Consider the following 112,640-nt stretch of genomic DNA (forward strand, 5'->3'; position numbering starts at 1 on the left):
TCCGGCACCGTCTTGCCGAAGACCGTGTGGAAGGCGATCAGATCATCCAAAGGCGACGATGCCAGCCCGCAGGACTGCGCGAAGGCATCCGACGAATAAAGAGCGTGCCGCGCGGGATAGAGCGCGTGGTAAAGCGCCCGCTCGCCCGCCCCGACGGTGCGCGGCACCGCATGCGCGATCACCTCGCCAACGGTATAATCCTCAAAGAAGCGGCCCGGATTGGTCTTGCTCATTGCTCGCCCAGCTTGACGTCCGGCGTATAGACGCCGGGTGCATCTTTGATCACAGCCTGGCCGCAGCGCATCACGCCATTGGCCTCGTCATAGGCATAGGTGGGCGTGCCGTATAGCTCCCATCCCTTGTTCAGGGCCTCGGTCACCTTGTGGCAGAATGCCGATGTGTCGTCGGCGCTCAGAAAGCGGTAAAGTTGCATGTCGTCCTCGTCATCAAGATCCGAAGGTCAGCCGAAGGCTGGATACCCCAAGGCATAGTGGATGGCCACGATCACCGCGTAGACCACCAGTGTGGCCGCGATGGCGATGAATTCCTTCTTCATCGGCTTGGCCGGCGGCGGTGTCCAATCGGGCTCGGCCCGGTTGATCACAATAACCTCGGCCACGGCCCAGGCCAGCAGCCCGCCGAAGAGGACGAAGGACGCCGTGTCGCCATTGACCAGCAGATGCGCCAGCGCCCAGACCTTGACCGCGCCCAGCATCGGGTGGCGCATCTTGCGCGCCAGCGCGGTTTTCGCGCCCGACACGGCAAAGAGATAGACGGACAGCAGCATCAGCAGGTTATTGATGCCCACGGTGGCGGGATGGCGGCCCCAGAAGAATGCGCCATCGGCCATGCGATAGCCGATCACCATCAAAATAACGCCGCCCAGAAGGATCAGCGTGATCGGCCCGCGGCCCTTGGCACCCATGCGCGCCCGAACGTCCGGCGCCAGCCGCTTGAAGAAATGCCCGCCGCTCCATAGCGCAAGACCGAGTATCAGAATCGCGAAGCCCATCATGTCGTCTCCAGTTCGGCCAGAAGTTGCGCTTTGGCCAATATGCGCCGCGCGGCCACGACGTGCAAATTCTCCACGATCGTCCCGTCCACGACGGCCACGCCCTCGCCCGAGGCCTGACTGGCCTCATGCGCGGCGATCTGGCGCTGGGCCAGGTCGATTTCGGAGCTGGTGGGCGCAAAGGCGCGGTTTGCGCCCTCGATCTGCGCGGGGTGGATCAGCGTCTTGCCATCGAACCCCAAATCGCGCCCCTGCTCGCATTCCGCGGCCAACCCCTCGCCATCGCGAAAACGGTTATAGACACCATCGATGGCAATGATGCGCGCCGCGCGCGCCGCCATCACGATGCTTTGCAGCGCCAACATCAAGGGCAGGCGATCAGGGCGCGTGCGACTGCCCAGATCCTTGGTCAGATCGTTGGTGCCCGTGACCAGCGCCGCGACCCGCCCATGCGAGGCGATGTCGCGCGCGTTGAACACGCTGACAGGGGTTTCCATCATCACCCAGATCGGCATGTCGTCCCCGATCAGGTCGACAAGGTTGTCAACGTCCGAACGGGTATTGACCTTGGGCAGGAGGATCGCATCAGCGCCCGCATCCTTCAGGGCGCGCACGTCCTCCAGCCCCCATTCGCTGGTCAGCGCGTTGATCCGCACGATCTTGGCGCGGTGGCCATACCCGCCCGTCTCAAGCGCTGCGGCGAGGGCTGCGCGCGCACCTGCCTTGGCGTCGGGTGCAACGGCGTCTTCCAAGTCAAAGATGATGGCATCGCAGGGCAGATCGCGCGCCTTTTCCAACGCCCGCTCCTTGGATGCGGGAATATATAGAACCGAGCGATACGGACGGGTGGCGGCATCCATGGGCCTCTCCTGCGCTGGGGAAATATTGTTGCGCAGGGATGGCATTTATCAGTGCATTTATTCAAGAGCTTTCTCGCCGCAGCGCAGCGCCAAAGCGCAGACCATAAGCGACGCAGCGCCGCTGCACCCTTGCGCAAGACGGCAATTAGGACTACCCCCACGGCGGAAATTATTCGCCAATCGGAGGTAACACCCATGGCCAGACCCAAGATCGCACTGATCGGCGCCGGACAGATCGGCGGCACGCTCGCCCATCTCGCCGCCATCAAGGAACTGGGCGATATCGTCCTCTTCGACATTTCCGAAGGCACGCCCGAGGGCAAGGCCCTGGACATCGCCGAATCCGGCCCGTCCGAAGGGTTTGACGCGACGCTGAAGGGCACGCAGTCCTACGCCGATATTGCGGGCGCCGATGTCTGCATCGTCACCGCGGGCGTTCCGCGCAAGCCCGGCATGAGCCGCGACGACCTTCTGGGCATCAACCTGAAGGTCATGAAGGCTGTGGGCGAAGGCATTGCCGCCAACGCGCCGAATGCATTTGTGATCTGCATCACAAACCCGCTGGATGCGATGGTCTGGGCGCTGCGCGAGTTTTCCGGCCTGCCGCATGAGAAAGTCTGCGGCATGGCTGGCGTTCTGGATTCGGCGCGCTTCCGCCACTTCCTCAGCCTCGAGTTCAACGTCTCGATGCGCGACGTCAGCGCCTTCGTTCTGGGCGGCCATGGCGACACAATGGTGCCGCTGGTGCGCTACTCGACCGTGGCGGGCATCCCCCTGCCCGACCTGATCGACATGGGCTGGACCACGCAGGACAAGATGGACGCCATTGTTCAGCGCACCCGCGACGGCGGCGCAGAGATCGTCGGCCTGCTGAAAACCGGCAGCGCCTTCTACGCGCCCGCAACCTCGGCGATCGAGATGGCCGAAGCCTATCTCAAAGACCAAAAGCGCGTCCTGCCCTGCGCCGCGCATGTCGATGGCGCCTACGGCCTCAATGGCTTCTACGTCGGCGTGCCCACCGTGATCGGCGCCGGCGGCATCGAGAAGGTCGTCGAAATCAAGATGTCCAAGGACGAGCAGGCGATGTTCGACAAGTCCGTCGATGCGGTCAAAGGCCTCGTCAAGGCGTGCAAGGATATCGACGGCTCGCTGGCCTGATCGTTCCTCTCTTCTCATTCAAGAAAGGCCCCGGCACAGTGCCGGGGCCTTTTGCATTTCGGCCTCCTGTCCCATGATTCCCTGTCTGAGCGCGCAATCGGTATATGTGATCACACGATATTAGCCTGTGATCACAAATGGCGGAATTTTGCCGCTTAAGCCGCAATCAGATACGAAAAGCGTTTAATACTTGGCAACGCTTCCATGTATAGGGATAGCGACAGACCAAAAACGGGACAGTTTCATGAACATCCACGAATATCAGGCCAAGGCCCTCTTGCGCTCTTACGGGGCGCCCGTGTCGGATGGCCGCGTCGTCTTGCGCGCCGAAGAGGCCAAGACAGCCGCCAGCGAAATGGACGGCCCCCTCTGGGTGGTCAAGGCGCAAATCCACGCAGGTGGCCGGGGCAAGGGCAAGTTCAAAGAGGCCGGCGCAGGTGAGGCAGGCGGCGTCCGTCTGGCCAAATCCGTCGAGGAAGCCGCCGAAGAGGCCAAGCGCATGCTGGGCCGCACATTGGTGACCAAGCAGACCGGCGACGCCGGCAAGCAGGTCAACCGCATCTATATCGAAGACGGCAGCGGCATCGAGACCGAGATGTATCTGGCGCTGCTCGTCGATCGCCAGACCAGCCGCGTCAGCTTTGTCGCATCGACCGAAGGCGGCATGGATATCGAGGAGGTGGCCGAAAATACGCCCGAGAAGATCCTCAGCTTCTCGGTGGATCCGGCCACGGGCTATCAGGCCTTCCACGGCCGCCGCATCGCCTTCAACCTCGGACTGGAAGGGGCGCAGATCAAGCAATGCGTCGCGCTGATGGGCACGCTCTACAAGATGTTCGTCGAAAAAGACATGGAGATGCTCGAGATCAATCCGCTGATCGTGACCGACAAGGGCGATCTGAAATGCCTTGACGCCAAGATGAGCTTTGACGGCAACGCGATGTATCGCCACGGCGATATTGCGGATCTGCGCGACACGACCGAAGAGGACTCCAAGGAACTGGAAGCCTCCAAATATGATCTGAACTACATCGCCCTCGACGGCGAAATCGGCTGCATGGTCAACGGCGCGGGCCTTGCCATGGCCACGATGGACATCATCAAGCTCTACGGCGCCGAGCCTGCCAACTTCCTCGACGTAGGCGGCGGCGCGACCAAGGAGAAGGTGACGGAGGCGTTCAAGATCATCACCTCGGACCCGCAGGTCAAAGGCATCCTCGTCAACATCTTCGGCGGCATCATGCGCTGCGACGTGATCGCCGAGGGCGTGGTCGCCGCGGTCAAGGAGGTCGGCCTCAAGGTGCCGCTGGTCGTGCGTCTGGAAGGAACCAATGTCGAGAAAGGCAAGGAGATCATCAACAATTCCGGTCTCGACGTGATTGCCGCGGATGACCTCAAGGACGGCGCCCAGAAGATCGTGAAGGCGGTAAAGGGATGAGCCAGGGGGCGGATTACACGCCCTTCCTGATAGGGCTGGGCCTTATTGGCTTGGGGCTTGCGGCACGGCGGGTCGAACCCGAGACGTTGCGCCTGCCGGAACCCTCCGCACGTCCCGACCTGCGTAACGTCCGCAGCGGCCGCGATGCCGCACGGGCCGCGCGCGACGGGCTTGCCGGCCTTTTGCCCCGCAACATCACCAAGTCGCTTGGGCGCACGATGATCCTGATGGGCGGCGCCCTGTTGATCATCCGCGCGCTCGACGAAATCGTGGACACAGACACAGCCGAATATTGATCGGCACGCCGAAGGCTTCTGGTCTGTCGGCAAACACAAAGGATGAATGAACGATGGCCATTCTCATCGACGAAAACACCAAGGTGATCTGCCAAGGCCTCACCGGCTCGCAGGGAACCTTCCACACCGAGCAGGCGATTGCCTACGGCACCAAGATGGTCGGCGGCGTCACCCCCGGCAAAGGCGGCCAGACGCATCTGGATTTGCCGGTCTTCAACTCGGTCCACGAGGCCCGGCACGAGACCGAGGCGAATGCGAGCGTGATCTACGTGCCGCCGCCTTTCGCCGCCGATTCCATCCTCGAGGCGATCGACGCCGAGATGGAGCTGATCGTCTGCATCACCGAAGGCATCCCGGTGCTCGACATGATGCGCGTCAAGCGCGCGCTCGAAGGCTCGAAGTCGAAGCTGATCGGCCCCAACTGCCCCGGTGTCATCACGCCGGACGCCTGCAAGATCGGCATCATGCCCGGCCATATCCACAAGCGCGGCTCCTGCGGCGTTGTCAGCCGCTCGGGCACGCTGACCTACGAGGCGGTCAAGCAGACCTCGGATGTGGGCCTCGGCCAATCCACCTGCGTCGGCATCGGCGGCGACCCGATCAAGGGAACCGAGCATATCGACGTGCTGGAATGGTTCCTGGCCGATGACGAGACGCAGTCGATCATCATGATCGGCGAGATCGGCGGCAGCGCCGAAGAAGAGGCCGCGCAGTTCCTCGCCGACGAGAAGAAGAAGGGCCGCTGGAAGCCGACCGCTGGCTTCATCGCCGGCCGCACCGCCCCTCCGGGCCGCCGCATGGGCCACGCGGGCGCCATCGTCGCCGGCGGCAAGGGCGGCGCGGATGACAAGATCGAGGCGATGAAATCCGCCGGGATCGTCGTTGCCGAAAGCCCGGCGGGTCTTGGCGAGGCCGTGCTTGAGGCAATCGGCTAAGCTTGATGCGGCCAGCGCGCCATATACATGGATGGGGATACCATCCACACCGGACGGGGGCGGGTAATTGCCCGCCCGCGCCTTGTCTTAGACAATCTTGCCCCATGCCCTCCGAGGTAATCCAATGACCGACCAATCCCCCAACGACCAGTTTCATGCCTCCAGCTTCATGCAGGGGCATAACGCGGAATATCTCGAACAGCTTTATGCGCGCTATGCGAACGATCCGAATGCGGTCGACGAGGCGTGGCAGAAATTCTTCAAAGAGATGGGCGACGATGATTCCGCCGTCACCGCCGAGGCGGCTGGCCCCTCATGGGCGCGTGCCGATTGGCCACCCATGCCGCAGGATGATCTGACATCGGCCCTGACCGGCGAATACCCCGCCGAGCCCGAAGCCAAGGCGGTGGGCAAGAAACTGACCGAGAAGGCCAAGGAAAAGGGCGCCGAGGTCAGCGACGAGGCCATCAAGCGTGCCGTTCTGGACAGTGTCCGCGCGCTGATGCTGATCCGCGCCTACCGCATCCGCGGGCACCTGATTGCCGATCTCGATCCGCTGGGCCTGCGCGAGCAGCCCTTCCGCCCCGAGCTCGACCCCGAAAGCTATGGATTCACCGGCGAGGATTGGGATCGCCCGATCTTCATCGACAACGTGCTGGGACTGCAGATCGCGTCGATCCGCGAGATCCTTGGCATCGTGCGCCGCACCTATTGCGGCACTTTTGCGCTGCAATACATGCATATCTCGGATCCCGAGCAGGCCGGATGGCTGAAAGAGCGGATCGAGGGCTATGGCAACGAGATCAACTTCACCGAGGAAGGCCGCAAGGCGATCCTGAAAAAAATGGTCGAGGCCGAGGGCCTCGAGAAATACCTCCATGTGAAATACATGGGGACCAAGCGGTTCGGCCTTGATGGCGGCGAAAGCCTGATCCCCGCAATGGAGCAGATCATCAAGCGCGGCGGCTCACTTGGCGTCAAGGATATCGTCGTGGGCATGCCCCACCGGGGCCGCCTGTCGGTTCTGGCCAACGTCATGGGCAAGCCCTACCGCGCGATCTTCAACGAGTTTCAGGGCGGGAGCTTCAAGCCGGACGACGTGGATGGGTCGGGCGACGTGAAATATCACCTCGGCGCCAGTTCCGACCGCGAATTCGACGGCAACAAGGTGCACCTGTCGCTGACCGCGAACCCCAGCCATCTCGAGGCGGTAAACCCCGTCGTCCTGGGCAAGGTCCGCGCCAAGCAGGATCAGTTGAACGACACTGAACGCACACAGGTTCTGCCGATCCTGCTGCACGGCGACGCGGCCTTCGCGGGCCAGGGTGTCGTCGCCGAATGCTTTGGCCTGTCGGGCCTGCGCGGTCATCGCACCGGCGGCACGATGCATATCGTGGTGAACAACCAGATCGGGTTTACCACCGCACCCCATTTCAGCCGCTCCAGCCCCTACCCGACCGACATCGCCCTGATGGTCGAGGCGCCGATTTTCCACGTGAACGGCGATGACCCCGAGGCCGTGGTGCATGCCGCCAAGGTCGCCACGGAATATCGCCAGAAGTTCCAGAAAGATGTCGTGATCGACATCATCTGCTATCGCCGCTTTGGACATAACGAGGGCGACGAGCCCATGTTCACCAACCCGGTGATGTACAAAAAAATCAAGCAGCAAAAGACGACGCTGACCCTCTATACCGAGCGGTTGGTCAAGGATGGACTGATCCCCGAGGGCGAAGTCGAAGACATGAAGGACGCGTTTCAGTCCTTCCTCGCCGATGAGTTCGAGGCGGGGACCAATTACAAGCCGAACAAGGCCGACTGGCTGGACGGCAAGTGGTCCCATCTCGACCGCAAGGAAGAGGATTACCAGCGCGGCCAGACCGCCATCAAGGAAGAGACGTTCGCCCAGATCGGAACGGCCCTGAGCAAGGCACCCGACGGCTTTCCGATCCACAAGACAGTGCAGCGCATCCTCGACGCCAAGGCCAAGATGTTCGAAACCGGCGAGGGCTTCGACTGGGCCACGGGCGAGGCGCTGGCCTTCGGCTCGCTCTTGACCGAAGGGTTCCCGGTGCGTCTGTCCGGTCAGGACAGCACGCGCGGCACGTTCAGTCAGCGTCACTCGGCCCTCATCAATCAGGACGACGAAGAGCGGTACTACCCCCTCAACAATATCCGCGAGGGGCAGGCCCGTTACGAAGTCATCGACTCGATGCTCTCCGAATACGCGGTCCTCGGGTTCGAATATGGCTACACGCTGGCCGAGCCGAACGCGCTCACGCTCTGGGAGGCACAGTTCGGCGATTTCGCCAATGGCGCGCAGATCATGTTCGACCAGTTCATCAGCTCGGGCGAAAGCAAATGGCTGCGCATGTCTGGTCTCGTCTGCCTTCTGCCGCATGGCTATGAGGGCCAAGGCCCGGAGCACTCCTCCGCGCGGCTGGAGCGGTTCCTGACGATGTGCGGGCAGGATAACTGGATCGTTGCCAACTGCACGACCCCGGCCAACTATTTCCACATCCTGCGCCGGCAGCTCCACCGCACCTACCGCAAGCCGCTGATCCTGATGACGCCGAAATCGCTTTTGCGTCACAAGCTGGCCGTCTCGAAGGCCGAGGAGTTCACCGTCGGATCCAGCTTCCACCGCGTCCTGTGGGACGATGCGCAATATGGCAACTCGGACACCGAGCTGGTGGCCGATGACAAGATCAAGCGCGTCGTCATGTGCTCGGGCAAGGTCTATTACGATTTGCTGGAAGAGCGCGACAAGCGCGGCATCGACGATGTCTACCTGATGCGGTTCGAGCAGTTCTATCCCTTCCCCGCGCAATCTGCGGTGAAGGAGCTGGAGCGCTTCAAGCAGGCCGAGATGGTCTGGTGCCAGGAAGAGCCCAAGAACCAGGGCGCCTGGGCCTTCATCGAGCCCAATATCGAATGGGTGCTTGGCCGCATCGACGCCAAGCACAAGCGCCCCGAATATGCGGGCCGCGCGGCTGCCGCTTCGCCCGCTACGGGCCTCGCCAGCCAGCACAAGAAGCAACAAGAAGCGCTCGTCGACGATGCGCTGACGATCAAAGGAAACTAAGTCATGAGCACCGAAGTCCGCGTTCCCACACTGGGCGAATCCGTGTCCGAGGCCACCGTCGCCACCTGGTTCAAGAAGCCGGGCGACAAGGTCGAGGCAGACGAAATGCTTTGCGAGCTTGAAACCGACAAAGTCACCGTCGAGGTGCCCAGCCCTGCCGCCGGCACAATGGGCGACATCGTTGCCCCCGAGGGCGAGACGGTCGGCGTCGACGCCCTCCTCGCCACAATCGAAGAGGGGTCGGCCGCCAAGCCCAAGGACGACAAGCCAGCCAAGGAAGAAAAGTCAGAAGCCAAGTCCGAGCCGAAAGCCGAGAAGCAGGCCGAGAAGAAATCCGGCGGTGGCGGCGGCAGCATCGACGTGATGGTCCCAACCTTGGGCGAGAGCGTCAGCGAAGCGACTGTCAGCACCTGGTTCAAGAAGGCTGGCGACACCGTCGAGGCGGACGAAATGCTGTGCGAGCTCGAAACCGACAAGGTCTCGGTCGAGGTGCCCAGCCCCGGCGCGGGCACCCTCTCGGAAATCCTCGCCAATGAGGGCGATACGGTTCAGGCGGGCGGCAAGCTGGCCGTTCTGTCCTCGGGCAGCGATGCAGGCGTCGCGCAGGCGACGGACGAGGCGCCCGCAGGTGGCGATCAGTACCAGCAGCCCAAGGCAGGCGGCGGCTCCAAGGATGTCGAGAACGCGCCTTCGGCCAAGAAAGCGATGGCCGAAGCGGGCCTCAGCCCCGATCAGGTCACAGGCACCGGCAAGGACGGCCGCATCATGAAAGAGGATGTCGCCAAGGCGGCCGCAGGCGGCGGCACTCAGCCCGCCAAGCCGGAGGCCGCGCAATCCAGCGCCCCCGCCAAGGCGCAGCGCGCGCCCTCGCCCGCCTCGGATGCCGACCGCGAAGAGCGGGTCAAGATGACCCGTCTGCGCCAGACCATCGCCAAGCGCCTCAAGGACAGCCAGAACACCGCCGCCATGCTGACCACCTATAACGAGGTGGACATGACCGAGGTGATGGCCCTCCGGAACGAGTACAAGGACGAATTCCTCAAGAAGCACGGCGTGAAACTGGGCTTCATGTCCTTCTTCACCAAGGCATGCGTGCACGCGCTGAAAGAGGTCCCCGAGGTCAACGCCGAGATCGACGGCACCGAGATCGTCTACAAGAACTTCGTGCATATGGGCATCGCCGCCGGCACGCCCACCGGCCTCGTCGTGCCCGTCATCCGCGACGCCGACGCGATGAGCTTTGCCACCATCGAGAAGGCCATCGCCGAAAAGGGCGCCAAGGCGCGCGACGGCAAGCTGACGATGGAGGAAATGCAGGGCGGCACCTTCACCATCTCCAATGGCGGCGTCTACGGCTCGCTCCTCTCGTCGCCCATCCTGAACCCGCCGCAATCGGGCATCTTGGGCATGCACAAGATCCAAGAGCGCCCGATGGCCATCAAGGGCGAGGTCAAGATTCGCCCGATGATGTATCTCGCCCTCAGCTACGACCACCGGATCGTGGACGGCAAAGGCGCGGTGACGTTCCTCGTGCGCGTGAAAGAGGCGCTGGAGGATCCGCGCAGGTTGCTGATGGATCTTTAACCCACGCCGAATGCATCCTTTCGCAAGACAGTCAGGGGCCGGAGCCATTCCCGCCCCTGACCGCAGCTCGGAAAGCGCATGAGCCACAATCCCGAACCAGATTTCGACAAAGAGTTTCCGCGTCACGCAGCTTTGCGAAGACGCTTTTTAGCTTTTGCCAAAGATCGTCCGATAGCTCTGGCATTCAGAGTCTGGCTCTTTTGTGCTTTATTCTCGGTCTGCATGGCCTGGATTGGCGGAGCCGATGCCTTTGCCAAGCCATCCGCCAAGCTCATCGTGTTCGTGGCACTGCTCGGTTGGATTATTCCGTTCGTGGACTGGATCGCAGCGAAGAAGGCGAAAAACAAATGACCCCTTGTCCGCCACCGACGACCGCGTTGAAACGGAGCTGCGCATGATGATTGACGCTTGCGCCCCCTACTCCCACGCCATTGCCGCCCGCCGCGCCTTCCACATCCCAGGCTACCCCACGCTCGCGGAGTATGGCTTTGACGGTGACTACGTCTCGCCCATCCAGATCGCCTGCGGCAACCTCACCGGCCCGCTCCTCATCTCCAAGGACTGGCTCGACGCCCCCTCCGCCGCCGCCAATCGCAGCCACCTTCAGAAACACGGCCATCTACCGGACAACCCCTTCATCCGCGTCATCGACAAAGCCTTGGCCCTTCTGAACCTGAAGCGCGCAGACATCTACATCACCCCCGTCTTTCACCTGCTGACGCCCAAACGCTCCAGCACGATCCCCGCCGCCCATGCCCGCGCCAGCTTCGACGCCATCGGCCGGCACGAGATGATGGGCCGCCGCCCCGTCGCCCTCGGCACGGATGCCGCAAATGTGCTAAGCCATTTCGGCATCGACCACGTCACCGCCCCCCACCCATCGGCCCGCATCGGCAGCTACGACGCCCGCGCGGCCCTCATCGCAAAGGCCATCGAGCAATGACCCCCGAGCTGACCGTCCTCACCCTCGCCGCCCTGTTGCAGGTCGTCCAGTTCGCCCTCATGGCGATCCCCGTCAATCTGGAACTCGGCACCGCCAAAACGATGTCCCCGCGCGACCCCGGCCAGATGGGCACGCCCATGACCGAGCAGATCAGCCCCAAAACCGGCCGCCTCGTGCGCGCCCTAAACAACCATTTCGAAGGGCTGATCCTCTTCGGCATCGCCTGCACCGTCATCACCGTATCGGGCCAATCCGGCCCGCTCACCACCGCCTGCGCCTGGATCTACCTCGCCGCCCGCATCGGCTATGTCCCGGCCTATTACTTTGGCCTCGTGCCATGGCGCTCGGTCATCTGGGCCGTTGGCTTCGGCGCAACCACGCTCATGCTGCTCGCGGCACTCTTCTAGTCTTTCACTGTTCCGCAAATACTCATAGCCGGAACGCGCAAACTTCCCCTCCGGTTGACCCTCCGGACAATTCCCTGTCTCTTTGACGCCAACCGCATCTGATCCAAAGGAAACCTGACCATGGCCACTTATGATGTCATCGTGATCGGCTCCGGCCCCGGCGGCTATGTCGCCGCCATCCGCTGCGCCCAGCTGGGCCTCAAGACCGCCTGCGTCGACGGCCGCGAGACGCTGGGCGGCACCTGCCTCAATGTCGGCTGCATCCCGTCCAAGGCGCTTTTGCACGCGACGCACATGCTGCATGAGGCCGAGCATAATTTCGCCGCCATGGGCCTAAAGGGGAAAAGCCCGTCGGTCGACTGGAAACAGATGCAAAGCTACAAGCAGGACACCATCGACGGCAACACCAAGGGCATCGAGTTCCTTTTCAAAAAGAACAAGATCGACTGGATCAAAGGCTGGGCGTCGATCCCCGAGGCGGGCAAGGTGAAGGTGGGTGACGACACCCATGAGGCCAAGAATATCATCATCGCCAGCGGCTCCGAGCCGGCCAGCCTCAAGGGCGTCGAGGTCGATGAAAAAACCGTTGTCAGTTCCACCGGCGCGCTTGAACTGGGCAAGATCCCCAAGAAAATGGTCGTGATCGGCGCGGGCGTCATCGGCCTTGAGATGGGCAGCGTTTATAGCCGCCTCGGTGCCGAGGTGACGGTGGTCGAATATCTCGATGCGATCACCCCCGGCATGGACGCCGAGGTGCAAAAGACCTTCCAGCGCATCCTGAAGAAGCAGGGGCTCAAATTCGTCATGGGCGCTGCCGTGCAGGGCTGCGAGGTCAAGAATGGCAAGGCCACCGTGACCTACAAGCTGCGAAAGGACGATAGCGAGGCCGAGATCGAGGCGGATACCGTCCTTCTGGCCACAGGCCGCAAACCCTTCACCGATGGTCTGGGCCTGGCCGATCTGGGCGTCGAAATGTCCGAGCGCGGCCAGATCAAGACGGACGATCATTGGCAAACCAACGTCAAGGGCATTTATGCTATCGGTGACGCCATCGATGGCCCGATGCTGGCTCATAAGGCCGAGGATGAAGGCATGGCCTGCGCCGAGGTTCTGGCGGGCAATCACGGCCACGTGGATTACAACCTCATTCCCGGCGTGATTTACACTCATCCCGAGGTGGCCAATGTGGGTGCGACCGAGCAGACGCTCAAGGACGAGGGCCGCGCCTACAAGGTGGGCAAATTCAGTTTCATGGGCAATGGCCGGGCCAAGGCGAATTTCGCTGCCGACGGCTTCGTCAAGATCCTTGCCGACAAGGAAACGGACCGCATCCTGGGCGCGCATATCATAGGCCCGATGGCGGGCGATCTGATCCATGAAATCTGTGTTGCAATGGAGTTCGGCGCCGCCGCGCAGGATATTGCCCTGACCAGCCACGCGCACCCAACCTATTCCGAGGCCGTGCGCGAGGCCGCCCTCGCCTGCGGCGACGGCGCGATCCACGCCTGATCCAGATGCCCCAATAGTCTTGCAAGACTATTGGGGCGGTTTCTCCTGAAAAATCGCGTGCGCTAAGACCAGATTTCGCGAGTCGATCTATCGGCCCACTCGGCATCAAAGGTGCCGGCGTCAATCACGCCTTCTGTCGCCTCGGCCAGCAGGGCGCCCATACCGGGCAGGCCTTCGCTGTCGTCCCGTGTCCACAGCCCCGAGCGTTGTAGCGCACGGCTGCATTGCAGATAGACCTCCGCGATCTCGATGATCAGCGCCGTCTTGGACTGCCTGCCCTCTTTGCCCAGCCGCGTCAGCAGCGCGGCATCCGCCGTGACGCGCCCGCGCCCGTTGATGCGGATCACCGTGTCCGAGCCGGGCACAAGAAACATCAGCGACAGGCGCCCGTCGGCGACGATATTGCGCAGGCTGTCCATACGGTTGTTGCCGCGCCAATCCGGCATCGCCAGTGTGCGGTCGTCCAGCACCGTCACCACCGGGCCATCGTCACCGCGTGGGCTTCCATCCGTGCCGTCCGGGCCGACGGTACTCAGCACGCAAAACCGCGAGGCGGCGATCCAATCGGCATGGAGCGGCAGCAGCCGGTCTGAGACCTTGCGCCGGGCGGCGACACTGGGCGTGCCATAGAGCGCCTTCAGCGCGGCGATATCCTCGATAAACTCCATCAGCGCGCAAACCCCGCTTCTTTCATCAACGCATCCGATGCCGTTTCCACCTCGGTCTCCAGCCGCTCCATGAACGCGGCGCGCGGCAGCCCCGCCTCGATCGGAGGCAGGAACTCAACCACCGCCGTGCCCGGCTTGCGCAGGATACCATGACGCGGCCAGAAGACGCCGACATTCGTGGCGACAGGCACACAGTCCTGCTGAACCGCGGCATAGATCGCGCCTGACCCGATCTTGTAGGGCGCCGCCACGCCGGGCGCGACACGCGTACCTTGGGGATAGATGATCAACTGGCCAGGCATCTCGGCCCCCCGCGCCACATCCGCGACCATCTTCTTGATAGCGGCGCCCTTCTTGCCGCGATCAACGGGAATGCAGCCGATCCGCATCGCGTATTGGCCCAGAATCGGCGTCCACAGCAGTTCACGCTTCATGATGAATTTGCCTGCCGGAACGGCGCTGAAAATCAGGATGATATCGAGGAATGACTGGTGCTTGGCCGCGATCAGCACCTCGCCCGTGGGCGGCGTGCCCCGGATTTCAGTGCGCAGGCCCACCATCCACGCCGCGCTCCACCGGACATAGGCGCAGAACGCCTTACAGCCGGCGCGCGCGCCTCGGCGGCTCAGCAGCGCCCAGGGGAAAAGCGCGATGCCGATCACCGCCATCGCCGTGTACATCAGCACGATGAAGATCAGCGAGCGCACCCATTGCAGCGCCCCGCTCATGGCATGTCGCGCAGCGTGCGCTGCGCCGCCTTGCGCGTGGCCAGAAACGCCACCACGCCCGACAGGATCGGGATCGTCAGCGGCCAGAGCCAGTGCCAGCCCTGAAAGCCGAGGCCGGTCAGGAACCCGCCCCCCACTTCGGTGCGCGGCAGAAATGCAACCGCAACACAGCCCAGCACCATGCCGACGGCGGCGCCCGTAAGGCTGCGCAAGGTGAATCGGCGCACGAAGGCTTGCGCGATATAGCCGTCCCGGGCGCCGACAAGGCGCAAGACGCCGATCACCTGCGCATTGGCCGAAAGCGCCGCATTGGCCGCCAGCGTGATCATCGCCGCCACCGTGCCCCCGATCAGGATCAAGGACACCCAGCCCAGAAGGCGCAGACGCGAGGCCGCGCGCACCAGCGGCGCGCGCCAGCGCGTGTGATCGTCCAGAACCGCACCCGGCACTTCGGCGGCAAGGCGCAGGCGCAGCCCCGCGGCGTCATAGCCGTCCCCCTCCTCGATGATCTCGATAAGTTGCGGGATGGGCAGCGTCTCGACCGGCAGGTCGGGGCCAAACCAGGGCTCCAAAAGGGCGCGCTGCTCTTCGTCCGTCAGCGCACGGGCCGATGCGATGCCGGGCGTCGTGCCCAGAACGCGCAGCGCCGCCTCGGTCTGGGCTAGCATCTGCCCCTCGGGGGCCGATATGCGCAAGGTCGAGCTGCGCGCCAGCGCATCGCCCCAGCGATCCGCCAGCCGGGCCGTGGCGAGCGACAGCGCCAGCGCGAAAACCGCGAGGAAGGCCATCGCCCCTGCCGCGAATAGCGTTAGGGACGCCGTAAATCCGGTGGGCGGCACAACGCGGTCCGCGCCCGCATCCCCGGCAAAAAGGCCACGCAAACGGTCGAGGTCCAGTTTCACAAGTCCGCCCCCGCCAGTTGCAAACGCCGGTTCGAGATGCGCAGCACGCGGGCCTGGACCTGGCTTTTGGCGGCACGGATAAGGGCCAGATCATGGGTCGCAATCATAATCGTCTTGCCCATGCGGTTCAGCTCGACAAGCAGGCGCATAAGACGCTGGGACATCTCCCAATCGACGTTGCCCGTCGGCTCATCCGCCAGGATCACGTCAGGCGACATGATGATCGCCCGCGCCAACGCCGCACGCTGACGCTCGCCCCCCGAAAGCTCGGGCGGCAGGGCATTCGCACGCTGGCTGAGGCCGACCCAGCCGGTCAATTCGCGCAGGTTAGCGTCCTCGGCCAGCATGTCGCGGTCCGATACCATCAGCGGCAGCGCGATATTCTCGGCCACCGAAAGGTGGTTGAGAAACTGGCAGTCCTGATGGACAACCCCGATGCGCCGCCGCGCCAGCGCGATATCATCGCGCGTCAACTCGCGCACGTCGGCGTCGAAAAGGCGCACGAAGCCCGCCGTCGGCATCAATGCCCCATAGAGCAGTTTGAGCAGCGTCGTCTTGCCCGCGCCCGATGGCCCTGTGAGAAAATGGAACGAGCCGGGCTGCAGCCGCAGCGTGATATCGCTGAGCAACTCGCCACCGCCATAGGAATAGGCCACATTTTCCAGCTCGATCACCGGCTGCCCCTCATGCCCGTACTGCCACTTCAATGCCTCACTGCGCGGGCCGTTGCAATCACGGGGGTGCAATTCCTTTGCTCTTTTCGATCTGTCCTATACAGCTTAACGTAAGCGCAAACAGGAAAAGTCCGGATAACGGGACAGGTGACAGGTGCATAAATGAGGCTGACTTGCCCAAATTGTGGCGCGCAATATGAAGTCCCCGATGAGGTGATCCCGGAAACCGGCCGCGACGTTCAATGCTCGAACTGCGGCGATACCTGGTTTCAGAACCACAAGGATCACGCTGCCGAAGATGAAGGGGAGACGCCGGACGACACCGGCCCGCAAGACACCGACTGGGAAGATGTCGATCCGCCCGCGCGCGAGACCCCGCCACCCGCCGCAGAAGATTTTGCGCCGCCGCCGCCCCCGAACGATGAGGATGATAGCGCTGAGGTAGATGCGCCGCCGCCGCTGCGCCGCTCGGCAGATACCAAAGCCGACGCCCCAGAGCGTCCGGCGCGCCCCGAGCGGCGCGAGATTGACCCAGCCGTCACATCCGTGCTGCGAGAGGAGGCCGAGCGAGAGGCCCGTGCACGCGCTGCCGCGCAAGGCGGCCTCGAGACGCAGCCCGATCTAAATCTGCCCGATGACGAAGCCCGCCGCGCACGCGAGTCGCGCCAGCGCATGGCGCGTATGCGGGGCCTCGACCCCGATGATCCGCCCACGCCCAAGCGTGCGGCCGAGGATGAAGATGACGGCTACGACATCGATCCGAAATCCCGGCGCAGCCTGTTTCCGGATATCGAGGAAATCAACTCATCCCTCGGTCCAGAGCCTCCAGCCTTCGGCACCTCCGAAGATGAGACTGACGCCTATCCCGAGGCCGAACCGCATCCACGCGGTGGGTTTGGTCGTGGTTTCTTCGTCGCCGTGCTTGTCGCTTTGGTTGCGCTGCTGGTCTATCTCTTTGCCGCTGACCTAACTAATGCGCTGCCCGCGCTGCGCGACGTTCTGGCCGATTACGTCACATGGGTCGATGGCCTGCGCGGATGGCTCGACGGGCAAATTGCTGCATTGATGCTATGGCTTGACGTGATGATCGGCGGCGCACCTGCGGCCGATACGGGCGGCTAGGGCCGAAGACGGGCGAGACGTCATCTCGGCCACGACGAAGCCCGCCCGGATAGCTCCTTGGTTTTCCGCGTGATGTTAGGTGCCCTGATAGGACCGGCTGACCTCTTGGATTTTTTGCATCGCCGCAGTCTGACTTGGCAGGGCATCGCGGTGCTGGCGCAGGCAGCCCATCACCCCGGCACCAACCTGAGGATGCGCCTCAGAACCGCTCCAGCAGCCGCTCCAGATAGTCGCGCTCGACCTCGGGCCGCGCGCCCTCGCCCGAGCGACGGCGCAGCTCGTCGAGTAGCTCGCGGGCGCGACGATAGACATCGTCGCCCTGCAAAAGATTGCCTTCCGTGCCCGCGCGATCGCCCTGACCGGGCGTGCGGCCCAGCGGATCGGATTGCTGGCCGCCGGTGGCGCCGCTGGCCTGCCCTTGCCCGCCCTGCCGCTGGCCCGACTCCTCGGCCATCGCCTCGCCCAGGTTGCGCATGCCGTCGCGTAGTGCGTCCATCGCCTCGGCCTGTCGGTCGATCGCACCGGCCAGATCATTCTGGCGCAGCGCCTCCTCGGCCCCGTCCATCGCCTCACCCGCGCGGTCGAGCGCGCCGCGCGCGGCGTCCGCCGCCTCGCCACTGCCGGGCAGGCTGCCGCGCTGGCGCTCCAGCTCCTGGCGCAGCGCCTCTTGGCGCGCGGCCAGATCGCCGGGCTGGCCGCCGCCCTGCCCGCTTTGCTCCTGCTGGCCCTCGCCACCATTGCTCTCGCCGTCGCCGCTCTGGCTTTGGCCTTGACCGCCCTGGCCCTCGTGGCTCTCGCCCCGGCCCTGACCGCCGTTGCGACCCTCATTGCCCTGGCTCTGACCCGCCTGCGCGCCGGGATTGAACTGCTCCTGCAGATCGCGGAACGCCTGGTCCGACAGGCCCTGCTGCTCGCGCAGCGTATCGGCCAGCCCCTCCATGGCCTGCTGGCCGGGGCTGCCCTCGCCCTGACCGGGCTGGCCCTCGGTCACGCGCAGGTTCTCCATCATCTCCTGAAACTGGCGCAGCGCCTCTTCGGCCTCGGCCATGCGGCCTTCCTGCATCAGCTCTTGGATGCGGTCCATCATGTCCTGCAAGTCTTGCTGGCTGAGCATGGTCATGTTCTGATCGCCTTGGTCAGGCTGATCCGTGCCGTTCTCACGCTGTGCCTGCTGGGATTTCTGGCGCAGGTAATCATCGGTCGCATCGCGCAATTCCTGCATGAGGCGCGCGACCTCATCCTCGCTCGCGCCGTTGCGCATCGCCTCGCTCAGCCGCTCCTGCGCCTCGCGCATCCGCTCGAGCGCGTCGCCGATATCGCCATCCTCCAGCGCCACGGCCAGATCCCACAGCGCCTGCGCCAACGCGTCCCGCGTCTCGGGCGTCAGGCCATCCGCATCCAGCGATGCCTCCAGACGGCGCAGAATGGTCCGCAACTTCAGGAAGTCGGCAGGATCGCGAAAGAGCTTTTCCTCGGGCTGGTACGACACCGCCCGGATCACCTGCGCCACGCGGCGCCCGTTCTCGCGGCTCCACAGCAGGTCGCGCCGCTGCTCGATGATGGCTGCCGCCAGCGGATCAAAGAAACGCCGCGCGGGCAGCTCCATCGGCATTGGCGCGCTGCTGCCCGTCTGTCCCGCCGCATCCTCGGCGGTGATGGTCAGCGTGACGGGCAGATGCGCCCAAGGGTGCTCGGACAGGTTCTCGACCAGCGCCTCGGTGAAATCGGTCCGGTCGCCGGTAATGGGCAGCGGAAGGTCCAGCGCGATCGGCTCGCGCGGCTCGGGCGCGGGGGCAAGGCCATAGCGCCGGTCGACTGCATTCAGATCCAGCGCGAAAGTCGCGCTGCCGCCGACAACGCCGTAATCATCCGTGGCCGCATAGGGCTGGCTCATCTGCCCGTCGAACGTGGTCTTGGCCCCCTCGGCCAGCACCTGCGCCGTCGGCGCAGCATCCTCGACCGCGCGCACATCCCAGCTGCGCCCGCCCGGCCCGTCGATGGTCAGGACGCCGTCCTGCACCACGTCAAAGCCCTGCGCCGCATCCGTCGCCGCGTCCAGATCATCGGTCCGCCCCGAAACCGTCTCGGTCAGGGTCAACGCGCCCAGCTCGCCATATAGGCGGATCATCACACGGCTGCCCTCGGGCACCGCGATCTCGGTGCCTTGATCGGCCAGGTAGAGGGTCGGCAGGCCCGTATAGACCGGCGGCTCGATCCAGCCCTCCCATGTCGGCCCGCTGGCCAGAGCAGCGCCCGAAGGTCCCAGCGGCACGGGCGAGGCCAGGCGCAGGACCGAGCCGAAAAGCATGGCAACGACCAGCCCCAAAAGGGCGATGTAGCGCAGCCCAAACGGATCGAGCCGCGCGACCTTGAGATCAGGCGACGGCGCGCGTGCCTTGGCGGCAGCCTGCTCCATCCGGCTGCGATGCGCGGCCCAGAGCGCCTCGGAGGCGGCATCGCCGCGCCCGATGGCCTGCGCGTCGCCCAGTGCCTGAAGCGGGCGTCCGGGCAGTGCGGCATCCAGCCGCGCCAGCGCCTCGCCCCGGCGGGGCCAGCGGAACCGTGCGAGCCCGACGACCAGTAGCGCAAGCGCCCCAAGGCCCACCGCAATGGCCGAACCGATGATCAGCTCATAGGACAGAAAGTCCGGCAAGCCCATCATCAGCGCCCCCGCAACCGCGATCAGCAGCGTCCAGAGCGGCCAGAAGGCGCGCACCAGACGCTCGGCCAGAAGTCCGGCCCATGTCAGGGTCAGCGGCCTGCGCAGACGCGCGGCCAATGGTCCTGTCAGCTTGGACGCCTGATGGGGGTTCTGGGCCATTCACCTCTCCGGATGGGACCGCAGCGCGCTACAGCCATTCGGGGATGGTATCGCGATTTATCATCTCGTCAAAGGTTGGCCGCGCCCGGATCACGGCAAAGTCATGCCCATTCACCAGCACCTCCGGAATGAGCGGGCGGGTGTTGTATTCGCTGGACATTACGGCGCCATACGCGCCCGCGCTGCGAAACGCGACCAGATCACCGGCGGAAAGCCGCGGCATCATGCGCTGCTTGGCAAAGGTATCGCCGCTTTCGCAGACCGGGCCGACGATGTCATAGGGCTGCTGCTCAGCGCCTGCCTCAGGCTCGATCACCGGCACGATATCGTGCCATGCGTCATACATGGCGGGCCGGATCAGATCGTTCATGGCGCCGTCGAGGATCAGGAAATCGCGGCCCTCGCCGGATTTGACGTAGATGACCTCGCTCACCATCAGCCCCGCGTTTCCCGCAATCAGGCGCCCCGGCTCGATCTCGATCTCGCAGCCCAGATGGCCCAGCGTTTCGCGCACCAGCGCGCCGTATTCCGTGGGCAGCGGCGGCGCCTCGTTCCCGCGCGTGTAGGGGATGCCAAGGCCGCCGCCCAAATCGAGGCGGCGGATGTCATGGCCGTCCGCACGAAGCGTTTCGGTCAGCTCGGCCACCTTCTGATAGGCCAGGCGAAACGGCTCGAGTTCGGTCAGCTGGCTGCCGATATGCACGTCGATGCCGATCGCCTCAAGGCCGGGAAGGTCCGCCGCCAGTTGGTAGACCTCGCGCGCCCGCGCGATCGGGATGCCGAACTTGTTCTCGCTCTTGCCGGTGGCGATCTTGGCATGGGTCTTGGCGTCCACGTCGGGATTGACGCGCACCGTGATCGGCGCGACGACGCCCAGCTCGACCGCGACGGCACTCAGCACTTCCATCTCGGGCTCGCTCTCGACATTGAACTGCCGAATGCCCCCCGTCAGCGCCAGGCGCATCTCATCCCGGGTCTTGCCGACACCGGAAAAGACGATGCGCTCGCCCGGTACACCCGCCGCCTTGGCGCGCATGTACTCGCCGCCAGATACCACATCCATCCCCGCGCCCAGCCGCGCCAGCGTCTTGAGGATGGCGACATTGCTGGCCGCCTTCATCGCGTAGCAGACAAGGTGATCCATGCCCGCCAGCGCCTCGTCGAAGAGGCGGAAATGCCGCTCGAGCGTGGCGGTCGAATAGACGTAGAACGGCGTGCCGACCGCTGCCGCGATTTCGGCCACGGGCACATCCTCGGCATGCAGCACGCCGTCCTTGTAGAGAAAATGATCCAAACTGCGCCTTCCCGCACCGCCCGTTGCGGCTTCATCTTGGCAAAAATACTCGAAAATCCGGCGCTCAGCCCTTGCGCAGGCGGAGGTACAAATAGAGCGGCAATCCGCAACTGACCCCGATGCAGAAAGTCGCAGGCACTGCCAGAAGGCGCATCCAGTCACGACTCCGCCACGTCTCGACCAGCACCCAGAGAGTCAGAGCAACTGCGGCGATGGTCAGATCCCAGACCAGCCCGCTGGTGGCGGCGTTGGCGTGCCATGCGTCGACCATGCCGCCCAGATCGAAGCCGTTCTCCATGAACCAGCGCAGGAAATAGGTCATCGGATGGATGGTGCCCCAGACGGCGAGGGCCAGGAAAACGTATCTCACAGCACCGCCCCCGCATGGACGCTGGAAAAGCCGCCGATGGGGCCGCTGCCGGTGCCGGGTGTCTCATTCTTGGCCGGGGCCAGTTCATCCTGACTGCCGGGCCGGATCGGCGCGCCATCGACACCGCAGGCGGCCAGCAGGGTCAGCGCGATCATCGCGGTGCAGAGCCTCATTTCAAAATCTCCTGCCAACGCGCCAATTGCGCGCGCACATTATCGGGCGCCGTGCCGCCATAGCTGACACGGCTCGCGACGGAATTATGCACGCCCAGCACGCCGAATACATCCCCCGTGATCGCCGCATGCACGCCTTGCATATCCTCAAGGCTCAGATCCGGCAGATCGCACCCCTTCTTCTCGGCCAGCGCCACCAGCGATCCGGTAACATGATGCGCGTCGCGGAAGGGCATGTTCAGCACCCGCACCAGCCAGTCGGCGAGGTCGGTTGCGGTTGAAAATCCGGTCGCGGCGGCGGCCTCCAGAACCTCGCGGTTCGCGCTCATGTCGCGCACCATGCCCTCCATCGCGGCCAGTGCCAGCATCAGGTTGTCGGCGGCGTCGAAAACCTGCTCCTTGTCCTCCTGCATGTCCTTGGAATAGGCCAGCGGCAAGCCCTTCATCACAAGCGTCAGCGCAACATTGGCGCCAAAGATGCGTCCGATCTTGGCGCGGATCAGCTCGGCGGCGTCGGGGTTCTTCTTTTGCGGCATGATGCTGGAGCCGGTCGAGAAACGGTCCGACAGGGCCACGAAACGGAATTGCGCCGAGGACCAGATCACCAGCTCTTCGGCCATGCGGCTGAGGTGCATGGCGCAGATGCTGGCCATCCCGAGGAACTCCAGCGCGAAATCCCGGTCGCTGACCGCATCCAGAGAGTTGGCCGCGGGCCGGTCAAAGCCCAGCGCCTGCGCCGTCATGTCGCGGTCGATGGGAAAACTGGTCCCCGCCAATGCCGCCGCCCCGAGCGGGCATTCGTTCATCCGCGCCCGCGCATCGCGCACCCGGCTGAGGTCGCGGGCGAACATCTCGACATAGGCCAGCATGTGATGACCCCATGTGACCGGCTGCGCGACCTGCAGATGGGTAAAGCCCGGCATGACCCAATCCGCGCCCGCCTCGGCCTGCGCGACAAGTGCGCGCATCAACGCCTCCAGCGCCGTCTCGCAGGCATCCAGCTGATCGCGCGTCCAGAGACGGAAATCCGTCGCCACCTGATCGTTGCGCGAGCGGCCCGTATGCAGGCGCCCCGCAGGCTCGCCCACGATTTCCTTTAGGCGGGCCTCGACATTCATGTGAATATCCTCAAGCGCGGCGGAAAATGCGAAATCTCCGGCCTCGATCTCGGCCAGAACGGCATCCAGCCCTTCCGTCATCGCCTTGGCGTCGCTATCTGTAACGATGCCCGTTGCTGCCAACATGGCGGCATGGGCCTTCGATCCTGCGATGTCCTGAGCCGCCATCCGCTTGTCGAACCCGATCGAGGCGTTAATTGCCTCCATAATCGCATCGGGTCCGGCGGCGAAACGGCCGCCCCACATCTGGTTCGAAGTCTTGTCTGCCATGCCCGTATCCTTCGGAGGAAATATGCGCCTGTCACGTTCCGCTCTGCTTTATCCCGCCGCTGCCTTGGGTGCAATCGCGGTGGGGGCTTTCGTCCTCTTCGGCGGTGCGCCGGGGGCGGCGACGGATGCCCAGTTGCGCGATTATTCCGCGCTTCAGGCCCAGCTTGATGGCGACATGAAGAAGCTCAACTTCCACGCCGAGCCCAAGGCGATCTCGGCCAGCAGCTTCATCATGGAGGACGGCAGCGAGGCGACCCTGGCGCAGTACGAGGGCAAATATGTCCTGCTGAACTTCTGGGCCACGTGGTGCGCGCCCTGCCGCAAGGAGATGCCGATGCTGTCCGAGCTTCAGACCGAATTCGGCGGCGGGGATTTCGAGGTGGTCACATTGGCCACGGGGCGCAATGCGGTGCCGGCGATCGAGGATTTCTTTGCCGAGATCGGCGTCGAGAACCTGCCGATGCACCGCGACCCCAATCAGCGCGTCGCACGCGACATGGGGGTTCTGGGCCTGCCCATCACGGTGATCATCGACCCCGAGGGCCGCGAGGTGGCGCGCCTGCAGGGCGATGCACATTGGAGCAGCGATAGCGCCAAGGCGCTGATCGCGGGGTTGGGCGATAAGGACCAGTAGCGCAGCGCGCCGCGTGCCGGGAAGCTTGACGAGGGGCCTGTCACCTGCCCTTATGGTGGCAGGCTCCTCGTTTATTTCGGGCCGGGCGCGCGGCTTGCAGCGCGCCTCTCATTTGCATGACGTTCAAACGGCCCACCGCGTCCGAACACAGCGCCCGTTCCTCGGCCGTGACCCATCATCCGGTCCGGCCGGACGCGGAAAACCAGCGGCCATTCAGATCTCCGGGCGCGCACCGAAAGGTTTGGCCCATGGATATCGCCCTGATCCAGACGCACCCCTGTGATCTGATCCAGCTTCTCAAGACATTGCGCACCAAACTGCCGCGCGCCCTTGTTGATCGCGTCAGCGATCTGGACCTCACTCCAGATGCCGATCTGCCCCGGCAAATCGGACATCTGCCGGATGCGACCGAGGAAGAGGAGGCGCGGCTGATCGCCGCGCTCGATGCGCTGGGAGAGAAGGCGCTGCAAGTGCAGCGCGGGACACTTGTCGTCCAGATCGCGCCCGCCGAGGTCCGGATGGAGACACGGATGGATATCGGGGCCATCGTCGATCTGCTCCGCCCCGATCTGGCGCATGTCGGCGCCCTGCCGCGCGGCGCGGCCGAGGATATCTGGAAAACGGTTCTCGAGCGCACCGCCAGCGGCGTCCCTTTTCCACAGGAAGGCTACGAGGGCGAGCACGCCAAGGCCTATGCCAGCATCATTCAGCAGTTCGACGGCTTCGTGCCGCATGAGGATGGCGGCCGCCATCTCAAGCCTTCGGACATGGATCGCCTCAAGCGCCATAGGATCAAACGACATGTGTGGACTGAGGTTACAGCCGATCTGCACGAGATCCTGACCCATTTTGTGGTCGCGCGCGAATGGCTGGATTCAGGCGGCAAGCTGCGCAACTACACGCGCGACCAGATGTTCGCCAAGTTGGGTTTCATGGTGGATCTGAACAATAAATACGGGCTCTGCAAAGAGAGCGCGAAAGTGCCGTTATCCCTCGACATCGCAGCTGCCATAACCGGCAAATTGCTGATGGTGGCCAACCCGTCCGTCGGCTTTGCGTTCGGCATGCTCTGGAAGGTCGTCGCGGCTCAGAGGCCCGGGGGCGGCGAGGTCAAGGCAAAGATCGCCGAGATGCATGCGGCGCTGTTCGAGGTATTCGAACAGACCATCCAGACGCTAGAGCAAGCGCTGATCGCGTTGGTCGCCGATTGGGGAAACCTTATCACTTTTGTTGCCGCAACCCAGAGCGGCGCGATAGACTGGCCAGACGATGCCATGCCGTTGCGGCGTGCGCATGCCGTCGGCTATCACACCGCCTGCCTGATGACCCTGATGAAGCTGAAATCGGATACCGAAACCTATAAATCCAGCCTCGACAGTCACATGTGGGGGGTCGTGCAATACAGCCAGCAGTGCAGCGCCACAAAGCGGCATTACGAAGAAGGCAAGGGCATATTACGTGGCAAATCGACCGAGCCGGACTGTCTTGGCGGGCGGTGGAATTACAGTTGGTTCTTCGGCAACGTCCACACATCCCCCGGCAGCGGCTACGGCCCGCCCCCGCCCAAGATCAAACTGGCCCCGGCGGCGCTGGCCAACAAGCTGTTCCTCGATGGCACGGATAGCGATCCGGGACTGGGGCTCTCGACGCATTTCTTCGACAAGCCGGACACGCGCGCAGCGTGGCAGCTCCATTCGGTGCGCACCAAACTGGCCGGCACGATCTGAGCCATCTCTTGCCCCCGCTGCATTGCTGCGGGATAGATGGGCGCGTCTGCCATCCAGCCGGAGCGCCCGCCATGCCCGTGATCACGAATATCCAGGACCTCAAGGACATCTACCGCCGTCGCGTGCCGCGCATGTTCTACGACTATTGCGAATCGGGCAGCTGGACCGAGCAGACCTTTCGCGCCAACACCTCCGACTTCAGCGAGATCCTTTTGCGCCAGCGCGTCGCCATCGACATGGCGGGCCGCTCGACCGCCAGCCAGATGATCGGGCAGGACGTCGCGATGCCCGTCGCCCTCGCGCCCGTGGGCCTGACCGGCATGCAAAGCGCCGATGGCGAGATCAAGGCCGCCCGCGCCGCCGAGAAATTCGGCGTGCCCTTCACGCTCAGCACCATGTCCATCTGCTCGATCGAGGACGTGGCCGAGAACACCACCAAGCCGTTCTGGCTACAGGTCTATACTCTGCTCGACGATGACTACATGCAGCGCCTCTTTGACCGCGCGAAGGCAGCGAAATGCAGCGCGGCGGTGATCACCGTCGATCTGCAAATGCTGGGCCAACGGCACAAGGACATCAAAAACGGCCTTTCGGCCCCGCCCAAGCTGACCCCAAGCAGCATCGCCAACATGGCGACCAAGGCGCGCTGGGGGCTTGAGATGTTGGGGACCAAGCGACGCAGCTTCGGCAATATCGTGGGTCATGTGAAAGCGGTCAAAGACCCCTCAGATCTGGCAAACTGGACGAACGAGGCCTTCGATCAATCGCTTGACTGGGATCGCATCCGCCAGTTCCGCAAGATGTGGGACGGCCCATTGATCATCAAGGGCATCATCGATCCGCGTGATTCGGTCGAAGCGCTGAACGTGGGCGCCGATGCCATTATCGTCAGCAACCATGGCGGGCGCCAACTCGACGGCGCGCTTAGCTCGATCCGGGCGCTGCCGCAGATCCTCGATGCGGTGGGTGGCAAGATCGAGGTGCATCTCGACAGCGGCATCCGCTCGGGCCAGGACGTGCTCAAGGCGCTCGCCATGGGCGCCACCGGCACCTATATCGGGCGCGCCTATATCTACGGCCTCGGCGCGATGGGCGAGGCCGGCGTGACCCGCGCGCTCGAGGTGATCCACAAGGAGCTGGACGTCTCGATGGCCTTTTGCGGGCACCGCGATATCCGGGGCGTCGACCGCGATATCCTGATGATCCCCAAGGGTTTCTCGGACGGCTGGCAGTAAGCCCCGCCCAGACGCGCCGGAACGATAGCCCCCGCCCCGCGTTGCATCTTATCGTCAGTCAACAGGGAGACACGATCATGCCGGCAAAAGGCAAGACGGGCAGCCGCAACCGAGTCGCGCAGGCGGCAGAGCGGCCATGGCTCCTGATCGTGTGCGGCGTGCTGGGCCTTGGCGGCTGCGCGGCCCTCATCATCGGCACGCTGGTCGCTCCGATCTATGTGCCGAACCATGATTGGGTCGCCGATACGATCAGCGATCTGGCCGCAGGCCGTTGGGAGATCCTGATGGATGTCGCGCTCTACGGCTTTGCCGCCGGGCTGATGGGCACCTCCATCGCCGCCGCGCACGCGCATCTGGGCAAAACGGGCTGGAGCGTCGGTGTGATGTCCCTGGCCTTTCTGGCCGCCATCGTCGTCATCATCGGGGCGCGGAATGAGTATGGCGATAACGACAATGAGGGTGTCGTCATCCATATCTACCTCGTCTACGCGATGGGCGCGCTCTTCGCGCTGCTCAGCGCCGTGATGCAAGCGGGTCTGCGCGCCTCGGGACATCAACGGGCGAGCTGGTGGATCATCGCGCTCGGCATCGGATGGGCGATCATGTCGCCGGTCTTTCTGATGTCGTCCACCTCCATAGACGGGCTGCTGGAGCGAATTCTCGGCCTCTTCGCGTGCGGAATGATCGTGGTGCTCTCGCTCGTCTTCCTGCGGCGCGGCTTGGATTGCAGGGAGGGCTGACGCATGGACTACATCATCATCGCGGGCCAGACCCTTCTGGCCATCGTCGCGGTCATCGTACTGGCACGGCTCAATGGGCTGCGCTCCTTCTCCAAGATGTCGAGTTTCGATTTCGCGCTCACCGTCGCTGCCGGCTCGGTCCTTGCCACGATGATGACCAGCGCCGAGACACCTTGGCCCGGCCTGGTGGCGCTGACGGTTCTCTTTGCCGCGCGCTACGTGATTTCAGCGGCGCGCCGGCACTGGATGTGGGCGCAGAAACTGACCGACAACAAGCCCTTGATGCTCTACTACGAGGGCGAATTGCTGGAGGATAACCTCACCATCGCCCGCGTCACCCGCGCCGATCTGCGCGCCAAGCTGCGCGAGGCGAACGCCATCAGCGAAGGCTGCGTGCGCGCGGTGGTGATGGAGGCGACCGGCGATGTCAGCGTCCTGCATGGCGAGACGCTGGACCCGGACCTGCTGAAAGGGGTCTCGTGGGGGCGCGCCGCGCCGCCCGCCGCCCTTCGCGAGCAGTTGAAAGGGCACTGACCCAGTCTGCGCCCGGCGCCGTGCCCGCACGCACCATTCCCTCTTTCCATCCCGGTATAAATCCTCTATGCGGGCGGCTTCACGCGGGGCTACAGCCTTGGAGGAGCCCCGCCCTTATCTGATGGAGACTACACATGGCTGGAGAAATTCCTGATCTTCACGCCCAGGAACGCACGGGGACAGGCAAGGGCGCCGCTCGTGCAGCGCGCCGCGCTGGCATGGTTCCGGGTATCGTTTTTGGTGGCGACAAAGATCCGCTCCCGATCAACATCCCCTTCAACGTGCTGCTCAAGCGGCTCAAGCAGGGCCGTTTCAAGTCGACCCTGTTCAACCTGAAGGTCGAAGGCCAGGAAGACGTCCGCGTCATCTGCCGCGACGTTCAGCGCGACGTGGTCAAGGACCTGCCGACGCACCTGGACCTGATGCGCCTGCGCCGCACGACCAAGATCAACCTCTTCATCCCGATCGATTTCCAGCACGAAGACGAGTGCCCGGCCATCGACAAGGGCGGCGTGCTGACGACGATTCGCGGCGAAGTCGAGCTGCTGGTGACGGCAGGCGACATCCCCGAGACGCTGACGGTCGATCTGCGCAAGCTTGAGAATATCGGTGACACGATCACGATCTCTGACATCACCCTGCCCGACGGCGCAGAGCTGGTGATCAAGGACCGTGACTTCATGATCTGCAACGTCTCGGCCCCGTCGGCCCTGAAATCCGATGCCGAGGAAGAGGACGAGGCAGCCGCCGACGAAGTCCCGACCATCGAGCAGGAAGACGACATCCCGCCCGCCGACAGCGAGTGATCTCGGATCCCTTTCGAAGACCAAGGAACGCGGCCCCGGTGGCCGCGTTTTTCGTTTTGCGCGCGGCGCGCTGCGATGTTCCATTCAAATCGGCGCCCGAACCTTGTAGGTAGGACGCGAACTTGGCAGGAGGCGTCCCATGCTGATCTTTGCGGGGCTGGGGAATCCCGGCGCGAAATATGCGGGCAACCGGCACAATATCGGCTTCATGGCGCTGGACCAGATCGCGTCAGATCATGGGTTTGGTCCGTGGAAATCCCGGTTTCAGGGTCTTGCCTCGGAAGGCACGCTGGCCGGCGAAAAGGTGCTGCTGCTCAAGCCCGCGACCTTCATGAACCTCAGCGGTCAATCGGTGGGCGAGGCGATGCGCTTTTTCAAGCTGGAGGCGCCCGATATCACCGTCTTTCATGACGAGATCGACCTCGCCCCCGGCAAGGTCCGCGTCAAGGATGGCGGCGGTCACGCGGGCCATAACGGCCTGCGCTCGCTACATCAGCATATCGGCCCCCATTACACCCGCGTGCGCATGGGCGTCGGTCATCCGGGCCACAAGGATGCGGTGCCGGGCTATGTCTTGAACGATTTTGCCAAGGCCGACCAAGGCTGGCTGGACGACGTGCTGCGCGGATGCTCGGATGGGGCACCGCATCTGGCCGCAGGCGATGGCGGCAAGTTCCAGAACGCCGTCGCCCTGCGCACCGCGCCGCCGCGCTCTTCCGGCGGGCAAAAGGGTGCGCCCAAACCGCAAGCCGCGCCGAAGATCGCGGCAGACCCGACGCCGAGCGCACCTGAGCCTCAGAGCGACACCCGTACTGCGCTCCAACGGCTGGCGGACAAATTTCGTTAGGGGCCAGTGCGCTTGTCGCAGCAGCGCCGGGCGCTAATTTCTGAAGCAGACAAGGGAAGGCAGACCGCCATGGAAAAAGACGCCCCGATCAACGTGCTCGGCACGCCGCTCATGCCCTGCTCGACCGCCGATCCGGTCACCGGGTTCTTCCGCGATGGCCATTGCAACACCTGCGCCGAGGACCGCGGCAGCCATACCGTCTGCGCCGAGATGACGGCCGAATTCCTGGCGTTTTCCAAGTATGTCGGTAACGATCTCAGCACACCGCGCCCCGAATTCGGCTTTGCCGGGCTGAAGCCCGGCGATCACTGGTGCCTCTGCGCCGGGCGTTTCGCCCAAGCCCATGACGAAGGCTGCGCCCCGCGCGTCAACCTCGACGCCACGCACCAGCGCGCCCTCGATGTCGTGCCGCTGGACGTGCTGCGCGCCCATGCGGGCAACCCGCCGGACGCGTAGGGCCGCGCGTCAGTAGCGCGGGATATTTTGCATCACAGGCGCCGGCACCCAGACGCTGTAAGCGCCCACCATCATCCACCGCCCTCCGGACGCCATCGCATTGCTACGGGCGGCGGACATGAGGGCCATGCGCGCCCTCTGGCGGGCGGCGAGTGCCTGCCGTTGCCGCGCGGCGCGGTCAACCCTCAAGGCATGGACGGCAGGGCTCAAACCAGTCATCCGCACGGCGCCCGAGCCTTGCGAGGATCGTGAAGGCGCTATGGGTCTGGCGCCAGGGAATTCCGCTTCCATCCCCGGCTCGACGCCGTTCTCGCCAGCGAAGGCACCGCCCGAAAGGACAAACAGCGCCGCGGCAATCATCATGGCTTTTTTCATTTGATGTCTTCCTGCTCAGAACAAATCGGTGATCGTATAGGACACGGTAAAGATCGCCCGTCGCTCGGGGTGATCCTCGAGCGCGCCGTTGATCCCCATCGACAGGTTCAGCCCGTCCAACTCCGGCACGACGCGGCTCAGTCCAATGACCGACTCGCGCCCGTTATAGCCCAGCGATCCGCTGAAATTCGGGGTGAACCCGATGCCCAGCCCGCCGAACGCGCCCGTCTTTTCATTCTCTGTCACGTCGCTGCCGACGCCGAAACTGACAATCACCGGAAAGGCGGGCGCTGCTTCGGGCACCACATGCGTGGCCCAGCTGCCGGTCAGCGAGGCCGCCGGATCGCCCCGCTCGGCATCACCCCACCCGGCAAGGCCGGTCACGCCGAGGCCGAGGGCAAACGTGCCGAAATCATGATCGCGCCGATGCGACAGCTTTAGCGCGAACGAACCGGAATCTCCGAAATCCTCGCTCGAGGTCGAGGTGATATTGGCGATGACATGCGCGTCAAAAGCGTCGCTGCCCGTAGGCAGGCCCAGCCCCGCAAAGAGCGAGCCGTCGACACTGTCCGCATTGCTTTCCTGCGTCTTGGTCGATCCGCCGACACCAAAGAAAAGCGCGCCGCGCGGTGCGGCAAAACCCGAGGGGATGCCGGGATGCGCCGCGAACTGCCGCGCCGCATCGACCATGCGGATCTTCTTGATGACGCGGGCCTGCATGGTCGGCGAAAGGTCTTCGTAATGGACAATATCCGCGCCGACCCCCGGCGCAGTTTGCGCTATGGCGCCCATCGCGCTGACACCAAGTAGGCCCAATGCCAGACCCGAAAGGGCGGTCCAGCCCCAAACTTTCAGAACGCTCATACTGCCTCGTTTCGCTTTTTCGGCAGTCTAAGCATCAACATCTGGTTGCGGTGAAGCCGCGCAGGCCCAGTTCTTGGCCACTGTGGCGTCCCCGCAACGCGATTTGGTCAAAGCAAGTGCGATCTGGCGATCCCTCGAGGACTCGAACCCCGAACCTGCTGATTAGAAGTCAGCTGCTCTATCCAGTTGAGCTAAGGGACCGCGCGCGCCTTCTCTAGCGCCGGTGCGCGCGCGGCGCAAAGCCTAATCCGCACCGAAAGGGTCTTCGGGGTAGCCCACCCCTTCCAGATAAAGCCCCTGCGGAGGGCAGACCGGCCCGCAGGCCGCGCGATCCGCGGCCTTCAAAGCCGCGCGCACATGCTCGGGCGTCCACGCGCCCCGCCCCACGCGCTCCAAGCTGCCGACGATACTGCGGACCTGGTTGTGCAGAAAGGACCGCGCGCGCAGGCGAAACTGAAGCTCCGCGCCGCCCGGCCCCTCGACCCGGTCGATGTCGATCGCGTCCAGCGTCTTGACCGGGCTGGCGGACTGGCACATCGCGGATCGAAACGTGGTGAAGTCATGCAGGCCGATCAGATGCGCCGCCCCCGCGCGCATCGCGTCCTCGTCCAGATCGTGCGGCACTTGCCAGACCAGCCCCTTGTCATGCGTCACCGGCGCGCGCCGCATCGCGAGGCGAAAGAAATAGCGCCGCTCCTGCGCAGAAAACCGTGCGTGCCAATCGCCTGCCACCTGCGCGCAATCGACAATCGCAACCGGCGCGGGCTTAAGGTGGTAATTCAGCGCCTCCATCAGCCGGAACGGCGCCCAAGGCTTGGCCAGATCGCAATGCGCCACCTGCCCCAGCGCGTGCACGCCCGCATCCGTGCGTCCGGCGGCGGCGATAGTGTGCGCCCCCGGCTCCAGCCGCGCCAGCGCGGCCTCGACGGCGCCTTGCACCGACGGCTGATCACGCTGGCGCTGCCAGCCCGCGAAGGGGCCCCCGTGATACTCGACTTTCAGTGCAAATCTCGGCATGGCGCCGCCTTACTCCAAATGCCGCCCCTGTAAAAGCATCCTGACCAACGCCGGCACGTGCTTTCATTGTTCTTCAAATACTCTCGCCGAAGGCGATCCCGCCCCCTGCCACTGGAATCCGGCGCATGCCGCCGTTATCTATGGTCGCAAGGCATCACGGAAAGGGCCGCGCATTGGGCATATCGAACCTGGCAGATGGCCTCACCCGCGGGGCCGAGCGGATTTCCGGCACCGTGTCCGAGACATTCTTCGAGCCCGTGATCCGGATCGGCGTGACCGGACTGGCGCGCGCGGGCAAGACCGTGTTCATCACCTCGCTCGTCGCCAACCTGCTGGAGCGGGGGCGCATGCCCGGCCTTGCCGCCGCAGCCGAGGGGCGCATCACTGCAGCCTTCCTGCAGCCGCAGCCTGACGATACCGTGCCGCGCTTTGATTTCGAACATCACCTGAATGCCTTGACGGCGCCCATCCCGCATTGGCCCGAAAGCACCCGCACCATTTCCGAGTTGCGCCTCAGCTTGCGTGTGCGGCCCACCGGCCTTCTGGCGGGCCTCTCGGGGCCGCGCACGGTTCATGTCGATATCGTCGACTATCCCGGCGAATGGCTGCTGGATCTGGCGCTGATGGACAAATCCTACGCCGATTGGAGCGAAGCCACGCTTTACCTCATGAAGCGGCGCGAGATCGCCGCGCCCTATCTCGCGCAGATGGGCGAGGCGGATGGTGCGGGCACCTGGGACGAGCCGCAGATCAAGGTGCTGGCCGAAGGCTTCACGTCCTATCTGCAGGCGGCGCGCGAGCGGGGCCTGAGCGGCATCGCACCGGGGCGCTTCTTGCTGCCCGGCGATATGGCAGGCTCGCCCGCCCTGACATTTGCGCCGATGGCAAAGCCTGACAGCCCCGCCCGCCGCAGCCTCTGGCGCGAGATGGAGCGGCGCTATGACGCCTACAAATCCCAGATCGTCGCGCCCTTCTTTCGCGATCATTTCTCCAAGATCGACCGCCAGATCGTGCTGGTCGACGCGCTGGGAGCCATCCATGCGGGCCCGCCTGCCGTAGCCGATCTGCAAGATACGATGGCCGAAATCCTGGGCGCGTTCCGCCCCGGTCGCAACGCATTCCTCAGCCGGATCCTCTTTGGCCGCAGGGTGGAAAAGATCCTCTTTGCCGCTACCAAGGCCGACCACCTGCATCATTCGCAGCACGCCCGCCTGACGGCCTTCATGGAGGCGTTGACCGCCGGCGCGCGCAGCCGCGCCGACTTTCAGGGCGCCGAGACGTCATCGCTGGCGCTGGCATCCCTGCGCGCCACGGTCGAGGAAGAGCGCAGCCACGAGGGCGAAACACTCGATTGCGTGCGCGGCACGCTGCAGAACCCCGACGGCTCGCGCGGCAAGGAGGCGGCATTCTATCCCGGCGCGCTGCCCGAAAGTCCCGCCAGCCTGATCGCCTCGGCCCGGCAGGGGGACGAGACATGGCTGGGCGCCGACTACCAGATCATGAAATTCGCCCCAGCGACGCTGCAGCTGAAGCCCGGCATGGGCCCGCCGCATATCCGGCTAGACCGGGCCGCACAGTTCCTGATCGGTGATCGGCTGTGACCCCGTCCCGGCCGCTCCGCGCCCGCATGTGGCACGTGCCGCAGATGGCCGCGATTCTTTGGGATTTCGGGCGCCGTACGCCTTGGTTGCCGCGCGTGCGGCCGTACCGCACGGATCTGCGCGTGATGACGCGGATCACGCGCGCGGGATGGGTACGCGTCCTGCATGACGCGCGCGGCCCCGCCGCCTTCATCGCGCGTGATGGTGCCCGGATTCATGCGCTATACGTGCATCCGCGCGCGCAAGGACGCGGGCTGGGCCGCACGCTTCTTGACGATGCCAAGCACGCCGCGCCCCGGCTGGAGCTGTGGGTGGCCGAGGCCAACCGCGAGGCCCGCGCCTTTTACGATGCCCAGGGCTTTGCCGAGGGGCAACGCAGCGATGGCACCGGAAATGACGAGCGTTTGCCCGATATCCAGATGATCTGGCAGGATGAAAGGTGCGCGCCATGACCCGCCCCAAAGGCCCGGTTCTGTTTGATCTCGATGACAGCGCGCCCCGCGCGACCCCGTCCGAGGCGCCCCCGGTGCCAGAGCCGGACATGCCGGATGCACCTCGGGGCGCCGCGATGCAGACCGCCGCCGCGCTGGCCGCGCGCCGCCCCTCGCGGCTGGCGCGGGTCTTCTGGGGGCTGGTCGGCACGCTCTTGGGTGTCGCGATCTCGCTGGCGGCTTGGGATTTCGCGACGGGCCTCGTCGCGCGGGTGCCGATGCTGGGCTATGCGGTCACCGCGCTCATCGCTGCGCTGCTCCTCGTCCTCATCGTCATCGCGATCCGCGAAATGGCCGCCTTCGCCCGGCTGGGCCGGATCGATGCGCTGCACCGCCGCGCCGATGCGGCGCTGGCCGGAGATGATCTGCCCGCCGCGCGCGCGCTGACGGATGATCTGGTAGCGCTCTACAAGGGGCGCGAGGATACCCGATGGGGCCGCACGCGGCTGGCCGAGCAGCGCGGCGATCAGTTCGACGCAAGCACGCTTCTGGCCCTGACCGAGGCCGAACTGCTGACGCCCCTCGACGCCGCCGCATTGCGCCAGGTCGAGGGCGCGGCGCGGCAGGTGGCCGCCGTCACCGCGCTGGTGCCTCTGGCGCTGGCCGATGTGATCGTCGCGCTCAGCGCCAATATCCGAATGATCCGGCGGATTGCTGAAATCTATGGCGGCCGGTCGGGCACGCTGGGCAGTCTGCGCCTGACGCGCGCCGTGATGACCCATCTGGTCGCCACGGGCGCCGTTGCCGTGGGCGATGATGTGATCAGCTCCGTCGCGGGCGGCAGCCTGCTCAGCAAGGTCTCACGCCGTTTCGGCGAGGGTGTGGTCAACGGCGCGCTGACGGCGCGTGTCGGCGTGGCCGCGATGGAGGTCTGCCGCCCCCTGCCCTTTTCGGCGGGCAAGCGGCCGAAGGTCCGCCGCATCATCACCACGGCGCTCAGCGGGCTTTTTCCCAGCTAGTGCCCCTATGCTGCTAGCATCTGCCGCAAGGGCAGCCCGCTGAAAGGACAACACCGATGGAATCATTCGCCGCCGATCTGGCCACGATGGTGCGCACGCCGCTGGGCGATGACCATGTCGCTGCCATGCGCGCCAGGGGATCCGAGCACGATTTTGCAAAGGGAGATGTCATCGTCGCCCCCGGCGCCCCGATGGGTGAGTTTCACTATCTGCTGGACGGCGAGATCGAGGCCTTCGATCCCACAACAGATCAGCGCTATGGCGGCGCTGTTCTGGGCCGTGGGCAGTTCACCGGCGATCTGGGTTTCCTGACCGGGGCCAACGCGATCCTGGGCAATCGCGCGATTTCTTCCGGGCGTCTCCTCTCGGTTCCGCGCGGCGATATGCTGCGGCTCATGTCGGACATGCCCGAGATGTCGGACATTGTCGTGACGGTATTTGCCGCACGTCGCCGCCGCATGGTCGAAACCGAGAGGGCTGGCATCGCATTGATCGGCGTCGAGGACAGCCGCGAGCTGCGGGCGCTGGCGGCTTTTGCTGGTCGCAACCGCCTGCCTTGCCGCGAAATCGCGCTGAATACGGAAGAGGCGCGCGAATTGGCCCAGGCCTGCGGCGCCGAGCCGGGCAAGCCCATGGCGATGCTGGGCAGGGGTCAGCTGATCGAGCCTGCGACGCCCAAGCGTCTTGCGCAGCTGTTGGGGATCGATCTGGCGCTGCCCAAGGACGAGGTGCTGGATGTGCTGATCGTCGGCGCGGGGCCTGCGGGCGTCGCCGCCGCCGTCTATGCCGGCGCCGAGGGGCTGAGCGCCCTGGTGCTGGAGGATACCGCCATCGGCGGACAGGCCGGCACGTCAAGCCGGATCGAGAATTATATGGGGTTCCCCACTGGCATTTCGGGCGCGGACCTTGTGGGGCGCGGCGAAATACAGGCGATGAAATTCGGCACCCGCTTTGCGATGCCGCGCGGGGCCGTGTCCCTGGCGCAATGCAGCAAGCGGCTCTTTCACGTCACGCTGGATGACAACCGGCAGGTCAGCGCCCGCGCGCTGGTGATCGCGACGGGCGTGCAGTATCGCCGCCTTCCGTGGGATCGGCTGGACGAGTTCGAAGGCGCGGGCGTCTACTACGCGGCGACGAAAAGCGAGGCGCGCTTTTGCCAGGGGCGCGAAGTGGTGGTCATCGGGGGCGGCAATTCGGCGGGGCAAGCCGCCATGTTCCTGTCGCGCACCGCCAGCCACGTGCATGTGTTGATCCGCGGCGATAGCTTGGCCTCATCGATGTCCGATTACCTGTCGAGCCGCCTCGAGGCGACAAGCAACATCACGCTCCACCGCCGGACCGAGGTGACCCGGTTGCATGGCGGCGATACGCTGGAGGCGATCACGGTGGACGCCGATGGCACCGAGCAGCGCATGGACGTCTGCGGCATGTTCGTGATGGTCGGCGCCGCGCCCAACACCGATTGGCTTTCGGACCTCGTCTCGCTCGATGAAAAGGGTTTTGTAAGGACCGGCGAGGCGGCGGGCCAGGATTTTCCCTATGCCACCTCCTGCCCCGGCGTCTTTGCCGTGGGCGATGTGCGCGCCGGATCGGTCAAACGGGTGGCCAGCGCCGTGGGCGAAGGGTCGGTCGTGATCGGGCGCGTCTGGGATCACGTGAACACAGGCGGATAAAACGACCGCTAGCGCAGGTTCGGCACGGCCCCCTGAGGTGCGCGCATCTCCAGTCCCATTTTCAGGGCGCGCCCGATCCGGTGCGCCAGCGCGGACCAGCGGCGCGACGTCTCGTCCGGCAGCTCCTGGGCAAGAACCTTGTCGAAGAGGTCCAGCCAGATGGCGAAATGCGCGCTAGTCACATCCCCCGCCCGTTTATGCACCATCATCGGATTGCCGTCATACTCACGCTCACGCAGGATCGCATTGGCCCAAAAGCGCACGATCTTTTCCTCATGTGCGGGCCAATCGTCCACATGCGCCGCAAAAACCGGCCCCAAGACCGCATCGCGCCGCACCTGAGCATAGAACCGGCTGACCACGCGCGCGATATCATCGCGGCTGACCTCGAATTGTGCCAACGGATTCGTCATCTGCCGCCTCTCCTTTCGCCCTCTGGACGCCGGACGCCACCGCCCCTATAACGCCCTCATGATGCGTTTCATTGCGATCATCATTCGAATTACATGCCCGGCGCTCTGATATCCGAGCCGCCGGGACAAGGCGTTCGAGCCATTCGCGCCGCCCCCTCATATCCAAGCCAAGACCCGAGATAAAGGACGCCCGAAATGTGCGCCGACACCACCGACACCGCTCCTGAGTACAAACACACGCTTAACCTGCCGCAGACGGATTTCCCGATGCGCGCGGGCCTGCCCAAGCGCGAGCCGGAATGGCTGGCGCGCTGGGAAGAGATCGGCATCTATGATCGCCTGCGAGAGAAGGCTGGAAACCGTCAGCCCTTCACCCTGCATGACGGCCCTCCCTACGCCAACGGGCACCTCCATATCGGCCACGCGCTGAACAAGATCCTCAAGGACATGGTGGTGCGCAGCCAGCAGATGATGGGCAAGGACGCCCGCTACATCCCCGGCTGGGACTGCCACGGCCTGCCCATCGAGTGGAAGATCGAAGAGCAATATCGCGCCAAGGGCCTGAACAAGGACGAGGTCGATATCGTCGATTTCCGGCAGGAATGCCGCAAGTTCGCCGATGGCTGGATCGACGTGCAGCGGGACGAGTTCAAGCGCCTCGGCGTGACCGGCAAATGGGAAAAGCCGTATCTCACGATGGATTACCGCGCCGAGCGGATCATCGCGGAGGAATTCCAGAAATTCCTGATGACCGGCACGCTTTATCAAGGGTCCAAGCCCGTGATGTGGTCGCCGGTCGAGAAAACCGCGCTGGCCGAGGCCGAGGTCGAGTATCACGACAAGGAGAGCTTCACGATCTGGGTGAAGTTCGAGGTAGTTGATCCCGTGGCGGGTTCAGGCGACGCGCTGGAGAATCGAGATCTGGTTGGCGCAAACGTTGTCATCTGGACGACGACCCCTTGGACGATCCCATCGAACAAGGCGGTCGTCTACGGCGCGAATTACGACTACGGCCTCTACGAGGTCACTGACACGCCCGAGGAATGCTGGGCCGCCCCCGGCGATCGCTTCCTGCTGGCTGACAAGCTGGCGGGCGAGGTGTTCAAGCGCGCCCGCCTCGAGGAAGGCATGTGGAAACGCGTGCGCGGTGTTCCAGCGGATGAGCTCGCGGGCCTCTCGCTCAAGCACCCTCTCGCCGGCGCCGAAGGCTCCCAAGGCGAATGGGACCAGCCCCGCGATTTCCGCGCGGCGGATTTCGTCACCGACGAGGAAGGCACCGGCTTCGTCCACTGCGCGCCCAGCCACGGCATGGAGGAGTTCGAGCTTTACCGCGATCTCGGCCGCCTGCAGGAGGTCATCACCTATAACGTGATGGACGATGGCGGCTTCCGCGAAGATCTGCCCTTCTTCGGCGGGACTTTTATCCTCGACCGCAAGGGCAAGGAGGGCAACGCGAACAAGGCCATCATCGACAAGCTGACCGAGGTCGGCGGCCTGCTGGCGCGCGGCAAGATCAAGCACAGCTATCCGCATAGCTGGCGCTCGAAGGCGCCGATCATCTACCGCAACACGCCGCAATGGTTCGCCGCCATCGACCGCCCCGTGGGCGACGGGCAGGACACCTACGGCAAGACGATCCGCGAGCGCGCGCTGACCTCCATCGACGAGCTGGTGACATGGACCCCGCAAAAGGGCCGCAACCGCCTTCATGCGATGATCGAACAGCGCCCCGACTGGGTGCTCTCGCGCCAGCGCGCCTGGGGCGTGCCGCTCACCTGCTTTACCCGCAAGGGCGCGAAACCCACTGATGAGGGCTTCCTGCTGCAGAACGAGGAGGTGAACGCCCGCATCCTCGAGGCCTTCGAGGCCGAGGGCGCCGATGCGTGGTACAAGGAGGGCGCCAAGGAGCGGTTCCTTGGTGGCATCGTGAACCCCGAGGAGTGGGACAAGGTCGACGACATTCTCGACGTGTGGTTCGATAGCGGCTCCACCCACGCGTTCGTGCTGCGCGACCGCGAGGACGGCTCGGAGGACGGACTGGCAGATCTCTACCTCGAAGGCACCGACCAGCATCGCGGCTGGTTCCATTCCTCCATGCTGCAAGCCTGCGGTACGATGGGCCGCGCGCCCTATCGCGGCGTGCTGACCCACGGCTTCACGCTGGACGAGAAGGGCAACAAGATGTCCAAATCGGTCGGCAATACGGTCAGCCCCGAGGACGTCACCAAGCAGTACGGCGCCGACATCCTGCGCCTTTGGGTCGCGCAATCCGACTACACCGGCGATCTGCGCATCGGGCAGGAGATCCTCAAGGGCGTGTCGGACAGCTATCGCCGCATGCGCAACACCATGCGCTATCTCATCGGCGCGCTGGCACATTTCGAAGACTCGGACCGGATCGAGCCTGCCGAGATGCCCGAGCTGGAGCAGTTCATCCTCCACCGGCTAGCCGAGCTGGATACGCGCGTGCGCGAGGGCTATGCCGCCTATGACTTCCAGGGCGTCACCCAGGCGCTCTTCAACTTCTGCACGCTCGATCTCAGCGCCTTCTATTTCGACGTGCGCAAGGACGTGCTCTATTGCGACGGCGACACCACCCGCCGCCGGGCTGCGCGCACCGTGCTGGACCTCTTGTTCCACCGCCTTACCACCTGGCTGGCACCCGTCATGGTGTTTACCATGGAGGAAGTCTGGCTCGAGCGGTTCCCCGGCAAGGACTCGTCCCTGCACCTGCAGGACATCCCCGAAACGCCGCAGGACTGGCTGAACCCCGATCTGGCGTCAAAATGGGCCGGCATCCGCCAGGCCCGCCGCGCGGTGACTGCCGCGCTGGAGGTCGAGCGCACGAACAAGGTCATCGGCTCCTCGCTCGAGGCGGCGCCGCAGGTCTTCGTGGCCGATGCCTCCATCGCAAAGGCGCTGAACTCGGTGCCTTTCGACGATGTCTGCATCACTTCCTCTATCGAAGTCACGGCGGGCGATGCACCGGACAATGCATTCACACTGCCCGAGTCGGACGGCATCGGCGTCCTCTTCCAAAAAGCCCCCGGCGATAAATGTCTGCGCTGCTGGAAAATCCTGCCCGATGTCGGCACACACCAGCACCCCGGCACCTGCCAGCGCTGCTCGGACGCGCTGAGCTGAACCCATCCGGGCGCGGGACCACTCTCTCGCGCCCGGCTTTCATTGTTCCAAAAGTACTCTCGCCGAAGGCGTTTGCGCCCGGCCATGCATCCAAAGGCCTGCCCATGACCCAAGACCGCCGCAACGCGCCCCTCTCCCCGGCGACCCGCCTCGCGCAGGCGCTCCATCATATCGAAGAGCAAACCGGCGCCGTTACCCCCGCGATCCAGCTTTCGGCCACCTACGCGCGCGGTGCGGATTACGCCCCGCGCCAATCCTACATCTACCGCCGCGACGGCAACGAGACGACCGAACTGGCCGAGACAATCATCAACGATATCGAAGGCGCCGCCTCGACCATGCTTTTTGCGTCGGGCATGTCGGCGGCCAATGCCGTGCTCGAGGCGCTGCCGATGGGCGCGCATGTGGTGGCGCCCGGCGTCATGTATCACGGCGTTCTGCACCAGTTGCGCAAGCATCACGCCAGCGGACGCCTGACAGTTGATTTCCACCCCGTCGGCGATCTGGACGCGATGCGCAGCCTCATGCGGCCGGGCGTCACCGCGCTCGTCTGGGTCGAAACGCCCAGCAATCCGGACTGGACCGTCACCGACATCGCGGCCGCCGCCGAGATCGCCCATGCGGCGGGCGCCAAACTGATCACCGATTGCACCGCCACGCCGCCGCCCTACTGCCGCGCGCTGGACCATGGCGCGGACATCTCGTTCCATTCGGCGACCAAGTATCTGAACGGCCATTCCGACGTCACCGCCGGATCGCTCGCCACGCGCGAAGCGGGCGAGATGTGGGACGAGATCGCGTCGATCCGCACCCTGCACGGCACGGTCCTGCACAGTTTCGACGCCTGGCTTCTGATCCGCGGCATGCGCACGCTTGCGCTGCGGGTGGAGCGTCAGACCACCAGCGCCAGCCGTATCGCGCAGCAACTGCTCAGTCATCCGCAGGTCGAAAAGGTGCTCTACCCCGGCCTGGCGGAGCATCCCGGCCACGACATCGCCCGCCGCCAATGCGAAGGCTTCTTCGGCGGCATGCTGTCGATCATTACCAAAGGGACCGAGCAGACGGCCATCGACACCGCGCGCCATTGCCGGCTTTTCTACCCCGCCACATCGCTCGGCGGCGTCGAGAGCCTGATCGAGCACCGCAAGACAGTGTCGGGGCCCGGTTTCGACGTGCATCCGAATCTGCTGCGCCTGTCGATCGGAATCGAGTCTCCGATGGATCTGATGGTTGATCTGGATGCGGCTTTGATGCGCGCAGCCCAGTAAAAGTTCATGATTGAGGCCCCGCGCGGCATGGAACAAATGGCGCACGGGCCTTGTCCGCCCCGGATTGGCAGAATATATATTGGGATCTTGACCCTGATCAGGTACGGTTTCTATGTCACTAGATCTCAAAGACGCTGTGTCGCTGTCCCATGACACGATCCGCGAAAATGACGTATTCGCGCATGCGATCAGGCACAGCCGCTTGCCGCTTTGCATCACCGATCCGACAAAGCCGGACGAGCCGATCGTCTTTGCCAATCAGGCGTTTTGCGATCTGACGGGCTATGATGAGGCCGATTTCATAGGCAAGAATTGCCGCTTCCTGCAAGGCGAAGAGACCAGCCGCGAAAGCGTGCAGCAGATCCGCGACGCCATGGACGCGCGCGAGGTGACGATGGTCGAGATCATCAACTACCGCAAGAATGGCGAGAAATTCCTGAACGCGCTGCAGATCGGGCCGATCTACGACGAGGACGGCGAGCTGATCTTTCGATTCGGCTCGCAGCTCGACATCTCGTCGCACCGCGAGAAAGAGCGCAAGGCGGCCGAATTACGGACTGCCGAATTGCTCCACCGGCTCAAGAATATCGTCAACGTCATGAGCGTTGTGATCAAGATGACGGGCCGGGACGAGACCGATCCGCAGGAATACAGCGAAAAGGTGATCGAGCGTCTCGTGGCCCTCGGTCAGACCCATTTCGACACCCTGACAAGCGAGCGGCCACGCGCGCTCAACTTCGATCATCTGGCGCGTACGCTCCTTTTGGCCTACGCGCCCTTGGGCGAACGTCAGGTCACATTCACCGGCCCCGAGGTTGAGCTGACCGGCGACATGGTCACTTCGCTCACGCTTTTGCTGCACGAACTGGCGACGAATTCGGTCAAGCACGGAAGCCTTGGCAGCGAAACAGGCCGGGTCGAGCTATCTTGGAACAAAAGCGACACGGGCGATTTCAACATGATCTGGCGCGAGCTTGGCGGCCCCGTGGTTGCCGCGCCCGACAAGGAAAGCGGCGCCGACATCGTGGGCAAGCTGATTGCAGCGTCGCAGGGCGCCTTGAATTTCGATTGGCAGCCCACGGGCCTGATCGTCACACTCAACCTGCCGATGGACGACTGATTGCCAGCTCTTGGCGCTGGGGGCCATGTTTTTTCTTGAAAAAATACCCATGCGGCCGGACAGCCATCATCACGATTTCACGATGGCGGATGCGCCGCGCGCTTGAGGCGCCGGCGCCCATCGGGTAGCCATGGCAGCGAAGACTTAGGCAAGGCGCGTCAAACCGGGGCGCGCGCGGGCAAAGGGCGGACCAGGCCATGGCATTCACGATCGCGATCGACGGGCCTGCAGCGGCGGGCAAGGGTACGGTCGGGCGGCAGCTGGCCGCGCATTTCGGTTATGCACATCTCGATACCGGCCTTCTTTACCGTGCCACCGGACGCCGGATGCTGAACGGCGAAGGCGCCGTCGAGGCGGCGATGAATTTGCGCCCCGAAGACCTCGGCGCGCCGGATCTGCGTACGCCCGAGGTGGGCCAGGCCGCCAGCCGTGTCGCCGCCATCCCCGAAGTACGCGAGGCGCTGATCGACTTTCAGCGCGCCTTTGCCACCCGCGCGGGCGGCGCCGTTCTGGACGGGCGCGATATCGGCACTGTCATCTGTCCGGACGCGGATGTGAAACTATACGTCACCGCCGGTGACGAAGTGCGCGCCGCACGCCGCCTCGCCGAGCTGACCAGCACGGGACATGACATCGATTTTCAGACGGTCCTGGCCGATTTGCGTCAACGCGATGCCCGCGACAGCGCCCGCGCCGACGCCCCACTGAAACCCGCCGAGGATGCGATCCTGCTGGACACCTCGCAGTTGACCATCGACGAGGCCGTTGCAACCGCCATCGCCGAGGTCGAGCGCGTGCAGGCCGCGCGCGCGCCCGGCTGATGCCCGCACGCGTCTGGCCCTTGCCATTCGCGCCCTTTCCCCATATACGCGCGCCTGTCACCAGGGCGATACATATCGCAATTGCGAAAGTCATCGAGCAGGGTCCGGATACTCCCGTGCCCTCTTTCTGCATTTTGCTCATCGCCTGACCAATGAAACCCGTCTCACTTCAAGTGGACGTCACCCAGACCGGCGGAGACAACCGCACGGCCCGTAAAAACCGAAAAAGGAACCCGAGACCACATGGCTCAAGATACATCTATGGAGGAATTCGAAGCCCTCCTGAACGAAAGCTTCGAAATGGACACGCCCGATGAGGGCACAGTCGTCAAGGGCAAGGTTATCGCTGTCGAAGCGGGCCAGGCCATCATCGACGTCGGCTACAAGATGGAAGGCCGCGTTGATCTGAAAGAATTCGCAGATCCCGGCGAGCAGCCGAACATCAATGTCGGCGACGAGGTCGAAGTCTTCCTGCGCTCGGCCGAAAACGCCAAGGGCGAGGCTGTCATCAGCCGTGAAATGGCCCGCCGCGAAGAAGCTTGGGATCGCCTCGAGAAGGCATATGCCGCAGAAGAGCGCGTCGAAGGCGCCATCTTTGGCCGCGTCAAGGGCGGCTTTACCGTCGATCTCGGCGGCGCCGTGGCCTTCCTGCCCGGCTCCCAGGTCGATGTGCGCCCCGTGCGCGATGCCGGCCCCCTCATGGGCCTCAAGCAGCCGTTCCAGATCCTCAAGATGGACCGCCGCCGTGGCAATATCGTGGTCTCGCGCCGTGCGATCCTCGAAGAGAGCCGCGCCGAGCAGCGCGCCGAAGTCATTGGCAAGCTGACCGAGGGTGACAATGTCGACGGCGTCGTCAAGAACATCACCGAGTACGGCGCATTCGTCGACCTGGGCGGTGTGGACGGCCTGCTGCACGTCACCGACATGGCATGGCGCCGCGTCAATCACCCCTCCGAGATCCTCGCCATCGGCGAGACGGTCAAGGTGCAGGTGATCAAGATCAACAAGGAAACGCACCGCATTTCCCTGGGCATGAAGCAGCTGCAGGAAGATCCGTGGGACATGGTCGCCGCCAAGTACCCGCTGGAATCGACCCATACGGGCCGCGTGACCAACATCACCGATTACGGCGCCTTCGTGGAGCTGGAGCCGGGTGTCGAAGGTCTCGTTCACGTCTCGGAAATGTCCTGGACCAAGAAGAACGTGCATCCCGGCAAGATCGTGTCGACCTCGCAAGAGGTTGAGGTCATGGTCCTCGAGATCGACCAGGCCAAGCGCCGCGTTTCGCTCGGTCTCAAGCAGACCATGCGCAACCCGTGGGAAGTCTTTGCCGAGACGCATCCCGAGGGCACCGAGGTCGAGGGCGAGGTCAAGAACATCACCGAATTCGGTCTGTTCATCGGCCTCGAAGGCGAGATCGACGGCATGGTTCACCTCAGCGACATCAGCTGGGACGAGCGTGGCGAGGATGCGATCCAGAACTACCGCAAGGGCGACATGGTCCAGGCGGTCGTTTCCGAAGTCGACACCGACAAGGAGCGCATTTCGCTTTCGATCAAGAACCTCGGCGGCGACAAGTTCGCCGAAGCGGTCGGCGGCGTGAAGCGTGGCTCGATCATCACCGTCACGGTGACCTCGATCGAGGATGGCGGCATCGAAGTGGAATATGAGGGCATGAAATCCTTCATCCGCCGCTCGGACCTGAGCCGCGACCGTGCCGAGCAGCGCCCGGATCGTTTCTCGGTCGGTGACAAGGTCGACGTGCGCGTGACCAACGTGGATTCGAAATCGCACCGCCTGGGTCTGTCGATCAAGGCACGCGAGATCGCCGAAGAGAAAGAGGCCGTGCAGCAGTATGGCTCGTCCGACTCGGGCGCGTCGCTGGGCGACATTCTTGGCGCGGCACTCAAGTCCGACAACGACTGATCCCGCCGGGATAATGGTTAAGGAAAGGCCCCGCAGGCGACTGCGGGGCCTTTTTTGTGGATCAGCCCTGCGCAGAAAGGATATAGGCGATATAGGCGATCAGCATCAGCGCGCCGAGCACACGCCCGATGGCCGGGCGCAACAGCAACAGCCCGGTCAGGAGCAGCGAGGCTGCTATCATGATCGGCAGATCGAAAACCAGGAAGCGGGGCGCCACGGGGATGGGCGATATGATCGCCGTTACCCCCAGAATCCCCAGCACGTTAAAGATATTCGAGCCGATCACATTGCCTATGGCGATGGCAGACTGGCGGCGTAGGGCCGCCACCACGGATGTCGCCAGCTCGGGCAACGACGTGCCGACGGCGACAATCGTAAGGCCGATGAAGGCTTCGGACAGGCCGAAATCCTCCGCGATGGCGACCGCGCCATCCACCAGAAACCGTGCACCCAGCATCAGCGCAACCAGTCCGCCGACCAGCCACAGCGCCGCCCGCGGCGCGGGCATGGGCGGCGGTAGGTCCGCCTCATCCGGCACATCATCTCCGGGCGCGAGATAGGCCCAAACCAGATATCCGGCCAGCGCCGTGACAAGGGCCAAGCCCGCCGCGCGCCCCACCTCGCCGAGCGCGAATATCGGGATAAGCGCCAGTGCGGCGGCCACCATCACGCCGGTGTCACGCCTGAGCGTCGCGCCCGACACAGCGATCGGCCAGATCAGCGCGGTCGCACCAATGATCAGCAGCACGTTGGCGATGTTCGAGCCGACCACGTTGCCCAAGGCGACGTCAGGCACGCCGCCAAGGGCGGCCTCGACCGAGACCAGAAGCTCGGGTGTCGAGGTGCCGAAGCCCACCACCGTGAGGCCGATCAACAGAGGCGAAATCGCCATCCGGCGCGCGAGTCCCACGCTGCCCCGCACCAGCGCGTCACCGCCCAGAAAGAGGCCGACAAGGCCGAGGGCGACGAAAAGGTAATCCATGATAGCTCCGGTTTGGTTCAGGTGATCACTGGCAGGTGAGACTGCTGCCGCCCGCCTGCAAGGTCCGGCGAAAAATAGATATCGCGCGCGGGGTTCGGGGCGGTTTTCGAGTATTTTTGGAACAATGACGGCCTGGCATTCAGGCGTGACGCTTGCCGTAATAAAGGCCGACGACATGCTCGGCCTCGGCGAAGAAAAGCCAGCGCGAGGCGGCGATGCCCAGAACGTGGCACAGCACCGCAAGCGCCGCCACGATATGCCCTGCCGGCAGCCCCAGCAGCATCACGGGAAGGACGTAGCCCAGCGTGAGGGCGATCAGGCGCAATTTGAACGCGTGTCGGCGCCCCACGACATGCACGAATTCGCGCAAGAGATAGTTGGTGCCGGTATGGGGCGGCTCGAACGCGCGGGGCGTGCCGATGGGGCCAAGGCCGGTGGCGGTTTTCAGATCCGTGCCCGAGCGGGCGAGCGCGCCGTCGCCGCGCCTCCACCAGACGATCTGGATCAATGCGGCGACGGGCAGAAGGAAAATCGCCAGCGTCACCTGCCCCGCCATCAGCGCGCCACCCGCAAGCGACAGGGCCAAAAAGAGCGCAGGCGTCAGCCATGTGCGCCAGCGCGGCACTGTGCGCATCTGCGCGTAGATCATCGAGGTGGTGAAGATGACGCCAAGGCTGAGCGCGGCGCCCAGCCAGCCCAGCGGCGCCCAGCGCTGATCGAAAAAAACGAGGCCCGCGCCGTAGACTGCCATGATGAGGAGCGCCGCCACCGCCGCCCAGCCTTCGCGGCTGAGCCAGCTTGTGCGCCACTGGCTGAACGCCTTGAGCGCGCGCTCGGGGTGGCCAAGGTGGAACGTGGAGGCCGCAAGGCCGCACACCGCCAGCAGATAGGCGATGGCGAAGAAGACGAAGCCAACCCAGCCCGTGGGCGCGATGAGGCCGCCGCCGAGCCAGAAGAGCAGACCAAAGCCGAGACCCGAGAGGGTGGTGAAGATGATGACGGACGGGGCGGGATGCATCTCAGACCTTTGAAAGGGCGCGGTCGAGCCAGGCAACGAAGCCCCTTTGCTCGGTCATGGGGGTGTCGAGGAAGGGCGCGAGGATATCTGTCTGCTCGCCCTGCCCGAGTGTGTCGCGCGGGCGCGGCGGCAGGTATTTGTTGACCGGCTTCGTGCCCTGCTCGGGCATGAGGTCAAACCCGCCACGCTCGGCCGTCAATTGGCTGACATGGCTATCCGGATCGGCAAAATCGCCGAAATGCCGCGCACCGGCCGGACAGGTGCGCACGCAGGCGGGGACGCGGTCCACCTCGGGCAGGTTCTCGTTGTAGATGCGATCGACGCAGAGCGTGCATTTCTTCATGACACCTTCCTCGGCGTCCATCTCGCGCGCGCCATAGGGGCAGGCCCAGGCGCAAAGGCCGCAGCCGATGCAATCGCTCCCGTTCACCAGCACGATCCCATCCTCGGCCCGTTTGTAGCTGGCCCCCGTGGGGCAGACGGTGACGCAGGGCGCGTCCTCGCAATGGAGGCAGGATTTCGGGAAATGGACGAGCTGCGCTGCGCCATCCTCGGGCTGGACCTCGTAGCTGTGGACGCGGTTGAGGAAGGTGCCACTGGGGTCAGGGCCGTAGGGGCGCTGATCGCTGAGCGGGGCGCCGTAATTCTCGGTATTCCAGCCCTTGCAGGAGATGACGCAGGCATGACAGCCGACGCAGGTGTCGAGATCGATGACGAGGCCAAGCTTGCGGGGAGTATCGGGCGGGAGCGCGGTCATGCTGTTGTGCCTTTTGCCGCGCCCGACCGGGGCGCTGCCCCGGACCCCGGGATATTTGTCGCAAGAAGGATGGGGGTGGGCCGCGCCGCGGCCTCGTCGCCCCATGTGGCGATGAACCAGATGAATGAGCCGAGGACGAGGGCCACGAAGACGAGTATGGCCAGAAGGGTGCGCTGCGGTCCGCTCATTTGCCTACCTTCCATGCGAGTGTGTCTGGGCCGGTGCCGACCGGGGAGTTTTGAGCGGGCGTGATTGGATGCGCCTCGGCGGGGGCGGGCACCTTTTCGAGCTTCACGCGCAGATCGAACCAGGCGGCTTGGCCGGTAATGGGATCGGAGTTGGACCATCGCAGCCCGTCGCCCTTGGGCGGGAGCAATTCGTGGATGAGATGATTGAGAAGAAAGCCTTTGGTGCTCTCGGGGGCGCCCTCCCTCAGCGCCCAGGCGCCCTTGCGCTTGCCGATGGCGTTCCATGTCCAGACGGTATGCGGGTTGAGCGCGGCCATATGCGCGACGGGCACGGTGATTTCGCCATGGGCAGAGGTGACGTACGCCCAGTCGCCATCCTTGAACCCGTGCTTTTCGAATAGCTGCGTCGGCAGGTAGAGTGGGTTATGCCCGTGGATCTGGCGGAGCCACGCGTTCTGGCTGCCCCAGGAGTGGTACATCGCCATGGGGCGTTGGGTCAGCGCGTGGATCGGGTATTCGGCCTCATCGACGTGGCCGTCCTCGAGCGGGGCATACCAGATGGGCAGCGGATCCATCGTGGCCTTGATCCGCTCGCGCAGATCGTCCGGGGGCTGGCGGTCGCCGTGGCCCTCCGCGGCGCGTTGGAAGCGGCGCAGCGGCTCGGAATAGAGCTCGAATATATAGGGCTGTGGCGCGTCGAAGATGCCGATCTTCACCGCCCAGTCCTGATAGGCCATGTTCCATGGCTTGTAGTATTGCGCATCCTCAGGGATGTGCTGGACGCAGAAACCGCCGTTCCGGATATAGCTGTCCAGCTGCGCCTCATTGGGGGCGCCGCGCCCGTGGGTCAGGCCGTGTTCGCCCATGCGCCAGCCGGCAAGCGGGCCGATGCCGGGCTTGCGCTCGTGATGGGTGATGTAGTCGGCGTAATCGGCATATTTCTGGCCGCCATCTTCGGTGACGAAACCGGGCAGGTTCAGGCGCGCACCCAGATCGCACAACGTCGATTGAAAGCCGCGCACGTCGCGGTCGGGCGCGACTACGGGCCAACGGATGGCATCCGCGGCGCCGTTCGGCTCGCTGATCGGGCGGTCGAGGAGCGAGATGCAGTCGTAGCGCTCGAGATAGGTCGTGTCGGGCAGGATGAGGTCGGCATAGGCGACCATCTCGCTGCTATAGGCGTCGGAATAGATGATGCGGGGGATGACATACTCGCCGTTCTCGTCCTTGTCCGTCAGCATCTGCATGACGCCTGACGTGTTCATCGACGAATTCCACGCCATGTTAGCCATGTAGAGGAACAGGGTGTCGATCTTGTAGGGGTCCCCCGCATGCGCGTTCGAGATGACCATGTGCATCAGCCCATGCGCGCTCAGCGGGTTCTCCCATGTAAAGGCCTTGTCGATGCGCGCCGGGCTGCCATCGGATTTCAGGCAGAGATCCTCGGGGCCCATCGGATAGCCCAGATGCGGGCCATCGAGCGGCTTGCCGGGGCTAGTGTTGCTGTGCGGGCGCGGGTGGATATGCGCAGGCTTGGGGTATGGCGGCTTGAACCGCATGCCGCCGGGCACCTCGACCGTCCCGAGCAGGATCTGCAGCATGTGCAGCGCGCGGCAGGTCTGGAACCCGTTGGAATGGGCCGAGATGCCGCGCATCGCGTGAAAGCTGACCGGGCGGCCCGTCATGGTCTGGTGCGTCTCGCCGCGGAAATCGGTCCATTCGCGGTCCAGCGTGATCGCCTCGTCGAAGGCGACGCGGGCCAGTTCGGCGGCGATCGCGCGGATCTTCAGCGCAGGTATGCCGCAGCGTTCGGCCACGGCCTCGGGAGCGTATTGCGGATCAAGGTATCGCTCGGCCATGAGATGCATCACGGGGCGATGCGTGACGCCTGCCGCGCGGTGGGTGCCATGCAGGTCCGGGCGGATGCCCTTTGCGTCGAACGCCGCGAGCTTGCCGGTGTTCCGGTCGATCACCTGTGGCTTGCCCTCGCCATCCCGCAAGAACAATCCATGCTCGGGCGATTTCAGATCGCCGTTCACCAGCACCGGCGCGTTGGTGTAGCGCGCAAGGTAGTCGAGGTCGATCCGGCCCGTGCGCATCAGCTCGTGCACCAGCGCGAGGATGAAGAGGCCATCGGTGCCCGGCGTGATGCCGACCCAGTCATCGGCCACGGCATTATAGCCCGAGCGGATCGGATTGACGCCGATGACACGCGCGCCGCGCGCCTTGATCTTGCCGATACCCATCTTGATCGGGTTGCTGTCGTGATCCTCGGCCACGCCGAAGAGCATGAATAGCCTGGTATGCTCCCAATCGGGGCTGCCGAACTCCCAGAAGGCGCCGCCCATCGTGTATATGCCCGCCGCCGCCATGTTGACCGAGCAGAAGCCGCCATGCGCCGCGTAATTCGGGGTGCCGAAGTTTTGCGCCCAGTAGCTGGTAAAGCTTTGCGACTGGTCGCGCCCGGTAAAAAATGCCAGCTTCTCGGGTGCCTCGGCGCGCAGAGGCGCGAGCCAGTCCGTGGCGAGCGAGAGTGCCTCGTCCCAGCTGATTTCCTCGAACTCGCCCGATCCGCGCGGCCCCGTGCGTTTCAAGGGCGCGCGCAGCCGAGCGGGTGAATTGTGCTGCATGATCCCGGCACTGCCCTTGGCGCAGAGCACACCCTTGTTGATCGGGTGATCCCGGTTGCCCTCGATATAGGCAACCTTCCCATCCTTCATGTGCACATCGATCCCACAACGGCAGGCGCACATATAGCAGGTGGTCTTGCGCACCTCGTCCGAGACGGGCGGGCTGAGATCGAGATCGGGCTGGGGATGCATCACTGCGATTTTCGGCCTATTGCTGGGGCGAGAGGCTGCGGTTTACTCGTGCTGCGGCGGCCTTTTTCAAGGCTGATCCAAGCATATGCGGCGCGCGTTTGTCACGGACCTTTTGCTTGGATCGATCGCTGCGCATTGACGCGGCCCGCTCAGCCCCAGCCTTCGGTCAGCTCATCGGATTTGCGCCGTTCGCGCCGGTTGCGGAATTTGCGCCAGCGCGCCCAGATGCCCCAGACGAACGCCGCCAGAACCGTCAGCAGAATGATGTTGAACCATGGGATAATGCGCACGTCCGGACCGGCGACCGGCTTGACGGAAACGGCGTTGGGATAAATCGACAGGAATTCGTTGCGCCATCCGTAATGCGTGATCGACACCCATTGCGCGACGGCCGCGCTACGGGTCGAGACAAGGTCCGACGCCTCGGCCTGCAGATTGGCCGTGTCGAACTTGAAATAGGGCGGCCAGCCCCAGCCCGTATCCTCGTTGCGATAGATCATCGGCTTGCCGCTCTCCAGAAAGGTCTGGATGAAAAACACGTCCCGGTTGGTCGGCGCGCCCGTCTCGCTGCTTGGGGGATTGGCCCAGAAGAACGGATAGTCGAAATCCTCGCGCGTTTCGTAGGTGTCGGTGATGCGCACGATGTCGTGCTGCGGCAGCGTATAGTGCAGGAATGCCAGAACGACCGCCCAGAACGCGCCCCAGAAAACCCATTTCACATAGACCATTCCGGGCCCCTTTTCAGTTGAAATTCGTCAGGTAAATGACCACCGCCACCACCGTCACGGGGATAACGTAGACGCCGAAGATCAGTTTCCGGCGCAAGGAACTATCGTACTCCTTCAGTCCCGCCTCGACGAACTCCTCCTCGCTGCCGGGCTTGCCCTGGATCAGCCATTCGGCCTCCAGCTTGCCGCGGCGCACCTGCCGGGAATAGATCGACAGCACGGCATAGATCAGCGTCAGGATAGCTCCGCCGAAGACGATCAGTTTCAAAAGTGCGGCCATGATGCGTCCCCTCCGGATGCGCTGTCCCCTTGTAGGGCGGATCGGGGGGTTTGGAAACAGGATGTGGTGGAAGGCGGATGGACAGCGTGCCGTCAATTGCCGTTGAGGGCGACGGGAGCTTGCTTCACCGTGGCTTCGGACGCCAGACAGGACGGCTTGCCATGCGCGATGAATTCGAAGGGCAAAAGGCGGCGATCCGGATCGTAGCCCATGCGGCGGGGGTATGGATCGCGCTTCTGGCCCTGTATCAGCTTGCGACGATCTTCCGCTTCAACATCTTGGCAGCATACACGATCCCCATCGCGTTGCTGCTACCACTGATCTTCGCGCCCAAGGTTGCGAGGGCGTGTCAGGCACGGCTGGGGCCGGGGGCGACAGATATTGCCGCGATGGTGTTGATGGCCGCGCCGGCTGCGCTTTGGCCGCGTTCATCATCGAGATTGGCATCATCGCCAGCCTGATGTCCCGGCGCAGGGCCGTGGCCTTGCCGATGCTACTTGAGCGCATATTCAACCAAGGGACGACGATCATCATTTTCGGGCCGATCCGTTTCTGGATGATGGGCGGTTTGGTCGGCGGACTCAGCGCTTTCGCCGTCGCCGCTCTCGCGCGGCGCATGGTCCCGAAACCAAGATAGGAGGACCGCCTTATCAAGGCGCGTTCGTCTTGAAGTCGATGGGCAGCATCACGCGCGGAACGCAAAAAAGGCGGCCCATAACAGGCCGCCTTTCTAGATTAAATGGCGTTCGGCCTTAGCCGACGACGTTGAACTCCGGCCCGTAGGGATAGCCGGTGATATCCTCGTTGCCGTCCTCGGTGATGATCAACACGTCATGCTCGCGGTAGCCGCCTGCACCAGGCTGGTCGTCGGCGATGGTCAGCATCGGCTCCATCGAGATGACCATGCCGGGCTCGAGCACCGTGTCGATATCCTCGCGCAGCTCCAGGCCCGCCTCGCGGCCGTAGTAATGCGACAGGACACCAAAGCTGTGGCCGTAGCCGAAGGTGCGGTACTGCAGCAGCTGGCGCTCTTCGAGGAAATCGTTGATCTTGTGCGTGATCTCCGAGCAGGACGCGCCGGGCTTGAGCAGGCTCATGCCATATTCATGCGCGGCCACGTTCGCCTCCCAGATCTTGAGCGACGCATCGTCGACCTCGCCCACGAACATCGTGCGCTCCAGCGCGACGTAATAGGCGCTGATCATCGGGAAGGTGTTGAGCGACAGGATATCGCCATGTTCCAGCTTGCGCGCGGTGACGGGGTTGTGCGCGCCGTCGGTGTTGATGCCGGACTGGAACCAGACCCATGTGTCGCGGTATTCCGCATCGGGGAATTCCTTGGCGATCTCCAGCTCCATCGCGTCGCGGCCTGCCATGGCGACGTCGATCTCGCGGGTGCCGATCTTGACCGCGTCCTTGATCGCGTAGCCGCCCACGTCTGCCACCTTACAGCAGCGGCGGATCAAATCCAGCTCGGCCTGGCTTTTCGCCATGCGCTGCACCATCGTGGTGGGGGCGATATCGACCGATTTCGACGGCTTGAGGAAGCTGTCCATCTTGGACTTTTGCAGCAGCGTCAGGTGATCGGCCTCGTAGCCGACAACTTTGCCCTCGCCCGACACGGACAGGATCGCGCGCCAGTAATTGTCGCGCTGCCAGTCAGTATACGTGATATTGTCGCCATGGCAGCGGCGCCAGGGCTGGCCCGCGTCGATGCCGGCCGAAATGGTCACATCCTGATCGGCGGTGACGACAAGGCCGTAGGGACGGCCAAAGGCGCAATAGAGAAAGCCCGAATAGTAGGCGATGTTGTGCATTGAGGTGAAGACAGCCACATCGACCCCAAGGTCGTTCATGCGGGCGCGCAGACCTTTGAGACGGGCCTCATATTCGGCAGCCTCGAACTGGAGGGGTGCCTTTTCACCATTGTGAAAGCGATACATTTCAGGACGTGCAGTCATTTCGACCTTCCTTCTACAGAAAGATCCCGGCGTTCAGGACTGTTGATGTAAATGGCCTTGGCCCATAGATCCGGGCGAGCGGCGCCACCGCTCCGGCTGACGCTAATCTTGCCGATCTCGCGGATTCTGGCAAGATGTTTTGCATGACCCAAGCGCATAAACGTAGCGGCGGCCCCGGCGCGCTGAACCTGATCACCGATGTCGCGGGGCTCCGTGTCGGCAATGCAGCCGATGCGCGGATCAAGAGCGGCGTCACGGTTCTGTGCGCAGACACACCCTTCACCGCCGGCGTGCATGTGATGGGCGGCGCGCCCGGCACGCGCGAGACGGACCTGCTCGCGCCGGACCGCACGGTGCAACAGGTCGATGCGCTGGTCCTATCGGGCGGCTCGGCATTTGGGCTGGATGCAGCGTCGGGTGTTGCGGACGCGCTGGCGGCGGAGGGGCGCGGCTTTGCGGTGGGCGCAGCGCGCGTGCCCATTGTGCCGGGCGCGATCCTTTTTGATCTGTTGAATGGCGGCGACAAGGATTGGGCCGAAAACCCGTATAAGCGGCTGGGGCGCGAGGCGTTCAAGGCGCAGGGTGCGCAGTTCGATCTGGGCAGCACGGGCGCGGGTGCGGGCGCGCTGACTGCAACTCTGAAAGGCGGGCTTGGGTCGGCGTCCTTTGTGCTGCCCTCGGGCCATACCGTTGGCGCACTGGTTGCGGTGAATGCGCTGGGGTCGGCGACCGTGGACTCGGGGCCACATTTCTGGGCCGCGCCGTTCGAAATCGCAGGCGAGTTCGGCGGATTGCGCGCGGCGCAGGAATTTGGGGAGGTTCACACGCCGCGCACCAAGATGGACGGCGGCAACACGACGATCGCCATCGTTGCCACCGATGCCGCGCTCGACCAATCGCAATGCACGCGTCTGGCCATCGCGGCGCATGATGGTATGGCGCGGGCGCTGATCCCGTCTCACACGCCGATGGATGGCGATCTGGTCTTTGGGGTCAGCACTGGCGCGCGGCCTCTTGAGGATGCGTCCGGCGCTGTGCTGCTGGGCCATGCCGCGGCCACCTGCCTTGCCCGTGCCATCGCGCGGGCGGTCTATCTGGCGCGTCCCGCGCCCGGTGACGTCATGCCCTGCTGGCGCGACCAGTTTGGTCGCTGAGGGGCCGCGAAGATGCCTCGGAACGCGCCACACTTGCGCGCCGCGGCGTTAATCGGGATAAGACCACCGTCCGAACCCGCATAAAGGCCCGCATCGACCGTGTTCACCTCCCTGCCCCGCCTCGGCGCCCGCGTCATCGCCCTGCTCCTTCTGCTGCTGGCAACCCTGCCCGCCACCGCGCAGAACAGCGACGTGCCGATCCCCGAGATGGACATCCAAGGGCCGCTGGTCTTCTTGACCAAGGAATCGCCGCCCTTTTCCTTTGTCGGCGCAAATGGCGCGTGGAGTGGGATCACCATCGACGCCGTGACCAATATCGCAAGCGATCTGGGCTATGAAGTCGAGTGGCGCGAGGACACGCTGCCCGGCATGCTGAGCCAGGTCGAGGCGGGCACGGTAGACGGCGCCGCCGCTGCGATCACCATCACCCCGGCGCGCGAGGCCGAGCTGGACTTTACCTTTCCCTTCTACACGACCGGCCTTGGCATCGCGATCGACCCCGATGCAGGTAGCGGATGGCTGCAAGTCGTCCGCAACATGTTCACATGGCAATTCGCCGTTGCCATTGCCACGCTTTCGACCGTGCTCCTGATCGCGGGCGCGGCGATGTGGTTTTTCGAGCGCGGCCATAACGAAGAATTCCCTCGCGATCCGGTTCAGGGGCTCGGCGACGGCTTTTGGTGGGCGGCGGTGACGATGACCACCGTTGGCTATGGCGACAAGGCGCCGCGCACTCTGGGCGGACGCATCGTGGGGCTGATCTGGATGTTCACCGCGATGCTGATCGTCGCCAGCTTTACCGCTGCCATCGCCGCCTCGCTGACTGTGGGCAGCCTCGGCAATCCGATCCAGGGCGTGACGGACCTGAAGAATTACCGCATCGGCGTCGTCGAGAACAGCACCGGCGCGGACGAGATGGTGGGCCGCGGCATCCGCATCAGCCGCTATGACGGCCCGCGCGAAGCGCTCGACGCGCTGGTCGCGGGCGAGGTCAGTGCCTTTGTCTATGACCGGCCTTTGATGCAGTGGATCGTCACACAAGAATACGAGAGTGACATCCGTATCCTTGAGGATGAAATCGGCCGCCAGGACTATGGCATCGCGCTGCCCACCGATTCCGAGCTGCGCGAGCCGATGAACCGCGCGCTGCTGAGTTATCTGCGCACCGATGCCTGGAGCCGGGTGCTCGACAGCTATGTACCGGGCCGCTGAGGCGGTCCGGCTGGACAAGCCGACTGCAAGGTGCTTTGCCTTGCAGCAGAGACAATCGAAAGGATGCATGACATGAGCACGACAGATCTCAAATCTTTGCTCAAAGACCCCGGCCTGCTGGCCGACAAGGCCTATGTGAATGGCAAATGGGTCAGCGGTGACAAGACCTTCGACGTGACGAATCCCGCGCGCGGCGACGTTATCGCGCAAATGGCCGACCTCAGCCGCGATCAGGTGGCCGAGGCGATCGCCGCAGCCGAGAAAGCCCAGAAAGACTGGGCCAAGTGGACCGGTAAGGAGCGGGCCGCCGTCCTGCGCAAATGGTTCGACCTGATGATGGAGCATCAGGACGACCTGGGCACCATCATGACCGCCGAGCAGGGCAAGCCGCTGGCCGAGGCCAAGGGCGAAATCGCCTATGGCGCGTCCTTCGTCGAATTCTTTGGCGAAGAGGCCAAACGCGTCTATGGCGAGACGATCCCCGGCCACCAGCGCGACAAGCGCATTATGGTCATCAAGCAGCCCATCGGCGTTGCCGCCTCGATCACGCCCTGGAACTTCCCCAACGCGATGATCACCCGCAAGGCCGCGCCTGCGCTGGCCGCAGGCTGTGCCTTCGTGGGTCGCCCCGCTGCCGAGACACCGCTGAGCGCCACTGCCTTGGGTGTGCTGGCCGAGCGTGCGGGCATCCCCGCAGGCGTCTTTAACATCGTGACCTCATCGCGCTCCTCCGACGTCGGCAAGGAATTCTGCGAGAACCCCGCCGTGCGCAAGTTGACGTTTACCGGGTCGACCGAAGTGGGCCGCATTCTGCTGAAGCAGGCCGCCGACCAGGTGATGAAATGCTCGATGGAACTGGGCGGCAACGCGCCCTTCATCGTGTTCGACGACGCCGATCTCGATGCCGCCGTCGAGGGCGCCATTATGTGCAAGTTCCGCAACAACGGCCAGACCTGCGTCTGCGCCAACCGGATCTATGTGCAGGCCGGCGTCTATGACGCCTTCGCGGAAAAGCTGAAGGCAGCCGTCGAAAAGCTGAAGATGGGCGACGGCATGGAAGAGGGCGTGAACCTCGGCCCGCTCATCAACAAGGACGCGATCACCAAGGTGCAGGAGCATGTCGCCGACGCCAAGTCCAAGGGCGGCAAGGTCATCCTGGGCGGCGGCGAACCGGCGCAGCGCGAGGGCAACTTCCTGCCGCCGACCATCATCACCGGCGCGACGCAAGAGATGCAGGTCGCCACGGACGAGACGTTCGGGCCTCTGGCGCCGCTCTTCAAGTTCGATGATGTGGACGATGTGATCGCGATGGCCAATGACACAATCTTCGGCCTTGCCAGCTATTTCTACGCCAAGGATCTGAGCCGCGTCTACAAGGTGGCCGAGGCGCTGGAATACGGCATCGTGGGCGTGAATACGGGGATCATCTCGACCGAGCTGGCGCCCTTCGGCGGCGTCAAGCAGTCGGGCCTTGGCCGCGAAGGCAGCCATCACGGCATCGAGGACTATCTCGAGATGAAATACATCTGCATGTCGGTCTGATTTCGGACCGATCTTCGCCAGAACACAAAGCGCCCCGCCGGTCCTCCGGCGGGGCGTCATTCGTTTTAGTTCACCGACTTGGCGTCGACGACATCCTCGTCACCGCTCTTGCGGCTCTCGATCGCAATGCGGCGAGGCTTGAGCGCCTCAGGCACTTCGCGCACCAGGTCGATATGCAGCATGCCATCCGCATGGGTCGCGGCGGTCGCGCGGACATGATCTGCCAGTTGGAAGCGCCGCTCGAACGCGCGGGTGGCGATGCCGCGATGCAGATAGGTGCGTTCCTGCCCGTCATCGGCCTTGCGGGCCGAGACGATCAGCGCGCCCTCGCGCAGCTCGACCGACAGGTCGTCCTCGGCAAAGCCGGCAACGGCGACGGAAATGCGCCAGGCATCCTCGCCAGTCTTCTCGATATTATAGGGGGGATAGGTCGGCTGCGGGGTATCCGCGGTCAGCACGCGGTCCATCATGTCCGCGATCTGGTCAAACCCGACAGTGGCCCGATAGAGCGGGGCCAAATCAAAGTTTCGCATGGGTCATCCTCCATTGAGCGATACCATTATGATATGCCTTCCCCTAAGGGACAGGCGGTCGTAGCGCGGACCCTTGCGGCGTCCGCCTATTATAATTTGGGAGGTGGGCAGCCCCGTTTCAAGAGCTGCCTGGCGCCTCACGGCTTGGCGAATTTTGCACCGCTGGCCGAGCCACCAAAGCCCAGGTTGTTACTGCGCGGAATGGCACCGGCCGCGCGCGGCGCGGTGCGTAGCGCGCGTTTCAGATCCTCGACGAGGCCCGGCAATTCCATTCCATAGGCCGTATCCTGATCACCCGCCGAAATCACCGAGACGATGCGCGCGCGCTGCCCCCTGCCGCGCGCGAAAACCGGCGCGCCCGAGCTGCCGAAGGTCACGTCGCAGTCGAAGGCCATCAGGCCCTGCCCCGCCGCCGTGACCCCGCATTCGCGCTGCCAAGACAGGGCAGCATCGCGCCCCTGCCCGTAGCTGACGACACTCACATTCAAGCCCGCTTGGGCCTCGGCGCTGGACAGAACGAAGGGGCTGGCCACTGCGGCCAAGATCGGCTCTGCAAGCTTCAGCAGGGCCACATCGTGGCGGATCATCTGGGCGGTCATCCGTCGTCCGGGGATATATCCATCATGCGCCGCAATGCGCGCCACGCCGGTTTGCGAGATAAACTGACCATCGCGCAGCCCCGCACTGAACGTGATAAGATCAGGCGCAATCAGCGCGCCTGCATCGTCATAGACGCAATGCGCCGCCGTCAGCACCAGATCGGGCGCAATCAGCGCCCCGCTGCAATAGCCCTTGCCCTCGAGGTCCAGTCGCCCAACGGCCTCCCAGCCGAAAAGGTCTTCACGATCCGTCAGCCGGATCAGACTGCTGCCCGCGCCCAGCGGTGCAGCCAGGGCAACAAGCGCGGCAGTGGCCGCGAGGATATCCCGCAGCCGCATCATGGCTTGGCAAATTTTGCGCCGGTCTCGCGCACTTGGCCCACCTCGGCCATGAACGGTCCGTCACCCGCCGTGCCGCCCCCGCCGGAGGCCAGCTCGGCTCGCAACACTTCGAGCGGCAGTTGCAATTGCGTGCCCAGCGATACCTTGCGACCGTCCACTTCGGCCATGGCCGAGACAACCGAGACGACGCGGGGCACGTCGCCGTCAAAGGTGAAGATCGGCGCGCCGGAGCTGCCGTAATCCACATCGCAGGACATGACCAGAACGCCCTCCTGCTTGGCGATCACCTCGCACACCTCCTCCAGCGACGGCGCATCGGCGCGTCCGCGCGCGTAGCTGACGACCCCCACGCGCTGCCCCGGCTCGGGGCGCACATCGGTCGCAAAGGGCGCGACACGCGCGTTGCGGATGGGATGGCGCAGCTCCAGAAGGGCCACATCGTTGCGCACCCGCTCGGGCGCGACGGCGCCATCCTGCACGTAACTGGGATGTACGACCGCGCGCCGCACAAAGCGGTAAGCCGAGGCCCGCCCGTTGCGCCAACCGGCTAAGAATTCGATCTTCTGATGGTCCAGCCGCGCGCCCGTATCGCTGTCATAGAGGCAATGCGCCGCTGTCAGCACCAGATCGGGCGCAATCAGCGCGCCGGTGCAAAAGCCCCGCCCCGCCAGCTCCAGACGGCCCACCGCCTCCCAGCCGCGCCCGTCATCGCCCGTATCCAGCCGTTTAAGCGGCGCCTCCTGAGCGAGCGCCGGCTGCGCAACGCCGCCAAGGCATAGGGCGAGGATGATGAGCGAAATGCGCGACATGAAGATCCTCGGCAGTCAGGAAAGGCATGATCAATCGAGTAGCAACGGTTTGAGGCGAAATTTAGGCGCCTGCCGCCGCGAAACGCAAATTCGGCACACGCTCGCCGCCCTCCATGGCGGGTGGCATCGGCCCGCCCGTCGCCCAATCCAGAAGCTCGGCAGTATGCACCATCGGAATGTCGGTGCCCCCGGCGATCTGCATCATGCAGCCGATATTGCCCGCAGCAATCACATCGGGCTTTTTCGCCTCCAGCGTTTCGACTTTGCGCGCTTTCAGCTGCTTGGAGATCTCGGGTTGCATCAGGTTATACGTTCCCGCGGACCCGCAGCAAAGATGGCTATCGGCAGGCTCGACCACGTCAAAACCGACCCGGCGCAACAGATCCTTGGGATAGGTCTTGATCTGCTGACCATGCTGGAGCGAGCAGGCGGCATGATAGGCCACTGTCAGCCCCTTTGGTGCGCCCTCTGGCAGGCCCAGCTGCATCAGAAGTTCGCTGATATCCATCGTGATGCCGGACACGCGCGCGGCCTCCTCGGCCAGTGCATCATTTCGGAACATATGCCCGTAATCCTTGACCGTCGTGCCGCAGCCCGACGTATTGATCACGATCGCATCGAGGCCACCGCCCTCCATTTCCGCGCTCCAGGCGCGGATGTTCCTGGCCGCGGTCTCATGGCTTTCGCCGGTCTTGCCCATGTGATGCACCAGCGCCCCGCAACAGCCCGCGCCCTTGGCCACCACCACGTCGCAGCCCAGCCGCGTCAGCAGGCGAATGGTGGCGTCGTTGATATCGGTGTTCAGCGCCTTTTGCGCGCAGCCCGTCATCAGCGCGACGCGCTTGCGCCGCGGCGCGCGGGCGGCATGGGTTTGCGGATCGTCATTGCGGCTGACCGGCGGGATCGTCTTCGGCGCCATTTCCAGCATCGCGCGCAGCCGCGGATCCGGCATCAGCCGCGCAAAAGGTCGGCCCATCTTGGCGCCCAGCAGAGCCAGCCGAAAGCGCCCGGGATAGGGCAGGATGCGCGCCAGGATCCAGCGCAGCGCGCGATCCGACAGGGGCCGTTTGTAATTCTCGTTGATATAGGCGCGGGCATGGTCGACCAGATGCATGTAATGCACACCCGATGGGCAGGTGGTCATGCAAGCCAGGCAGGACAGACAGCGGTCGATATGCTTGACCGTCTTTGCATCGGGGATCCGCTCGTTCTCCAGCATGTCCTTGATCAGGTAGATCCGCCCGCGCGGGCTATCCAATTCGTCCCCGAGGATCTGGTAGGTTGGGCAAGTGGCCGTGCAAAAGCCGCAATGCACACAGGCGCGGAGGATCTCGTTCGATCGCGCGATCTCGGGGTCGGCCAGCTGTTCGTCGGTGAAGTGGGTCTGCATCAGGCAGCTCCTGCGCCGTAGGATTGAACGGGCGCCATCAGCCCCGGATTGAACAGGCCGCGTGGATCGAACTTGGCGCGCAGCCCAGCCTCAAGCGCGGCGACAGGGGCCGCACCGGGGTGAAAGGCGCCCAGCCGGGCCTTGGTCTCGGGCGCCGCGCGCACCAGTGTGGCATGCCCACCGAACATGCCCAGCCGGGCGCGGACGTCCGTGCCCTCCGGCACGCACAGCCAGATCAGACCGCCGCCCCAGTCGAAAACGACCTCCGCCTCGGGAACCCGCGCCGCCAGCGCCGGGCCTTCGGTCGGGCGGGCCGAAATGCGCCAGACATCACCGTCGGGGCCGAAATGCGTGACGTCACGGATGTCGCGCCAGACCTCAGCCGCGTCCTCGACCGTCTCCCATGCGCCGAACTCGGCCAAGAGGCGCCGCATCTCGTCGGCACGGTAGGCGACAGAGGCCTCGAATCCTTCCAGGCGGATCAGGGTGCGCCCTGCATCCGCCGCCACATGCGCGGCCCCCGACACCTCGAAGGGCGAGCCCAGCGCGCGGCTAAGCGCAGCGACAGCGCGCTCTGGCTCCATCCCCTCCACCGCCAGCGTCGCCGAGGCGCGCGGCGCGGGCAGCACCTTCAGCGCGACCTCCGTAAGAACGCCCAAGGTTCCAAAACTGCCCGTCATCAACCGGACCAGATCGTATCCGGTCACGTTCTTCATCACGCGCCCGCCATTCTTCAGAACGCGTCCTGATCCATCGACGAACCGCACACCCAGCATGAAATCACGGCACGCACCCGACGCGATGCGGCGCGGCCCCGACACGTTGCAGGCCACGACCCCGCCGATCGTCGGAACGCCGGTGGTGCCCATCAGGGCGCGATGATCCATTGGCTCGAATGGCAGGCTCTGCCCTTCAGCGGCCAGCGCGGCTTCGATCTCGGCCAGCGGCGTGCCCGCCTTGACCACCAGCGTCAATGCGCCCGGCTCATAAAGCGTGACGCCGCTCAGACCCGCGGTCGACAGCGCCTCGCCCACACCAGTGCCAATGCCGCGCGTGCCGCCGCCAATGATGCGCAACGGACTATTCGCCTGCACGATCGCCTGCGCAAGATCGGCTTCGGTTTCAGGTGTCAGGACTTTCATTGTTCCTCAAATACTCAATCGACCGAAAATGCCGGATTCAATCGCCCGGCTCATTCCGCCGCCATCCGCCGCGCGCCGCTAACGTCCAGCGGGAATACTTTGGCCGGATTCAGCAGCCAGCCGGGATCGAACACATCCTTGACCGCCATCTGGATCTCCAGATCCTCGGGCGCATATTGATAGCTCATCAGATCGCGTTTCTCGATGCCGACGCCATGCTCGCCGGTCAGGCAGCCGCCCGCCTCGACGCATAGTTTCAGGATCTCGGCCCCCAGCGCCTCGCACAAATCCTGTTGGCCGGGCGTGTTGGCATCATAAAGGATGAGCGGGTGCATATTGCCGTCGCCCGCGTGAAAGACGTTGCCGACCATGAGGCCAAATTCCTCGCTCAGCTCGCCGATGCGGCGCAGTACGAAGGGCAGCTGGCTGACCGGGATCGTGCCGTCGAGGCACATGTAATCGCCCATCTGCCCCATCGCCCCGAAGGCCGACTTGCGGCCCAGCCAGATGCGCGCGCTCTCGTCGGTCGAGGCACTCTGGCGCAGCTCGACCGGATCGTGGCGGCGCGCGATCTCCAGAATGATCTCCAGCTGTTCGTCAATCTCGGCGGGGCTGCCCTCGACCTCGACGATCAAAAGTGCCTCGCAATCAGGATAGCCGGCATGGGCATATTCTTCGGTCGCGCGAATGATGGGCCGATCCATGAATTCGATGGCCACGGGCAAGACACCCGCCTTGATGATGTCCGACACGCAAGCGCCCGCGACCTCGTTGCTGTCATAGCCGATCAGCACGGGGCGCGCGCCCTCGGGCTTGCGCAGGATCCGCAAGGTCGCTTCGGTCACGACGCCCAGCTGGCCCTCGCTCCCGCAGATCAGCCCCAGTAGGTCGAGGCCACCCGCATCCAGATGCGCGCCGCCGATCTCGGTCACGGTGCCGTCCATCAGCACCATCGTGACGCCCAGCAGATTGTTCGTGGTGACGCCGTATTTCAGGCAATGCGCCCCGCCCGAATTCATCGCGATATTGCCCGAAATGGCGCAGGCCAACTGGCTGGACGGGTCGGGCGCGTAGAAAAACCCGTGCTCTTCCACCGCGCCGGTGACGGCCAGATTGGTGCGCCCGGCGCCGACGCGGATGATGCGACTGTCCAGATCTGTCTCGATCACCTCTGTCAGGCGCGCAGTGCCGAGGATCACGCAATCGGCGGTGGGCAATGCGCCCCCGGCCAGCGATGTGCCCGCGCCGCGGGGCACGACGGGCACGCCCATCTCGTGGCACACCTTGAGGGTCGCCGCGACTTCCTCGGTGCTGCGGGGCAGGACAGCGGCCAGCGGCGCGCAGCGATAGGCGGCCAGCGCGTCGCATTCGTAGGCGCGCGTTTCGGCAGGGTCCGAAATCACGGCATCCTGCGGCAGAACAGCGCGCAGACGCGCGACGATGCGGTCCTTGCCCGCGACGATGGATGCATTGGGGGCTGGCATTTCCATGGGAATTCCTCCTCGGGCGAGGTTAAGCGCCGACCGACCCGGACGCAAGTTCGGCGGCTCCCAATGGGGCGGGACGTGCGGATGGGTCGCAGATCGTATATCACGGGTTTCATGAAAATGATTCTCGCTTGCGCCCTTGCCATCCTCACGCCTCTGGCAGCCCTCGCCCAGCCGCCGAAAGTGACCGATGTTGCCGTTCAGCGCGACGATATGGGGTGGGAATTCAAGGTCACCGTCCAGCATCCCGATACCGGATGGGATCACTATGCCGATGCGTGGGAGATTCTGTCCGAGGACGGCACCGTTCTGGCCACACGCATTCTGCATCACCCCCATGTGGAAGAGCAGCCCTTCACGCGCAGCCTGCATCAGATCGTGCTGCCCGATGGCACGCGCCGGGTCTTCATCCGTGCCCGCTGCTCGACCGGCGATGTCTCGGCGCCGCTGACACCGGTCGATCTTCCGTTCTAGCGGCGCCCCTCGCGCAGCCAGGCACCCGTTATCAAGGCAGCGATCAGCGCCAAGACAAGCCACGCAGGCAAAAGGGGCGTCAGCGTCACCGATTGCGTCACATAGGCGCCGCGTGGCGTGATTCCCAGCCATCCTCGCCCGGCGGCCGGGCGCCCCTCGCGTACCGCGCGGATATTCGGGACGCCCTCCTCAATCGCACGGATCCCGCCGCCCGTGCCGTCGATCAGAGGCTCCAGCGCATCGCCCGTGGCGATCGTCTGCTCAAATTCCAGAGGAGCGGCGGGGCCGAGGCCGATCACAGCCGTCTGGTCGCCACTGGCAAGCCGATAAAGACCGATCATCGGCCCCTCAAAGATCGCCTCGAATCGGCCCGGCGACACCTCGTCGAGCGGCATCGTCACCTCGGCCCCGTCCGGCCCGGTGATGGTCACGTCATCCACATCATCGCCCAGCGACCGGCGGATGATGCGCATGGTCTGGCCCGTCGCCTCGGCCCAGAGCGCCTCTTCCTCCAGCTCCGGCTCCTTCATCATCCAATGAGCGAGACGGCGCAGCAATTCCAGCTGCGGACCGCCCCCCTCATAGCCACGATTCCAGAGCCAGGCGTGATCGGACGCCAGAAGCGACACGCGCCCCTCACCGACGCGGTTCAGCATCAACAGGGGCGCATCCTCGGCCCCCGACATCAGCACGTCGCCCGAAGGCGCGCCCACCTCGATCTGGCGCAGCCAGCGGCCCCACGGCCCGTCATGCATCGCGCGCAGGCCTGCGGTAACGGGATGACGCTCGCCCAGATCGGTGATCTCTGGGCGGTACGCCTCGCTCATCACGCGGGCCGTCGGTGCGGCGGGCACAATCGCCTCCAGGGGCGAGCGGTAAAGGCTGTTTGCCCCCGCGAAATCCGGCCCGGCGGCAAAGAGCACCGCACCACCGCCCCGCACATAATCGGCGACATTTTCCAGATAGAGCGCGGGCAGGATGCCGCGCCGCTTGTAGCGGTCAAAGATGATCAGATCGAAATCGTCGATCTTTTCGAGGAACAGCTCGCGCGTGGGAAAGGCGATCAGGCTCAGCTCGTCCACCGGCACGCCGTCCTGCTTTTCGGGCGGGCGAAGGATGGTGAAATGCACCAGATCGACCGAGCTGTCGGATTTCAGGAGATTGCGCCATGTGCGCCCGCCGGCATGAGGCTCGCCCGAGACGAGCAGGACACGCAGGCGGTCCCGCACGCCGTTGATCTGCACCAGCGCGGTATTGTTGCGCGCGGTCAACTCGCCCTCGCCCTCGGGCGTGACGAATTCGAGCACGTTGCGCCCGCCATGGGGCAAGGCGAGGGGTAATTCGATAGGACGGCCCACCGGCACGGTAAAGCGTTGGGGACGCTCCCCATCGACGGAGATATCCAGCGGCACCTCGGCATCATCGGGGGCCGCGCCGCTATCCTCGATCCGCAGGGTCAGCGTAATTTCCTCATCCAGAATGGCAAAGGCCGGCGCGCCCTCTACAATCAGGCGCCTGTCCCAGTCCGTCTCGCGGCCGGTATGCAACAGGTGCAGCGGCGCGGGTAGGCCGGGGGCGCGCTCCAGATCATGAAGGCGCCCGTCGCTGAGCAGGAACATGCCCGCGATACGGCCCTGCGGCTCGCTTGCCAGCGCGTCGCCCAGCGCGGTCATCAACTGCGTGCCGCTATTGTCGGCGCCGTCGGCAACCTGCACGCGCCGCACCTCCACGCCTTCCGCTGCCAGCCGCGCCTCCAGCGTCTCCGCAGCCTCTGTCGTCATGGCGGCGCGATCCCCCAGTTGCTGGCTGGCGCTGCCATCCTCGACGATGACGGCGATATCGGTCAGATCCTCGCGATCCTCGCGGCTGAGGCCCGGCCCCATGAGTGCAGCAAGGATCAGGGCCGCCCCCGCCCCGCGCAGCGCCCAGCCGGACAGGCCCCGCCACACCGCCAGCGCCAGCGCGGTCAGGGCCATTCCTGCCAGCGCGGCGATCAGCCAGATCGGCAGAACCGGATGGAAAACGATGACACTGGTCATTGGCCCAGCCTGTCGAGCAGCGCAGGCACATGGACCTGGTCGGATTTATAGTTGCCGGTCAGCACATGCATCACCAGATTGACGCCGAAGCGGTAGGCCATTTCGCGCTGCCGCTCGCCCGCATAACCGCGCCCCACGGGCAATTGCGCGTTTCCGTTGGCGTCGATGGCCCAGGCGGCGGCCCAGTCATTCCCGCCGATCACCACGGGCGTTACCCCGTCATTGAGGTTGCGGAAGGGCATGCCCGGCGCCGCCTCGGCATCCTCGGGCGCGGCCTCGACCCAGACGGGACGGCCCGAATAGCGGCCGGGGAAGTCCTGCAGGAGGTAAAAGCCACGAGTCAGAACATGATCGTTCGGCACCGGCTCCAGCGGGGGGATATCCAGCGGCTGCGCCAGCCGCTGCAGCATCGCGCCATTGGGCGAGGACGCGCCGAAGCCCGCCACATCCGCGTCGCGCGTGTCGAAAAGGATCATGCCCCCGCTACGCAGATAGGCATTGAGCTTGGCATAGGCGGCGTCCGAGGGGATCGCCTGCGCGGGGCTGATGGGCCAGTAGAGAAGCGGAAAGAAGGCCAGCTCGTCCGTCTCCAGATCGACGCCCTGCGGCGCGGCGGGCTCTACCGTGGTGCGGAAGAAAAGCGTCTGGCCCAGCCCCTCGAGGCCCGCCTCAGACAGATCGTCGAGCGGCGCGTCACCGGTCAGCACGTAGGCCAGCGTTACCTCGTCGGCGAGGGCGGCAGGCACGCGGTCCTGCGCCGTGCCGGGATCGGGCAGCATCAGCAGGGCCGCGACCACAGCGGCGGCACGTGCGGGCAAGAGCCGCCCCGAGAGGCCCAGTGAGGCCAGGATATCCACGCTGAGCAGCAACAGTGCCGCCGCCAGCAGCCAGCCCATCAGCGGCGTCTCCTCGGCCCGGTCCAGCCCGATCACATTGGCGCGGGCGGGCCATGCGGCGGGCTCCAGCGCCGCGCCCGCGGCCATGATGTTGCGCGCGATGCGCCGCTCTTCGCCCTTGTAAAGGCCGGGGCGCAGGTCAGGGCCAAGATCATCCTCGAGCAGACGCTCGCCCGCGACGCCCGGCATGGTATCGCCGCTGCGCAGGATTCCGTAGCCGTCCAGAACCTCGGCGGGTTGCCACGTGGTCCCGGCGAGTTCCTCGGCGGCGGGCACGCCATCGGTATCGGCGATGGCCAGCCGCTCCAGCATCTGCACGAAGAGGCCGGATAGGGGCAGGCTGCTCCATTCCGCGTTGGCGGTGACATGGAAGAGCACGACCTGTCCCTGCCCGATGCGCTTGCGCGTGACCAGCGGCGTGCCGTCGCCCAACTGGGCGATTACCCGCTCGGCCAATGTGGGATCGGGCTGTGCCATGACCTGCGATGTCACGGTCACGTCATCGGGAATGGCGAGGCCCGCAAAGGGGCTGTCCTCGGCGAAGGGCGCCAGTGATTTGGGCGCGCCCCAGCTCATCGCGCCGCCCACGCTGCGGCCACCGGCACGCAGGCGGACGGGCATCAGCGGATCCTCGGCGCGGCGCGACACGTCGCTTGCGGCAAGGCGCGGACCGGCAAAGCGCACCAGCGTGCCGCCCTCCTCGGCCCAATCGCGCAGACCCTCCGCCTCACCGGGCGAGAGGGTGGCCACATCGGCCAGCACGATGGCGTCCGGGTTGGCAGGCAGGACATCCATCAGATTGCCGGTCAGCAGATCGGCGGTCGGCGCCAGCGCGCGGCTGAGGTAGTGGAGCGGCGACAAAAGCTCCAGCCCCTCACGATCCTCACGCCCTGCGATCAACGCCACCTCCCGCCGGCCCAGCGCATCGCCCACCAGTTGCACGGCGCCCGCATGCCCCTGCCCCGCGATCTCGAAGCGTGTGACGCGGGCACGCAGCTCGGCCGGCAGGCTGAGCGCGCCGGTCCCTTCGCGCGCGCCCTCTTCAAGGGTGATCGGCAGGGTCGCCAAAACGCGCGGCGCACCCGCCGGGTCGCGTCCATGGGCCAGAACATCGATCTGCCGCGCGGCGCCCGGCGCCAGCCGCTGCACGGTCAACTCCAGCGCGCCGCCCTCGCTCTGCGGCGGGGCCAGCGTCAGGAGCGGTGCCGTGCCCTCGCGGATCGTGACGTTGCCGCGCGCCTCCAAGGCGCTCAGCAGCGCCTCGCGCCCATCCCGCGCCAGCCCGTCAGACAGCCAGAGCGTGTCGAACGGACCCTCGGGCAGCAGCGTGCCGGCGCGCTCCATCGTCTCGGGCATCGGAGCCCAAGGCGCGGGGGCCATCCCGGTCAGCCGGGTGCGCCAGGCGCTTGCCGCCTGAAATTCCGGCGCCTCGGGCGCGCTCAGCTCGATCATCGCGGCAGTGCGCCCGTCGCGCCCCGCCTCGGCCAGCACACCGTTCAGAAGCGCGCGCGCCGCGCGATCATCGCGGGCCGACGCCCAACTGGCATCAAGCGCGATCAGCAGCGGGCGGTTGCCCGGCGCATCGCCCTCATCGCGCGGGTTCAGGACCGGACCGGCCAGCCCAATAATGACCGCCGCCAGCGCCAGCATCCTAAGCAGAAGGAGCCACCACGGCGTGCGATCCGCCGCGCTATCCTCGTCGCGCAGGCCCAAGAGCAGGGCAACACCGGGAAAGCGCCGCCGCACCGGCGCGGGCGGCACGGCGCGCAGCAGCACCCACAAAATAGGCAAAAGCGCCAGCGCGATCAGCAGCCAAGGCGCGGCGAAACCGATGGCCCCGATGGTCATCGCGCCCCCTCGCCCAGAAGGCGGTAAAGCTGCATCAGCGCGGCCTGTGGGCTGGCATCCGTGTGATGGCAGAGATACTCCCACCCGGTCCGGCGGCAGAGCATGCGCAGCGCGTCCTTGCGCGCGGCCAGACGCTCCAGATAGCGCGCGCGCAGGTCGCTGGCCTTTAGCGTCTCATGCGCCAGCGTGCCGCCGATGGATTCGAAAATCGCGCGGCCGCGATAGGGAAACGCCTCTTCTGCTGGATCAAGAATTTGCAGCAGGACACCGCCCACACCGCGATCGGCAGCCTCGCCCACGGCGCGCTCAATAGCCGCCATATCGCCGAAGAAATCCGACAGGAAAAGCGCGCGCGCCTTCGGCGGCATGCCGCGCGCGTCAGGCGCGGCGTAGTCATCCGCGCCGCCGGGCGCGATCAGCATGGCCGCCAATCGCGTGATCTGGGCCGCGCCGCGCCGGGGCGGCAGCGCATGGCCCGAGAGGCCCACACGCTCGCCGCCCCGGTCCAGAACAATGGCTGCCGCCAGCGCCAGCAGCTGCGCGCGATCCGCCTTTTGTGGCAGGGCGGTATCGCTGGCAAAGCGCATCGAGGCCGCCGGATCGACCCAGAGCATGACGGTCTGCGCGATCTGCCATTCGCGCTCGCGCACGAACTCGGCGTCCGACCGCGCCGAACGGCGCCAGTCTATCTGGCGGCGCTGATCGCCCTCCTGAACCGGTCGGTATTGCCAAAAGTCATCACCCAGCCCGGCGCGCCGACGTCCATGCTGCCCCATAAGGACCGCCCCCGCCAAACGCTGCGCGCGCGCCAAGAGCGCGGGCAGGCGCGCCGCCTCGGCCTCGGCGCGGTTGCGCAGATTTGCGGCAGGAAGGGCGGCGGGCTCCATCACGCGGCGGCGGCGCGGATGTGGCCCAGATCGGCCAGCGTATCCTCGATGAGCGCGGTCAGGCTGTCGCCCCGCGCACGCGCCGCGAAATTCAGCGCCATGCGGTGGATCAGCACCGGCTGCGCCATATCCGCCACGTCCTCGGCGTTGGGTGCCAGCCGTCCTTGCAGCAGAGCCCGCGCGCGCACCGTCAGCATCAGCGCCTGCGCGGCGCGTGGGCCGGGGCCCCAAGCGACGCTTTCCTGTACGCGGGCCGAGGCGCCGGCCTCTTCCGGGCGGAAGGCGCGCACGAGGTCCAGGATCATGTCCATCACCCCCTCGCCCACCGGCATCCGCCGCAAAAGGGCCTGCGCCGCGATCAGCTCGTCCGTGGTAAAGACCGGCTTCGCCGCATCCTCGGCGGCACCCGTGGTGGCCAGAAGGATCGCGCGCTCGGCGTCGCGGTCAGGGTAAGGCACGTCGATCTGCACCAGGAAACGGTCCAGCTGCGCCTCGGGCAGCGGATAGGTGCCCTCCTGCTCGATCGGGTTTTGGGTCGCTAGCACGTGGAACGGCGCGTCGAGCGCGCGGTTCTCGCCCGCCACCGTCACCTGCCGTTCCTGCATCGCCTGCAAAAGGGCCGATTGCGTCCGCGGGCTGGCGCGGTTGATCTCGTCGGCCATCAGAAGCTGGCAAAAAATCGGCCCTTCGATGAATTTGAACGCGCGGCTGCCGTCCTTGCCAGTCTCAAGCACTTCGCTGCCCAGAATATCGGCTGGCATCAGATCGGGCGTGAACTGCACGCGGTTCGTCGCCAAACCCATCACGGTGCCCAGCGTCTCGACCAGCCGCGTCTTGCCGAGGCCCGGCAGACCCACCAGCAGGCCATGCCCTCCGCTGAGCAGTGCGGCCAGCGACAAGTCCACCACCCGTTCCTGTCCGATAAAGCGCCGTGCCACCTGCGCGCGCGCCTCGGCCAGCCGCGATTGAAGCGCGTCGATATCGGCGACAAGGTCGGCGTCGGGACTGCCCGGCTGGCGATCAGCGCTGTCACTCATGGAAATTCTCCGGATTGGGCTATACTGTGACCTTGAGTGTATAGCGCGAAGCGGAAATGGCAAAAGCAATGAGCGACCATCCGATCACGACCCCGTCAGCGGACGGCATCGCCGCCTCGGCGCAGGCCGCCACCAAGGGGCGCAAGATTCCCCCGGTGCATGACTGGAACCCGCCCTTTTGCGGCGATCTGGACATGCGCATCGCCCGCGACGGGACGTGGTTCTACCAAGGCACGCCCATTGGCAGACCCGGCCTCGTGCGGCTTTTCTCAACCATCCTGCGGCGCGACGAGGGCAAGTATTTCCTGGTGACCCCCGTCGAAAAGGTGGGGATCACCGTCGAGGATGCGCCATTCGTCGCCGTCGATTTCGACGTCCATGGCACGGGCCGCGATCAGCGCCTGACCTTTCACACCAACGTGGATGACAGCGTCACCGCCGGCCCGGACAATTCGATTCGCGTGGTGCGCGACAACGACACGGGCGAGCCGTCGCCCTATGTGCTGGTGCGCCATGATCTCGAGGCGCTGATCGACCGCAAGTCCTTCTACCGGCTGGTGGATATCGGCGTGCATCACGAGGGTTGGTTCGGCCTTTGGTCGCAGGGCGAATTCTTCGGCTTCATCCCCTCGGACGAGCTGCCCTGAGCCCCGGCGCAACGCCGCTCTGGACTTATCGCCGAATCGCGGTTCAAGGTGCTAGGATATGGAATTGCACCGCGCCTGGCCCTTTTGCCGGGCCTGGACCAGGTGGAGGACACATGATGGACGGCAAATTTCTGGACAACGATATCGACAAGGTCGTCGCAGCCGACCGCGCCCATGTGTGGCACCACCTCAGCCAGCACAAACCTTACGAGACATCCGATCCGCGTGTGATCGTCGAAGGCAAGGGCATGCGCGTCTGGGACCAGAACGGCAAGGAGCATCTCGATGGCGTCTCGGGCGGCGTCTGGACGGTGAACGTGGGCTATGGCCGCGAGCGGATCGCCAACGCCGTGCGCGACCAGCTGATCAAGCTGAACTATTTTGCGGGCTCCGCAGGCTCGATCCCCGGCGCGGTCTTCTCCGAGCGTATTATCTCCAAGATGCCGGGTCTGACCCGTGTCTACTTCACCAATTCCGGATCCGAGGCGAATGAGAAGGCGTTCAAGATGGTGCGCCAGATCGCGCACAAGCGGTATGGCGGCAAGAAGCACAAGATTCTCTTCCGCGAGCGCGACTACCACGGCACCACAATTGCCTGCCTGTCGGCGGGCGGTCAGCCCGAACGCAACGCGCAATACGGGCCCTACACGCCCGGTTTCGTTCCCGTGCCCCATTGCCTTGAATACCGCGCGCATGAACAGGGCTGGGGCGATCTGAGCGGCGAAGCCTATGGCGAGGCCGCGGCAAATGCCATCGAGGAGGTCATCCTGCGCGAAGGCCCCGACACCGTCGGCGCCATCTGCCTCGAGCCGGTGACAGCCGGCGGCGGCGTGATCGTCCCGCCCGAAGGGTACTGGCCCCGCGTGCAGGAAATCTGCCGCAAATACGACGTGCTGCTGCATATCGACGAGGTCGTCTGCGGCCTCGGGCGCACCGGTACGTGGTTCGGCTATCAGCATTACGGCATCGAGCCTGATTTCGTGACCATGGCCAAGGGCGTCGCCAGTGGCTATGCCGCCATTGCCTGCTGCGTCACCTCCGAGCGGGTCTTTGACATGTTCAAGGACGACGCCAGTGATCCGATGAACTATTTCCGCGACATCTCCACTTTCGGTGGCTGCACGGCCGGTCCGGCAGCCGCGCTGGAGAACATGAACATCATCGAAGAAGAGGGCCTGCTGGAAAATACCATCCAGATGGGCGATTACATGCTTGATCAGCTGCATGCCCTGAAGGACAAGCACGAGGTCATCGGCGATGTGCGCGGCAAGGGCCTCTTCCTGGGGGCCGAGCTGGTCAAGGACCGCACGACGCGCGAGCCGATGGAGGAAAAATCCGTCGCAGCCGTCACCGGCGATTGCATGGCCCAGGGCGTGATCATCGGCATGACCAACCGCTCACTGCCGGGCTACAACAATACACTTTGCTACTCGCCCGCGCTTATCGCCACGAAAAGCGATATCGACGAGCTGATAGAGGCCACAGACAAGGCTCTGACCAAAGTCTTTGGCTGACAGGAATACCGTGTCTCTGCCGCGCGGGCCTTGGCCTGCGGCAGAGACAAGCTGTTTCACTGTTCCGAAAATACTCCCGCCGGAGGCGTCCGCAGATCGCGACAGGGCGCCTAGCCCAAAAGGTAGAGCATGCCGTAAAGCGTCGCTGCGCCGGCCAGGATGGCCGCCACGACATTGCGCGTGGCGAGGCCGACAAGGATCGTGGCACAGGCCGCAGTCATGCGCGGCGCGTCCAGCGCGCCACCCGTCGCGGGCGGCCAGACCACCATGGGCGCAACGAGGCCGGGCAGCACCGCGACGGCGGTATAGCGCAGATGGCGCAGCACCCAGGCCGGCAGCGGACGATCCCCGATCAGTCCCAGAAAGACGAAGCGCAAGCCAAAGCTGCCCAGGCCGAGGCAGGCGATGGTGATCCACACGTCGAGTGCAGCGATATCCTTCATGGCGCGCGCTCCTTACGGGTCATCACCCATTCGGTCTGCGCGCCCGCCATCATGCCGGCCAATCCTGCCACCAGCAGCCCCATGCTGTAGGGGACGAAGGCCAACATCAGGGCCACCGCGATCGACACCAGCGCCGCGACCACATGCGCCGCCGTGCGCAGCATCGGCGCAATCATCGCAAGGAAGGTGATCGGCACCGCGAAATCCAGCGCGAATTCGGGCGGGATGCGCCCGCCCACCAGCGAGCCAACGAGCGTGAATAGCAGCCAAAGCGGCATCAGCGGCGTCACGGCACCGAAATAGAAGGCGACCTTCTGCCGCGTGGTCCAATCCGGATGCTTCTCAAAGGCAAGGATGGAGCTGGCATAGGCCTGATCGACCATGCAATAGGCCACCAGCGCCCGCGTCCCCAGCGGCGCCTGCCCCAGATGCGGCGTCAGCGAGGCCGAATACATCGCCATGCGCAGATTGACGGCCAGCGCCGTGATCACCACGATGATCGTCGGCGCATGTTCCGACAAAAGCTGCACGGCGGTGAACTGCGCCGCGCCCGCCACGACCAGCACCGAGAACGCGAAAGTCTGCACGATGTCCAGCCCCGCCTCACTGGCCACCACGCCAAAGAGGAGGGCGAAGGGCACGATGACGAGGATGAAGGGCGCGCCCGCGCCCACGCCTTGCCAGTAGGTGGATTTGGTGCTTTGTGGTGTCATGACGGCTGCCCCCGCGCGGCTGACGGCGCTGCGCCCGGCGCGCCGTTTGCGTGGGCTTAGCCGCCCGGCACAGGAGATGCAATTGTCCGCGCAAGGTGACAGCCCCTACCTCATTGCCCCCGCCCCCGGCGCGCCGGGCCTGACACGCGCCGTCACCGGCACGGATCACGAGGGGCGCGCGCAGACCATCAACGTGGTCGAAGAGCGCCCCCTGACGATCTTCCTCAATGCGCAGGAGATCGTGACCGCCATGACCATCGGGGATTACCCCGAATACCTGGCGTTGGGGTTCCTGCGCAACCAAGGCATGCTGAAGGATGGCGAGGCTGTCTTGCGCGTCGATTACGACGACGAGCTGGAGACGGTCGTGGTACGCACCGACGGGCGCACCACCTACGAGGACAAGCTGAAGAAAAAGACGCGCACCAGCGGCTGCGCGGTCGGCACCGTTTTCGGTGACATGATGGAGGGGCTGGAGGGCGTGACGCTGCCCGACGCGACCGTGCGCACATCCCATCTCTACACGCTCGCCCATGTCATCAACACCACGCCCTCGCTCTATCTCGAGGCGGGGGCGATCCATGGCACGGTCCTATGCGAAGGCGACCGCCCGCTGGTCTACATGGAGGATGTCGGGCGCCATAACGCCGTCGACAAGATCGCGGGCTGGATGCTTTCCGAAGGCGTCAGGCCGTACGGCAAGATGCTCTACACCACTGGGCGGCTGACCTCCGAGATGGTGATTAAGACCGCGCTCATGGGCATTCCCGTGCTGGCCTCGCGCTCAGGCTTCACCGCCTGGGGGGTCGAGATTGCGCGGCAGGTTGGCCTCACGCTGATCGGGCGGATGCGCGGGCGGCGCTTTGTCTGCCTTGCGGGCGAAGAGCGCCTGCTGCGCGACGCGGACCCGGACAGCGTGGCCGAAGAAGACGCCAAGCACCGCCGCAAATCGGCCCGCAAGGAGGAAAACCCATGAAACAGCCCCATGCGATCATCCTCGCCGGAGGCCGCGCCACGCGTATGGGCGGCGGCGACAAGGGGCTGTTGCCGCTGGGCGATACCACCCTCCTCGATCATGTGATCGACCGGATCGCCCCGCAGGTGGCAGGCGCCGCGCTCAACGCCAATGGTGATCCGGCGCGGTTGGCGCGCTTTGGCCTGCCGGTGCTGGCCGATCCGGTCGAAGGCTTCGTCGGCCCCTTGGCGGGCGTTCTGGCGGGCATGGACTGGGGCGCGCAGCAGGGCGCGGAAACGGTCGTTTCCGTCGCCGCCGATACGCCGTTCTTTCCGTGCGATCTGGTGCCGCAGCTGGTGCTGGCCGCCGAGGGGATGGACACGCCCCTGGCGCTGGCCGCCACGCCCGACGGACGCCATCCCACCTTCGGCCTTTGGCCCGTTGCGCTGCGCGATGATCTGCGCGCGGCCCTTACGGGCGGTCTGCGCAAGGTCGTGCAGTGGACGGACGCGCACGGCGCGCGAATGGCCATGTTCCCGGCAGAGGGCGATCCCTTTTTCAACGTGAACACGCCCGAGGATCTGGCCCAGGCACAGGCGCGCGCCCGATGAAGATCTACGGCGTCACCGGCTGGAAGAATGCGGGCAAGACCGGGCTGATGGAGCGGCTCGTCACCGAGATCACCGCGCGCGGGCTGAGCGTCTCGACGATCAAGCACGCACATCACAGTTTCGACGTGGACCAGCCGGGGCGCGACAGCTATCGCCACCGCGCTGCGGGCGCGCGCGAGGTGCTGCTGGCCTCGGGCACGCGCGTTGCGATCATGCAGGAACTGCGCGGCGCGCCCGAGCCGGAGTTGGACACGCTGCTCGCCCGCCTCTCGCCCGTCGATCTGGTGCTGATCGAGGGTTACAAGCGCGCGGGCCACCCCAAGATCGAGGCGTGGCGCGCGGCGGCAGGCCATGCGCTGATCGCGCCGAGCGATCCCAGCATTCGCGCCGTGGCCGCCGACAGCCCCATCGAGGCGCCCTGCCTTGTCATGGACCTCGACGACACGCCCGCCATCGCAGACTTCATCCTGCGCGAGGTGGGATTGTGAGCGGCTTCGACAGCATCCTCATCGTGGACTGGTCCGCCGCGAACAAGCGCGCGCCCGCGCGCCCCTCGAAGGACGCGATATGGTTGGGTCTGGTTCAGGACGGCACAGCGCAAGACCCGATCTATTGCCGCACCCGGATCGACGCAGAGGCGCGCATCGCCGAGATCATCGCAGCCGAGCGCGCAGCCGGGCGGCGCCTTCTGGCTGGCTTCGATTTCCCCTTCGGTTATCCGCGCGGCTTTGCGCGGCGTGTGACCGGCGGGGACGATCCGCTGGCGCTGTGGGATTGGCTCGCCGAACGTATCACCGATAGCGAGACGGGAGCCAATAACCGCTTCGACGTGGCCGAGGCGCTGAACGCGCTCTTTGACGGCGCCGGCCCCTTCTGGGGCAAGACGCATCGCGACCGCTGGCCGGGCATTCCCTATCGCAAGGAGGGGATCGCCTATGACGAAGTGGCCGAGAAACGCGCCTGCGATCTGGCGTCACAGGCCGCCAGCAGCTGTTTTCAGCTTTGCTACAACCCCACCGTCGGTAGCCAGATCCTGATGGGCCTGCCCATGCTCTCGCGTCTGCGGCGCCTGCCCGGTGTGGCGGTCTGGCCGTTTCAGCCGTGGCGAGAGGCGGATGTCGTGCTGGCCGAGATTTGGCCCGGCCTCATCGAGCCTGCGGTGCGCGCCGCCGTAGCTGAGCGGCCAGAGCGTATCCGCGATGCCGTGCAGGTTGATCTTCTGTCGCGCGCGCTGTCGCAGATACCGGGCGCAGAGCTCGATACGCTGATGTCGGACCTTCCGCCCGAGGCGCGGGAGGAGGCGTGGATCCTGGGCGCTGGCCATGCCGCCGAATTGACCGCGCTCGCCATGGGCCGCGCCAGCGCACCGCCAGCACCGCCGCCCCTGCGCGATGATTGTTTCGCCATGCCAGCGGGCACGCATTGGACGCCCGTCGATGACGCACTGGCCGCGCTCGAGCGGGGGCTCCACCCGGTCGTGCGCAGTGGCCTTCGCCCGTTGGCCGAGGCCGCGGGCCGCGTTCTGGCCGCGCCCGTCGCAGCGCAGCGCGCCAGCCCGCCGCACGCAAATTCGGCAGTCGACGGCTATGGCTTTGCCCATGCCTCCCTCCCGCCTGGCGATCCGGTGATGCCGCTGGCACCGGGCCGGGCGGCGGCAGGCGCGCCCTACGCGGGCCGTCTGCCCGCCGGACAGGCGCTGCGCGTTCTCACGGGCGCAATCCTGCCATGCGGTGTCGATACCGTCATACTCGAAGAGGACACGCGCCAGGCCGCGGGCCAGCTCGCCTTTCGTGCCGGGATCAAGCCGGGCGCGAATACCCGCCGCGCGGGCGAGGACATGATGCAGGGCGCCGAGGTGCTGCCGGAGGGCCGCGTTCTGACGCCCGCCGATCTGGCGCTGCTGGCCTCGGTCGGTCTGGGCGAAGTCCGCGTGTACGATCCGCTGCGCGTTGCCGTCATCTCGACCGGGGACGAGGTGATTGAAGCCGGCGAAGAGGCGAAACCCGGCCAGATTTTCGACGCGAACCGCCCGATGCTGCTGGCGCAGATCGCGCGCTGGGGGATGAACCCGATTGACATGGGCCGCATCCCGGATGACCGCGCCGCGTTGCGCCGCGCGCTTGATGACGCGGCGGGGCGCGCGGATGCGATCCTCACGTCGGGCGGCGCCTCGGCGGGGGATGAGGACCACGTCTCGGCCCTTTTGCGCGAGGCGGGGGCGATGCGCGAATGGCGCATCGCACTGAAGCCGGGCCGGCCCCTTGCACTGGGCCTCTGGAATGGCACGCCCGTTTTCGGCCTGCCTGGCAATCCGGTGGCGGCGCTGGTCTGCACGCTGATCTTCGCCCGCCCGGCGCTTGGTATCCTGTCGGGCGCGGGTTGGAGCCTGCCGCAGGGCTTTGACGTGCCTGCGGGTTTCGCCAAGTCGAAAAAGCCAGGACGCCGGGAATACCTGCGCGCACGCATCCGCGAAGGGCGTGCCGAGGTCTTTCCCTCCGAAGGGTCGGGCCGCGTCAGCAGCCTCAGCTGGGCCGAGGGTCTGGTCGAGCTGCCCGATGGTGCGGCAAAGGTCGCGCCGGGCGATCCGGTCCGCTACATCCCGTTCGGCAGCTTCGATTTCTGACGCTACCTTGCGCCCCATGTGTCGGACAAACGGTAGCCCTCGGGCCAAGGATCCTCTGGGTCCAGCATGTGCTGATGCGTGCCGGTGATCCAGCCGCGCCCGGAAATTTCGGGCAATATCGCGGGCTTGCCGCCCACCGTTGCCTCGCCCACGATCTGCCCCGCGAAGGTCGAGCCGATCAGCGACACCGCCGTGAGCGTATCGCCCTGTGCCATCTGGCCGCGCGCCGCCAGAACCGCCATCCGCGCGCTCAGTGCGGTGCCGGTGGGCGAGCGGTCGATCTTGCCCGGCTGGATCGCGACGGCGGCCCCGGCGCGCAGGGCGCTGCCCTCACGCGTGACCGGCCCGGCAAAGAGGCAAAACGAGATATGGCGCCAATCGGGATTGTCGGGGTGGTGAAAGCCCAGCTGCTCATTCGCCGCCGCCGTGATCTGCACGCCGAGGCGCGCCAGCGCATGCGCCTCCTCGGGGACCAGCGCAAAGCCCAGCGCAGCCGCATCCACGAAAACGAAACTGTCGCCGCCATAGGCCGTGTCGACCGTCAAGGTGCCCAGCCCCGGCACCTCCAGCGTCGCATCCAGCTGCGCGGCGAAGCTGGGTAGGTTCTGCACATAGATGCGCTGCGCCTTGCCGCCGCTGCATTCGGCGCGGACCTTGACCAAACCGCCGGGCGCCTCAAGCAGCATTTCGGTCACGGGCTCGGTCATGGGGACGATGCCGCTATCCAGCAGCACGATGGCGACGCAGATCGAGTTCGAGCCCGACATGGGCGGCGTGTCTTCCGGCTCCATGATGATAAAGGCAGCATGCGCCTCGGGGTGCTTGGGAGGAACCAGCAGATTCACATGGCGAAAGACGCCGCCGCGCGGCTCGTTCAGGACGAAATTGCGCAAAGTGCCATCGGCGGCGATCCAGCGGCTCTGCTCCCAAATTGTATCGCCGGGGGGCGGCGCGACGCCGCCGACGATGACATCGCCCACCTCGCCCTCGGCATGGGCCGAGACAACGTGAATGGTCTTGGTGCTGCGCATATTAGGTGCCTTTCTAGGTAAGCCAGGCTGGCGGATGATCCGGCGCGATGCCGGTGACAGCAGCCTCGGCGCAATCGGCAAGGCTGCCGAAGCGCACCTTGCGGCCCGACAGGCCCGGCGCGTAATGGGCGTATTTACCCGAATTCGTCATCAAGACCTTGGCCGAGGGCGGAAAGACCGGCTCGGAAATCGAGCACCAGCAGATATCGGGAACCACCTGCACCCCGGACGCCTCAAGACGGGTCAGTGTCCCGTCGGCGCGGATCGCGTCCAGCACCTGCTGGCCCACGGTGGCGATCACAGCCGTGCCATCCGCCCGGCGACGCCCCGCAAGCGCGGCGTCCAGCGCATGACATTCGGGCAGCGAGAAATGGGAGCTTCCGAAGGCGATCAGGTCCACACCCGCTGGCGCGTCGTTGAATTGCCGCCATGCCGCCGCCAGATCCCCGGCGCCGATGCGGACCGCGTCGGCATCGGGGCGCAGCGCGCCCTCCGCCTCGGGCGTGACGCCAGCCACATGCAGCATGGGCGCGGCGGATGTCGTGCCGAACGCGGCGCAGAGCGCCTTGAGATCGTCGGGCGTCGGCGCGGTGTCCTCCAGTCCGGGGATCAGCGGAATCCGGTCTGGCGCGGCGCGCCCCACCAGCCAGCCCAGTAGCGGCCAGAGCGCGTCATCATGTCCGGCTGGCAGGTCGACATGCACCACGCGGGACGCGCGGCGACCCGCGTCCAGATACACGCCCGACAGCGGCGCGCGGCCGGTGAGGGCAATGAAGAGATCCATGAAGTCCGGATGCTTGACCGTCCGCGCTCCCAGAACCGAATTGGCATAGATCACCGCATTCGATTCAGACCAGCCGATCATCTCGCCCAAGGCCGGCGGCGCCTGCAAAAGGTACGGCGCGCAGGTGAAACTGGGCTGCGCGCCCATTTCCACATAGGCATCGGCCAGCTTCTGCGCGGGCGTGCCGAAGAGCGCCGGCACGCCTTGCGCGCGCCAGTTCGCATGATCGACCGAGATGGCGTTCATCGTGGTCGGCACGCGCACGCGCGCGCCCACATCCGCCATGCGCCGCGCAAAGGTCAGGTTTGCCGGGCTGGCGTAGATGCACCCGTCGATATGCGCGCGCGTCACGTCGGTCAGCCGCGTCGCCCCCTGCCCCGCGGCCATGGTGCAGATGACGTCCATCCCCAGCTTGGCCGCTGCGCCATGCGCGCCGGTCAGCATGGCGCGATCCGTCTCGCTCAGCTCCAGCGCGGCGGTAGGCGGCGGTGCAAGGTCAAGCGCCCAGTCGCCTGAGATCAGGCGCGCGCCTGTGATAGTTGCGCGCTCGGCGCTGGCCAACTGGTCCCATTCCTCGGCACTCAGCCGCAGCACGGCCAGCGGCACATGAAACATCCGGCCCGCAATAAGCGCGCCCAAGGTCAGAATGTCCTCCTCCTCGCGGAAGACCAGCGCAGCGGGCGCATTGCCACCCAGCGCCAGTTCCAGCAGGACGCCGCTGCCCGTGCAGGAGCCGCGACTGGTAGGCAACATCAGGATCGTCCCGGCCAGGGATTGCCCATGCAGCGGATGATGCGCGTCGATCACCCGGCCCGTGGCCGCATCGACGCCTCCCCAGAAACTCAGGCCCTCGGCACTGGCGAGGACCGGGCCGGAGGCATCTGCCGCCACGATGATCTGGCCCATGCGGCCCCCTTTTCAGATGACGACAAAGCCGTGCGCAAATGGATCACGCTCGTCGATGAATATCGTGTTGAAGCCCGTCACCCGCGCCCAGCCAGCGATGGAGGGGATGATGGCGGGCTGCCCCGCCACCTCGGCCGACGCCTCGACGCGGCCCCGAAAGAGCGAGCCGATGATGCTCTCATGGACGAATTCATCGCCGACATTCAGCAGGCCCTTGGCCACCCTTTGCGCCATGCGTGCCGAGGTGCCGGTGCCGCAGGGCGAGCGGTCGATCGCCTTGTCGCCGTAGAAGACGGCGTTGCGCGCATGGGCGCCCTCCGCGCGCGGCGCGCCGGTCCACAGGATATGGCTGAGGCCATTGATCGCCGGATGCTCGGGGTGGATGAATTCGTATTTCGCGTTGAGCGCCGCACGCAGTTTCGGGCTGAGGCCGATCAGCTGCGAGGCGGTGAAATCGGCGATGTCCGCGAAGTTCTTCTGCGGCTCGACGATGGCATAGAAATTGCCGCCATAGGCCACATCGACGACGACCTCGCCCAGCCCCTCGACCTCGGCGGTCAGCCCCTCGGAATGCAGGAACCCCGGCACGTTCGTGAGGCGCACCTCCTCGACGAAACGGCCCTCCTGCCGGTAGGTCACATCGACCCGCCCCGCAGGCGTCTCCAGCGCCAGCTGGCCCGGCACTGCGGGCTTCACCAGCCCGTTTTCCAGCGCGATGGTGACGGTGCCGATGGTGCCGTGGCCGCACATGGGCAGGCAACCGGATGTTTCGATGAACAGCACCGCGATATCGCAATCGGGCCGCGTCGGCGGATAGAGGATCGCGCCCGACATCTGGTCATGGCCGCGCGGCTCGAACATCAGGCCGGTGCGGATCCAGTCATACTCGGCCAGGAAATGCGCGCGTTTCTCCAGCATGGTTTGCCCGTGCAGAATAGGCGCGCCGCCGGTGACGAGGCGCACGGGATTGCCGCAGGTGTGGCCGTCGATACAGGGAAAGGTGTGTTGCATGGCTGCCTCTTAAAACCGTGCGGGTGAGAATGGCGCCATGTCGATCCTCGGCGCCTTGCCTGTCAAGAGATCCGCGACGATATCCGCCGTCGCCGTCGATTGCGTCAGGCCCAGATGGCCATGACCGAAGGCACAGATCACATTCGGATGCCCCGGCAGCGGGCCGATGGCCGGAAGGCTGTCGGGCAGCGACGGGCGCAGCCCCATCCATTGCGTGCCGCCCGAGGTATCGAGCGCGGGGAAAAACGCGCGCGCCTTTTGCAGCATCGCATCGGCGCGCTTGTAATTGGGCGGCGCTTTCAGCCCACCCAGCTCGACCGCGCCGCCGACGCGCAGACGGCCATTCAGCCTGGAAATGACAAAGCCATGAGCGGGAAATGTAATGTGCTGGCGCAGATCGATCCCGCCCGCGCCCTCGGGCAGCGTGGTGTTATAGCCACGCTCGGTTTCCAGCGGAATGCGTGCACCGGCGGTGCGCGCCAGATGATGTGAATACGCGCCCGCGGCGATGACGACGCGGCCCGTCATCTCGCCCGCGCTGGTGCGCAGGCCGTCCGCGGTCAGCGCCTCGGCATCGGCGATGATGATCTCGCCGCCATTTGAGCGGAATTTTTCGGCCAGCGTTTCGACATAGGCCTTGGGCTCGTCGATGGTGGCCCAGCCGGGCGTGAAGGTCGCATGAGTGAAGCGCGGCGAAAGGCCGGGCTGCATCACCTGCACCTCGTCCCCCTCAAGATGGCGAAACTCCACGCCGGCCTCCTGGCGCGCGCGCCAGCCCTCAAGCGACGCCTCGAACTCTGCGCGGCCCTCATAGACCTGAAGCTGACCCTCGCGGCGCAGCATGTTGGACGCCCCCGCACGTGCCAGAAAGCCGTCGAGCGTGCCTTGCGCGTGGCGCATCATCGCGGTTTGCGCAGCGGTGGACGCGGCCACCTGGGCCGGACGGCTGGCCCGCCAAAAGCGCCACATCCACGGCAAGAGGCGCGGCGCATAGCCCAGAGGCACGCTGAGCGGGCCGAGTGGGTCCAGCAGCCATTTCGGCGCCTGCCGCATGATGCGCGGCGAGGCCAGCGGAAGGATGTCGGGAAAGGCGAAGGCGCCGGCATTGCCGGCAGACGCGCCTGCGGCGGGCCCCTCGCGCTCGATCACGCGCACCGATAGGCCGCGCGATTGCGCCTCGAGCGCGATCGAGAGGCCCACAACGCCTGCGCCAACAACCAGCACATCGCGCATCAGCGCACGCTCGACAGGAACTTGCGCGTGGCCTCGTTTTCGGGCGCGCCAAAGATCTGCGCGGGCGGGCCGATCTCGGCCATGACGCCGCTCTCGAAATAGGCGACGCGGTTCGACACATCGCGGGCAAAGCCCATCTCATGCGTCACGCAGATCATGGTCATGCCACCCTCCGCGAGCAGTTTCAGCGTATCGAGAACCTCGCCCACCAGCTGCGGGTCCAGCGCAGATGTCACCTCGTCGAACAGCATGTAATCGGGCGACATGGCCAGCGCGCGAGCGATCGCCATGCGCTGCTGCTGCCCGCCCGACAGGCGCCCGGGATAGACCTTGATCTTGTCGGCGAGGCCCACATGGGTCAGCTGCTTGACCGCAATTTCCTCGGCCTCGGCGCGGCCCATGCCCTTGACCTTGCGGGGCGCGAGCGTGACGTTTTCGAGAACCGTCAGATGCGGAAAGGCGTTGAACTGCTGGAAAACGATGCCGATATTCTGGCGCAGCTTGTTCAGATCGGTGCCGCGCGCGTGAACCACGGTGCCGTCCACGGTGATGGTGCCGCTGTCGATCGGCTCCAGCCCGTTGATGCAGGTCAGTAGCGTCGATTTGCCCGAGCCCGATCCGCCGATGACCGAGACGACCTCGCCCTTTTCGACATTCAGGTCGATGCCCTTCAGCACTTTCAAGGAGCCGAAGGATTTATGGACGTTCTCGATCTCAATCATTCTCTTGCCACTTTCTTTCCAGATGTCCGCCCAGCCGCGCGATGGGAAAGCTGATGGCGAAATAGATCGCGCCCGCGATCAGGAGGATCAGCATCGGCTCTTGCAGGCGCGTCACGATGATCTGACTGGCGCGCAGGAGTTCAATGATGCCCAGCCACAGCACCAGCGCGCTGTCCTTCATAACGCCCAAGGTAAGCCCGATCCAGCTGGGCAGGCCGACGCGCAAGGCGATGGGGAAGGTGATTTGCGTCATGTCCTGGCCCCAGGTCATCCCCAGCGAACGCGCCGCGCGGCGGGTGACGGGCGGCACGGCATCAATGGCGCCGCGTACGATTTCCGTGCAATAGGCCGAGGTGTAAAGCGCCAGCACGATGCAGGAGGTCACGAAGGGCGAGATCTGAAGCCCTGCGATGGCCTGAAACGCATTGGCGAGGATGAGCTGGATCAGCAGCGGGACCGAGCGGAAGATATCCAGCACGAAGACCAGCGGCAGCGTGAACCACGGGTTCACATGGCTGCGGATCACGCCGAAGGCGAGGCCCAAAGCCGTGCCGCCCGTCACGGCGAAAAACGTGATCGCCAGCGTGACGCCCGCGCCTTTCAGCATGAACCAAAGATCGTTGAGGGTGAGGCCGGTATCGAACATCAGTGCCCCCTCAATACCGGAAGAGACGCCAGGCGAGCAGACGCGCGCCCAGCATCACCGCCTTGGCGATGCAGTAGTAAATGACACCCGCCAGCGCAAAGAGCTCGAACGTGCGGAAGGTGCGCGAATTGAGCGCCTGTGTGACACCGGTGAGGTCCGTGTTCATGCCCACCGTCACGCCCAGGGAGGTCATGAGGATCGCCCAGACCATCTGGTTCGTGCTGGGCAGGAAGGCGATGCGGAACATCTGTGGCAGCACGATCAGGCGAAACGCCTGGACCGGCCCCATGCCCAATGAGCGGCCCGCACGTACTTGTGTTTCGGGGATCGCGCGCAGGGCGCCGCGGAATGTCTCGCACAGATAGCCTGCGTTATTGAATGTGATCCCGGCCAGCAGCGCCACAAAGGGGCTCAGATAGATCCCGAAGGATCCAAGGCCGAAATGCGCCATGTAGATCTGGAAGAGCGCGGGCGTGTTGCGCGCCACCTCGACCCAGGCGGTCGCCGGGCCGCGCAGCCAGATGGAGCTCGAGTTGCGTCCCACGGCCAAGAGCACCGCGATTGCGACGCCGAGGGCCATGGACAAAAGCGAGATCTGCAGCGTGACAACCGCGCCCTCCAGCATCTGCGGGAGGGCGCGAAAGGCTTGCCGCCATTGAAAGGTGTAGTCGAACATGCACGCTCCGCGCGGGGCCGTCAGAAATGGGACGGGCGAGGCCGCGAACGCCCCCGCCCGGTCACGAGTAGGCTCAGTAATAGACCTTGTCGACGGTCAGGCGGGGGGCTTCGCCGCCGATATATTTCTCGTAAAGCTCATCGTAGCGGCCGGTGCGCACCTGCTGGTTCACGAAGAGGTCCAGATAGTTCAGGAGACCGTACTCTTGGCGCAGCGCGATCAGGCCGACATAATCGACGTCATAAGGCGCCTCGCCGGTCATGCTGAGCCCCTCGTAGGTGCCGCCCTGTACGATGGCCGAGGCCACGGTCGATGTGACGACAGTGGCGTCGATCTGTCCCTGAGACAGGGCCAGAAACACGTCCGCCTGGCTCTGATACGAGCGGAACGTGCCGCCATTGCCCCATTCGTTGATGTCCTCTTCGAGGCGGATCGCCTCGTAGGTGCCGGCAACCGATCCGACGGTCTGTCCGGCGAGGTCTTCGTAGGTCTGCAGGCCGGCGTCGGCATTCGTCACAACGTTGAAGGTGAAGGCGAAATAAGGGATCGTAAAGCCCACGGTGCGCGCCCGCTCCAGCGTGTCAGACGTGGATGCAATGCCCACATCCGCGCGGCCCGAAACCAGTGCCGGGATACGGTCCGGGAACGGCGTCTCGACGATTTCGACCTCGACATCCAGCGCCTTGCCCAGATCGTTGCAATAATCAACGTCAAAGCCCACGGGTTCGTTATTCGCATCGCGCGACCCCATCGGCGGAAAGTCCAGCACGACCGCGCAGCGCAGCGTGCCCGAGGCGATGATGTCGTCCAGCTTGTCGGCCTGCGCGGCAGGTGCCACCAGCGCCGAGGCAATCAATGCGCCGGCGAGATTGAGAAATTTCATAGGTTGTCTCCCTGTTGTCGTTCCGGCCGCCCCTGTCGCGTGCGACATCGAGTCGGGCCTTGGTGCAAGCCAACACCAGAAGCCAACTAAATACAAGTTGTATACTGCTGCGAAGGCACGATTTGCTGCAGCGCCAGTTGCCTCGGAAGCGTGCGCCCCTCGCGGGCAGTCACCCGTTGGACCACGGCACGAAGGCCAGCAGAACCGCAATCAGCCGATTAAGCGCAATGACGTGGAGCGTCCTTCGGCACGTCCGAGCAAGAATTCATATCCGCGCTGAAAGCGCTGGCTGACGGATTTTTGGAAAGGCCGACGTGCGAGACCGATGCCTCCGGCCAGCTATCGCGCATGCGCCACATGACGCCTCGCGCCGCGGCGTATGAGAACGGCGCGCACAGTCTCGTGCGCGCCGCTCTCTCAAGTCACTGCATTGACTAAGGTGCTTTGTCCCCGCCGGACTAGTCTCCGATGCTTTCCGGCATCAGGCCCGCCGGCATGTTCTGATAGCAAACCGGGCGCAGGAAGCGGCGGATCGACAGAGTGCCAACGCTGGTCGCGCCGAAATTCGTGCTGGCCGGGTACGGCCCGCCGTGCACCATCGAATCGACGACTTCGACGCCGGTGGGATAGCCGTTGACCAGGATGCGGCCCGCCTTGCGCTCCAGCACCGGGGCCAGCGCGCGCGCGTCCTCCATATCCTCGTCGTCCATATGCATCGTGACGGTCAGCTGCCCTTCGAGGCCGCGCGCGATCTGCAGCGCCTCGTCCTTGGACGCCGCACGTACCACAAGGCCCAGTGGGCCGAAGACTTCGTGATGCAGCTCGGGATTGGCCAGGAACGCGGCGCCGGTTGTCTGGTAGAGCGCGGGCGCGGCCTGGCGTCCTTCTGCATCGGCCACCTGCACAGGCTGAACATCGGCGGCGCCGCTGACGCGCTTGCGGCCCTCGCCATAGGCCTCGGCGATGCCGTCGGTCAGCATGACCTGAGGCTGCACATCTTTCAGCGCGGCGGCAGCAGCGGCGATCATGCGCTCGGCGCCCTCGCCCTCGGTGACGATGGCGATGCCGGGATTGGTGCAAAACTGCCCCGCCCCCATGACCAGCGATCCGGCCCAGCCCTTGCCGATCTCCTCGCCCCGGCGCGCCGCGGCATGGTCCAGCACGAACATCGGATTCACGGACCCCAGCTCGCCGAAGAAGGGGATCGGCTCGGGCCGCTGGGCGCAAAGATCGAAGAGCGCGCGCCCCCCGGCGAGGCTGCCGGTAAAGCCGACCGCCTTGATCAGCGGGTGCTGCACCAAAGCCTGCCCCACCTTGCGATCGCCGCCCTGGATCAGCGAGAAGACACCGGCGGGCATATCGGTGCGCACGGCGGCGGCGCGAATGGCCTCGGCCACGATCTCGCCCGTGCCGGGATGGGCCGAATGGCCCTTGACCACCACCGGACAGCCCGCGGCCAGCGCGGCGGCGGTATCCCCCCCGCCGACCGAAAAGGCGAGCGGGAAGTTCGACGCGCCAAAGACAGCGACAGGGCCGATGGGGCGCTGGATCATCACGAGGTCCGGGCGCGGCGCGGGCGCGCGATCGGGCATCGCCGCGTCATGGCGGATGTCCAGATAATCACCACCCCGGATGTGGTCCGCAAAGAGGCGCATCTGACCCACGGTGCGGCCCCGCTCGCCCTCCAGCCGACCTTCGGGCAGGCCCGTTTCCTGGGTGCCGATCTCGGTGATCTCGGGCCCGCGCGCGTCGATCTCGTCGGCGATGGCATCCAGAAATTCGGCCCGCGCCGCGCGCGACGTGGCGGCGTAGGCGGCAAAGGCGGCCTCGGCGGCCTCGACCGCGCGGTTGACCAGATCGGGCGTGCCGACGGCGTAGTCATGGGCAGGGCCATGCGCGGGGGTGGAGGCGAATGTCGTCTCGCCCGCGATCCGCTCGCCGGCGATCAGGTGTTTTCCATGCGGTGTGAAAGGCATATCATTCTCCATGTTTCTTTTGGCTGGGCGTCAGACGCCCTTGCCTTGTCGCTATTACGCATACAGTTTGTATGCAAGAACGCAACCATACCCGCCCCAAAGACGAGGCCAGACATGACAGACACCATCCTTAGCCATGACGATCTGACCGCCCGTGTCAGCCGCATCTTTCAACGCGCGGGCCTGTCGCCGCTGCAATCGGATGCGGTCGCGCGCACCATCGCCGCGGGCGAACGGGATGCGTGCAAATCCCACGGGATCTACCGCATCGACGGGTGCCTGCGCACCATCAAGGCGGGCATGGTCACGCTGGATGCGGTGCCGGAACTGGCACCCGAGGATGGCGCCATCGTGCGCGTCGCGGCCCATGGCGGCTTTTCCAACGCCGCGTTCGAGCTGGGCGCGCCGGAACTTGCGCGCCGCGCCAAAGAGCTGGGCATGGCTGCGCTGGTTATCAACGACTGTACACATTTTGCCGCCCTCTGGCCCGAGATCGAGGCGCTGACAGCCCATGATCTGGCGGCGATGGCGATGTGCCCCAGCTATTCCAGCGTCGCGCCCACCGGCGGCAACGAGGCGCTGATGGGCACCAATCCCTTCGCCTTCGGCTGGCCGCGCGAGAATACCGACCCTTACGTCTTCGACTTCGCCACCAGCGTCGCCGCACGCGGCGAGATCGAGCTGCACCGCCGCGCGGGCACCCCCCTGCCCGAGGGTTGGGCGGTGGACGCAGACGGCAACCCCACGAGCGACCCGGAGGCCGCGCTGAACGGGGCGATGCTGCCCTTTGGCGGGCACAAGGGATCGGCCATCGCGACCATGATCGAGCTGCTTGCGGGCGTGATGATCGGCGATCTGAACAGCAGAGAGGCGCTGGACCGGCTGGGCAACTTCACACTTTTGCCCGCCCATGGCGAGCTGATCCTCGCCTTCGATCCCGCGCGCTTCTCGGCGGGGCGCGAGGGCAATGCGATGGCGCGGGCCGAGACGCTCTTCGATGCCATCACGGGCCAAGGCGCGCGCCTACCGTCGCAGCGCCGTTTTGCGGCCCGCAAACGGGCGATGGCGCATGGCATCACGCTGAGCGCCGAGGAAATCGCGCATCTGGACCGGCTCGAAGAGCGCGGTCTGGACGCAGTCGCGTAAAACGCGAAACGGCCCCGCCATCGCTGGCGGGGCCGCTTGCCCGTCTGGCCGGTGTTAGGCGGCGTATTTGCTGACCGCGCCGGGCTGCTTGCTCCACTCGGCATACCACGCGCGGAAGAGCTTGAGCTGTGCCTCGACAAAGCCGCGCTGGCTTTCGGTCAGCGCGTCGTCCTCGTTGAAATGCAGCGCGTATTCCGGCTCGCCGTTCAGCACCATCATATGCTTGAAATAGAGCACCAGATCAGGGCCCGCATCGAAGGTGGACAGCACCTGCATCGCGGCATCCAGCTCCTGCGCGCGCACGCGCGCCTCGGCGTCGCCCGCCGCTGCGGCTTGGCTGAGCGCGACAAGGTGTAGAACTTCGCGCGGCAGCACGTTGCCGATGCCGGTGATCGCGCCCGCCGCGCCGCAATTGACGAAGCCATGATAGACGGTGGTATCGACGCCGATCATCAGCACCACGTCATCATCGCCGCTGGAGATATTCTCGGCCGCATAGCTGAGATCCGCAGGGCCGCCGAACTCCTTGAAGCCGACGAGGTTCTTGTGCTCGGCCCGTAGCGCAAAGAAGAGGTCCGCGCGTGTGGCAAAGCCGTAATAGGGGCTGTTGTAGATCACCGCAGGCAGATCCGGCGCCGCCGAGAGAACGGCCTTGAAATGATTGCGCTGTGCGGCAGGCGAAATCCCGCGCGACAGAACCCGAGGGATGACCATCAGGCCGGCCGCGCCAACCTTTTGCGCATGAGCCGCATGCTGGGCCGCGATCTTGGTGTTCACGGCGCCGGTGCCGACGATGACGGGCACGCCCGCCTCGACAAGCCGCGCGACGCCTTCCATGCGCTCTTCGTCCGTCAGAAGGGGCCAGTCACCCATTGAGCCGCAATAGACAACACCGCGCATGCCCATGTCGATCAGTTCGCGCCCCTTGCGCACCAGCGCGTCGAAGTCAGGGCTGCGGTCCGCCTTGCAAGGCGTCATCAATGCGGGAATGGTACCCGAGAAAATGCTGGTCGTCATGGTGGTCTCCTTATCGAACCGGGGATCGCTCCCACGCGCCTTTATGGCGCAACCGGGAGACTCGCCCAAAATATACCACTTGTATTTTATTTGTCGACACAAATATCGCCAGTGCGGTCAGCCCCGCATCTCTGCGTCAGAGCGCGATGTCGTGGCGACGGTCGGCGGCGATCATTTTGCGGATCTGGTTGGTGATCTGGTCGGCATGACCCTTGGCCAGCCTGTCGCATTCCGCGATGTCGCCCGCCTCGATCGCGGCAATGATTTCCTCGTGCTCGGTTACGTATTGCTGGGGCAAACGGTCGTCGAAGGACGAATAGTATAGCCGCAATAGCCGCCGCCCCTCGTCCAGAAGGCGCAAGAACAGTCCCTCGTAATAAGGGTTGCGTCCGGCAGCGGCGATGGCCGCGTGAAACTCGCGGTTCGTGCCGATCATTTCCAGCGCGTCCTGCGCCGCCACGGCCCGGGCAAAATCCGACTGCCGCGCGCGGATCGCCTCGAGGTCGGCCTTGGTCCGGTTCTCGGCGGCCAACCGGGTGGTGACGCGGTACATCAGGGTAATTGCGTCGAAAAACGTGTGCAGATTGAGGAAATCAATGCTCGCCACCACGGTCGAGCGGTTGGGCAGCGTCGTGACCAGCCCCTCGGCGGCCAGGCGCACAAGCGCCTCGCGGATGGGCGTGCGCGACATCTGAAGCCGCTCGGACAGCTGCACTTCGTCGATGGGGCTACCGGGGGCGAGAGTGAGGTTCAATATCTCGTCGCGCAGGACGCCGTAGATGAATTGCACGCCCGATCCGCGCTTGCGCTCGGCCGGTTTGCGGGTGGGGGTGGCGGTCATGGCATCTCCTGATCTGCGCCGCAAATTATGGGCGCGCGCCTGTGCGTTCAAGCGCAAAGGCAGCCGGGTCGGCAAAGCTGTGCATTACTGCGGACCTTGACGGTCAGGGCGCAAACGCACAAATGACTGAAGCAGACGTTCATGAAGGATGCCCGACCATGCTGAAATCGCTGTGCACCGCCCTCTTTCTGACCGGAATCGGCAGCATGGCATTGGCCGGAGACGGGCATGCAAGCCTGATCGGACCTTGGAAGGTCACCGAAGTTTCCGACACGGTTTTACCGGCAGAGGCGCCGACCGAGCTTGAGTTTCTGAAGGACGGCGCACTGGCGGGGAACGCGGGCTGCAACCGCCTGATAGGCAATTATGAGGTCGGCGCCGATGGCGCGATCACTCTGAGCCCCCAAGGCGTCACGATGATGGCCTGCCCCGAAGGCGCAATGGCGCAGGAAACGCGTCTGCTGGAGCTTATGCCGCAAATTACGAACTACACGTTCGACAAGGGCGGTGCGTTGATGCTGACCACGCAGGACGGCCAGATCATCCGCGCCGAACGGAGCTGACATTGGCCATTTGCCATCCGGGTCGGGGACTGCTCTGATACTTTCATGCGCATCGCAAGTTACAATATTCGAAAGGCGGTCGGTCTGGATTGGCGTCGGGACGGGGGCCGCATCCTGGATGTTCTGGCCGAGATCGACGCCGATGTGGTCGTGTTGCAGGAGGCCGACAAGCGTTTCGGGGATCGCGCCGGCGTGTTGCAGCCCAGCGACCTCTACGCGCGGCTGGGGTATCGCCCCGTGGACCTTTCGACCCGCGCCGAAAGCCACGGCTGGCACGGAAACCTGATCCTCTACCGCGACAGATCGCTGGTGCTTACAGATGCGACACGGATCGAGCTTCCGTCGCTCGAGCCGCGCGGCGCTGTTTCGGCCCGGTTCGGCCCGAACGACCTGGAGGTGATCGGCGTGCATCTGGCCCTCGGGCGCGGCATGCGGATGCGCCAGCTCGAGGCGCTGGGGCGCCACGTTACGGAGGCGGATCATCCCGTCCTGATCGCCGGCGACTTCAACGCATGGCGCCATGATGCGGCAATTCCGCGGCTTCTGGGCGGCGGTGCGCGCATGATCCTGCCGGGCAAAAGCTTTCACACGACGCGGCCCAGTGCGCCGCTCGACCGCTTTGTCCTGAAGGGCGGACTGCAAGAGGCGTCGGCTCATGTCCATGCCTCGGATCTGTCCGCCCGCGCGTCCGATCATCTGCCCGTGGTGCTGGACCTCGATTGGCCTGCCGGACTGCGCCAGCCCGAGCCCGAGATGCGCCCGTGAATATCGCGCTGATCGCTCACATCGCGGTCGTCGTCGGGTTCACCATCCGGCTGATGCTGCGCAATGATCTGTCGCCGCCCGCGCGATTGGCCTGGATCATCGTGCTGATCCTGCTGCCTGTCTTCGGCACCATTGTCTACGTGCTCTTTGGCGAGGTTGATCTGGGCCGCGAGGCGCGCGCGAAGCAGCGTAGTATTCATGATGAGGTACACCGCGCCGCCGGGGGTCAGTTGATGGGCGACCCCGAAACGCTGACAGATCAGATAAGCGCCGCCTTCCGTCCCGTTTTTGGCTATGCCGCGTCGATCAACGGCTTTCACCCGACGACCGGCAACCAAGGCGAGCTGATGGCGCACGCCGCCGAGACCCGGACGCGCATGGTGGCCGATATCGACGCAGCTACGGATCATGTGCACGCGCTTTACTACATCTGGCTGACAGACCGCACCGGCACTGAAATGGCCGAGGCGCTGATGCGCGCCGCGCAGCGCGGCGTCACCTGCCGCGTGCTCGCGGACGGCCTCGGCTCGCGCGGGCTGATCAAGTCGGAGCTGTGGCGCCGGATGGGCGCGGCGGGCGTGCATCTGGCGGTGGCGTTGCCGATCACCCGCCCCATCCGCACAATCCTGACCAGCCGCCTCGACATGCGCAACCACCGCAAGATCACGGTGATCGACGGCACGATCACATATTGCGGCAGTCGCAACACCGCCGACCCCGAATTTCGGCCCAAGGCGAAATACGGCCCCTGGGTCGATATCATGCTGCGCCTCACCGGGCCTGTCGTGGCGCAAAATCAGCTTCTTTTTGCCAGCGACTGGATGCGCGCCACCGGCGAGCCGCCCGAGGCACTGGCCCGTCCCTGCCCGCCCCTGCCGGACGGATTTCCCGCGCAGGCGATGGGCCACGGCCCGACCGAGCGGCGCAGCTCGACCCCGCAGCTTTTCGCCACGGCGCTGGCCTGCGCGCGGGAGCGTGTGACGATTTCGACCCCCTATTTCGTGCCGGACGCCACCGTGCTTGAGGCGCTTTGCGCCGCGGCCTATCGCGGTGTCACCGTCACGCTCATCTTTCCGCAGAAGAACGACAGCTGGGTCGTCGCCGCAGCGAGCCACAGCTATTATCGCCGCCTATTACAGGCGGGCTGCATCGTGCACGAATACGAGCCCGGCCTGCTGCATGCCAAGACATTGGTGATCGACGGCGCCGCGTGTCTGATCGGCTCATCCAATATCGATATCCGCAGTTTTGATCTGAATTTCGAGAACAACATCCTGCTGGAGGATCCCGCCATCGCCAAGGCTATCGAGGCGCGGCAGGCGGACTATATCCTTGCCTCGCGGCAGGTCACGCTGAGCGATGTGGATGCCTGGCCCTATCACCGGCGCATCTGGAACAACGCGGTCGCGACCGTCGGGCCGATCCTCTAGACACTAGCTGGCGTAGGGCGAGTTGAACGCCTGCCGGAAATAGGTGTGAATGAGGTCCATCTGAGGGCTGAACGTCGCGCCCCGGCGCCAGGCCAGACCCACATCCATCGTCGGCACCTGAACGGCGGGTTGCACGGTGGCGATGCGTTTGCCCTCCAGCGACCAGGGCCGATAGACCATATCGCTGAGGATCGTGATCCCCTGCCCGTTCGCCACCATCGAGCGGACCGCCTCGATCGACATGGTGCGCAGACGCACGCGCGGCTCACGGGTTTGGGCGCTCCAGTATTTCATGGCCGTATTCGCGGCCTCGTCGACGGTCAGCAGGATGTAATCCTCGTCCGCAATCTCGTCGAAGGTAATGTTGCGCCGCTGCGCGAACGGATGGCCGCTGGCGCACCAGACCCGCCGGGCCGAGCGCAGGAGCGTCTCGCTCTCCAGGCCCGGATTGGTGATGTTCGATGTCAGCAGGACGGCCACGTCGAAACGGCCCGACAGCAGCCCCTCCTCGATACTGTCACGGTTCAGCTCGTGTAGCTCGATGGTCAAGTTGGGGTGCAAGCGGCGCAGACGATCCAGATGGTAGGGTAGAAAATACCCGATCACCGTATAGCTGGCGGCCACCCGGATCGTGCCCGAAGCATCGGTGTCGCGGTGGCGGATATTCTGCGCCTCGTCAATCTTGCTGAGGATCGCATAGGCCGAGGCCAGCAGCTCGCGCCCCGCATCGGTCAGGTCCATCCCATGCCGCGTGCGGATGAACAGCGCGGCGCCCAGCGACGTCTCAAGCTCGCGGATCGCGGTCGTCACCGAGCTTTGCGAGATGGAGAGCGCCGAGGCCGCACGACTGACCTGAGCCGTCTCGGCGGTGGCGACGAAATATTTGAGCTGCCTGAAGTTCATGCGATGCCTCGGAAAATTAACGTATCGGAAAATCCGATAATGCTGCTGCAATATTCCACAATTTACAAATCCCGAGACTGGGCGCAATCTTTCACGCAAGATTACTTCCGGGGGGATGCGAAATGCGCAAGATTGTGGATCTCAATTGCGACATGGGCGAAGGCTTCGGCCATTGGTCCTATGGCGATGCCCCCGACGAGGATCTGATGGCCGTCATCAGCTCGGCCAATGTGGCGACCGGCTTTCATGCCGGTGATCCCAACTCGATGAACCGCGTCGCGGGTCTGGCCAAGGCGCATGGCGTGGGCCTCGGCGCGCATCCGGCCTATAACGATCTGCAAGGCTTCGGGCGGCGCAAGATCGACGCGGCCGATGACGAGCTGGTCAACGACATCCTTTATCAGGTCGGTGCGCTGCGCGAATTCGGGCGGCGCCACGATGTTCCGCTCCAGCACGTCAAGCCGCATGGCGCGCTCTACATGGAGGCCGCGCGCAACGAGGATCTGTCGCGCCATCTGGTCGAGACTTTGCAGGCGACCGCTCCCGATCTGATCCTCTTCTGCATGGGCGCCGCCATCACGCATGAGGTGGCCCGCCGCCATTCGCACCCCGTGGTGCGCGAATTCTACTCCGACCGCGAATACGGCGCAGACGGGATGATTGTCTTCACCCGCAAGGGCGCCCAGATGGACCCCGAGCAGATCGCGCAGAAATGCCTGCGCGCCTGCCGCGAAGGCGTGGTCGAGACGGTGGACGGCAAGGATATCAAGGTCGAGTTCGAGTCGATCTGCTTTCACTCCGACACACCCGGCGCGCTCGAAATCGGCCGCGCCATCCGCAAGACCTTGACGGAAAACGGCATTGCCATCGCGCCCGCCGCCGATGTGCTGGCCCAAAGCAACAGCTGAAACAGGAGACGACACCATGTCCGACATTCAATCCCCGGTGCCCGGCACCTTCTACCACCGCCCCTCGCCCGAGGATGCGCCGTTCAAGGCCGAAGGCGACGCGGTCAAGGCGGGCGATACGATTGGCCTCGTCGAGGTGATGAAATCCTTCATCGAGGTACAGGCCGAAGCGGACGGCACTTTCGGCGGCTATTCTGCCGAGAACGAGGCGGCCGTCTCGGCAGGCGACGTTCTGGCGACCTTGAAGTAATATGAGCATCCAGCGCCTCTTCATTGCCAACCGGGGCGAGATCGCCGTGCGCATCGTGCGTGCCGCGCAGTCCCTCGGCATCCACACCATTCAGGCTCATTCCGAGGCGGATGCCGAGATGATGGCCGTGCGCATGGCCGATGAGGCCGTGTGCATCGGTCCGGCGCAAGCGTCGAAATCCTATTTGAACGTCGATGCCGTAGTGAAGGCCGCCAAGGATGCGGGCGCCGACGCGGTGCATCCCGGCTACGGCTTTCTGGCCGAGAGCCCCCGCTTTGCACGCGCGGTGGCCGAGGCCGGCATGATCTTCGTCGGCCCGTCGGCGGACACGATCCAGAGCATGGGCGATAAGGTGTCAGCGCGGCAGGCCGCCGAGACGGCGGGCGTGCCGGTCGTGCCCGGATCGGACGGGCGCGTCGATGACATGGACGCCGCCGCCGAGATCGCCGAACGCATCGGCTATCCGGTGATGATCAAGGCCAGCGCGGGCGGCGGCGGGCGCGGCATCCGCATCGCCGAGACACCCGAGGAACTGGCCAAGCTGGCGCCCCAGGCCCGGCAGGAGGCGCAAGCGGCCTTCGGCGATGGCGGCATCTATATCGAAAAGGTCATCCGCGAGCCACGCCATATCGAGGTGCAGGTTCTGGCCGATGGCAAACGCGCGGTGCATTGCTTCGAGCGTGAATGCTCGCTCCAGCGTCGCCGCCAGAAGGTCTGGGAGGAGGCGCCCGCCTTCGCCCTGCCCGAGGCGACGCGGGCTGCCATGTGCGACAGCGCCGTCGATCTGGCCGAGGCCGTTCAATACATGGGCGCGGGGACGGTCGAGTATCTCTACGACGCGCTGGCCGACAAATACTACTTCATCGAGATGAACACCCGTATTCAGGTGGAGCACCCGGTGACCGAGATGGTCACAGGTCTCGACCTGGTCGCGCTGATGATCCGCGTCTGCGGCGGCGAGGCGCTGCCCGTCAGCCAAGACGAGATCGCGCTGAACGGCCATGCCATCGAAGTGCGGCTCAATGCCGAGGATCCGCTGAAGAAGTTCATGCCCTTTCCCGGCGTCGTGGGCGCGCTCGATCTGCCGGAATCGGACGGCATCCGCGTCGATCATTTCCTCTACGAGGGCTATCAGATCCCGCCCTTCTACGACTCGCTCATCGGCAAGCTGATCGTGCACGCGGATACCCGCGAGGCGGCCATCGACAAGATGGCGGGCGCGCTGGACGCGGTAAAGATCGACGGGCTCAAGACCACCATCCCGCTGCACAAGGCGCTGGCGACATCGCCCGACGTGCGCGCGGGCCGCATCCATACCCAATGGCTCGAGCCGTGGCTGGAGGCGGGCAACCTCACCCCAGAGACAGGAGGAGCATCGTGAAGACACGGTATTCATACGGCGGCGACGAGCATATCTTTGTCGAAATGGACGAGGAGATGTCGCTCGACGCGTTCTTCAAATCGCTCGCCATGAGCAACGCGGCGCGCGACGCCAAGATCGACGGCGTGCGCGAGATCTGCCCGGCCAACGCCTCGTTTCAGGTGCGCTATGATCCCGAGGTGATCGCGCCCGAGGACATGATGGCCAAGCTGAAAGAGCTGGAGGCCAAGGCCGAGAACGCCGAGAAGCGGCTGGAGACCCGCATCGTCGAGGTGCCGGTCTTCTACCAAGATCCCTGGACGCATGATTGCGTGATGCGCTTTCGCGAGCGGCACCAGGACCCGAGCGGCACGGATCTGGAATATGCCGCGCGCATCAATGGCTATCCTTCGGTGGAGGCGTTCATCGAGGCGCATCACTCGCAGCCCTGGTTCGTGTCGATGGTCGGGTTCGTGTCGGGCCTGCCCTTCCTCTACCAGCTGGTCGAGCGCGACAAGCAGATCGAGGTGCCGAAATACCTCAAGCCGCGCACCGATACGCCGAAACAGACCGTGGGCTACGGCGGCTGCTTCTCCTGCGTCTATTCCGTGCGCGGCGCGGGCGGCTACCAGATGTTCGGCATCACGCCGATGACCATCTTCGATGCCGACCAGAAGGTGAGTTACCTCAAGGATTTCATGGTCTTCTTCAAGCCCGGCGACATCGTGAAATGGAAGCCGATCGATCGCGCCGAATACGACCGTATCCTCAAGGCGGTCGAGGAGGGCACCTACACGCCGCGCATCGCGACCGTGACCTTCGATCTGGAAGAGTTCAACGCGGATATGGAAGGCACTAACGCCAAGCTGATGGAGGCTCTCAATGACGTTTGAAGTCATCAAACCCGGCCTTTTGACCACCATTCAGGATCTGGGGCGTCCGGGCTATTTCCACCTCGGCATCCCCGAAGGCGGCGCGATGGACCGCGCCGCGATGCGCATCGCCAATATGCTGGTCGGCAACCCCGAGGATGCCGCCGGGCTCGAGGCGGTCTTCATGGGCCCCGAGCTGAAGTTCAACCACGATGCGCTGGTCGCCGTGGGCGGGGCCGAAATGCCCGTCTTCGTCGATGGCGAGGAGCATGGATGCTGGGAATCCTTTCCGGTCAAGGCGGGACAGACGCTGAAATTCGGCTATCTCAAGACCGGCGCGCGCATCTATATCGCCATCGCGGGCGGCATCGACACGCCCCCGGCGCTTGGCAGCCGCTCGACCTATCCCATCGGAGCGCTTGGCGGCTTCGAGGGCCGCGCGCTGGCGGCAGGCGATACGGTGCCCGTGGGCAAGCCCAGCGCCAATGCCAAGCCTCGCAAGCTGGACCAGAGCCTGCTGGCCGAGTTGCCCAAACCCGTGGAGCTGCGCGTGTTGCCCGGCCTTTACTGGCATCGCCTCACCGAAGCGTCGCAAAAGCAGTTCTTTGCGGATGAGTGGAAGGTCGCGCCCGAGGCGGACCGCATGGGATACCGCTTTCGCGGCGGCAAGCCGATGGAGTTCGTCGAGCGCGAGCAGCCCTTTGGCGCAGGCTCGGACCCGTCGAACATCGTCGATGGCTGCTATTCCTACGGCTCGATACAGATCCCCGGTGGGACGGAGCCCATCGTGCTGCACCGCGACGCGGTGTCGGGCGGCGGCTATTTCACTGTCGGCGCGATCATATCCGCGGACATGGACCTGATCGGGCAGCTGCAGCCCAACACGCCGGTCAAGTTTGTCGAGGTCGACATGGCCGAGGCGCTGGACGCGCGCCGCGCGCGCACTGCCCGGCTCGAGAAGATCCGCAGCGCACTGACATAACCGCGCGCGGCACCAACGAGGCGGGCATGACGCCCGCCCGCATACCAGACGGGAGTAACGATCAATGACCAATACCCTCACAAAACTCACCCTTGGCACCGCGCTGGCCGCGCTGATGCCAGTGGCCGCCGTCGCGCAGGACGCGTGGTTCCCCTACGAGGCCGAGGAAACGACGCCCGCCTTTGCCGCCGATGGCGAGCGCGCGCCCGTCACCTACGAGGCGCTCGACAAGGCCGAAAAGGCGTGGAACATCTGCGCGGCCCTGCCCCACATGAAGGACGCCTATTGGCTGGGCGTCGATTACGGCCTCGTCGAGGAGGCGCGCCGCCTTGGCGTCAAGCTGAACGTGACCGAGGCGGGCGGCTATACCGAGCTGGCCAACCAGATCAGCCAGATCGAGGATTGCGTCGCAGGCGGCGCCGACGCCGTCATCATCGGCGCGATTTCCTTCGACGGTCTCAACTCGGTCATCTCCGAGGTCGCGGGCCAGGGCATTCCCGTGATCGACGTGATCAATGGCGTGTCGTCGCAAGACATCGCGGCCAAGGCTTTGGTGTCCTTCGAGACCATGGGCAGCGAGATCGGCAATTACCTGGCCGAGAAGCACCCCGCGGGCAGCGATGAAGTCACCGTTGGCTGGTTCCCCGGCCCGGCGGGCGCGGGCTGGGTCGAGGCCGCGAATACCGGCTTCATGCAGGCCGTCGAGGGCACCGCCGTCACCGTGCTCGAGCCGCGCTATGGCGATACCGGCAAGGAAGCGCAGCTGAAGCTGGTCGAGGACGTGCTGCAAGCCAATCCCGAGGTCGACTACATCGCGGGCACGGCCGTCACCGCCGAGGCGGCGCAAGGCCTTATTCGCGAGCGCGGGCTGATGGGCGAGACGGGCATTCTGGCCTTCTACCTGACGCCGGGCGTCTGGACGGGGATCGAGCGCGGCTTCATCACCGCGGCGCCCGCCGACTCGATGGTGATCCAGGCGCGCATGGCGGTCGATCAGGCCGTCCGCATCCTCGAAGGCAAGGATGTGATCAAGCATGTCGGCCCCAAGATCTTTGTCATCAATCAGGACAATATCGCCGAGACAGACCGCAGCGCCGTGCTGCCTCCCGAAGATTTCTCGCCCGTCTTCTCGGTCGAGTGACCCTACCCGCCGGGCGGCCCCGCGCCGCCCGGCGCCCCCTTTCGAAGGGCCAAACTCCCCATGACCGATACGCCTCTCATCCAGACACGCGGCCTGACGCGCGCCTATCCCGGCGTGATCGCGCTTGATCATGTCGATTTCGATGTGGCGCGCGGCGAGGTCCACGTGCTCTTCGGGGAGAATGGCGCGGGCAAGTCGACGCTGATTTCCCTGCTGGCCGGGGCCAATATACCCAGCGAGGGCACGATTGAGGTCGAGGGGCGCGCGGTGCGCTTTGCCTCCGTCGCCGATGCGCAAGCCGCTGGCATCTATACCGTTTTTCAGGAATTTTCGCTGATCCCGACGATGACCGTCGCGCAGAACATGTTTCTGGGCCGCGAGCCGGGGATCGGCCCCTTTACCGACCACCGCGCGATGCGGCGCGGCGCCCAAGAGCTACTGGACCGCCTCGGCTTTGACGTGCCGGTGGGCGAGACCGTCGCGCATCTCAGCCGCGCGCAGCAGCAAATAGTCGAGATCGCCAAGGCGTTTCACGGCCAGCCCAAATGTCTCATTCTGGACGAGCCGACAGCATCGCTCACAGACCGCGAGGTCGATCACCTCTTCGAGACGATCCTCAAGCTGCGCGACGAGGGCGTCGCGGTCATCTACATCTCGCACCGCATTCATGAATTCGAGCGGATCGCCGACCGCGTGACCGTGCTGCGCGACGGCGCCTATATCGGCACCGTGCCGATGGCCGAGACGGACGAGGCCACGCTGGTCGAGATGATGGCGGGCCGCGCCATCCGCGACATCTATCCAGATATCCCCCACGACCCTGCCGAGACCCTGCTGGAGGTGGAAAACTTGCGCGCTTGGGGCGTGAATGGCGCCTCCCTGACCGCAAGACGCGGCGAGGTTCTGGGCATGGCGGGCCTCGTCGGCTCGGGCAAGTCGCGGCTATTCCGCGCGCTCATGGGCATCCAGCCCATCCGTAGCGGCACAGTGCGCTGGAAAGGCGAAGATATCACCGGCGCCGCCACGCGGCACATGATTGGTGCGGGGCTCTATTACCTTTCGTCCGACCGCAAGGCCGAGGGGCTGGACCTTGCCAAGAGCGCCTGGCAGAACCTCGGAATCGACCTGATGATGGGGCGAGAGGCGAGCGCGATGATCCGCCCCCGCGCGCTGCGCGACAGCTCGGCCCAGATTTTCGAGACGGTCGAGCTGAAGGACAGCTATCGCCCCAAGGCGGTCGCGCAGCTCTCGGGCGGGAACCAGCAGAAGGTGCTTTTCGCCAAGAGTTTCGGCCATGATGCCGACCTCTTCATCTTTGATGAGCCAACGGTGGGCGTCGACATGGGCACGCGCGCCGCGCTCTACCGGCTGACCGGCGATATCGCCGCCTCGGGCAAGGCGGTGATCGTCATCTCATCCGACCTGCCCGAAGTTCTGAACCTCGCGCACCGCGTTCTGGTGATGGCGGGCGGCCGCATCACCGCCGAGCTGACCGGGGACGCGCGCACCGAAGACAACGTGCTGCGCAACTTTTTTGACGACACTGGAGAAACCGCATGAGCATGACTGACGACGATGGCCCAAAGGACAACGTCCTTAAGCGGATTTTCATCCGGGTCGGTGTCTTGCCCTTCTTCCTCGGGATCGCGCTGATTGTCTTCACGATTCTGTCGGACAAGTTCCTCACTGTCCAAAACCTCGTCAATGTGGGGCGTCAGTCAGTCTATCTGATCCTCGTGTCGCTGGGGCAGATGCTGGTGCTGATCTCTGGGGGCTTCGATCTTTCGGTGGGCACGGTGATTGCGCTCAGCTCGGTCGTGTCGGCGATGACCATGGCGGCCATGGCGCCCATGTTTCCCGAGGCAGTCTGGATCGCCATCGCCATCGGCGCGCTGGCGGGCTTTGGCGCCGCATTGATCGTGGGCGGCATCAACGGCATCGGCGTTGCGGTGTTCGAGGTGTCGCCCTTCATCATGACGCTGGGCGTGAGTTCCGTGGGCGCGGGCCTCGCCCTTTTCCTGACCGGCGGTATCCCGGTGTCGGGCCTGCCCTTCGCCTTCGGCAATGTCTTTGGCTTCGGCAGGCTTTGGGGCGTGCCGGTGCCGGTGATCGTTGCGGCCATCTGCGTTGTGCTGATGTGGGTCTTCATGGCCCGCACCCGCGCCGGGGCGCAAATCTATGCGGTGGGCGGCAATATCAAGGCGGCGCACCTCTCGGCCATCAACACCAAGCGGACGCTGATGACCGCCTATATCCTTTGTTCGCTGATTGCGGCGCTGACCGGCCTCTTGCTGACCGCGCGCGTGGAATCCGGCGAGGCCAATCTGGGCGGTACCATCGCACTGGAATCCATAGCCGCCTGCGTCATCGCGGGCGTCAGCCTGCGCGGCGGCCTCGGCCGTGTCGAGAACGTGGTGCTGGGCGGCTTCTTCATCATCCTGGTACAGAATGGCATGAATCTGGCGCAGGTCAGCTCATACATGCAAATGGTCCTTTTGGGCGCGCTTCTGATCCTCGCCGTGATCTTTGACCAGCTGCGGTTCCGCATGATCATGAGCGGACGTTAGGCCATTACCCGCCGATGCATTGCACCGGCGGGAACCCGGAAGGGCCGGCGGCATTATCCTTACTGGTCCGCGCAGCACCGACGCGCGACGCGACTTGTAAGGAAGAAAGGATTTCCCATGCCCGAAGCATTTGCAGACTATCTTAGCGATAACGCCCGCGAGGCGTCGATCAATCACCTGAACGTTGCATTGGCGACCGGCATCCAGCTTCAACTTGCGATCAAGCAGGCACATTGGAACATCAAGGGTCCCAGCTTTATCGGCATCCATGAACTTCTGGACGACGTCTACGACCGCATGGGCGAGCACATCGACACCATTGCCGAGCGCTGCGTGATCTTGGGCGGCACAGCCGATGGTACGGTCGAAGCCGCGCAGAAAGACGGCAAGCTGGCCCCCTATCCGGCCGATGCCGTCCATCAGGACACCCATATTGAAGAGCTGAAAAAGCGCATGGTCCAGTTCGCGGCTCTTGTCCATGACAGCCTTAAGGAAGTGGGCGAGTCCGGCGACGAAGAGACGGCAGATCTTTTCACGGGCGTCAGCCGCGACGTGAGCAAGGACGCATGGTTTATCGGCGCGCATCACACAAGCGCGAAAAGCTAAAGCAACCCTCATCGAATGGTGAAAAGGCGGCCCCGGCGGGTCGCCTTTTTTCATTTGTCCAAGCGTGGTTCCCTCGGTCCGGGATCAGACCCGCGGCGTATGCTGCTCGGGCGCAAATTGTTGTTGCTTGAAGCAGACCTGCATCGCGTACCAGCCGGCCTCTTCCTCGCTGCTTTTCATGCGGCAATCCAGCTGCGCACAGAAGGCCTGTATCAGCTTGAGGCCCAGACCCTCTTCGGTCTCGGCGCGCATCTCGTTCTGGACGGTATTCGCGATCTCGAACATCACCATGTCGGGACCGGACTCGTCCGGGTGAAGGCGCACGCGGATGCGGCGGCGTCCGTCATCGCCTGCGGTGGCGTATTTCAGCGCATTGGTGAATCCTTCCGCCGCAAGCATCGCCAGCGGACCCGCCTGATCGGGCACCAAGGTCACAGGCTGCAGCTCGAGCGAGACATCGAGCGGCGCCTCCTCGCTATCGCCCAATTTGGCCAGCTGGCCCAAAAGGTCTTGAAGCAGCGTATCGACCCGCACCTGACTGACCAGCGGCGTCTCGTAAAGGCCGCGATGCACGGCGGCGAGGCTGGTCAGGCGATTTTGCACCTTGCGCAAGGCACTGCGGGTGCTTGTGTTCATCGCATTGCGCGACTGCATGTTGAGGATCGATGACATCAGCTGAAGGTTGTTCTTTACCCGGTGATGCACTTCCTTGATCAACACATCGCGCTCGTGAACGGTATTCTCCAAGTCGGCCTCGTCGCGTGTCAATTTGCGCGCCATGGTCGAAAAGATTTCGCCGATCTCACGCAATTCGGTCGGCGCGTTCGTCAAGGTCTCGCTCCGAAAAACGCGGCGTCCTTGGGCAAAATCACGCATCTGACGTCCCAGCACCCTGATCGGGCCGATCACTTGCAGCCGAATGGCCATTAGCGCAACAACAAGGCTGATCAACCACATCAAGATAGGGAAAAGCAGGGTAAAGAGCGAGAATGCCCGCTCTCGCAACAGCGGCTGCTGTGACTGCCAACTGCCGAGGCCATAGACCTTTCCATTCAAAATCGGAACAACCGAAAAGTCGCGCAACTGGCCGTTTCGCGCAGTCTCTGAGAAAAGTTGCGTCCCCTGTCCCACCAGACTGGCCAACTCAGTCTGGGATGGCAGGAATTCCGCATACCCCCCAGGCACTTCATCGGATGTCAGAACGGTCCCGTCGGCGTTGAAGGTCACAACCACTGCGTCCTCGGCGGTAGGATCCGACGCGCGGCTCGCGGACATGTCATCGCTGAGCATGGAAAGGGTCACGAAGCCGCGAAAAACGCCCTGCCCTGTGTAGACCGGCTGCTGAAGGACAACCACCGGCATACCGCTGGCACCTCCGGCCGGATTATAGGTCACGGCAAGGTCTTCCAGATCCATCGCGCGATTGAGGGCGCCGATCCCGGAGAAGTCGTAATTGACCCCGAAATTGTTGCAGGTCGAACGGCGTTCTCTATCGATATAGCCTAGAAACACGACCTCCTCGTTCCGGTCGGCCGAGAACTGCATCAGGTCCTGACAAATGGTGTCATCGGGCCCCAACACCGCCAACGCATTGGCAAGCCCTTCGGTAATGCCGCGCGCGGTCTGTATCGCCTCGCGCTCGGATGAGATGAGGCGCGAGGTCTGGGCGCTCAGGCTGGCGCGATATGTGTCGCGCGCGGCAACGATGGCGCTTTGAGTCTGCGCGACCGCAATGATCCCAAGCGGAAGAAGCGCCAGCGTCAACATGAGGGCGACACGCGGCAACAGCGCGTCGCGCCGTCGAAGCAATTGCCAACCCTCCTCCGGTACGATGGGTTTTTGTGCGCGCGGTTCTTCCACAGGTATCACATGGTCGGGTTGCGGCTGATGACGGCGACGGTGGCTTGATCGGTCAGCTCCATCGCTTCGTCCTCTTGCATGTTCAACATCTCGGCCAAGCGCTTGCGCCCACGATTGGCGCGACTTTTAACCGTCCCCACAGCGCAACCACACATTTGCGCAGCCTCTTCGTAGGCAAAGCCTTGCGCCCCGACGAGGATCAGCGCCTCGCGTTGCTCGGCTGGCAGTTGATCAAAGGCACGGCGGAAATCTGTCAGTGCCAGACGGCCATCATGCGCCGGCTTTTCGGACATCCGCTCCGTCATCGCACCATCTACATCCGCGACTTCGCGCTTTGCCTTGCGGCGCTCGGAATAGAACGTGTTGCGCAAAATGGTAAAGAGCCATGCACGCATGTTCGTGCCGACGGCGAACTTGTCGATATTTGTCCACGCCTTTACGACGGTGTCCTGCACCAGATCATCAGCGCGGGCGACATCGCGGGTCAGCGACAACGCAAAGGCGCGCATCGGCTTGAGATGCGTCACGATTTCGTCGCGCGGATCCATCTGCGCGGCGCCCGCATCTGTTTTCGATGTCATGACTTGTCCTGCTCACGTAGCTGCTTGAGCAATTCCTCAAACCGATCGGGCACATCCTCTTCCAGCATCTCTTTGTAGACGCGTTTGAGGCTTTCATCAATCTGATTGCGTTTCGGAACCTTGCCCGAAGATCCGCCGACTCCGACCCTACTTTCCTTGTCGCTCTTGCCCCCCATCGTCACGTCTGCCAATCCATGGTAGCTACCTTCGATTAATAATTTACACGCACGTTGGAACCGAACGTCTCTTTACACTGTTGGTTCCTTAATATTCAAAAATAAAGCGATACGACGGAGAAACGATGACAACTTCTGACGCTGGCGCAAACTTTTCTCAGCAAATCGCGCATCACTTACCCTATCTCAGACGCTATGCCCGCGCTTTGACCGGCAGCCAGTCCAGCGGAGATGCATTCGCGACGACCACGCTGGAAGCGATTCTGATGGATCGCGACGCATATGCCAATGACGCCAGCCCGCGTGTTGCGCTGTTCAGGGCGTTTCGCCTTGTCTGGCAAAGCGCCGGCGCTCCTGACCAGCAGTCAGACATGCCGATGCCGCGCAGCTTGGAAACAGCCGCGCAAGGGCATATGGCGCAGTTGACACCCGACACACGCCAGGCGCTGCTCCTCAACTCGATCGAGGAGTTTTCGGCTGAGGAAATCGGGCAGATCATGGATATCAGCACCCAGGATGCCGAAGATCTGATTGCGGCCGCGCGCCGCGAGATCGAAGAGAGCATGGCGGGCGATGTTCTGGTCATCGAAGACGAAGCGATCATCGCAATGGACCTTCATAGCATTGTCACCTCCATCGGGCACAATGTCACCGGGATTGGGCGCACGCGCGACGCTGCGATCGAATTGGGCCTCAAGAAAACACCCAATCTTATCCTCGCAGACATTCAGCTTGCTGATAACTCGTCGGGAATTGATGCAGTCAATGCCTTGCTTCAGCAGATTGGCGACATCCCGGTGATCTTCATCACTGCGTTCCCCGAGCGACTGCTGACAGGCGACAAGCCCGAACCGGCCTTTGTCATCGCCAAACCCTACACCGAGGATCAGGTGCGCTCGGCCGTGGGCCAGGCCATGTTCTTCTCCTCCACCGAGACGCTTAAAACCGCTTGAGACCCAGCTAAGTGACGTGAAAAACGCCGCCCCGAATGGATCTGGGCGGCGTTTTGCGTATTGGCGTGGCGCCTTCTACTTGCGCAATACGCGCGCGATCAGGGCCACAGCAAACAATACGATAAAGACAAAGAACAGGATTTGGGCAATCCCCGCCGATGCTGATGCGATGCCGCCAAATCCAAAGACGGCGGCAACGATTGCAACGATAAAGAAGACAACGGCCCAATATAACATACTTCCTCCTTTCGAGGAGCATTTGGCGTCCCTGACAGATGAGGGACGCGATGAACTTTTTTGCATCTCGATGTTGGCCGAACGCGTGCGTAATTCTAAGGTTCCTGCGGCTCACCCGCTTGTGATCGTGGTTGGAACCAAAGCCGGACCAAAGCGTTGAAAGACGTCACTAGGAAATTCAGGAGACCTCAACATGGCACAGACCAAATCCCCCGATAGCGAAGACCTGCAAAAGCAGATCGCAACCCTGCGTCAGGATCTGGCCGGCATCACCGAAACGCTGGGCGCTATGGCCAAGGCTCAAAAAGAGGGCATGACCGACGCTGCGCAAAAGCGCTTTGAAGATGCGCGTGCTCGCGGTGCCGACGCGATCAACAGCGCACAGGCGCAGGCAAATGCGCTGAACGCGCAAGCGCATGACTTCGTCCAGGAGAAGCCCGCACTGTCGCTGGGAATGGCTGCGGCATTGGGGTTTGTCGTGGGCATCCTCTCCACCAACCGGCGCTAAGCACCGTGATTGGTTTGTTCACAGCGATCAAGTATCGCTCGGCGCGCGCCATTCGGCGCGCGCTTCTGAGTGCCATAGGTGGCGTGCTTGTCGCGGTCGGGGCGTGCTTTTTGGCAGGCGCCGCGTGGATCATGCTGGCTGAAGCTTATTCCGCGCTTTTTGCCGCGCTTATTTTGGGCGGCGCTTTTGTCGGCGCGGGCCTTATCTTTCTTGGCATTTCCGCACGGGCCAAGCGCCGCGCCGAAATGATGAAAGCCGAAGCTGCCGCGATGCATCCTGCAACACCGCCGCCGATGGGCGGCCTCTCGCCCCTCGCCGAGGCGTTCATTATTGGCCTCAACGCCGCGCAGGCTGCACGCCGCCAAAAGTAGCGTGACCGTTTCGCCCAATGGCAATGCTGCCTTTTGGGCGAAACTTGCTATCCATCTGCATTTTCAAAGTTCCGACTGGTGTTGTCGGCTACGAACGCGCCGCGCTGGCCCATCGGCTTGGCCGGACCGCGCGTTGTATCTGCCTTTTGCTGCAACTCGAGCTCGGCGTTCAAAGCCGCGCCCAGCAGGCACACGAACGCACTGATATACAACCACAAAAGCATCACGATCACGGCGCCAAGCGAGCCGTAGACCTTGTTGTAATTGGCAAAATTCTGCAAATATACGGTGAAGGCCCATGTCGCCAGTGCCCACAGGATGGTCGCCGCAATGGCACCCGGTGTGATCCACCCCGCCCGAGCGACACCGCGTCGGTTGGGCGCGTAACGATAGACAAGCCCCAGGGCGAGCAGCACCGTCGAAATAGCGACGCACCAGCGCAACACCTCGGCGATGAAGCTCAGGAAGGGTCCAACCGGTAGGAATGCCAGCGCGATAGGCGCAACGACAAGTGCCGCAAAGCAGGCCAAGGCGAGCACGATGAGCGAACCAGTCAGTCCAAAGGCGACCATCATGTGGCGCAATCCGCCGCGGTTCCGCTCGCCGTAGACCGCGTTCAGCCCGACGACGAGGGCCGCGATGCCCGCCCGCGTTGACCACAGCGCAATGGCGATAGAAACCAATCCTGCCCAGCCCAATGTCGTACTGTCAGCGGCGACCAGCTCGGTCACGCGCGCCGTCAGCAACGTCGCTACCTCGTCGGGCAAGAGCGTCGTGAATTCGGACACCTGCGCTGCGACCAACGCCGGATCTGCCACGAACCCCCACAGTGCGATCAATGCGGCAATAGCGGGGAACGTGGCGAGAAGACCATAAAAGCCTATGCCCGACGCGATCAGGTTGAGGTTCTTCTCACCAATCAGAACCCAGACACCCTTCAGCGCGCGCCAGATCCCAATGGGCCGGCGCGGACTTCCGTAGGCTGCGTTTGCACGTTCGCTCATGCCGTATTACGTGTGGCGCGCGGTCCAAAAAGCAACCACGCCAGAAACCCGGCAATGGGCAGAAGAATGACTACCGCGATCCAGATTGCTTTCTTGCCGGTCGAGGCAGACGCGCCGAAGATCGAAACGATGGCCCAGACGTCGCATATTAGAACGATGAGGCCGCCAAGGCTGGTCACTTCAACCATTGTCGCACTCCCTTAGAGTTGTTTTCGCAAAATAGCGTAAACGCCAACGCCGCTTCGACGCTGCGGTTCCGCGACATGGCGCACGGCGCAAGACCCGCGGCGCCCTATTCGTCAGCGCCGAGACTGCCGGACACTCCGGTTCCGCCCAGATGATACCACGGTTTTTTGTCGCTGGGATGCGCACCGGGTCCGCCGGGGCGGAACCAGATCAGGATGCCACCAGACTCGCCGAAACCGCCGTCGAGATCGTTATAGACGATTTGCCTGGGGATATGGATTTCTAGCGCGCGCGCCTCGTCGCCGGGGCGCCAGCGTCGCTCGGTCGTGATGCAATTGGCCTGCATGCCCGCATAGCTTTTGGCCGGTTCGACCTCGCGCATGAATTTCAGGCCGCGCGCCACGCCCTCGCCGCCCAGCGTGATACCCGCGCTGTCGAGGATCTTGGGCGCGGAATTGCGCGTCATCACGGATTGATTGATGCTTTCGGCCCAGACCCCGCAGATGCCGGTCAGCCCGCCGATATTGCGCGCGTCGGCGGCCACTGTCAGACCACCGGGCGAAGTGAAGGTGCCGCCGCCCAACGTGGGGGATTGGCCCAGAGTGGCCTGGCCTGCAGGCATATTGGGCGATGCACAGGCGCCAAGTGCCACGAGGGCAACCAGGGCCAGGGAAATCTTGTGCGAAACTGTCATGCGTCTCATCCTAGCTATCATGTGCTGGGGACCAAGTGGTGCCCCATCTTATCACGCCTTGCGCGCGAAGGCTTCGGTTTCGGCCAGCATCTCTGGATAATGGGTCTCGAGCGCGGGAAGAAAAGCCTCGCGCAGGCGCGCGACCTGTGCGGGTGTCAGATCGTCCTTCCACACGCCCGCCTGCCCCTTTGCGAAAAAGCTGCCCATGCCCTCGGGCTTTTCGGTGAAGCCCTTTTCGCGCTCCTGCTTTTGCATGTTGGCAAAGGCGGTGGCCTTGACCGCACGCGCCAGCTTGGCCGCATCCACCTTCTGGCCGAGGAACACTTCCAGAAGGCCGCGCATCTCCTTGGCGGGCCTCGTCAGCAGATCCTCGTAGCGGATGACGCGCCGCTTGAGGCCGGGCGCATGGGTCCAGGAATGCACGTGATCGTCCCAGCGGCCCAGCACATCGAAAATGCCACTGGGCGTGCCCATGACCGTGTCGGGGTTGCACATCCGCTCGATCGCAGTGTCGATATCGGCCGACTGGTGGCGGGCAAAGCTGGGCGCCAGATCGAAGGGATTGCGGATGAGGTAAATTGCGCCCGCCGTCACTTCGGGCGGGATCACGTCCTGATTGCCGATGCGGATCGTCTGGCAATGCGTTTTGACGAAATGATGGTTGGGCCGCGATTGCGCGATCAGGCGCAATGCCTGGGGGCGCACACGCATCCAGTCGTCCAGGTCGGCGCCCTTGTAAGGCCCGCCATTGGCCGCGTCGTAAAAATCCTGGCGCACATCGGCGGTGGTGAAATTACGCAAATTGTTGATATCGGGCGCCTGGCCGGGCGGCATGAAGTAATGCGCCAGAAGACTGCGCATCCAAGTATTGCCCGATTTCGGATAGGACGCGATCCAGATGATGCGGTTCAGCGGCGCCATCACAGATACCCGAACCGTTTCATCGTCGCCTTGTGTTCGGTGCAGATTTTGGTGGTCAATTCCTCGCCCAGTGCCTCGCGTCCCTTGCCCGCCTTGCCGGAGGTAAAGAACGTCTCGCTCTTGCCGGGGTTTTCCTTGAAGCCGGTCGTCTTTTCCTGGCTCGATACCTCGTCGAAGCTGGAGAACCGGATCGCTTTTTTCAGCCGCTCTTCGTCCAGCGGCACGCCCAAATGGCGGACCAGCGCGCCAAACGCCTGCTCGGGTTTCTCCAGCATATCC

The 112,640-nt window shown here is 64.7% G+C and carries 112 protein-coding genes, 1 tRNA gene and 1 pseudogene (2 of these 114 cut by a window edge); 55 read left to right on the top strand and 59 right to left on the bottom strand.

Translation table 11 applies throughout. The features are described 5' to 3' along the window. The 4 genes in view from BW975_RS10995 to BW975_RS11010 are tightly spaced (at most 27 nt apart) and all read right to left on the bottom strand, a layout consistent with a single transcriptional unit that may run on beyond the window. A protein-coding gene (locus BW975_RS10995) for a MaoC family dehydratase (RefSeq protein ID WP_076533958.1) crosses the window boundary here: on the bottom strand, positions 1–233 show its start. Its footprint begins 796 nt before the window's first position; the window shows 233 of its 1,029 coding nt (coding positions 1–233); it begins with the start codon at positions 231–233; the stop codon falls past the left edge of the window. Next, entirely contained in the window at positions 230–433 is a 204-nt protein-coding gene (locus BW975_RS11000; protein ID WP_076533960.1) for a DUF1737 domain-containing protein, read from the bottom strand. Before BW975_RS11000 ends, BW975_RS10995 begins: the two co-directional genes overlap by 4 nt. Positions 434–460: 27 nt before the next feature. After that, on the bottom strand, positions 461–1,015 hold the full coding sequence (locus tag BW975_RS11005) for an NnrU family protein (protein ID WP_244512610.1): 555 nt from the start codon (positions 1,013–1,015) through the stop codon (positions 461–463). Further along, on the bottom strand, positions 1,012–1,872 hold the full coding sequence (locus tag BW975_RS11010) for an HpcH/HpaI aldolase/citrate lyase family protein (protein WP_076533962.1): 861 nt from the start codon (positions 1,870–1,872) through the stop codon (positions 1,012–1,014). Before BW975_RS11010 ends, BW975_RS11005 begins: the two co-directional genes overlap by 4 nt. 195 nt (positions 1,873–2,067) lie before the next feature. Between BW975_RS11010 and mdh the strand changes: the two genes are divergently transcribed. From mdh to lpdA, 10 genes are all read left to right on the top strand, one after another. Then, on the top strand, positions 2,068–3,030 hold the full coding sequence (mdh, locus tag BW975_RS11015) for a malate dehydrogenase (RefSeq protein WP_076533964.1): 963 nt from the start codon (positions 2,068–2,070) through the stop codon (positions 3,028–3,030). 244 nt (positions 3,031–3,274) lie between these two features. Beyond that, a complete protein-coding gene (gene sucC / locus BW975_RS11020; protein ID WP_076533966.1) occupies positions 3,275–4,468 on the top strand; it encodes an ADP-forming succinate--CoA ligase subunit beta in 1,194 nt (397 codons plus the stop codon). Next, positions 4,465–4,764 carry a hypothetical protein gene (locus BW975_RS11025; RefSeq protein WP_076533968.1) on the top strand — a complete coding sequence of 100 codons (300 nt, stop codon included), beginning with the start codon at positions 4,465–4,467 and terminating at the stop codon, positions 4,762–4,764. Before sucC ends, BW975_RS11025 begins: the two co-directional genes overlap by 4 nt. A gap of 53 nt (positions 4,765–4,817) precedes the next feature. Next, complete coding sequence (gene sucD / locus BW975_RS11030) at positions 4,818–5,699, top strand: succinate--CoA ligase subunit alpha (protein WP_076533970.1); 882 nt, start codon at positions 4,818–4,820, stop codon at positions 5,697–5,699. 124 nt (positions 5,700–5,823) lie between these two features. Continuing rightward, positions 5,824–8,784: a 2-oxoglutarate dehydrogenase E1 component gene (locus BW975_RS11035; protein WP_076533975.1), complete on the top strand. Its 2,961-nt coding sequence runs from the start codon at positions 5,824–5,826 to the stop codon at positions 8,782–8,784. Positions 8,785–8,787: 3 nt separating this feature from the next. Then, positions 8,788–10,368: a 2-oxoglutarate dehydrogenase complex dihydrolipoyllysine-residue succinyltransferase gene (gene odhB, locus BW975_RS11040; protein WP_076533977.1), complete on the top strand. Its 1,581-nt coding sequence runs from the start codon at positions 8,788–8,790 to the stop codon at positions 10,366–10,368. Positions 10,369–10,446: 78 nt separating this feature from the next. Then, positions 10,447–10,719: a hypothetical protein gene (locus BW975_RS17935; RefSeq protein ID WP_139194253.1), complete on the top strand. Its 273-nt coding sequence runs from the start codon at positions 10,447–10,449 to the stop codon at positions 10,717–10,719. Positions 10,720–10,762: 43 nt separating this feature from the next. After that, entirely contained in the window at positions 10,763–11,311 is a 549-nt protein-coding gene (locus BW975_RS11045; RefSeq protein WP_244512609.1) for a hypothetical protein, read from the top strand. After that, a complete protein-coding gene (locus BW975_RS11050) occupies positions 11,308–11,718 on the top strand; it encodes an MAPEG family protein (protein ID WP_076533979.1) in 411 nt (136 codons plus the stop codon). Before BW975_RS11045 ends, BW975_RS11050 begins: the two co-directional genes overlap by 4 nt. A 120-nt stretch (positions 11,719–11,838) precedes the next feature. Further along, positions 11,839–13,227 carry a dihydrolipoyl dehydrogenase gene (gene lpdA / locus BW975_RS11055; RefSeq protein WP_076533981.1) on the top strand — a complete coding sequence of 463 codons (1,389 nt, stop codon included), beginning with the start codon at positions 11,839–11,841 and terminating at the stop codon, positions 13,225–13,227. Positions 13,228–13,289: 62 nt separating this feature from the next. Here the strand turns inward: lpdA and BW975_RS11060 are convergent, their stop codons facing one another. Genes BW975_RS11060 through BW975_RS11075 form a run of 4 tightly spaced genes read right to left on the bottom strand, consistent with a single transcriptional unit; the run spans position 13,290 to position 16,199 of the window. Further along, the gene (locus tag BW975_RS11060) at positions 13,290–13,895 is read right to left on the bottom strand and encodes an MSMEG_1061 family FMN-dependent PPOX-type flavoprotein (RefSeq protein WP_076533983.1); all 606 of its coding nucleotides are present in this window, start codon (positions 13,893–13,895) and stop codon (positions 13,290–13,292) included. Beyond that, positions 13,895–14,623 carry a lysophospholipid acyltransferase family protein gene (locus tag BW975_RS11065; protein ID WP_076533985.1) on the bottom strand — a complete coding sequence of 243 codons (729 nt, stop codon included), beginning with the start codon at positions 14,621–14,623 and terminating at the stop codon, positions 13,895–13,897. Before BW975_RS11065 ends, BW975_RS11060 begins: the two co-directional genes overlap by 1 nt. Continuing rightward, positions 14,620–15,525: a cell division protein FtsX gene (locus BW975_RS11070; RefSeq protein ID WP_076533987.1), complete on the bottom strand. Its 906-nt coding sequence runs from the start codon at positions 15,523–15,525 to the stop codon at positions 14,620–14,622. The genes BW975_RS11065 and BW975_RS11070 overlap by 4 nt, the downstream gene beginning before the upstream one ends. Further along, the gene (locus BW975_RS11075; protein WP_076533989.1) at positions 15,522–16,199 is read right to left on the bottom strand and encodes a cell division ATP-binding protein FtsE; all 678 of its coding nucleotides are present in this window, start codon (positions 16,197–16,199) and stop codon (positions 15,522–15,524) included. Before BW975_RS11075 ends, BW975_RS11070 begins: the two co-directional genes overlap by 4 nt. Positions 16,200–16,361: 162 nt before the next feature. Here BW975_RS11075 and BW975_RS11080 point away from each other — a divergent pair, with 162 nt between their 5' ends. Then, positions 16,362–17,321 (top strand): zinc-ribbon domain-containing protein, encoded by a 960-nt coding sequence (locus BW975_RS11080; RefSeq protein ID WP_076533991.1) that lies wholly within the window; start codon positions 16,362–16,364, stop codon positions 17,319–17,321. A gap of 199 nt (positions 17,322–17,520) precedes the next feature. Here the strand turns inward: BW975_RS11080 and BW975_RS11085 are convergent, their stop codons facing one another. The 5 genes from BW975_RS11085 to argH all read right to left on the bottom strand — a co-directional run bounded on the left by BW975_RS11085 (position 17,521) and on the right by argH (position 23,367). Beyond that, entirely contained in the window at positions 17,521–20,142 is a 2,622-nt protein-coding gene (locus BW975_RS11085) for a TIGR02302 family protein (RefSeq protein WP_076533993.1), read from the bottom strand. Between the two features lie 28 nt (positions 20,143–20,170). After that, positions 20,171–21,436 (bottom strand): diaminopimelate decarboxylase, encoded by a 1,266-nt coding sequence (lysA, locus tag BW975_RS11090; RefSeq protein WP_076533996.1) that lies wholly within the window; start codon positions 21,434–21,436, stop codon positions 20,171–20,173. Between the two features lie 64 nt (positions 21,437–21,500). Then, positions 21,501–21,806 (bottom strand): DUF2834 domain-containing protein, encoded by a 306-nt coding sequence (locus BW975_RS11095; protein WP_076533999.1) that lies wholly within the window; start codon positions 21,804–21,806, stop codon positions 21,501–21,503. After that, positions 21,803–21,979, bottom strand: a complete 177-nt coding sequence (locus tag BW975_RS18070) for a hypothetical protein (RefSeq protein ID WP_170846611.1) — start codon at positions 21,977–21,979, stop codon at positions 21,803–21,805. Before BW975_RS18070 ends, BW975_RS11095 begins: the two co-directional genes overlap by 4 nt. Further along, positions 21,976–23,367 carry an argininosuccinate lyase gene (argH, locus tag BW975_RS11100; protein ID WP_076534001.1) on the bottom strand — a complete coding sequence of 464 codons (1,392 nt, stop codon included), beginning with the start codon at positions 23,365–23,367 and terminating at the stop codon, positions 21,976–21,978. The genes BW975_RS18070 and argH overlap by 4 nt, the downstream gene beginning before the upstream one ends. Positions 23,368–23,389: 22 nt before the next feature. On the opposite strand from argH, the gene BW975_RS11105 reads away from it, so the two are divergent. From BW975_RS11105 to BW975_RS11140, 8 genes are all read left to right on the top strand, one after another. Next, positions 23,390–24,001, top strand: coding sequence for a TlpA family protein disulfide reductase (locus tag BW975_RS11105; protein ID WP_076534004.1), 612 nt, complete (start codon positions 23,390–23,392; stop codon positions 23,999–24,001). Between the two features lie 248 nt (positions 24,002–24,249). After that, a complete protein-coding gene (locus tag BW975_RS11110; protein WP_076534006.1) occupies positions 24,250–25,728 on the top strand; it encodes a hypothetical protein in 1,479 nt (492 codons plus the stop codon). Between the two features lie 71 nt (positions 25,729–25,799). Further along, positions 25,800–26,963, top strand: a complete 1,164-nt coding sequence (locus tag BW975_RS11115) for an alpha-hydroxy acid oxidase (RefSeq protein WP_076534009.1) — start codon at positions 25,800–25,802, stop codon at positions 26,961–26,963. A 77-nt stretch (positions 26,964–27,040) separates the two neighbouring features. Then, positions 27,041–27,703, top strand: coding sequence for a DUF998 domain-containing protein (locus BW975_RS11120; RefSeq protein ID WP_076534011.1), 663 nt, complete (start codon positions 27,041–27,043; stop codon positions 27,701–27,703). Positions 27,704–27,706: 3 nt separating this feature from the next. Beyond that, positions 27,707–28,237 (top strand): DUF421 domain-containing protein, encoded by a 531-nt coding sequence (locus BW975_RS11125; RefSeq protein ID WP_076534014.1) that lies wholly within the window; start codon positions 27,707–27,709, stop codon positions 28,235–28,237. 134 nt (positions 28,238–28,371) lie between these two features. Further along, entirely contained in the window at positions 28,372–29,043 is a 672-nt protein-coding gene (locus BW975_RS11130) for a 50S ribosomal protein L25/general stress protein Ctc (protein ID WP_076534016.1), read from the top strand. Between the two features lie 139 nt (positions 29,044–29,182). After that, positions 29,183–29,890 carry an aminoacyl-tRNA hydrolase gene (gene pth / locus BW975_RS11135; protein WP_076534018.1) on the top strand — a complete coding sequence of 236 codons (708 nt, stop codon included), beginning with the start codon at positions 29,183–29,185 and terminating at the stop codon, positions 29,888–29,890. Positions 29,891–29,959: 69 nt separating this feature from the next. Beyond that, a complete protein-coding gene (locus tag BW975_RS11140) occupies positions 29,960–30,346 on the top strand; it encodes a DUF2237 family protein (RefSeq protein ID WP_076534021.1) in 387 nt (128 codons plus the stop codon). Between the two features lie 9 nt (positions 30,347–30,355). Here the strand turns inward: BW975_RS11140 and BW975_RS11145 are convergent, their stop codons facing one another. The 4 genes from BW975_RS11145 to truA all read right to left on the bottom strand — a co-directional run bounded on the left by BW975_RS11145 (position 30,356) and on the right by truA (position 32,602). Then, positions 30,356–30,721 (bottom strand): hypothetical protein, encoded by a 366-nt coding sequence (locus BW975_RS11145; RefSeq protein ID WP_076534023.1) that lies wholly within the window; start codon positions 30,719–30,721, stop codon positions 30,356–30,358. Between the two features lie 15 nt (positions 30,722–30,736). Next, positions 30,737–31,585, bottom strand: coding sequence for a hypothetical protein (locus tag BW975_RS11150; RefSeq protein ID WP_076534025.1), 849 nt, complete (start codon positions 31,583–31,585; stop codon positions 30,737–30,739). 124 nt (positions 31,586–31,709) lie between these two features. Next, positions 31,710–31,786, bottom strand: a tRNA-Arg gene (locus BW975_RS11155). A gap of 42 nt (positions 31,787–31,828) precedes the next feature. After that, a complete protein-coding gene (gene truA, locus BW975_RS11160; protein ID WP_076534027.1) occupies positions 31,829–32,602 on the bottom strand; it encodes a tRNA pseudouridine(38-40) synthase TruA in 774 nt (257 codons plus the stop codon). A 173-nt stretch (positions 32,603–32,775) separates the two neighbouring features. Here truA and BW975_RS11165 point away from each other — a divergent pair, with 173 nt between their 5' ends. Genes BW975_RS11165 through BW975_RS11180 form a run of 4 tightly spaced genes read left to right on the top strand, consistent with a single transcriptional unit; the run spans position 32,776 to position 37,326 of the window. Further along, positions 32,776–34,203, top strand: coding sequence for a YcjX family GTP-binding protein (locus BW975_RS11165; RefSeq protein WP_076534029.1), 1,428 nt, complete (start codon positions 32,776–32,778; stop codon positions 34,201–34,203). 44 nt (positions 34,204–34,247) lie between these two features. Then, complete coding sequence (locus BW975_RS11170; RefSeq protein ID WP_244512608.1) at positions 34,248–34,655, top strand: GNAT family N-acetyltransferase; 408 nt, start codon at positions 34,248–34,250, stop codon at positions 34,653–34,655. Continuing rightward, a complete protein-coding gene (locus BW975_RS11175) occupies positions 34,652–35,653 on the top strand; it encodes a YcjF family protein (RefSeq protein ID WP_076534743.1) in 1,002 nt (333 codons plus the stop codon). The genes BW975_RS11170 and BW975_RS11175 overlap by 4 nt, the downstream gene beginning before the upstream one ends. Positions 35,654–35,709: 56 nt before the next feature. Beyond that, a complete protein-coding gene (locus BW975_RS11180; protein ID WP_076534032.1) occupies positions 35,710–37,326 on the top strand; it encodes an FAD-dependent oxidoreductase in 1,617 nt (538 codons plus the stop codon). Positions 37,327–37,334: 8 nt separating this feature from the next. Here BW975_RS11180 and BW975_RS11185 read toward each other — a convergent pair whose 3' ends face one another. Further along, positions 37,335–37,739: a group III truncated hemoglobin gene (locus BW975_RS11185; protein WP_076534034.1), complete on the bottom strand. Its 405-nt coding sequence runs from the start codon at positions 37,737–37,739 to the stop codon at positions 37,335–37,337. 195 nt (positions 37,740–37,934) lie between these two features. Here BW975_RS11185 and ileS point away from each other — a divergent pair, with 195 nt between their 5' ends. From ileS to rpsA, 5 genes and pseudogenes are all read left to right on the top strand, one after another. After that, positions 37,935–40,883: an isoleucine--tRNA ligase gene (ileS, locus tag BW975_RS11190; RefSeq protein ID WP_076534035.1), complete on the top strand. Its 2,949-nt coding sequence runs from the start codon at positions 37,935–37,937 to the stop codon at positions 40,881–40,883. A 104-nt stretch (positions 40,884–40,987) separates the two neighbouring features. Further along, positions 40,988–42,151 carry a trans-sulfuration enzyme family protein gene (locus tag BW975_RS11195; RefSeq protein ID WP_076534037.1) on the top strand — a complete coding sequence of 388 codons (1,164 nt, stop codon included), beginning with the start codon at positions 40,988–40,990 and terminating at the stop codon, positions 42,149–42,151. Between the two features lie 112 nt (positions 42,152–42,263). Beyond that, the gene (locus tag BW975_RS11200) at positions 42,264–43,271 is read left to right on the top strand and encodes a PAS domain-containing protein (RefSeq protein WP_076534038.1); all 1,008 of its coding nucleotides are present in this window, start codon (positions 42,264–42,266) and stop codon (positions 43,269–43,271) included. Between the two features lie 197 nt (positions 43,272–43,468). Next, positions 43,469–44,092 (top strand): (d)CMP kinase, encoded by a 624-nt coding sequence (locus BW975_RS11205; protein ID WP_076534040.1) that lies wholly within the window; start codon positions 43,469–43,471, stop codon positions 44,090–44,092. Positions 44,093–44,323: 231 nt separating this feature from the next. Continuing rightward, positions 44,324–46,018: pseudogene (rpsA, locus tag BW975_RS11210) on the top strand (30S ribosomal protein S1); the annotation flags it as partial. Positions 46,019–46,079: 61 nt separating this feature from the next. Here rpsA and BW975_RS11215 read toward each other — a convergent pair. The 7 genes from BW975_RS11215 to BW975_RS11245 all read right to left on the bottom strand — a co-directional run bounded on the left by BW975_RS11215 (position 46,080) and on the right by BW975_RS11245 (position 52,793). Next, complete coding sequence (locus BW975_RS11215) at positions 46,080–47,000, bottom strand: calcium/sodium antiporter (RefSeq protein ID WP_076534044.1); 921 nt, start codon at positions 46,998–47,000, stop codon at positions 46,080–46,082. Positions 47,001–47,139: 139 nt separating this feature from the next. Beyond that, positions 47,140–48,018 carry a dimethyl sulfoxide reductase anchor subunit family protein gene (locus BW975_RS11220; RefSeq protein ID WP_076534046.1) on the bottom strand — a complete coding sequence of 293 codons (879 nt, stop codon included), beginning with the start codon at positions 48,016–48,018 and terminating at the stop codon, positions 47,140–47,142. A gap of 1 nt (position 48,019) precedes the next feature. Beyond that, the gene (locus BW975_RS11225; RefSeq protein WP_076534047.1) at positions 48,020–48,775 is read right to left on the bottom strand and encodes a 4Fe-4S dicluster domain-containing protein; all 756 of its coding nucleotides are present in this window, start codon (positions 48,773–48,775) and stop codon (positions 48,020–48,022) included. After that, positions 48,772–48,963, bottom strand: coding sequence for a hypothetical protein (locus tag BW975_RS11230; RefSeq protein WP_076534049.1), 192 nt, complete (start codon positions 48,961–48,963; stop codon positions 48,772–48,774). Before BW975_RS11230 ends, BW975_RS11225 begins: the two co-directional genes overlap by 4 nt. Next, positions 48,960–51,785 (bottom strand): molybdopterin oxidoreductase family protein, encoded by a 2,826-nt coding sequence (locus BW975_RS11235; protein WP_076534051.1) that lies wholly within the window; start codon positions 51,783–51,785, stop codon positions 48,960–48,962. The genes BW975_RS11230 and BW975_RS11235 overlap by 4 nt, the downstream gene beginning before the upstream one ends. Before the next feature lie 149 nt (positions 51,786–51,934). After that, complete coding sequence (locus BW975_RS11240; RefSeq protein ID WP_076534053.1) at positions 51,935–52,513, bottom strand: DUF1523 family protein; 579 nt, start codon at positions 52,511–52,513, stop codon at positions 51,935–51,937. A gap of 13 nt (positions 52,514–52,526) precedes the next feature. Continuing rightward, complete coding sequence (locus BW975_RS11245; protein ID WP_076534055.1) at positions 52,527–52,793, bottom strand: hypothetical protein; 267 nt, start codon at positions 52,791–52,793, stop codon at positions 52,527–52,529. Positions 52,794–52,954: 161 nt separating this feature from the next. On the opposite strand from BW975_RS11245, the gene BW975_RS17940 reads away from it, so the two are divergent. Continuing rightward, complete coding sequence (locus tag BW975_RS17940) at positions 52,955–53,254, top strand: hypothetical protein (protein WP_139329169.1); 300 nt, start codon at positions 52,955–52,957, stop codon at positions 53,252–53,254. A 291-nt stretch (positions 53,255–53,545) separates the two neighbouring features. Here the strand turns inward: BW975_RS17940 and BW975_RS11255 are convergent, their stop codons facing one another. Continuing rightward, positions 53,546–54,754, bottom strand: a complete 1,209-nt coding sequence (locus tag BW975_RS11255; RefSeq protein WP_076534059.1) for an aminopeptidase P family protein — start codon at positions 54,752–54,754, stop codon at positions 53,546–53,548. Between the two features lie 143 nt (positions 54,755–54,897). On the opposite strand from BW975_RS11255, the gene BW975_RS11260 reads away from it, so the two are divergent. The 3 genes from BW975_RS11260 (at position 54,898) to BW975_RS11270 (ending at position 58,662) form a co-directional block, all read left to right on the top strand. Beyond that, entirely contained in the window at positions 54,898–55,908 is a 1,011-nt protein-coding gene (locus tag BW975_RS11260; RefSeq protein ID WP_076534061.1) for a P1 family peptidase, read from the top strand. A 99-nt stretch (positions 55,909–56,007) separates the two neighbouring features. Further along, a complete protein-coding gene (locus tag BW975_RS11265; protein ID WP_083687084.1) occupies positions 56,008–57,120 on the top strand; it encodes a transporter substrate-binding domain-containing protein in 1,113 nt (370 codons plus the stop codon). A gap of 72 nt (positions 57,121–57,192) precedes the next feature. Next, positions 57,193–58,662: an NAD-dependent succinate-semialdehyde dehydrogenase gene (locus BW975_RS11270; protein WP_244512607.1), complete on the top strand. Its 1,470-nt coding sequence runs from the start codon at positions 57,193–57,195 to the stop codon at positions 58,660–58,662. A gap of 65 nt (positions 58,663–58,727) precedes the next feature. Here BW975_RS11270 and BW975_RS11275 read toward each other — a convergent pair whose 3' ends face one another. The 6 genes from BW975_RS11275 to BW975_RS11300 all read right to left on the bottom strand — a co-directional run bounded on the left by BW975_RS11275 (position 58,728) and on the right by BW975_RS11300 (position 64,967). Continuing rightward, positions 58,728–59,195, bottom strand: a complete 468-nt coding sequence (locus BW975_RS11275; RefSeq protein WP_076534065.1) for an Hsp20 family protein — start codon at positions 59,193–59,195, stop codon at positions 58,728–58,730. A gap of 137 nt (positions 59,196–59,332) precedes the next feature. Beyond that, entirely contained in the window at positions 59,333–60,136 is an 804-nt protein-coding gene (locus BW975_RS11280; RefSeq protein ID WP_244512606.1) for a trypsin-like serine peptidase, read from the bottom strand. After that, positions 60,133–60,945 (bottom strand): trypsin-like serine peptidase, encoded by an 813-nt coding sequence (locus tag BW975_RS11285; RefSeq protein ID WP_076534066.1) that lies wholly within the window; start codon positions 60,943–60,945, stop codon positions 60,133–60,135. The genes BW975_RS11280 and BW975_RS11285 overlap by 4 nt, the downstream gene beginning before the upstream one ends. Before the next feature lie 61 nt (positions 60,946–61,006). After that, entirely contained in the window at positions 61,007–62,335 is a 1,329-nt protein-coding gene (gene glcF, locus BW975_RS11290; RefSeq protein ID WP_076534068.1) for a glycolate oxidase subunit GlcF, read from the bottom strand. Continuing rightward, entirely contained in the window at positions 62,335–63,468 is a 1,134-nt protein-coding gene (glcE, locus tag BW975_RS11295) for a glycolate oxidase subunit GlcE (RefSeq protein ID WP_076534749.1), read from the bottom strand. Before glcE ends, glcF begins: the two co-directional genes overlap by 1 nt. 59 nt (positions 63,469–63,527) lie before the next feature. Then, entirely contained in the window at positions 63,528–64,967 is a 1,440-nt protein-coding gene (locus BW975_RS11300) for an FAD-linked oxidase C-terminal domain-containing protein (RefSeq protein ID WP_076534070.1), read from the bottom strand. Between the two features lie 111 nt (positions 64,968–65,078). Between BW975_RS11300 and BW975_RS11305 the strand changes: the two genes are divergently transcribed. Next, a complete protein-coding gene (locus tag BW975_RS11305; protein WP_076534751.1) occupies positions 65,079–65,438 on the top strand; it encodes a hypothetical protein in 360 nt (119 codons plus the stop codon). Here BW975_RS11305 and BW975_RS11310 read toward each other — a convergent pair. From BW975_RS11310 to BW975_RS11325, 4 genes are read right to left on the bottom strand one after another with little or no spacing between them, the layout of a single operon-like run. Continuing rightward, positions 65,435–67,477 carry a hypothetical protein gene (locus BW975_RS11310; RefSeq protein ID WP_076534072.1) on the bottom strand — a complete coding sequence of 681 codons (2,043 nt, stop codon included), beginning with the start codon at positions 67,475–67,477 and terminating at the stop codon, positions 65,435–65,437. The two genes, BW975_RS11305 and BW975_RS11310, sit on opposite strands and share 4 nt — an antisense overlap. Continuing rightward, positions 67,474–70,221 (bottom strand): DUF4159 domain-containing protein, encoded by a 2,748-nt coding sequence (locus BW975_RS11315; protein WP_076534074.1) that lies wholly within the window; start codon positions 70,219–70,221, stop codon positions 67,474–67,476. The genes BW975_RS11310 and BW975_RS11315 overlap by 4 nt, the downstream gene beginning before the upstream one ends. Next, positions 70,218–71,108, bottom strand: coding sequence for a DUF58 domain-containing protein (locus tag BW975_RS11320; protein ID WP_076534076.1), 891 nt, complete (start codon positions 71,106–71,108; stop codon positions 70,218–70,220). The genes BW975_RS11315 and BW975_RS11320 overlap by 4 nt, the downstream gene beginning before the upstream one ends. Further along, positions 71,108–72,145 carry an AAA family ATPase gene (locus tag BW975_RS11325; RefSeq protein ID WP_076534078.1) on the bottom strand — a complete coding sequence of 346 codons (1,038 nt, stop codon included), beginning with the start codon at positions 72,143–72,145 and terminating at the stop codon, positions 71,108–71,110. The genes BW975_RS11320 and BW975_RS11325 overlap by 1 nt, the downstream gene beginning before the upstream one ends. A gap of 68 nt (positions 72,146–72,213) precedes the next feature. Between BW975_RS11325 and BW975_RS11330 the strand changes: the two genes are divergently transcribed. Together BW975_RS11330 and BW975_RS11335 are read left to right on the top strand one after the other, a co-directional pair. After that, positions 72,214–72,792: a DUF1285 domain-containing protein gene (locus BW975_RS11330; protein WP_076534080.1), complete on the top strand. Its 579-nt coding sequence runs from the start codon at positions 72,214–72,216 to the stop codon at positions 72,790–72,792. 116 nt (positions 72,793–72,908) lie between these two features. After that, a complete protein-coding gene (locus BW975_RS11335; protein WP_076534753.1) occupies positions 72,909–74,306 on the top strand; it encodes an aminotransferase family protein in 1,398 nt (465 codons plus the stop codon). Between the two features lie 110 nt (positions 74,307–74,416). Here the strand turns inward: BW975_RS11335 and BW975_RS11340 are convergent, their stop codons facing one another. Together BW975_RS11340 and BW975_RS11345 are read right to left on the bottom strand one after the other, a co-directional pair. Next, the gene (locus BW975_RS11340) at positions 74,417–74,749 is read right to left on the bottom strand and encodes an AzlD domain-containing protein (protein ID WP_076534082.1); all 333 of its coding nucleotides are present in this window, start codon (positions 74,747–74,749) and stop codon (positions 74,417–74,419) included. Next, entirely contained in the window at positions 74,746–75,462 is a 717-nt protein-coding gene (locus BW975_RS11345; protein ID WP_076534084.1) for an AzlC family ABC transporter permease, read from the bottom strand. The genes BW975_RS11340 and BW975_RS11345 overlap by 4 nt, the downstream gene beginning before the upstream one ends. 76 nt (positions 75,463–75,538) lie before the next feature. Between BW975_RS11345 and BW975_RS11350 the strand changes: the two genes are divergently transcribed. Genes BW975_RS11350 through BW975_RS11365 form a run of 4 tightly spaced genes read left to right on the top strand, consistent with a single transcriptional unit; the run spans position 75,539 to position 79,651 of the window. Next, on the top strand, positions 75,539–76,438 hold the full coding sequence (locus BW975_RS11350) for a formate dehydrogenase accessory sulfurtransferase FdhD (RefSeq protein WP_076534755.1): 900 nt from the start codon (positions 75,539–75,541) through the stop codon (positions 76,436–76,438). Next, positions 76,435–77,028 carry a molybdenum cofactor guanylyltransferase MobA gene (mobA, locus tag BW975_RS11355; RefSeq protein ID WP_076534086.1) on the top strand — a complete coding sequence of 198 codons (594 nt, stop codon included), beginning with the start codon at positions 76,435–76,437 and terminating at the stop codon, positions 77,026–77,028. The genes BW975_RS11350 and mobA overlap by 4 nt, the downstream gene beginning before the upstream one ends. Next, positions 77,025–77,516 carry a molybdopterin-guanine dinucleotide biosynthesis protein B gene (gene mobB / locus BW975_RS11360; protein ID WP_076534088.1) on the top strand — a complete coding sequence of 164 codons (492 nt, stop codon included), beginning with the start codon at positions 77,025–77,027 and terminating at the stop codon, positions 77,514–77,516. Before mobA ends, mobB begins: the two co-directional genes overlap by 4 nt. Then, on the top strand, positions 77,513–79,651 hold the full coding sequence (locus tag BW975_RS11365) for a molybdopterin-binding protein (RefSeq protein WP_076534090.1): 2,139 nt from the start codon (positions 77,513–77,515) through the stop codon (positions 79,649–79,651). Before mobB ends, BW975_RS11365 begins: the two co-directional genes overlap by 4 nt. Positions 79,652–79,653: 2 nt before the next feature. Here the strand turns inward: BW975_RS11365 and BW975_RS11370 are convergent, their stop codons facing one another. The 9 genes from BW975_RS11370 to BW975_RS11410 all read right to left on the bottom strand — a co-directional run bounded on the left by BW975_RS11370 (position 79,654) and on the right by BW975_RS11410 (position 89,519). After that, positions 79,654–80,682 carry a trans-3-hydroxy-L-proline dehydratase gene (locus BW975_RS11370; RefSeq protein WP_076534092.1) on the bottom strand — a complete coding sequence of 343 codons (1,029 nt, stop codon included), beginning with the start codon at positions 80,680–80,682 and terminating at the stop codon, positions 79,654–79,656. Positions 80,683–80,695: 13 nt separating this feature from the next. Further along, positions 80,696–82,372 (bottom strand): cis-3-hydroxy-L-proline dehydratase, encoded by a 1,677-nt coding sequence (lhpI, locus tag BW975_RS11375; protein ID WP_076534094.1) that lies wholly within the window; start codon positions 82,370–82,372, stop codon positions 80,696–80,698. Between the two features lie 12 nt (positions 82,373–82,384). Then, positions 82,385–83,383 carry a 4-hydroxyproline epimerase gene (locus tag BW975_RS11380; RefSeq protein WP_076534096.1) on the bottom strand — a complete coding sequence of 333 codons (999 nt, stop codon included), beginning with the start codon at positions 83,381–83,383 and terminating at the stop codon, positions 82,385–82,387. A 9-nt stretch (positions 83,384–83,392) separates the two neighbouring features. Then, positions 83,393–84,616 carry an NAD(P)/FAD-dependent oxidoreductase gene (locus tag BW975_RS11385; RefSeq protein ID WP_076534098.1) on the bottom strand — a complete coding sequence of 408 codons (1,224 nt, stop codon included), beginning with the start codon at positions 84,614–84,616 and terminating at the stop codon, positions 83,393–83,395. Next, positions 84,616–85,338, bottom strand: coding sequence for an amino acid ABC transporter ATP-binding protein (locus tag BW975_RS11390; RefSeq protein ID WP_076534100.1), 723 nt, complete (start codon positions 85,336–85,338; stop codon positions 84,616–84,618). Before BW975_RS11390 ends, BW975_RS11385 begins: the two co-directional genes overlap by 1 nt. After that, on the bottom strand, positions 85,331–85,984 hold the full coding sequence (locus BW975_RS11395; protein WP_076534102.1) for an amino acid ABC transporter permease: 654 nt from the start codon (positions 85,982–85,984) through the stop codon (positions 85,331–85,333). The genes BW975_RS11390 and BW975_RS11395 overlap by 8 nt, the downstream gene beginning before the upstream one ends. A gap of 10 nt (positions 85,985–85,994) precedes the next feature. After that, positions 85,995–86,660: an amino acid ABC transporter permease gene (locus BW975_RS11400; protein WP_076534103.1), complete on the bottom strand. Its 666-nt coding sequence runs from the start codon at positions 86,658–86,660 to the stop codon at positions 85,995–85,997. Positions 86,661–86,733: 73 nt separating this feature from the next. After that, positions 86,734–87,543, bottom strand: a complete 810-nt coding sequence (locus tag BW975_RS11405; protein ID WP_076534105.1) for an ABC transporter substrate-binding protein — start codon at positions 87,541–87,543, stop codon at positions 86,734–86,736. A gap of 458 nt (positions 87,544–88,001) precedes the next feature. Further along, positions 88,002–89,519, bottom strand: a complete 1,518-nt coding sequence (locus BW975_RS11410) for an aldehyde dehydrogenase (NADP(+)) (RefSeq protein ID WP_076534757.1) — start codon at positions 89,517–89,519, stop codon at positions 88,002–88,004. A gap of 114 nt (positions 89,520–89,633) precedes the next feature. Here BW975_RS11410 and BW975_RS11415 point away from each other — a divergent pair, with 114 nt between their 5' ends. Next, on the top strand, positions 89,634–90,665 hold the full coding sequence (locus BW975_RS11415) for an Ldh family oxidoreductase (RefSeq protein WP_076534106.1): 1,032 nt from the start codon (positions 89,634–89,636) through the stop codon (positions 90,663–90,665). 54 nt (positions 90,666–90,719) lie between these two features. On the opposite strand, the gene BW975_RS11420 is transcribed toward BW975_RS11415, so the two are convergent. Both BW975_RS11420 and BW975_RS11425 read right to left on the bottom strand, forming a co-directional pair. Beyond that, positions 90,720–91,682 (bottom strand): dihydrodipicolinate synthase family protein, encoded by a 963-nt coding sequence (locus BW975_RS11420; RefSeq protein WP_076534108.1) that lies wholly within the window; start codon positions 91,680–91,682, stop codon positions 90,720–90,722. A 136-nt stretch (positions 91,683–91,818) separates the two neighbouring features. After that, positions 91,819–92,523, bottom strand: coding sequence for a GntR family transcriptional regulator (locus BW975_RS11425; RefSeq protein ID WP_076534110.1), 705 nt, complete (start codon positions 92,521–92,523; stop codon positions 91,819–91,821). 158 nt (positions 92,524–92,681) lie between these two features. Here BW975_RS11425 and BW975_RS11430 point away from each other — a divergent pair, with 158 nt between their 5' ends. The 3 genes from BW975_RS11430 to cls are packed head-to-tail and all read left to right on the top strand — an operon-like array spanning position 92,682 to position 95,281. After that, on the top strand, positions 92,682–93,086 hold the full coding sequence (locus tag BW975_RS11430) for an META domain-containing protein (RefSeq protein WP_076534112.1): 405 nt from the start codon (positions 92,682–92,684) through the stop codon (positions 93,084–93,086). Positions 93,087–93,131: 45 nt separating this feature from the next. Next, positions 93,132–93,851: an endonuclease/exonuclease/phosphatase family protein gene (locus BW975_RS11435; protein WP_076534114.1), complete on the top strand. Its 720-nt coding sequence runs from the start codon at positions 93,132–93,134 to the stop codon at positions 93,849–93,851. Next, on the top strand, positions 93,848–95,281 hold the full coding sequence (cls, locus tag BW975_RS11440) for a cardiolipin synthase (protein ID WP_076534115.1): 1,434 nt from the start codon (positions 93,848–93,850) through the stop codon (positions 95,279–95,281). The genes BW975_RS11435 and cls overlap by 4 nt, the downstream gene beginning before the upstream one ends. A gap of 3 nt (positions 95,282–95,284) precedes the next feature. On the opposite strand, the gene BW975_RS11445 is transcribed toward cls, so the two are convergent. Next, positions 95,285–96,184, bottom strand: a complete 900-nt coding sequence (locus BW975_RS11445; protein WP_076534117.1) for a LysR family transcriptional regulator — start codon at positions 96,182–96,184, stop codon at positions 95,285–95,287. 122 nt (positions 96,185–96,306) lie between these two features. On the opposite strand from BW975_RS11445, the gene BW975_RS11450 reads away from it, so the two are divergent. The 9 genes from BW975_RS11450 to dps all read left to right on the top strand — a co-directional run bounded on the left by BW975_RS11450 (position 96,307) and on the right by dps (position 104,870). After that, positions 96,307–97,092: a 5-oxoprolinase subunit PxpA gene (locus tag BW975_RS11450; protein ID WP_076534119.1), complete on the top strand. Its 786-nt coding sequence runs from the start codon at positions 96,307–96,309 to the stop codon at positions 97,090–97,092. A gap of 16 nt (positions 97,093–97,108) precedes the next feature. After that, positions 97,109–97,342, top strand: coding sequence for an acetyl-CoA carboxylase (locus BW975_RS11455; RefSeq protein WP_076534121.1), 234 nt, complete (start codon positions 97,109–97,111; stop codon positions 97,340–97,342). Between the two features lies 1 nt (position 97,343). Next, the gene (locus tag BW975_RS11460; RefSeq protein WP_076534123.1) at positions 97,344–98,723 is read left to right on the top strand and encodes an acetyl-CoA carboxylase biotin carboxylase subunit; all 1,380 of its coding nucleotides are present in this window, start codon (positions 97,344–97,346) and stop codon (positions 98,721–98,723) included. Next, entirely contained in the window at positions 98,720–99,595 is an 876-nt protein-coding gene (locus BW975_RS11465; protein ID WP_076534125.1) for a 5-oxoprolinase subunit B family protein, read from the top strand. Before BW975_RS11460 ends, BW975_RS11465 begins: the two co-directional genes overlap by 4 nt. After that, the gene (locus BW975_RS11470; RefSeq protein ID WP_076534127.1) at positions 99,585–100,556 is read left to right on the top strand and encodes a 5-oxoprolinase subunit C family protein; all 972 of its coding nucleotides are present in this window, start codon (positions 99,585–99,587) and stop codon (positions 100,554–100,556) included. Before BW975_RS11465 ends, BW975_RS11470 begins: the two co-directional genes overlap by 11 nt. A gap of 64 nt (positions 100,557–100,620) precedes the next feature. Further along, the gene (gene torT / locus BW975_RS11475; protein ID WP_076534128.1) at positions 100,621–101,697 is read left to right on the top strand and encodes a TMAO reductase system periplasmic protein TorT; all 1,077 of its coding nucleotides are present in this window, start codon (positions 100,621–100,623) and stop codon (positions 101,695–101,697) included. 60 nt (positions 101,698–101,757) lie between these two features. After that, on the top strand, positions 101,758–103,257 hold the full coding sequence (locus tag BW975_RS11480) for a sugar ABC transporter ATP-binding protein (protein WP_076534130.1): 1,500 nt from the start codon (positions 101,758–101,760) through the stop codon (positions 103,255–103,257). Then, the gene (locus BW975_RS11485) at positions 103,254–104,264 is read left to right on the top strand and encodes an ABC transporter permease (protein ID WP_092746256.1); all 1,011 of its coding nucleotides are present in this window, start codon (positions 103,254–103,256) and stop codon (positions 104,262–104,264) included. The genes BW975_RS11480 and BW975_RS11485 overlap by 4 nt, the downstream gene beginning before the upstream one ends. 117 nt (positions 104,265–104,381) lie before the next feature. Further along, on the top strand, positions 104,382–104,870 hold the full coding sequence (gene dps, locus BW975_RS11490) for a DNA starvation/stationary phase protection protein Dps (RefSeq protein WP_076534132.1): 489 nt from the start codon (positions 104,382–104,384) through the stop codon (positions 104,868–104,870). A gap of 84 nt (positions 104,871–104,954) precedes the next feature. Here the strand turns inward: dps and BW975_RS11495 are convergent, their stop codons facing one another. Genes BW975_RS11495 through BW975_RS18405 form a run of 3 tightly spaced genes read right to left on the bottom strand, consistent with a single transcriptional unit; the run spans position 104,955 to position 107,493 of the window. Further along, the gene (locus BW975_RS11495) at positions 104,955–106,679 is read right to left on the bottom strand and encodes a sensor histidine kinase (RefSeq protein WP_076534133.1); all 1,725 of its coding nucleotides are present in this window, start codon (positions 106,677–106,679) and stop codon (positions 104,955–104,957) included. Between the two features lie 56 nt (positions 106,680–106,735). Next, positions 106,736–107,311, bottom strand: a complete 576-nt coding sequence (locus BW975_RS11500; RefSeq protein WP_083687086.1) for an RNA polymerase sigma factor — start codon at positions 107,309–107,311, stop codon at positions 106,736–106,738. Further along, complete coding sequence (locus BW975_RS18405; RefSeq protein WP_335743501.1) at positions 107,308–107,493, bottom strand: NepR family anti-sigma factor; 186 nt, start codon at positions 107,491–107,493, stop codon at positions 107,308–107,310. The genes BW975_RS11500 and BW975_RS18405 overlap by 4 nt, the downstream gene beginning before the upstream one ends. A gap of 119 nt (positions 107,494–107,612) precedes the next feature. Here BW975_RS18405 and BW975_RS11510 point away from each other — a divergent pair, with 119 nt between their 5' ends. Continuing rightward, positions 107,613–108,440, top strand: a complete 828-nt coding sequence (locus BW975_RS11510) for a response regulator (protein WP_076534137.1) — start codon at positions 107,613–107,615, stop codon at positions 108,438–108,440. A gap of 75 nt (positions 108,441–108,515) precedes the next feature. On the opposite strand, the gene BW975_RS11515 is transcribed toward BW975_RS11510, so the two are convergent. Further along, positions 108,516–108,677, bottom strand: coding sequence for a DUF1328 domain-containing protein (locus BW975_RS11515; protein ID WP_076534139.1), 162 nt, complete (start codon positions 108,675–108,677; stop codon positions 108,516–108,518). A gap of 193 nt (positions 108,678–108,870) precedes the next feature. Between BW975_RS11515 and BW975_RS11520 the strand changes: the two genes are divergently transcribed. Further along, positions 108,871–109,185, top strand: coding sequence for an ElaB/YgaM/YqjD family protein (locus BW975_RS11520; protein WP_076534141.1), 315 nt, complete (start codon positions 108,871–108,873; stop codon positions 109,183–109,185). Between the two features lie 14 nt (positions 109,186–109,199). Then, positions 109,200–109,556: a hypothetical protein gene (locus BW975_RS11525; RefSeq protein WP_076534143.1), complete on the top strand. Its 357-nt coding sequence runs from the start codon at positions 109,200–109,202 to the stop codon at positions 109,554–109,556. 47 nt (positions 109,557–109,603) lie between these two features. On the opposite strand, the gene BW975_RS11530 is transcribed toward BW975_RS11525, so the two are convergent. The 5 genes from BW975_RS11530 to BW975_RS11550 form a co-directional block, all read right to left on the bottom strand. Continuing rightward, positions 109,604–110,560: a YihY/virulence factor BrkB family protein gene (locus BW975_RS11530; RefSeq protein ID WP_076534145.1), complete on the bottom strand. Its 957-nt coding sequence runs from the start codon at positions 110,558–110,560 to the stop codon at positions 109,604–109,606. Beyond that, a complete protein-coding gene (locus BW975_RS11535) occupies positions 110,557–110,748 on the bottom strand; it encodes a PLD nuclease N-terminal domain-containing protein (RefSeq protein ID WP_076534147.1) in 192 nt (63 codons plus the stop codon). Before BW975_RS11535 ends, BW975_RS11530 begins: the two co-directional genes overlap by 4 nt. Positions 110,749–110,852: 104 nt before the next feature. Further along, a complete protein-coding gene (locus BW975_RS11540) occupies positions 110,853–111,440 on the bottom strand; it encodes a hypothetical protein (RefSeq protein WP_076534149.1) in 588 nt (195 codons plus the stop codon). A 51-nt stretch (positions 111,441–111,491) separates the two neighbouring features. Continuing rightward, the gene (locus BW975_RS11545; RefSeq protein ID WP_076534151.1) at positions 111,492–112,361 is read right to left on the bottom strand and encodes a sulfotransferase domain-containing protein; all 870 of its coding nucleotides are present in this window, start codon (positions 112,359–112,361) and stop codon (positions 111,492–111,494) included. Next, positions 112,361–112,640, bottom strand: the final stretch of a protein-coding gene (locus BW975_RS11550; RefSeq protein WP_083687087.1) for a sulfotransferase domain-containing protein. The gene runs 626 nt beyond the window's last position; 280 of the gene's 906 nt are visible here — the last part of the coding sequence; its start codon lies off the right edge, out of view; it ends in the stop codon at positions 112,361–112,363. Before BW975_RS11550 ends, BW975_RS11545 begins: the two co-directional genes overlap by 1 nt.

It is taken from the genome of Roseovarius nanhaiticus (assembly GCF_900156535.1).
Taxonomy (GTDB): Bacteria; Pseudomonadota; Alphaproteobacteria; order Rhodobacterales; family Rhodobacteraceae; genus Roseovarius; species Roseovarius nanhaiticus.

Bases quoted from the DNA above. Each gene is read 5' to 3' on its own strand.
- mobB (WP_076534088.1), top strand. From the start codon at position 77,025: ATGAAGATCTACGGCGTCACCGGCTGGAAGAATGCGGGCAAGACCGGG.
- sucD (WP_076533970.1), top strand. From the start codon at position 4,818: ATGGCCATTCTCATCGACGAAAACACCAAGGTGATCTGCCAAGGCCTC.
- BW975_RS11115 (WP_076534009.1), top strand. From the start codon at position 25,800: ATGCCCGTGATCACGAATATCCAGGACCTCAAGGACATCTACCGCCGT.
- BW975_RS11455 (WP_076534121.1), top strand. From the start codon at position 97,109: ATGTCCGACATTCAATCCCCGGTGCCCGGCACCTTCTACCACCGCCCC.
- BW975_RS11245 (WP_076534055.1), bottom strand. From the start codon at position 52,793: ATGGCCGCACTTTTGAAACTGATCGTCTTCGGCGGAGCTATCCTGACG.
- BW975_RS11000 (WP_076533960.1), bottom strand. From the start codon at position 433: ATGCAACTTTACCGCTTTCTGAGCGCCGACGACACATCGGCATTCTGC.
- BW975_RS11200 (WP_076534038.1), top strand. From the start codon at position 42,264: ATGTCACTAGATCTCAAAGACGCTGTGTCGCTGTCCCATGACACGATC.
- BW975_RS11205 (WP_076534040.1), top strand. From the start codon at position 43,469: ATGGCATTCACGATCGCGATCGACGGGCCTGCAGCGGCGGGCAAGGGT.
- lpdA (WP_076533981.1), top strand. From the start codon at position 11,839: ATGGCCACTTATGATGTCATCGTGATCGGCTCCGGCCCCGGCGGCTAT.
- BW975_RS11370 (WP_076534092.1), bottom strand. From the start codon at position 80,682: ATGCGCAGCACCAAGACCATTCACGTTGTCTCGGCCCATGCCGAGGGC.
- BW975_RS11350 (WP_076534755.1), top strand. From the start codon at position 75,539: ATGCAATTGTCCGCGCAAGGTGACAGCCCCTACCTCATTGCCCCCGCC.
- BW975_RS11230 (WP_076534049.1), bottom strand. From the start codon at position 48,963: ATGAGCGGACCGCAGCGCACCCTTCTGGCCATACTCGTCTTCGTGGCC.
- BW975_RS11180 (WP_076534032.1), top strand. From the start codon at position 35,710: ATGGAATCATTCGCCGCCGATCTGGCCACGATGGTGCGCACGCCGCTG.
- BW975_RS11035 (WP_076533975.1), top strand. From the start codon at position 5,824: ATGACCGACCAATCCCCCAACGACCAGTTTCATGCCTCCAGCTTCATG.
- BW975_RS11140 (WP_076534021.1), top strand. From the start codon at position 29,960: ATGGAAAAAGACGCCCCGATCAACGTGCTCGGCACGCCGCTCATGCCC.
- sucC (WP_076533966.1), top strand. From the start codon at position 3,275: ATGAACATCCACGAATATCAGGCCAAGGCCCTCTTGCGCTCTTACGGG.
- BW975_RS11325 (WP_076534078.1), bottom strand. From the start codon at position 72,145: ATGAGTGACAGCGCTGATCGCCAGCCGGGCAGTCCCGACGCCGACCTT.
- BW975_RS11275 (WP_076534065.1), bottom strand. From the start codon at position 59,195: ATGCGAAACTTTGATTTGGCCCCGCTCTATCGGGCCACTGTCGGGTTT.
- argH (WP_076534001.1), bottom strand. From the start codon at position 23,367: ATGGCAGACAAGACTTCGAACCAGATGTGGGGCGGCCGTTTCGCCGCC.
- mdh (WP_076533964.1), top strand. From the start codon at position 2,068: ATGGCCAGACCCAAGATCGCACTGATCGGCGCCGGACAGATCGGCGGC.
- BW975_RS11175 (WP_076534743.1), top strand. From the start codon at position 34,652: ATGACCCGCCCCAAAGGCCCGGTTCTGTTTGATCTCGATGACAGCGCG.
- BW975_RS11120 (WP_076534011.1), top strand. From the start codon at position 27,041: ATGCCGGCAAAAGGCAAGACGGGCAGCCGCAACCGAGTCGCGCAGGCG.
- BW975_RS11240 (WP_076534053.1), bottom strand. From the start codon at position 52,513: ATGGTCTATGTGAAATGGGTTTTCTGGGGCGCGTTCTGGGCGGTCGTT.
- BW975_RS11010 (WP_076533962.1), bottom strand. From the start codon at position 1,872: ATGGATGCCGCCACCCGTCCGTATCGCTCGGTTCTATATATTCCCGCA.
- BW975_RS11125 (WP_076534014.1), top strand. From the start codon at position 27,707: ATGGACTACATCATCATCGCGGGCCAGACCCTTCTGGCCATCGTCGCG.
- BW975_RS11380 (WP_076534096.1), bottom strand. From the start codon at position 83,383: ATGCAACACACCTTTCCCTGTATCGACGGCCACACCTGCGGCAATCCC.
- BW975_RS11480 (WP_076534130.1), top strand. From the start codon at position 101,758: ATGACCGATACGCCTCTCATCCAGACACGCGGCCTGACGCGCGCCTAT.
- BW975_RS11485 (WP_092746256.1), top strand. From the start codon at position 103,254: ATGAGCATGACTGACGACGATGGCCCAAAGGACAACGTCCTTAAGCGG.
- BW975_RS11540 (WP_076534149.1), bottom strand. From the start codon at position 111,440: ATGACAGTTTCGCACAAGATTTCCCTGGCCCTGGTTGCCCTCGTGGCA.
- BW975_RS11395 (WP_076534102.1), bottom strand. From the start codon at position 85,984: ATGTTCGATACCGGCCTCACCCTCAACGATCTTTGGTTCATGCTGAAA.
- BW975_RS17940 (WP_139329169.1), top strand. From the start codon at position 52,955: ATGCGCGATGAATTCGAAGGGCAAAAGGCGGCGATCCGGATCGTAGCC.
- BW975_RS11220 (WP_076534046.1), bottom strand. From the start codon at position 48,018: ATGCATCCCGCCCCGTCCGTCATCATCTTCACCACCCTCTCGGGTCTC.
- BW975_RS11105 (WP_076534004.1), top strand. From the start codon at position 23,390: ATGCGCCTGTCACGTTCCGCTCTGCTTTATCCCGCCGCTGCCTTGGGT.
- torT (WP_076534128.1), top strand. From the start codon at position 100,621: ATGACCAATACCCTCACAAAACTCACCCTTGGCACCGCGCTGGCCGCG.
- BW975_RS11145 (WP_076534023.1), bottom strand. From the start codon at position 30,721: ATGAAAAAAGCCATGATGATTGCCGCGGCGCTGTTTGTCCTTTCGGGC.
- BW975_RS11335 (WP_076534753.1), top strand. From the start codon at position 72,909: ATGGACGGCAAATTTCTGGACAACGATATCGACAAGGTCGTCGCAGCC.
- BW975_RS11435 (WP_076534114.1), top strand. From the start codon at position 93,132: ATGCGCATCGCAAGTTACAATATTCGAAAGGCGGTCGGTCTGGATTGG.
- odhB (WP_076533977.1), top strand. From the start codon at position 8,788: ATGAGCACCGAAGTCCGCGTTCCCACACTGGGCGAATCCGTGTCCGAG.
- BW975_RS11280 (WP_244512606.1), bottom strand. From the start codon at position 60,136: ATGATGCGGCTGCGGGATATCCTCGCGGCCACTGCCGCGCTTGTTGCC.
- BW975_RS11150 (WP_076534025.1), bottom strand. From the start codon at position 31,585: ATGAGCGTTCTGAAAGTTTGGGGCTGGACCGCCCTTTCGGGTCTGGCA.
- BW975_RS11130 (WP_076534016.1), top strand. From the start codon at position 28,372: ATGGCTGGAGAAATTCCTGATCTTCACGCCCAGGAACGCACGGGGACA.
- BW975_RS11385 (WP_076534098.1), bottom strand. From the start codon at position 84,616: ATGCGCGATGTGCTGGTTGTTGGCGCAGGCGTTGTGGGCCTCTCGATC.
- BW975_RS11260 (WP_076534061.1), top strand. From the start codon at position 54,898: ATGACCCAAGCGCATAAACGTAGCGGCGGCCCCGGCGCGCTGAACCTG.
- mobA (WP_076534086.1), top strand. From the start codon at position 76,435: ATGAAACAGCCCCATGCGATCATCCTCGCCGGAGGCCGCGCCACGCGT.
- ileS (WP_076534035.1), top strand. From the start codon at position 37,935: ATGTGCGCCGACACCACCGACACCGCTCCTGAGTACAAACACACGCTT.
- BW975_RS11320 (WP_076534076.1), bottom strand. From the start codon at position 71,108: ATGGAGCCCGCCGCCCTTCCTGCCGCAAATCTGCGCAACCGCGCCGAG.
- BW975_RS11025 (WP_076533968.1), top strand. From the start codon at position 4,465: ATGAGCCAGGGGGCGGATTACACGCCCTTCCTGATAGGGCTGGGCCTT.
- BW975_RS11345 (WP_076534084.1), bottom strand. From the start codon at position 75,462: ATGACACCACAAAGCACCAAATCCACCTACTGGCAAGGCGTGGGCGCG.
- BW975_RS11460 (WP_076534123.1), top strand. From the start codon at position 97,344: ATGAGCATCCAGCGCCTCTTCATTGCCAACCGGGGCGAGATCGCCGTG.
- BW975_RS11520 (WP_076534141.1), top strand. From the start codon at position 108,871: ATGGCACAGACCAAATCCCCCGATAGCGAAGACCTGCAAAAGCAGATC.
- glcF (WP_076534068.1), bottom strand. From the start codon at position 62,335: ATGCAGACCCACTTCACCGACGAACAGCTGGCCGACCCCGAGATCGCG.
- BW975_RS11400 (WP_076534103.1), bottom strand. From the start codon at position 86,660: ATGTTCGACTACACCTTTCAATGGCGGCAAGCCTTTCGCGCCCTCCCG.
- BW975_RS11340 (WP_076534082.1), bottom strand. From the start codon at position 74,749: ATGAAGGATATCGCTGCACTCGACGTGTGGATCACCATCGCCTGCCTC.
- dps (WP_076534132.1), top strand. From the start codon at position 104,382: ATGCCCGAAGCATTTGCAGACTATCTTAGCGATAACGCCCGCGAGGCG.
- BW975_RS11470 (WP_076534127.1), top strand. From the start codon at position 99,585: ATGACGTTTGAAGTCATCAAACCCGGCCTTTTGACCACCATTCAGGAT.
- BW975_RS11410 (WP_076534757.1), bottom strand. From the start codon at position 89,519: ATGCCTTTCACACCGCATGGAAAACACCTGATCGCCGGCGAGCGGATC.
- BW975_RS11060 (WP_076533983.1), bottom strand. From the start codon at position 13,895: ATGGAGTTTATCGAGGATATCGCCGCGCTGAAGGCGCTCTATGGCACG.
- BW975_RS11315 (WP_076534074.1), bottom strand. From the start codon at position 70,221: ATGACCATCGGGGCCATCGGTTTCGCCGCGCCTTGGCTGCTGATCGCG.
- BW975_RS11215 (WP_076534044.1), bottom strand. From the start codon at position 47,000: ATGGATTACCTTTTCGTCGCCCTCGGCCTTGTCGGCCTCTTTCTGGGC.
- BW975_RS11510 (WP_076534137.1), top strand. From the start codon at position 107,613: ATGACAACTTCTGACGCTGGCGCAAACTTTTCTCAGCAAATCGCGCAT.
- BW975_RS11305 (WP_076534751.1), top strand. From the start codon at position 65,079: ATGAAAATGATTCTCGCTTGCGCCCTTGCCATCCTCACGCCTCTGGCA.
- BW975_RS11195 (WP_076534037.1), top strand. From the start codon at position 40,988: ATGACCCAAGACCGCCGCAACGCGCCCCTCTCCCCGGCGACCCGCCTC.
- BW975_RS11185 (WP_076534034.1), bottom strand. From the start codon at position 37,739: ATGACGAATCCGTTGGCACAATTCGAGGTCAGCCGCGATGATATCGCG.
- BW975_RS11545 (WP_076534151.1), bottom strand. From the start codon at position 112,361: ATGGCGCCGCTGAACCGCATCATCTGGATCGCGTCCTATCCGAAATCG.
- BW975_RS11170 (WP_244512608.1), top strand. From the start codon at position 34,248: ATGGCCGCGATTCTTTGGGATTTCGGGCGCCGTACGCCTTGGTTGCCG.
- lhpI (WP_076534094.1), bottom strand. From the start codon at position 82,372: ATGGGCCAGATCATCGTGGCGGCAGATGCCTCCGGCCCGGTCCTCGCC.
- BW975_RS11330 (WP_076534080.1), top strand. From the start codon at position 72,214: ATGAGCGACCATCCGATCACGACCCCGTCAGCGGACGGCATCGCCGCC.
- BW975_RS11270 (WP_244512607.1), top strand. From the start codon at position 57,193: ATGAGCACGACAGATCTCAAATCTTTGCTCAAAGACCCCGGCCTGCTG.
- BW975_RS11390 (WP_076534100.1), bottom strand. From the start codon at position 85,338: ATGATTGAGATCGAGAACGTCCATAAATCCTTCGGCTCCTTGAAAGTG.
- BW975_RS11515 (WP_076534139.1), bottom strand. From the start codon at position 108,677: ATGTTATATTGGGCCGTTGTCTTCTTTATCGTTGCAATCGTTGCCGCC.
- truA (WP_076534027.1), bottom strand. From the start codon at position 32,602: ATGCCGAGATTTGCACTGAAAGTCGAGTATCACGGGGGCCCCTTCGCG.
- pth (WP_076534018.1), top strand. From the start codon at position 29,183: ATGCTGATCTTTGCGGGGCTGGGGAATCCCGGCGCGAAATATGCGGGC.
- BW975_RS18070 (WP_170846611.1), bottom strand. From the start codon at position 21,979: ATGAGGCTCTGCACCGCGATGATCGCGCTGACCCTGCTGGCCGCCTGC.
- BW975_RS11255 (WP_076534059.1), bottom strand. From the start codon at position 54,754: ATGACTGCACGTCCTGAAATGTATCGCTTTCACAATGGTGAAAAGGCA.
- BW975_RS11530 (WP_076534145.1), bottom strand. From the start codon at position 110,560: ATGAGCGAACGTGCAAACGCAGCCTACGGAAGTCCGCGCCGGCCCATT.
- BW975_RS11050 (WP_076533979.1), top strand. From the start codon at position 11,308: ATGACCCCCGAGCTGACCGTCCTCACCCTCGCCGCCCTGTTGCAGGTC.
- BW975_RS11045 (WP_244512609.1), top strand. From the start codon at position 10,763: ATGATGATTGACGCTTGCGCCCCCTACTCCCACGCCATTGCCGCCCGC.
- BW975_RS11310 (WP_076534072.1), bottom strand. From the start codon at position 67,477: ATGACCAGTGTCATCGTTTTCCATCCGGTTCTGCCGATCTGGCTGATC.
- BW975_RS11420 (WP_076534108.1), bottom strand. From the start codon at position 91,682: ATGACGACCAGCATTTTCTCGGGTACCATTCCCGCATTGATGACGCCT.
- BW975_RS11445 (WP_076534117.1), bottom strand. From the start codon at position 96,184: ATGAACTTCAGGCAGCTCAAATATTTCGTCGCCACCGCCGAGACGGCT.
- BW975_RS11225 (WP_076534047.1), bottom strand. From the start codon at position 48,775: ATGACCGCGCTCCCGCCCGATACTCCCCGCAAGCTTGGCCTCGTCATC.
- BW975_RS11405 (WP_076534105.1), bottom strand. From the start codon at position 87,543: ATGAAATTTCTCAATCTCGCCGGCGCATTGATTGCCTCGGCGCTGGTG.
- BW975_RS11080 (WP_076533991.1), top strand. From the start codon at position 16,362: ATGAGGCTGACTTGCCCAAATTGTGGCGCGCAATATGAAGTCCCCGAT.
- BW975_RS11425 (WP_076534110.1), bottom strand. From the start codon at position 92,523: ATGACCGCCACCCCCACCCGCAAACCGGCCGAGCGCAAGCGCGGATCG.
- BW975_RS11415 (WP_076534106.1), top strand. From the start codon at position 89,634: ATGACAGACACCATCCTTAGCCATGACGATCTGACCGCCCGTGTCAGC.
- BW975_RS11065 (WP_076533985.1), bottom strand. From the start codon at position 14,623: ATGAGCGGGGCGCTGCAATGGGTGCGCTCGCTGATCTTCATCGTGCTG.
- BW975_RS11535 (WP_076534147.1), bottom strand. From the start codon at position 110,748: ATGGTTGAAGTGACCAGCCTTGGCGGCCTCATCGTTCTAATATGCGAC.
- BW975_RS11285 (WP_076534066.1), bottom strand. From the start codon at position 60,945: ATGTCGCGCATTTCGCTCATCATCCTCGCCCTATGCCTTGGCGGCGTT.
- BW975_RS11085 (WP_076533993.1), bottom strand. From the start codon at position 20,142: ATGGCCCAGAACCCCCATCAGGCGTCCAAGCTGACAGGACCATTGGCC.
- BW975_RS11450 (WP_076534119.1), top strand. From the start codon at position 96,307: ATGCGCAAGATTGTGGATCTCAATTGCGACATGGGCGAAGGCTTCGGC.
- BW975_RS17935 (WP_139194253.1), top strand. From the start codon at position 10,447: ATGAGCCACAATCCCGAACCAGATTTCGACAAAGAGTTTCCGCGTCAC.
- BW975_RS11300 (WP_076534070.1), bottom strand. From the start codon at position 64,967: ATGGAAATGCCAGCCCCCAATGCATCCATCGTCGCGGGCAAGGACCGC.
- BW975_RS11235 (WP_076534051.1), bottom strand. From the start codon at position 51,785: ATGCATCCCCAGCCCGATCTCGATCTCAGCCCGCCCGTCTCGGACGAG.
- BW975_RS11430 (WP_076534112.1), top strand. From the start codon at position 92,682: ATGCTGAAATCGCTGTGCACCGCCCTCTTTCTGACCGGAATCGGCAGC.
- BW975_RS11110 (WP_076534006.1), top strand. From the start codon at position 24,250: ATGGATATCGCCCTGATCCAGACGCACCCCTGTGATCTGATCCAGCTT.
- BW975_RS11005 (WP_244512610.1), bottom strand. From the start codon at position 1,015: ATGATGGGCTTCGCGATTCTGATACTCGGTCTTGCGCTATGGAGCGGC.
- BW975_RS11500 (WP_083687086.1), bottom strand. From the start codon at position 107,311: ATGACATCGAAAACAGATGCGGGCGCCGCGCAGATGGATCCGCGCGAC.